This window comes from Photorhabdus antumapuensis (assembly GCF_020387775.1).
Taxonomy (GTDB): Bacteria; Pseudomonadota; Gammaproteobacteria; order Enterobacterales; family Enterobacteriaceae; genus Photorhabdus; species Photorhabdus antumapuensis.
In genome coordinates, this window is sequence record NZ_JAHZMK010000015.1 from 117,585 (window position 1) to 219,732 (window position 102,148).

General features: G+C 42.7%; 86 protein-coding genes, 1 tRNA gene and 4 pseudogenes (1 of these 91 running past the window's edge). 52 read left to right on the top strand and 39 right to left on the bottom strand.

The annotated features are described in order from the left end of the window. On the top strand, positions 1–816 hold the 3' portion of the coding sequence (locus KZ793_RS06535) for a hypothetical protein (RefSeq protein ID WP_225814555.1). Its footprint begins 6 nt before the window's first position; the window shows 816 of its 822 coding nt (coding positions 7–822); the start codon falls outside the window, past its left edge; it ends in the stop codon at positions 814–816. A 77-nt stretch (positions 817–893) separates the two neighbouring features. Here KZ793_RS06535 and KZ793_RS06540 read toward each other — a convergent pair whose 3' ends face one another. The 3 genes from KZ793_RS06540 to KZ793_RS06550 form a co-directional block, all read right to left on the bottom strand. Next, a complete protein-coding gene (locus tag KZ793_RS06540; RefSeq protein ID WP_225814557.1) occupies positions 894–2,192 on the bottom strand; it encodes an HAAAP family serine/threonine permease in 1,299 nt (432 codons plus the stop codon). Between the two features lie 1,019 nt (positions 2,193–3,211). Next, on the bottom strand, positions 3,212–3,820 hold the full coding sequence (gene ybjG / locus KZ793_RS06545; protein ID WP_225814559.1) for an undecaprenyl-diphosphate phosphatase: 609 nt from the start codon (positions 3,818–3,820) through the stop codon (positions 3,212–3,214). 552 nt (positions 3,821–4,372) lie between these two features. Further along, positions 4,373–4,633: a GrxA family glutaredoxin gene (locus KZ793_RS06550; RefSeq protein ID WP_011145878.1), complete on the bottom strand. Its 261-nt coding sequence runs from the start codon at positions 4,631–4,633 to the stop codon at positions 4,373–4,375. Positions 4,634–4,823: 190 nt separating this feature from the next. Here KZ793_RS06550 and KZ793_RS06555 point away from each other — a divergent pair, with 190 nt between their 5' ends. From KZ793_RS06555 to rlmC, 3 genes are all read left to right on the top strand, one after another. Continuing rightward, the gene (locus KZ793_RS06555; protein WP_225814561.1) at positions 4,824–5,126 is read left to right on the top strand and encodes a YbjC family protein; all 303 of its coding nucleotides are present in this window, start codon (positions 4,824–4,826) and stop codon (positions 5,124–5,126) included. Positions 5,127–5,217: 91 nt separating this feature from the next. Then, positions 5,218–5,730 (top strand): type III secretion system chaperone family protein, encoded by a 513-nt coding sequence (locus KZ793_RS06560; RefSeq protein ID WP_225814562.1) that lies wholly within the window; start codon positions 5,218–5,220, stop codon positions 5,728–5,730. Between the two features lie 24 nt (positions 5,731–5,754). Beyond that, positions 5,755–6,888 carry a 23S rRNA (uracil(747)-C(5))-methyltransferase RlmC gene (rlmC, locus tag KZ793_RS06565; protein WP_225814564.1) on the top strand — a complete coding sequence of 378 codons (1,134 nt, stop codon included), beginning with the start codon at positions 5,755–5,757 and terminating at the stop codon, positions 6,886–6,888. A gap of 52 nt (positions 6,889–6,940) precedes the next feature. On the opposite strand, the gene artM is transcribed toward rlmC, so the two are convergent. From artM to KZ793_RS06590, 5 genes are all read right to left on the bottom strand, one after another. After that, the gene (artM, locus tag KZ793_RS06570; protein WP_225814566.1) at positions 6,941–7,609 is read right to left on the bottom strand and encodes an arginine ABC transporter permease ArtM; all 669 of its coding nucleotides are present in this window, start codon (positions 7,607–7,609) and stop codon (positions 6,941–6,943) included. Further along, entirely contained in the window at positions 7,609–8,325 is a 717-nt protein-coding gene (artQ, locus tag KZ793_RS06575) for an arginine ABC transporter permease ArtQ (RefSeq protein WP_225814568.1), read from the bottom strand. The genes artM and artQ overlap by 1 nt, the downstream gene beginning before the upstream one ends. Positions 8,326–8,339: 14 nt before the next feature. Then, entirely contained in the window at positions 8,340–9,074 is a 735-nt protein-coding gene (gene artJ, locus KZ793_RS06580) for an arginine ABC transporter substrate-binding protein (RefSeq protein WP_225814570.1), read from the bottom strand. A 19-nt stretch (positions 9,075–9,093) separates the two neighbouring features. Next, entirely contained in the window at positions 9,094–9,822 is a 729-nt protein-coding gene (gene artP / locus KZ793_RS06585) for an arginine ABC transporter ATP-binding protein ArtP (protein WP_225814572.1), read from the bottom strand. A gap of 305 nt (positions 9,823–10,127) precedes the next feature. After that, complete coding sequence (locus tag KZ793_RS06590) at positions 10,128–11,027, bottom strand: lysine exporter LysO family protein (protein ID WP_225814576.1); 900 nt, start codon at positions 11,025–11,027, stop codon at positions 10,128–10,130. A gap of 312 nt (positions 11,028–11,339) precedes the next feature. Here KZ793_RS06590 and macA point away from each other — a divergent pair, with 312 nt between their 5' ends. Together macA and macB are read left to right on the top strand one after the other, a co-directional pair. Beyond that, positions 11,340–12,455, top strand: a complete 1,116-nt coding sequence (gene macA, locus KZ793_RS06595; protein ID WP_225814577.1) for a macrolide transporter subunit MacA — start codon at positions 11,340–11,342, stop codon at positions 12,453–12,455. Further along, a complete protein-coding gene (macB, locus tag KZ793_RS06600) occupies positions 12,455–14,398 on the top strand; it encodes a macrolide ABC transporter ATP-binding protein/permease MacB (RefSeq protein WP_225814587.1) in 1,944 nt (647 codons plus the stop codon). Before macA ends, macB begins: the two co-directional genes overlap by 1 nt. A gap of 80 nt (positions 14,399–14,478) precedes the next feature. On the opposite strand, the gene cspD is transcribed toward macB, so the two are convergent. Then, positions 14,479–14,700, bottom strand: coding sequence for a cold shock-like protein CspD (cspD, locus tag KZ793_RS06605; protein ID WP_118986315.1), 222 nt, complete (start codon positions 14,698–14,700; stop codon positions 14,479–14,481). A 343-nt stretch (positions 14,701–15,043) separates the two neighbouring features. On the opposite strand from cspD, the gene clpS reads away from it, so the two are divergent. Further along, on the top strand, positions 15,044–15,364 hold the full coding sequence (gene clpS, locus KZ793_RS06610; protein WP_225814589.1) for an ATP-dependent Clp protease adapter ClpS: 321 nt from the start codon (positions 15,044–15,046) through the stop codon (positions 15,362–15,364). Between the two features lie 32 nt (positions 15,365–15,396). Then, positions 15,397–17,673 (top strand): ATP-dependent Clp protease ATP-binding subunit ClpA, encoded by a 2,277-nt coding sequence (gene clpA, locus KZ793_RS06615; protein WP_225814592.1) that lies wholly within the window; start codon positions 15,397–15,399, stop codon positions 17,671–17,673. 86 nt (positions 17,674–17,759) lie between these two features. Here clpA and infA read toward each other — a convergent pair whose 3' ends face one another. The 5 genes from infA to trxB all read right to left on the bottom strand — a co-directional run bounded on the left by infA (position 17,760) and on the right by trxB (position 23,447). Further along, positions 17,760–17,978, bottom strand: coding sequence for a translation initiation factor IF-1 (gene infA / locus KZ793_RS06620; protein ID WP_002211347.1), 219 nt, complete (start codon positions 17,976–17,978; stop codon positions 17,760–17,762). Between the two features lie 156 nt (positions 17,979–18,134). Further along, positions 18,135–18,827, bottom strand: a complete 693-nt coding sequence (aat, locus tag KZ793_RS06625; protein WP_225814594.1) for a leucyl/phenylalanyl-tRNA--protein transferase — start codon at positions 18,825–18,827, stop codon at positions 18,135–18,137. Between the two features lie 6 nt (positions 18,828–18,833). After that, positions 18,834–20,582, bottom strand: a complete 1,749-nt coding sequence (gene cydC, locus KZ793_RS06630; RefSeq protein WP_225814596.1) for a heme ABC transporter ATP-binding protein/permease CydC — start codon at positions 20,580–20,582, stop codon at positions 18,834–18,836. Between the two features lie 2 nt (positions 20,583–20,584). Further along, positions 20,585–22,354 carry a heme ABC transporter permease/ATP-binding protein CydD gene (gene cydD / locus KZ793_RS06635; protein ID WP_225814598.1) on the bottom strand — a complete coding sequence of 590 codons (1,770 nt, stop codon included), beginning with the start codon at positions 22,352–22,354 and terminating at the stop codon, positions 20,585–20,587. A 133-nt stretch (positions 22,355–22,487) separates the two neighbouring features. Then, complete coding sequence (gene trxB / locus KZ793_RS06640) at positions 22,488–23,447, bottom strand: thioredoxin-disulfide reductase (RefSeq protein WP_225814600.1); 960 nt, start codon at positions 23,445–23,447, stop codon at positions 22,488–22,490. A 498-nt stretch (positions 23,448–23,945) separates the two neighbouring features. On the opposite strand from trxB, the gene lrp reads away from it, so the two are divergent. The 5 genes from lrp (at position 23,946) to serS (ending at position 31,415) form a co-directional block, all read left to right on the top strand. Continuing rightward, positions 23,946–24,440, top strand: coding sequence for a leucine-responsive transcriptional regulator Lrp (gene lrp, locus KZ793_RS06645; protein ID WP_011145896.1), 495 nt, complete (start codon positions 23,946–23,948; stop codon positions 24,438–24,440). Positions 24,441–24,570: 130 nt separating this feature from the next. Next, a complete protein-coding gene (locus tag KZ793_RS06650) occupies positions 24,571–27,966 on the top strand; it encodes a DNA translocase FtsK 4TM domain-containing protein (RefSeq protein ID WP_225814602.1) in 3,396 nt (1,131 codons plus the stop codon). 90 nt (positions 27,967–28,056) lie between these two features. After that, positions 28,057–28,668, top strand: a complete 612-nt coding sequence (gene lolA / locus KZ793_RS06655; RefSeq protein ID WP_225814604.1) for an outer membrane lipoprotein chaperone LolA — start codon at positions 28,057–28,059, stop codon at positions 28,666–28,668. Positions 28,669–28,675: 7 nt separating this feature from the next. Then, entirely contained in the window at positions 28,676–30,019 is a 1,344-nt protein-coding gene (locus KZ793_RS06660) for a replication-associated recombination protein A (protein ID WP_225814606.1), read from the top strand. 106 nt (positions 30,020–30,125) lie between these two features. Beyond that, entirely contained in the window at positions 30,126–31,415 is a 1,290-nt protein-coding gene (gene serS, locus KZ793_RS06665) for a serine--tRNA ligase (RefSeq protein WP_225814608.1), read from the top strand. Between the two features lie 600 nt (positions 31,416–32,015). Here the strand turns inward: serS and KZ793_RS06670 are convergent. Next, a pseudogene (locus KZ793_RS06670) lies at positions 32,016–32,836 on the bottom strand (IS630 family transposase); the annotation flags it as partial. A 154-nt stretch (positions 32,837–32,990) separates the two neighbouring features. Continuing rightward, a tRNA-Arg gene (locus tag KZ793_RS06675) sits at positions 32,991–33,065 on the bottom strand. Between the two features lie 189 nt (positions 33,066–33,254). Between KZ793_RS06675 and mlaA the strand changes: the two genes are divergently transcribed. Next, positions 33,255–34,007 (top strand): phospholipid-binding lipoprotein MlaA, encoded by a 753-nt coding sequence (mlaA, locus tag KZ793_RS06680; protein WP_225814610.1) that lies wholly within the window; start codon positions 33,255–33,257, stop codon positions 34,005–34,007. A 75-nt stretch (positions 34,008–34,082) separates the two neighbouring features. Here the strand turns inward: mlaA and fadL are convergent, their stop codons facing one another. Continuing rightward, positions 34,083–35,399 carry a long-chain fatty acid transporter FadL gene (gene fadL, locus KZ793_RS06685; RefSeq protein ID WP_225814612.1) on the bottom strand — a complete coding sequence of 439 codons (1,317 nt, stop codon included), beginning with the start codon at positions 35,397–35,399 and terminating at the stop codon, positions 34,083–34,085. A gap of 582 nt (positions 35,400–35,981) precedes the next feature. Here fadL and fadI point away from each other — a divergent pair. The 3 genes from fadI to sixA all read left to right on the top strand — a co-directional run bounded on the left by fadI (position 35,982) and on the right by sixA (position 40,272). Then, positions 35,982–37,292 (top strand): acetyl-CoA C-acyltransferase FadI, encoded by a 1,311-nt coding sequence (fadI, locus tag KZ793_RS06690; protein WP_225814613.1) that lies wholly within the window; start codon positions 35,982–35,984, stop codon positions 37,290–37,292. Further along, positions 37,292–39,475 (top strand): fatty acid oxidation complex subunit alpha FadJ, encoded by a 2,184-nt coding sequence (fadJ, locus tag KZ793_RS06695; RefSeq protein WP_225814614.1) that lies wholly within the window; start codon positions 37,292–37,294, stop codon positions 39,473–39,475. The genes fadI and fadJ overlap by 1 nt, the downstream gene beginning before the upstream one ends. 314 nt (positions 39,476–39,789) lie before the next feature. After that, positions 39,790–40,272, top strand: a complete 483-nt coding sequence (sixA, locus tag KZ793_RS06700; RefSeq protein ID WP_225814615.1) for a phosphohistidine phosphatase SixA — start codon at positions 39,790–39,792, stop codon at positions 40,270–40,272. Positions 40,273–40,292: 20 nt separating this feature from the next. On the opposite strand, the gene smrB is transcribed toward sixA, so the two are convergent. Further along, positions 40,293–40,826 carry an endonuclease SmrB gene (gene smrB / locus KZ793_RS06705; protein WP_225814616.1) on the bottom strand — a complete coding sequence of 178 codons (534 nt, stop codon included), beginning with the start codon at positions 40,824–40,826 and terminating at the stop codon, positions 40,293–40,295. A 359-nt stretch (positions 40,827–41,185) separates the two neighbouring features. Between smrB and hutI the strand changes: the two genes are divergently transcribed. From hutI to hutC, 3 genes are all read left to right on the top strand, one after another. Continuing rightward, positions 41,186–42,424 (top strand): imidazolonepropionase, encoded by a 1,239-nt coding sequence (gene hutI / locus KZ793_RS06710; RefSeq protein WP_225814617.1) that lies wholly within the window; start codon positions 41,186–41,188, stop codon positions 42,422–42,424. A gap of 17 nt (positions 42,425–42,441) precedes the next feature. Then, positions 42,442–43,398, top strand: coding sequence for a formimidoylglutamase (gene hutG / locus KZ793_RS06715; RefSeq protein WP_225814618.1), 957 nt, complete (start codon positions 42,442–42,444; stop codon positions 43,396–43,398). A gap of 105 nt (positions 43,399–43,503) precedes the next feature. Next, positions 43,504–44,235 (top strand): histidine utilization repressor, encoded by a 732-nt coding sequence (hutC, locus tag KZ793_RS06720; protein ID WP_198672792.1) that lies wholly within the window; start codon positions 43,504–43,506, stop codon positions 44,233–44,235. A gap of 8 nt (positions 44,236–44,243) precedes the next feature. On the opposite strand, the gene KZ793_RS06725 is transcribed toward hutC, so the two are convergent. Further along, positions 44,244–44,888 carry an HAD family hydrolase gene (locus KZ793_RS06725; RefSeq protein WP_225814619.1) on the bottom strand — a complete coding sequence of 215 codons (645 nt, stop codon included), beginning with the start codon at positions 44,886–44,888 and terminating at the stop codon, positions 44,244–44,246. Positions 44,889–45,001: 113 nt separating this feature from the next. Further along, positions 45,002–46,276 carry an FAD-dependent oxidoreductase gene (locus KZ793_RS06730; protein ID WP_225814620.1) on the bottom strand — a complete coding sequence of 425 codons (1,275 nt, stop codon included), beginning with the start codon at positions 46,274–46,276 and terminating at the stop codon, positions 45,002–45,004. 542 nt (positions 46,277–46,818) lie between these two features. Between KZ793_RS06730 and hutU the strand changes: the two genes are divergently transcribed. From hutU to KZ793_RS06770, 8 genes are all read left to right on the top strand, one after another. Then, a complete protein-coding gene (gene hutU, locus KZ793_RS06735; protein WP_225814621.1) occupies positions 46,819–48,498 on the top strand; it encodes a urocanate hydratase in 1,680 nt (559 codons plus the stop codon). Positions 48,499–48,506: 8 nt separating this feature from the next. Further along, on the top strand, positions 48,507–50,051 hold the full coding sequence (gene hutH / locus KZ793_RS06740) for a histidine ammonia-lyase (RefSeq protein WP_225814622.1): 1,545 nt from the start codon (positions 48,507–48,509) through the stop codon (positions 50,049–50,051). Positions 50,052–50,136: 85 nt separating this feature from the next. Beyond that, on the top strand, positions 50,137–51,531 hold the full coding sequence (locus tag KZ793_RS06745; protein ID WP_225814624.1) for an amino acid permease: 1,395 nt from the start codon (positions 50,137–50,139) through the stop codon (positions 51,529–51,531). A 231-nt stretch (positions 51,532–51,762) separates the two neighbouring features. Next, positions 51,763–52,695 carry a 50S ribosomal protein L3 N(5)-glutamine methyltransferase gene (gene prmB / locus KZ793_RS06750; protein ID WP_225814625.1) on the top strand — a complete coding sequence of 311 codons (933 nt, stop codon included), beginning with the start codon at positions 51,763–51,765 and terminating at the stop codon, positions 52,693–52,695. An 81-nt stretch (positions 52,696–52,776) separates the two neighbouring features. Then, positions 52,777–53,862, top strand: a complete 1,086-nt coding sequence (aroC, locus tag KZ793_RS06755; RefSeq protein WP_225814627.1) for a chorismate synthase — start codon at positions 52,777–52,779, stop codon at positions 53,860–53,862. Between the two features lie 89 nt (positions 53,863–53,951). After that, complete coding sequence (locus KZ793_RS06760) at positions 53,952–54,755, top strand: sulfite exporter TauE/SafE family protein (protein WP_225814636.1); 804 nt, start codon at positions 53,952–53,954, stop codon at positions 54,753–54,755. A gap of 22 nt (positions 54,756–54,777) precedes the next feature. Continuing rightward, on the top strand, positions 54,778–55,329 hold the full coding sequence (locus KZ793_RS06765) for an elongation factor P hydroxylase (protein ID WP_225814638.1): 552 nt from the start codon (positions 54,778–54,780) through the stop codon (positions 55,327–55,329). A gap of 24 nt (positions 55,330–55,353) precedes the next feature. After that, entirely contained in the window at positions 55,354–55,632 is a 279-nt protein-coding gene (locus tag KZ793_RS06770; RefSeq protein ID WP_118986344.1) for a YfcL family protein, read from the top strand. Between the two features lie 51 nt (positions 55,633–55,683). Here the strand turns inward: KZ793_RS06770 and mnmC are convergent, their stop codons facing one another. From mnmC to KZ793_RS06785, 3 genes and pseudogenes are all read right to left on the bottom strand, one after another. Continuing rightward, positions 55,684–57,750, bottom strand: a complete 2,067-nt coding sequence (gene mnmC, locus KZ793_RS06775) for a bifunctional tRNA (5-methylaminomethyl-2-thiouridine)(34)-methyltransferase MnmD/FAD-dependent 5-carboxymethylaminomethyl-2-thiouridine(34) oxidoreductase MnmC (protein WP_225814640.1) — start codon at positions 57,748–57,750, stop codon at positions 55,684–55,686. Between the two features lie 165 nt (positions 57,751–57,915). After that, positions 57,916–58,337 (bottom strand): annotated as a pseudogene (locus tag KZ793_RS06780) (hypothetical protein); the annotation flags it as partial. 241 nt (positions 58,338–58,578) lie between these two features. Continuing rightward, a complete protein-coding gene (locus tag KZ793_RS06785; RefSeq protein WP_225814642.1) occupies positions 58,579–59,124 on the bottom strand; it encodes a hypothetical protein in 546 nt (181 codons plus the stop codon). Positions 59,125–59,799: 675 nt separating this feature from the next. On the opposite strand from KZ793_RS06785, the gene fabB reads away from it, so the two are divergent. Continuing rightward, positions 59,800–61,014 carry a beta-ketoacyl-ACP synthase I gene (fabB, locus tag KZ793_RS06790; RefSeq protein ID WP_225814643.1) on the top strand — a complete coding sequence of 405 codons (1,215 nt, stop codon included), beginning with the start codon at positions 59,800–59,802 and terminating at the stop codon, positions 61,012–61,014. Between the two features lie 450 nt (positions 61,015–61,464). Here the strand turns inward: fabB and KZ793_RS06795 are convergent, their stop codons facing one another. Genes KZ793_RS06795 through KZ793_RS06805 form a run of 3 tightly spaced genes read right to left on the bottom strand, consistent with a single transcriptional unit; the run spans position 61,465 to position 64,421 of the window. Further along, the gene (locus tag KZ793_RS06795) at positions 61,465–62,985 is read right to left on the bottom strand and encodes a tripartite tricarboxylate transporter permease (protein ID WP_225814645.1); all 1,521 of its coding nucleotides are present in this window, start codon (positions 62,983–62,985) and stop codon (positions 61,465–61,467) included. Between the two features lie 10 nt (positions 62,986–62,995). Beyond that, positions 62,996–63,427: a tripartite tricarboxylate transporter TctB family protein gene (locus KZ793_RS06800; protein ID WP_225814652.1), complete on the bottom strand. Its 432-nt coding sequence runs from the start codon at positions 63,425–63,427 to the stop codon at positions 62,996–62,998. A gap of 13 nt (positions 63,428–63,440) precedes the next feature. Beyond that, positions 63,441–64,421: a Bug family tripartite tricarboxylate transporter substrate binding protein gene (locus KZ793_RS06805; protein ID WP_225814653.1), complete on the bottom strand. Its 981-nt coding sequence runs from the start codon at positions 64,419–64,421 to the stop codon at positions 63,441–63,443. 300 nt (positions 64,422–64,721) lie between these two features. On the opposite strand from KZ793_RS06805, the gene KZ793_RS06810 reads away from it, so the two are divergent. The 3 genes from KZ793_RS06810 to KZ793_RS06820 all read left to right on the top strand — a co-directional run bounded on the left by KZ793_RS06810 (position 64,722) and on the right by KZ793_RS06820 (position 67,548). Next, positions 64,722–65,132, top strand: coding sequence for a DUF7424 family protein (locus KZ793_RS06810; RefSeq protein ID WP_225814655.1), 411 nt, complete (start codon positions 64,722–64,724; stop codon positions 65,130–65,132). Positions 65,133–65,462: 330 nt separating this feature from the next. Then, the gene (gene tctD / locus KZ793_RS06815) at positions 65,463–66,140 is read left to right on the top strand and encodes a transcriptional regulator TctD (RefSeq protein WP_225814709.1); all 678 of its coding nucleotides are present in this window, start codon (positions 65,463–65,465) and stop codon (positions 66,138–66,140) included. Beyond that, positions 66,127–67,548 (top strand): sensor histidine kinase, encoded by a 1,422-nt coding sequence (locus tag KZ793_RS06820; RefSeq protein ID WP_225814658.1) that lies wholly within the window; start codon positions 66,127–66,129, stop codon positions 67,546–67,548. Before tctD ends, KZ793_RS06820 begins: the two co-directional genes overlap by 14 nt. On the opposite strand, the gene KZ793_RS06825 is transcribed toward KZ793_RS06820, so the two are convergent. Then, positions 67,529–68,443, bottom strand: a complete 915-nt coding sequence (locus KZ793_RS06825) for a DMT family transporter (RefSeq protein ID WP_225814660.1) — start codon at positions 68,441–68,443, stop codon at positions 67,529–67,531. The two genes, KZ793_RS06820 and KZ793_RS06825, sit on opposite strands and share 20 nt — an antisense overlap. 102 nt (positions 68,444–68,545) lie before the next feature. Between KZ793_RS06825 and KZ793_RS06830 the strand changes: the two genes are divergently transcribed. The 11 genes from KZ793_RS06830 (at position 68,546) to KZ793_RS06880 (ending at position 79,052) form a co-directional block, all read left to right on the top strand. After that, positions 68,546–69,319, top strand: a complete 774-nt coding sequence (locus tag KZ793_RS06830; RefSeq protein ID WP_225814662.1) for an AraC family transcriptional regulator — start codon at positions 68,546–68,548, stop codon at positions 69,317–69,319. Between the two features lie 91 nt (positions 69,320–69,410). Continuing rightward, positions 69,411–70,538: a 4-phosphoerythronate dehydrogenase PdxB gene (pdxB, locus tag KZ793_RS06835; RefSeq protein ID WP_225814664.1), complete on the top strand. Its 1,128-nt coding sequence runs from the start codon at positions 69,411–69,413 to the stop codon at positions 70,536–70,538. 52 nt (positions 70,539–70,590) lie between these two features. Further along, on the top strand, positions 70,591–71,601 hold the full coding sequence (locus KZ793_RS06840) for an aspartate-semialdehyde dehydrogenase (protein ID WP_225814666.1): 1,011 nt from the start codon (positions 70,591–70,593) through the stop codon (positions 71,599–71,601). Between the two features lie 41 nt (positions 71,602–71,642). Continuing rightward, a complete protein-coding gene (gene truA / locus KZ793_RS06845) occupies positions 71,643–72,437 on the top strand; it encodes a tRNA pseudouridine(38-40) synthase TruA (RefSeq protein WP_225814712.1) in 795 nt (264 codons plus the stop codon). Between the two features lie 46 nt (positions 72,438–72,483). Further along, positions 72,484–73,173 carry a DedA family protein gene (locus tag KZ793_RS06850; protein ID WP_225814668.1) on the top strand — a complete coding sequence of 230 codons (690 nt, stop codon included), beginning with the start codon at positions 72,484–72,486 and terminating at the stop codon, positions 73,171–73,173. 101 nt (positions 73,174–73,274) lie between these two features. After that, complete coding sequence (gene accD / locus KZ793_RS06855; RefSeq protein ID WP_225814670.1) at positions 73,275–74,219, top strand: acetyl-CoA carboxylase, carboxyltransferase subunit beta; 945 nt, start codon at positions 73,275–73,277, stop codon at positions 74,217–74,219. Further along, a complete protein-coding gene (folC, locus tag KZ793_RS06860; RefSeq protein ID WP_225814672.1) occupies positions 74,212–75,510 on the top strand; it encodes a bifunctional tetrahydrofolate synthase/dihydrofolate synthase in 1,299 nt (432 codons plus the stop codon). Before accD ends, folC begins: the two co-directional genes overlap by 8 nt. Continuing rightward, the gene (gene dedD, locus KZ793_RS06865; protein ID WP_225814674.1) at positions 75,500–76,180 is read left to right on the top strand and encodes a cell division protein DedD; all 681 of its coding nucleotides are present in this window, start codon (positions 75,500–75,502) and stop codon (positions 76,178–76,180) included. Before folC ends, dedD begins: the two co-directional genes overlap by 11 nt. Before the next feature lie 201 nt (positions 76,181–76,381). Further along, on the top strand, positions 76,382–76,888 hold the full coding sequence (gene cvpA, locus KZ793_RS06870) for a colicin V production protein (RefSeq protein ID WP_118986360.1): 507 nt from the start codon (positions 76,382–76,384) through the stop codon (positions 76,886–76,888). A 14-nt stretch (positions 76,889–76,902) separates the two neighbouring features. Next, the gene (gene purF, locus KZ793_RS06875) at positions 76,903–78,420 is read left to right on the top strand and encodes an amidophosphoribosyltransferase (RefSeq protein ID WP_225814676.1); all 1,518 of its coding nucleotides are present in this window, start codon (positions 76,903–76,905) and stop codon (positions 78,418–78,420) included. A gap of 47 nt (positions 78,421–78,467) precedes the next feature. Continuing rightward, positions 78,468–79,052, top strand: a complete 585-nt coding sequence (locus KZ793_RS06880; RefSeq protein ID WP_225814677.1) for a UbiX family flavin prenyltransferase — start codon at positions 78,468–78,470, stop codon at positions 79,050–79,052. On the opposite strand, the gene KZ793_RS06885 is transcribed toward KZ793_RS06880, so the two are convergent. The 4 genes from KZ793_RS06885 to KZ793_RS06900 all read right to left on the bottom strand — a co-directional run bounded on the left by KZ793_RS06885 (position 79,033) and on the right by KZ793_RS06900 (position 82,895). Next, a complete protein-coding gene (locus KZ793_RS06885; RefSeq protein WP_225814679.1) occupies positions 79,033–79,947 on the bottom strand; it encodes a TIGR01777 family oxidoreductase in 915 nt (304 codons plus the stop codon). The two genes, KZ793_RS06880 and KZ793_RS06885, sit on opposite strands and share 20 nt — an antisense overlap. A gap of 126 nt (positions 79,948–80,073) precedes the next feature. Continuing rightward, positions 80,074–80,694, bottom strand: coding sequence for a GSH-dependent disulfide bond oxidoreductase (gene yfcG, locus KZ793_RS06890; RefSeq protein WP_225814680.1), 621 nt, complete (start codon positions 80,692–80,694; stop codon positions 80,074–80,076). Positions 80,695–80,885: 191 nt separating this feature from the next. Then, positions 80,886–82,415, bottom strand: a complete 1,530-nt coding sequence (locus tag KZ793_RS06895) for a hypothetical protein (protein ID WP_225814682.1) — start codon at positions 82,413–82,415, stop codon at positions 80,886–80,888. Between the two features lie 69 nt (positions 82,416–82,484). After that, positions 82,485–82,895: a type III secretion system chaperone gene (locus KZ793_RS06900; protein ID WP_225814683.1), complete on the bottom strand. Its 411-nt coding sequence runs from the start codon at positions 82,893–82,895 to the stop codon at positions 82,485–82,487. A 904-nt stretch (positions 82,896–83,799) separates the two neighbouring features. On the opposite strand from KZ793_RS06900, the gene KZ793_RS06905 reads away from it, so the two are divergent. Together KZ793_RS06905 and yfcD are read left to right on the top strand one after the other, a co-directional pair. Further along, positions 83,800–85,677: a lipase family protein gene (locus KZ793_RS06905; protein ID WP_225814684.1), complete on the top strand. Its 1,878-nt coding sequence runs from the start codon at positions 83,800–83,802 to the stop codon at positions 85,675–85,677. A gap of 356 nt (positions 85,678–86,033) precedes the next feature. Next, the gene (yfcD, locus tag KZ793_RS06910) at positions 86,034–86,576 is read left to right on the top strand and encodes an NUDIX hydrolase YfcD (RefSeq protein ID WP_225814685.1); all 543 of its coding nucleotides are present in this window, start codon (positions 86,034–86,036) and stop codon (positions 86,574–86,576) included. Between the two features lie 146 nt (positions 86,577–86,722). Here yfcD and KZ793_RS06915 read toward each other — a convergent pair. Next, a pseudogene (locus KZ793_RS06915) lies at positions 86,723–87,118 on the bottom strand (AraC family transcriptional regulator); the annotation flags it as partial. Positions 87,119–87,914: 796 nt separating this feature from the next. Between KZ793_RS06915 and KZ793_RS22520 the strand changes: the two are divergent. Both KZ793_RS22520 and KZ793_RS06925 read left to right on the top strand, forming a co-directional pair. Further along, a pseudogene (locus tag KZ793_RS22520) lies at positions 87,915–88,546 on the top strand (DUF4225 domain-containing protein); the annotation flags it as partial. 139 nt (positions 88,547–88,685) lie between these two features. Then, on the top strand, positions 88,686–89,039 hold the full coding sequence (locus KZ793_RS06925) for a hypothetical protein (RefSeq protein WP_225814686.1): 354 nt from the start codon (positions 88,686–88,688) through the stop codon (positions 89,037–89,039). A gap of 337 nt (positions 89,040–89,376) precedes the next feature. Here the strand turns inward: KZ793_RS06925 and KZ793_RS06930 are convergent, their stop codons facing one another. After that, on the bottom strand, positions 89,377–89,856 hold the full coding sequence (locus tag KZ793_RS06930) for an Hcp family type VI secretion system effector (protein WP_225814687.1): 480 nt from the start codon (positions 89,854–89,856) through the stop codon (positions 89,377–89,379). Between the two features lie 644 nt (positions 89,857–90,500). Here KZ793_RS06930 and KZ793_RS06935 point away from each other — a divergent pair. Together KZ793_RS06935 and KZ793_RS06940 are read left to right on the top strand one after the other, a co-directional pair. Continuing rightward, positions 90,501–90,815, top strand: coding sequence for an antitoxin of toxin-antitoxin stability system (locus KZ793_RS06935; RefSeq protein ID WP_225814688.1), 315 nt, complete (start codon positions 90,501–90,503; stop codon positions 90,813–90,815). Between the two features lie 205 nt (positions 90,816–91,020). Continuing rightward, positions 91,021–91,476 carry an MbcA/ParS/Xre antitoxin family protein gene (locus KZ793_RS06940; RefSeq protein WP_225814689.1) on the top strand — a complete coding sequence of 152 codons (456 nt, stop codon included), beginning with the start codon at positions 91,021–91,023 and terminating at the stop codon, positions 91,474–91,476. Positions 91,477–91,587: 111 nt separating this feature from the next. On the opposite strand, the gene lsrG is transcribed toward KZ793_RS06940, so the two are convergent. The 6 genes from lsrG to lsrA form a co-directional block, all read right to left on the bottom strand. Continuing rightward, positions 91,588–91,887, bottom strand: a complete 300-nt coding sequence (gene lsrG, locus KZ793_RS06945) for a (4S)-4-hydroxy-5-phosphonooxypentane-2,3-dione isomerase (protein ID WP_225814690.1) — start codon at positions 91,885–91,887, stop codon at positions 91,588–91,590. A gap of 11 nt (positions 91,888–91,898) precedes the next feature. Beyond that, a complete protein-coding gene (gene lsrF, locus KZ793_RS06950) occupies positions 91,899–92,774 on the bottom strand; it encodes a 3-hydroxy-5-phosphonooxypentane-2,4-dione thiolase (RefSeq protein ID WP_118986376.1) in 876 nt (291 codons plus the stop codon). Between the two features lie 68 nt (positions 92,775–92,842). Continuing rightward, complete coding sequence (gene lsrB, locus KZ793_RS06955; RefSeq protein WP_225814691.1) at positions 92,843–93,862, bottom strand: autoinducer 2 ABC transporter substrate-binding protein LsrB; 1,020 nt, start codon at positions 93,860–93,862, stop codon at positions 92,843–92,845. Positions 93,863–93,923: 61 nt separating this feature from the next. Beyond that, positions 93,924–94,928: an autoinducer 2 ABC transporter permease LsrD gene (gene lsrD, locus KZ793_RS06960; protein ID WP_317987447.1), complete on the bottom strand. Its 1,005-nt coding sequence runs from the start codon at positions 94,926–94,928 to the stop codon at positions 93,924–93,926. Then, positions 94,925–95,926: an autoinducer 2 ABC transporter permease LsrC gene (gene lsrC / locus KZ793_RS06965; protein ID WP_225814695.1), complete on the bottom strand. Its 1,002-nt coding sequence runs from the start codon at positions 95,924–95,926 to the stop codon at positions 94,925–94,927. Before lsrC ends, lsrD begins: the two co-directional genes overlap by 4 nt. After that, on the bottom strand, positions 95,920–97,455 hold the full coding sequence (gene lsrA / locus KZ793_RS06970; protein WP_225814697.1) for an autoinducer 2 ABC transporter ATP-binding protein LsrA: 1,536 nt from the start codon (positions 97,453–97,455) through the stop codon (positions 95,920–95,922). The genes lsrC and lsrA overlap by 7 nt, the downstream gene beginning before the upstream one ends. A gap of 231 nt (positions 97,456–97,686) precedes the next feature. On the opposite strand from lsrA, the gene lsrR reads away from it, so the two are divergent. The 3 genes from lsrR to KZ793_RS06985 all read left to right on the top strand — a co-directional run bounded on the left by lsrR (position 97,687) and on the right by KZ793_RS06985 (position 101,802). Next, positions 97,687–98,688, top strand: a complete 1,002-nt coding sequence (gene lsrR / locus KZ793_RS06975) for a transcriptional regulator LsrR (RefSeq protein WP_198672793.1) — start codon at positions 97,687–97,689, stop codon at positions 98,686–98,688. An 89-nt stretch (positions 98,689–98,777) separates the two neighbouring features. After that, a complete protein-coding gene (gene lsrK / locus KZ793_RS06980; protein ID WP_225814698.1) occupies positions 98,778–100,370 on the top strand; it encodes an autoinducer-2 kinase in 1,593 nt (530 codons plus the stop codon). 667 nt (positions 100,371–101,037) lie between these two features. Next, positions 101,038–101,802 (top strand): nucleotidyltransferase domain-containing protein, encoded by a 765-nt coding sequence (locus tag KZ793_RS06985; protein WP_225814713.1) that lies wholly within the window; start codon positions 101,038–101,040, stop codon positions 101,800–101,802. Positions 101,803–102,148: the final 346 nt, after the last annotated feature.

Here is a 102,148-nt window from a genome sequence, read left to right on the forward strand (position 1 = left end):
TATCTTGATCCGTTAGCGCTTTCTATCCGTTTTGGAAATCGCAATAATTTAGGTGCTGACAAGCGGTGGACGGATAAACCTAATCCTCTCCATAAGCTTAATCAGGAGCAATTTACTTACATTTATGAGGATAGTCTGCACTTTCTTTATGGTCGATATAGATTCAATCCAAGTAATGGACGAGATAATATTTTGACAGATATGCAGGTGTCGAAAATCAAGACGGGGAAATATATTGATCAATATGGTCATGATGAACAGTATGAGGTTCTTGGTCTCCTTGGTGGTATGGGAACATTTCCTTTACATTCAATATTCGGTACGTTCAGAACAGAAGAAGTCGATCTGATTAGTTACTATTTTTATATTGCATATGTATTGACGGGTAATTATTCAATTCATAATCGTTATTTTTACCAAGGTTATCCAATGGGGCCTAATAACGATGAAGGGTTAGATTATCTTCTTATGTGGAACGCTGTTGATATCATTCCACTACCGTATAAGCCGGGTTTGCCACCATATTTCCCGCTGATTAACGGTTATATTCTCTTTCCTTCAGCAACTGAGGCTGTAGTTATCTCTAATATTTCTACTGATGCCAGGTTTATCCGTCTTGAGGAGACTGGCAATAGGTTTCCTTTTACTGGAGCGATTGCGACCAAGACGCCTTATATCGTGACAGATAAGTTGCGGCAACAATGGGACGAAGAACAGCAGCAGGGGGTACCAATAGACGAACGTGGATATTTTAACGAAGACGATTTGTGGCAATATGATGAACAGCAGGGGGATTGGGTGAAGTGGGTGGTGTAGCTTAAATTTTTCCGCTAGCTAGCTCATGTCATTATTCGGTTGCTGCTCGCTTGAAGAGAACAGCAACCAAATGTTTATTATGCAAACAGTGAGTAGAGGACAGCAGAGATAGCAACTAACCCCATAAAGACGACAAACACATTACTCAGCTTGCCGCTATATTTGCGCATTGCAGGAACTTTGCTGATTGCATACATTGGCATAATGAACAGCAACATTGCGATAATAGGACCACCTAATCTTTCGATCATTTCCAAAATACTTGGGTTCAGAGTAGCGACAATCCAAGTCGTTACTAACATGAAAATGGACGTGATACGATTCAGCTTTTTAGGCTCAATAGTTTTACCTTGGTCACGCAATGTCTTAACCACGATACCATTAAAACCTTCACGCGCACCCAGATAATGGCCAAGGAAAGATTTGGTAATCGCTATGAATGCAATAAACGGAGCAATGTAGGCAATTACTGGTGTATTAAAGTGGTTAGCCAGATAAGACAGAATAGAAATATTTTGTGCTTTGGCTTCTGCCAAATTTTCTGGAGATAGGCTCAATACGCAGCTAAATACGAAGAACATCACGGTTACAACCATCATGATATGGGCGTAAGCTAGAATGCGGGAGCATTTTTTCTCAGCATTTTCACCATATTCTTCACGTTTTGCCACAGCAAACGCCGAGATAATTGGCGAGTGGTTGAAGGAGAACACCATTACCGGGATCGCTAGCCATAGAGTAATGAGCAGCCCATGACTTGCACTTGATGCAGAGATGCTGATGTTTTCGAAGATTGCGGTGTTCCAGTGAGGGATCAGATAAAACGCCAGCAGCATCAAAACGGCAACAAATGGGAATACCAGTACGCTCATTGCTTTAACAATAGCCTGTTCACCGAAACGGATGATGGTCATTACACCAATAATTAGGATCAGAGCCAGCAGGGCACGGGGGGGGGATGGCAGATGTAATTGGTGAATAATAAAGCTGTCTACGGTGTTGGTAATAGCAACGCTGTAAACTAAGAGAATTGGGTAGATAGCGAAGAAGTAGAGCAGGGTGATAAGTTTACCTGCCAGGCTGCCAAAGTGCTCTTCTACGACTTCGGTAATATTTTCGCCAGGGTTTTTACCGGATAGAACGAAACGACACATCCCACGGTGGGCGAAGAAAGTCATTGGGAAAGCCAGTAGCGCCATCACCAAAAGAGGTAGTAGGCCACCAATACCGGCGTTGATGGGTAAGAATAATACACCGGCACCAATTGCAGTACCATATAAGCCAAGCATCCATACTGTATCTGATTTACGCCAGGTTTTATAATCGCTTGGGCGGGTTGCCTGCGATGCGATCGTACCTGTTTGAGTCATATCCATAGTTATCTCCGAGAATAACGCGGTAAATTAAAAAATGAAATCACAATGCCGCAAGTATGCAATAAATGCAAATACATGTGGCTTAACTCTTTCTTTATAAAAAATAAATTTTTTAAATATCGCTGGTGTTTATTTAAACGTTCTTATTACCATATTAACATTTTGGTCGAAAATTGGACTTTAAATTAACAATCCAAAATTTTCACTTTACTTTCTTTTTTGAAAGAAAGTCTGGAAATTTTAAGACCAGACTTTTGATAGCGGCAAGATAGCGATTTTTAGTGAATAGTACCGTGATCATAGTCTCAAATGCATAATATATCTCGAAATGTCATCATATTACGAGATTTAGTGTAATTGTTGCTTAAATATTGCGAATTTTAATGAGGTCAAATTATAACCTCAATTTGACCATTATTCAACTCTCATTATTCTCTTATGTTTTTGTTATTTCCTGTCTATTTGTTTACATATTAATGAATAAAAATGGTAAATAGCGTAAATGGTTAATAAATTGATAAATATCAATTTTTTACCCGATTTAAAAATAGTAATGCTTGTATCTTTGTGAAAGATATAGATAAAACCAGAATAATAGATTAATAGCATCAATAATATGAATGAAAGATGTGCTAGCCATTCTTTGATCAAGTTTTAATAATCTCTTTCGTTATATATCTATTTACATAGTGATTTATACAAATTTATTGATTTATATGAAAATCGTTGAGTTGAATTTAAGCGCAAATAAATGCTAAATAGGGTACAGGATATTAGCCTGCTGGTTAACTCATGTTCATTTTGGCAGGCAAAATTAGCCAATAATTTCTAATAAAGAGACCTTGGTTGAAATAGAGTTCGTTTATCTCAAGTCACTATACCCAATGGATTTCAAGATGCATCGCGACGGCAAGGGAGCGAATCCCTGGGAGCATAGATAACTATGTGACCGGGGTGAGTGAGTGCAGCCAACAAAGAAGCAACTTGAAAGATAACGGGTATAAGTTGCATTGATGTTACTAGCTCTTTATCCAGCCTTTACGGATAGGAAAAGCGCAGCAACGTTGGTACAGACTGTTCAATCTTTTTTGTAAACTTTCACCAGACAGGCTCCATATTATTTGTGCAAAAGTGCATCCCATTAGGCTGACGATAAATGCCCCGACCATATCCATCGGCCAGTGAACGCCTAAATAGATTCTGGCCCATGCAATAGCCAGTGCAATTGCCATCATGCATAAGCCCGGCGAAATCCTATACCAGAATAAAAAGGATAAAGCGAAAGTGAAGACGGTTGTTCCATGATGACTTGGGAATGAGGTTGTTGGTGCGTGAGGAAGAAAGTTATAACCAAAACCTTCTGCAAAAGGGCGGTCGTGAGGGCAGAGTAAACCGATACAGAATGAGGTTAGCATAGCAAAACAGAAGGCTATGGTGGTTTTACTGACGATAACCCGATGATAAGGGCGAGTACGCTCTGAACCCCAGAACCAGAAACTAGCCAATGTTAGCGGGAAAATAAGAACCAGGTATTTTGCAATGAACGTCGCCATTGCAATCATGGCTGGTGATGATTCGGGCGTAGCATTGAAAAAAGTAAACAGATCATGATTTATTTGTTCTAACAAATCGGGCCTCACATACAGTCATTTATGTACATTACGCACTTATGTACATCACGATAGCCGGACGCAAGAGAGTAAAGTTGGCTGACTTATGAGTAAAGCGTAATTGTCTTAATTGTTGGTGTTATTTATTTTTGGTTTATATTTCCGTCAAGGAAATATCTGGCAGTCATCCTGACAAAAATCATCAAGCTATTGATATATATGGTAATAATATCTAGGTCAGCGCGTTGATAATACCGGTAGTTGACAGTTTGATCATCTGTAGAATCGGTTATGTGTTTATGAACGGTATATTCTTCAGACAATAAAAAAACCCGATAGTCTTGAACCAAAATGGATTAACTATCGGGTTCCTCAATATGGGGATATCAAAGAAAAGCAGTGGCATTAATTCAGACTACGATTTGGTAAGAAAGTTCTTCGTGATAAGAAAAAAAAACAGATTTTTTTCAATTTGATGAAAATAACATTTTTTGCACAAATCAACCGAGTCCCTGTGATTAATAATCAATAGCGGTTTTTACCGCGATGAAAGTAAAACGGGAAGTTCGATTATTGTAGCAATTGGTGTTCTTTTACGTACGCTTCGAAGTCAGTGCAGCCACCGATATGTTTCTCATCAACAAAAATTTGCGGGACAGTTTCTACGGGTTTACCCACTGTTTTTTCCAGATCAGCTTTAGTGATACCTTCTGCGTGAATATCAACATAACGGAAGTCAAAGTCATCACGCTGCTCTTTTAGTCGTTCCGCCAGCTCTTTCGCGCGGACACAGTACGGGCAGCCAGGACGACCGAAAATCACAGTAAACATATAAGCTCCTCTTGGTTATATTAAAATAATGCGGTTTGATGCGTTACTCATGCTTATTTGCTCGCTACTATGCCTGTATCGATCGGTAAAAAAAAGCAGAAATTGCCTTTTGCTTTAATTCATCATACCAATTTTGGTAACCGTGTTTCCGGTAGTATAATGTCGCGTCAGGTTGTTAAGAGAGGATGCGATGAAAAGTCATCAAGGCAGTATGAGTTCATTGGCAGATATGCCAAAACAGGTTATCCTGCTAGAAATTTTCGGCATTGTATGCTTGATCCTGGCATATTTGACTATTAATGATATTGTCATCTTAACAGATTTACTAATGACGCCAGAAGCACATGTTGTTATGATTTTCATTGGCGTGGGTTGTTTGGTTCCTGCTGCGGTTAATATCATTTGGCGTGCAGTGTGCGGCCTCTCTTTTTTGGGCGTTGATCATAAAAAAGAGAGCAAAAATAAGGTAGAAGGTAGTGATAACGGTAAGTAAAAATAATTTATCAGTTATTGGTGATAGCGCGATAAAGAATTATTTCGTAAGCTATAGCGCTTTTTCATTTTCCGTTGTATGGGGTTGTTAGATGAGTTCACTTGTCATTCCTGACTTATCAGTATTGCGTGAGTGGTTGGATCAGCTCAAAATTTCCTACTTTGAGTGCGATTCATGCCAGGCGCTGCATCTACCTCATATGCAGAATATTGATGGTTTATTTGATGCTAAAATTGATCTGTTGGACAATGTAATCTTGTTTTCTGCGTTGGCTGAAGTTAAACCAACCGCCATTATTCCTTTGATGGCTAATCTAAGTCAGATTAATGCCAGTTCGCTGACAATCAAGGCTTTTCTTGATATTCAGGATGAAAATTTACCGAAATTGGTGGTGTGTCAATCTTTCCTTATTTCAGCCGGGCTGACTTTTTCTCAGTTTTCTCATTTCTTGCAACAAAGCGAAGAGCAGATTGCGGGTGTGATTTTTGAAATTCACAGTAATAACTTGTTGTATATTAATCGTGATATTGAAATCGAGAGTGACATTGAAGAGGAAGAGGAATCACAAGCTTCTGCTAAGGCGCCGACTTTTACTTTGCACTAATATTTCCAACACGGTCATCCAACAATGCAATGTTCGCATTATTCTGCGGGGCACTGTCACTCTTGTCAGTGGCTCGAAAAACCCTATTCTCAGCAGTTAGAAGATAAACAGCAGGATTTAAAGCAGTTATTACCTCAAGCTATTGTGAGGCAATGGTTACCTCCAATCGCCAGCCAACAAGATGCCTTTCGTAATAAAGCTAAAATGGTCGTCAGTGGCAGTGTGGAACGCCCATTGCTAGGCATGTTGCATCGTGATGGCTCGGCGGTTGATCTATGTCATTGTCCTCTCTATCCAGCGCATTTTCAGCCTGTATTCGATGTTGTTAAATCGTTCATTGCTTGTGCCGGGCTGACGCCGTATAACGTTGCTCGTAAGCGGGGTGAACTGAAATATTTGCTGCTGACAGAAAGCCGTCATAGCGGTGAAATGATGTTGCGTTTTGTACTGCGTTCTGAAACGAAAATCGCTCAATTGGAGCGTGCTTTACCCCGGTTGCGTGAGCAATTGCCACAGCTTACGGTGATCTCTGCCAATATTCAGCCAATCCATATGGCGATCCTGGAGGGAGAAAAAGAGATTCTGTTTACTGAGCAAAAAGCGCTCAGAGAACAGTTTAATGGCATTCCTCTTTATATCCGTCCACATAGCTTTTTCCAGACTAACCCGAAAATGGCTTCCGAATTGTATGCAACAGCGGGGCGTTGGGTTCGTGAACTGGAAATCAGTAGCATGTGGGATCTATTCTGTGGTGTTGGGGGCTTTGGCCTGCATTGCGCAGATAAAAATACCTGTTTAACCGGAATCGAAATCATCCCTGAAGCTATTGATTGTGCCCGTGATTCGGCAAAAATACTGGGTTTGGAAAATATCGAGTTTCAAGCTTTGGACTCAACCCACTTTGCCATAGCGAAAGATCAAATTCCGCAATTGGTTTTGGTCAATCCACCTCGTCGGGGAATTGGTAAGGCGCTGTGCGATTATCTCAGTAAAATGGCACCGGATTATATTCTTTATTCAAGCTGTAATGCTCAGACAATGGCGAAAGACATTGCTGTACTAGCTAACTATCGTGTAGAAAAGACACAGTTGTTTGATATGTTTCCCCATACCGAGCATTACGAAGTTTTAACGTTACTAAAATTAAATCATAACTGAATAACGAAAGAATATGTGGGGATGGGTTCCAAAAGAGAACGCCCAACCCCGCTTAGTTATGGCGCTCAAACGCGAGCGCACGGCGTTCAATTATTCGCATCAGCAAAGTCAGAATGCCATTAACACATAGATAAATCACCCCTGCGGCCATAAAAGCCATCACATCATAATTACGGCCAAATAGAAGCTGACTGTATCCCATTACTTCCAGCAAAGTAATAGTACTTGCGAGAGAAGTACTCTTGAAAATCAATACAACTTCGTTGGAATAGGAAGATAACGCCCGTTTAAAGGCATAAGGCAGCAGGATCTGCATAGATTGTGCTTTAGACATGCCCAACGCGTGGCAGGATTGCCATTGACCAGCAGGAATTGCCTTTACTGCGCCATAGAATAGCAGAGTAGAGTATGCCGCACTGTTAAGCGCTAGCGTTACCATTGCGCACAGCCAAGGCTCAGACAGTAATTGCCAAAGCCACGGGTACGCTTTTATGGATGGAAACTGCCCAGGCCCGTAATAAATCAGAAAGAACTGTACCAACAAGGGCGTACCGGTAAACAGAGTAATGTAGATTTTTACCAGTTGTGTCAGTACTGGTAGTTTCATGGTCAGAACCATAGTGAACAGGACGGACATCATGAAAGCAACAAAAAGCGCTGTGACGGTCAAGCTTAGACTGGTTTGCAGACCCGGTAAAATTTGTTGAATATACTCAAGCATCAGGGAGCACTCCGATCAAAGCGAGTGGTATGCATCTCAATTTTCTTTAAAATAAACTGACTGATCAGAGTGATAGCCAGATAGATAAGCGCCACAATCATATACCAGGTAAAGGGTTCCTGAGTGCGTGTGGCAATACTTTTGGTTTGCTGCATCAGATCATTCACACTGATAAGCGATACCAGTGCGGTATCTTTCAGTAAAACTAACCATTGGTTACCGAGCCCTGGTAGAGCATGTCGCCACATTTGAGGCATGATCAGGCGGAAAAATATTTCAGCGCGGCCAAGACCTAATGCCTGACCGGCTTCCCATTGGCCGGCAGGAATGGCTTTTATTGCACCACGGAGTGTCTGAGATGCATAGGCAGAGTAGAGTAGGGAAAGTGCAATGACACCACAAAGGAATGGGCTGACATAAAAGTCTTGAATATCTATCTGAATTCTGGGGTGCCAGAAGATAAGATCAATGTCAAAGCCATCAGCCAGTGTCAAGAGAAGTTGTGACGCGCCGAAGTAGACGAACAGCACGACCAAAATTTCCGGCAATCCTCTGAACAGAGTGACCCAGCAGGTGCCAAGTATGGCGAAGGGTTTCCAACGGGCTGATTCCCAGGCAGCAAATAGCATAGCTAAAATCATGCCAAGTATTAATGCAGACACGGCAAGGCCGACGGTGATGCCGGCGGCGCTGGTTAGAGATTGGAATTCATTCATGGAGATTCAGCTATTTATTTAAACCATTTTTCATAGATGATGTCATAAGTGCCATCTCGTTTGATATCAGCGAGTGCTTTATTCAGCTTATCTTGTAGATCTTTGTTACCCTTACGAACGGCAATACCTAAGCCGATACCAAAGTAATTTTTGTCAGTGACTTTGTTACCTACGGTACTTAAGTTTTCATTCTTTTTCAGCCACTCGTTAACAACGGCAGTGTCACCGAAAACGGCGTCCAGACGGCCATTTTTCAGATCCAGAATCGCATTTTGATAGCTGTCATAAGGGACGGTTTTAATCTCTTTTCGTTGTTCCATCAGATATTTCTGGTGAGTTGTACCATTCTGGATACCCACAAGTTTGCCTTTCAGATCTGCGGTGCTGGAGACTTTGCCTTTAACGGAGATAAAAACCGCGGAGTTATCGTAATAAGTGTTAGTAAAATCAACCTGCTTTTGGCGCTCTGGGGTGATATCAATACCTGCGGCTAAAGCGTCGAAGCGACGGAATTTCAGACTTGGGATCAGGCTGTCAAAGGATTGGTTAGTGAAGGTACATGTGGCATTAATTTTCTCACAGATGGCATTGGCCAAATCGACATCAAAACCCTGAATTTTATTATTTGCATCGACGAACTCAAACGGAGGATAAGTGGCTTCTGTGGCAAAACGAATGGTCTCTTTTTCCGTGGCGGTTGCAGATAAAGTTACTGTGCCTAAGAGGGCTGCAAAAAGTAGTTTTTTCATCGCTATATCCTATTAATAGTTAGTGTGATAGATAATTAGCAAAGGCTTTGGTTTGTGGTTGCGTAAAATGGCTGATATCACCTTGTTCTATGATGCGGCCGTTTTCCATATATACGACCCGGCTTGCGGCCTTACGGGCGATTTCCACTTCATGGGTAACGATAATCTGCGTAATACCCGTAGCGGATAATTCATGGATGATATTGACAACCTGTGCTGTAATTTCTGGGTCCAGCGCTGCCGTGGGTTCATCAAATAATAAAACCTGTGGTTCCATCATTAATGCTCGTGCGATAGCAACCCGTTGCTGTTGCCCTCCAGATAAATGTTGTGGGAAGCGGCCAGCAAAATCCTCTAAGCGTAACCGGGAAAGGAGCTTATCCGCTTTTTCCCGCGCTTGTTGCTTGGATAAACCCAGTACGTGACAAGGTGCTTCGATCAGGTTATCCATAACAGTAAGGTGTGGCCACAAGTGATATTGCTGAAAAACCATACCTACATTCTGGCGTAGAGAACGAATCTCCTTGGTTCCTGGCGTTTGTTCGAAATCGAATTGATGATTAGCAATATGCAACTGGCCGGATCGTGGTATTTCCAGCAGGTTTAGTACTCGCAACAACGTACTTTTACCAGCACCACTTGGACCTAGCAAAACCATCGTTTCCCCTGAAGAACACTCAAGATTAATATCAAACAGTGCTTGATGAGCACCGTAATAGCAATCAATGCTTTTTAATTGAATACTCATGCTTTAATTCTGAATAGTCAGTGATTTAGTCCGATGCTAAACCCGTTAGCATAATTATGCAATATCTTATGCACAGAATATTATTAATTGATATTTCAATTACATGTATGATTAACGTGTTCTATTTTCTCCTTGTGCGATTTGTCAATAAAAGCTTATTTATTCTATTTGCATACTGCGAAAAGATAAATAGGTCACCAATGGGCCAGCATTAGGATAAGTAACTGCTGTTGACGATTTATGACAAATGAAGTGTCTGAACCGTTATTTATGACATCAAGTATTAATTGTGGCTCAAATTCTGGTTAAGTAAAGAATGCCATCAGTAAGGGTGCTAACAAACTCAGCACAAAACCGTGAACTATTGCTGCTGGAACAATACTGACTCCACCGCACCGTTGTAATATTGGCAAGGTAAAATCCATCGATGTCGCACCGCTTAACCCTAGAGCGCTTGAGCGATATTGATTGATTAGAACTGGAATTAGCATAATTGCCACCAGTTCGCGCACCAGATCATTAAAGAATGCGGCACTGCCGATTACCGGCCCGTAAGCGTCGGAAAGTAAGATGCCAGAAAGGGAATACCAGCCGTAACCAGAAGCTAATGCTAAACCTGTTCTCACTGGAAGTCCGAGAATAAGTGCTGCAATTGCACCGCCGATAAGCGCACTGACAGCAATGACAATCGCAATAATGGCACCACGGCGGTTTAGCAATATCTGTTTCAGGCTCATACCGCTGTTACGTAATTGAATACCGACGAGTAACAGTAAAACGATTAAGGCGATTTCACTGGCATGATTGGAAAAGTGCAGCCATGACCAGCCAGTGAGCCCAAACAGGAAACCTAAAATCAGCACACCACATAATTTCAGTGATTCAAAGATTATATGTAAACGGGAAGGGGGTTTTTCTTGTTTATGTGGACTAATAACCCAAGGATCACGCTTTTCAAGCAGGAATAACGCTAGCACATTAGCGGTAAAAATACATAAAAAAAATGTGATTGCATATTGAAAGATAGAGAAGAGGTTACGGCCTAAATCGTCCAACAAAGCCAGGCTGATTCCCATTAAAAACAGGATGATATAGACCATTGCGTTAAGAAGGTGATGAACAGCATTTAATAGTGTCTTATTATTCAAATGGGTAAGATAGCCTAGCGTTAACGGCAAAAGAATGATCAGCAGCCCAGAGTACATAATTAACGTCCTTTAAAACGATTAATGTCTTTTTATCTAAATTCAGTATAAAAATTGATTGTAAAGACGATAAAAATAAAAGATAACAATTTTTTTACATTAAGAGAATAGTCAGGATAGAGAGAATATGTTGTTGCTCAAAGAATTTTTTATTCTTAAGGTGGGTGTGTTATTAATAACTTTCAGTAGATATAAAACGTAAAGGGAACGGTATCTATCTGGAATGAGTGAAAATCCCCGGTTTTCGTGGTATTGAAAGAAATAAGTTTTTACCATTTCTCTGAATGCAATGCTTAATATGGTGATATTTAAATGAATTTTATTCGTTCGAAACGTCGATGGGTTGTGTTGTTAGCTATTGTGGCAGTTATCGCATTGGTTCTGGGGTATTTTCTGAATAGACCGGAAACGATTAAATATCAGACGATCCCTGTCATTAAAGGCGATTTGGAAAAAAATGTACTGGCAACGGGGAAATTGGATGCGGTCAGAAAGGTGGATGTTGGGGCGCAGGTGAGTGGTCAGTTACAGAATTTGTATGTTGAAGTGGGCGATAAGGTGGCAAAAGGCCAGTTATTGGCATTGATTGATCCTAAACCGGCGCAAAACCAGGTCAAAGAAGTTGAAGCCACGATCAAAGAATTGAATGCTGATCTGATAGAAGCTAGAGCACAATTGAAATTGGCACGGCTTACATTACAGCGTCAGAACAATCTGGCAAAAGTGCAGGCGGTCTCGCTCCAGGAATTGGATCAGGCTAAAACAGACGTTGAAGTAAAAAGAGCGAATGTAGAAACTTTATTGGCGCAAATCAGTAAAAATCAGGCCAGCCTTGATACTGCTCAGACTAATTTGCAATACACCCGGATTACCGCACCAATGGATGGTATTGTTGTCAATATTAAAACCCTTCAGGGGCAAACAGTCATTGCGGCACAGGAAGCTCCCACCATTCTGACACTGGCTGATCTCGGCACGATGCTGGTAAAAGCGGAAGTCTCAGAGGCGGATGTTATTCACCTGAAACCGGGTCAGAAAGCCTCTTTTACCGTATTAGGCGCACCGGATAAAAATTTTCCAGGTGTGTTGAAAGATATTTTGCCGACGCCAGAAAAGATTAATGATGCCATTTTCTTTTATGCCCGCTTTGAGGTGGCTAATCCTCAGCAACTTTTGCGTTTGCAAATGACTGCTCAGGTGAAAATTCAACTCGATTCCTATCGTGATGTGTTAATGATCCCGCTCTCTGATCTGGGTAAACAGATTACGCCAACCCGTTATGAAGTGGATGTTCTAAATGAGGGTAAAGAAGAGAAACGAGAAGTGACCATTGGTGTGCGCAATGATGTAAATATACAGATTCTATCTGGCCTGAAAGAACATGAGCAGGTGATTACTGGTCGTAGTGACGAAGTCGAGGATGAGTAATGGATGCGTTACTTGAGCTGAAAGGTATCGAGCGCAGCTATCCCGCTGGCGAGCAACAGGTAAAAGTTCTGGATGATGTCACCTTGTCTATTCATGCCGGTGAGATGATTGCCATTATCGGCGCATCAGGTTCGGGTAAATCGACACTGATGAATATTCTTGGTTGTCTTGATAAACCCAGTCAAGGTGAATACCGGGTTGCAGGGCAGAATATCGCCGAACTGAGTGATGATGAACTGGCCGCACTGAGGCGGGAACATTTTGGCTTTATTTTTCAGCGTTATCATTTGCTGACTCATTTGACTGCTGAACAGAATGTGGAAATTCCTGCTATTTACTCTGGAGTCTCTAAAGCGGCACGTCGCCAGAGAGCCATAGAGTTACTTGGTCGTTTGGGGCTTGAAGAGAGAACCTACTATCGTCCGGGGCAGCTCTCTGGTGGACAGCAGCAGAGGGTTAGTATCGCCAGGGCGTTGATGAACGGTGGTCAGGTCATTTTGGCTGATGAACCAACAGGAGCGTTGGATAGCCATTCCGGCGAAGAGGTAATGGCTATCCTCAAACAACTGTGTGAACAGGGGCATACCGTCATTATTGTCACTCATGATCCGACAATCGCGGCGCAGGCGCAGCGCATTATCGAGATTAAGGATGGCCATATTATGAGTGATTCTGGTACGCAAATAAGCAAAAAAGTGGCTAAAGCGCCGTCGTTAACATCAAAAATATCTTCGATACGCCAGGCCATTGGGCGGTTTAATGAAGCTCTATTTATGGCATGGCGAGCAATGGTTGCCAACAAAATGCGAACTTTACTGACCATGTTGGGGATTATCATTGGTATTGCCTCTGTCGTGACTATTTTGGTTATCGGAGATGCGGCTAGGGCATCAGTGTTATCTGGTATTAAAGAGATTGCGACGAACACCATTGATATTTATCCGGGAGAAGATTTTGGCACTGTTGATCCGGTTAGTGAGCAGGCGCTGAAAATAGCGGATGCAGATGCGATTAAAGCGCAGCCCTATATTCTGGCGGTTTCACCAGAAGTTGAGGGGCAAATGCGCCTTCGTAAAGGGAACATTGATGTCTCTTCTAGAGTGATTGGCGTTGGTGATGAATATTTTCAGGTTTATGCCTTGCGTTTTGCTCAGGGAATGGGGTTCTCATTAGATATGATACGTCGTCAGGGGCAAGTTGTGGTTATTGATAAAAATACCCAGCGTAAGCTGTTTCCTCACCAGAAAAATGTGATTGGGGAGGTGATCCTGGTGGGTAATATGCCGGCCACGATTGTAGGAGTGATAGCTGATAGGAAATCTGTATTTGGCAGTAGCAAATTATTATATGTTTGGGTGCCTTATAGCACGATGGCCAGCCGTCTGATGAACCGGAATTATCTGGATTCAATTACTATCAGAATAAAGGATGGTTATGACTCTAAGGATATAGAAAAGAAGATTGTTCAGTTGCTCACTTTACGCCACGGGAAAAAGGATATTTTCACCAATAATGTGGACATGCTGGTAAAAACGGCGGAAAAAACAGCCCATACTTTACAGCTATTTTTGACGATGGTGGCGGTAATTTCACTGATCGTTGGCGGTATTGGTGTCATGAATATTATGTTAGTTTCGGTGACAGAACGAACAAGAGAGATTGGTATCCGTATGGCAGTCGGGGCCAGAACCAGCGATGTGATGCAGCAATTTCTGATAGAAGCTATTTTGGTTTGTTTGGTCGGTGGTGTTTTGGGCATTGCTCTCTCTTATATGATTGCATTTATTGCTCAATTAGCGCTCCCCGGCTGGAGTTTTGTTTTCCAACCTATTGCTTTACTCAGTGCTTTCGCCTGTTCTACCGCGATTGGCGTGATATTTGGGTTTTTGCCGGCCCGTAATGCTGCTCGGCTTGATCCAATTGAAGCTTTGGCAAGAGAATAAGCGGAAATAATATGACGCCGCAGGTAATTGCCTGCGGCGTATGAAAAGAATACCTGGTTATGACCCACAGGCCAGGCTATTTAGCCTTTGGGTTGGTTTTCAAGAGGAACAATAATACTGGCATGATTTCCCTTTGGTCCTTGGTGAACGCTGAAATTCACCTTTTGGCCCGCTTTCAGCGTCCGGTAACCGTCCATCTGAATGGTTGAGTAATGAGCGAATATATCTTCTCCGCCGCTTGCCGGGCAAATAAACCCAAACCCCTTAGCATTATTGAACCACTTAACAGTACCTGTCTCCATACTTCTACATCCCTCGTTTAATGATTTCGGTTGAGATGAGCCATTTAATATAACAGTCGTAAACAATCACATGTAAACAGTGACATTATCTATGTTTGTTTACAAAACATACTGTAGTAAAAATCAAATTCTCGTCAAGTACAGAACAAATGTCTGGTTGTTTTGAATGACTAAAGTTTGATATAGATAACGATATGAGTTTCGTTCATGCACTTTTATACCGAGTTTTCATAGGGGAATAGTCTGTGGTAAAAGGAGTTGCCCAGATAATGATAAGATAAATGGCAACATAATTTATTTGCTGGCAGTGGCTGGTATTAGAGATTAATCCGTTGGGAAAATAATGAACGAGTATCATAACAGTTTGAAAACTAAGGAATCTGTTAAGAGTGAGCGACAGCAAAAATTGCAGCCGCCGTCAATGTATCAGGTCATTCTTAACAATGATGATTACACTCCGATGGAGTTTGTAGTTGACGTATTACGAAAGTTCTTTTCTTATGATATTGAACGGGCAACACAATTAATGTTGGATGTCCATTATCAAGGGAAGGCTGTTTGTGGGGTTTATACTGCTGAGGTGGCAGAAACTAAAACAGCCCAGGTAAATATGTATGCCAGGGAGCACGGTCATCCATTACTTTGTACGCTGGAAAAAGTCTGACCAGGTATACTGATTTTTAGGGGGAGGTGCTTATGCTCAACCAAGAGCTTGAACTTAGTCTTAATATTGCCTTTGCTAAAGCACGGGATAACAGACACGAGTTTATGACCGTGGAGCACCTATTGCTGGCGTTGTTAAGCAATTCATCAGCGCGTGAAGCATTGGAAGCCTGCAAGGTCAATCTGGCTCAATTGCGTAAGGAGCTGGAGAATTTTATTTCACAAACGACACCGTTGTTACCTGAAAATGATGAGCGGGAGACTCAGCCGACGTTGAGCTTCCAACGTGTTCTTCAGCGCGCGGTATTTCATGTTCAATCCTCTGGGCGTTCAGAAGTTTCTGGTGCTAATGTGCTGGTGGCTATCTTTAGCGAACAGGAGTCTCAAGCGGCTTATTTGCTGCGTAAACATGATGTGAGTCGTCTGGACGTGGTTAATTTTATTTCGCACGGAACTCCAAAAGAGGATTCTGAATCGGATCATCAGGAGACAGGCCCGCAATCAGCAGAAGAGCAGCTTACAGGTGATGATCGGTTGGAAAATTTTACAACTAATCTTAATCAACTCGCTCAAAGAGGACAGATTGATCCATTGATTGGCCGCGAGGATGAGCTGGAAAGAACAATTCAGGTATTGTGTCGCCGCCGAAAAAACAACCCATTGTTGGTCGGAGAGTCGGGGGTTGGTAAGACAGCCATTGCAGAAGGGCTGGCGTGGCGGATTGTGCAAAAAGATGTACCGGAAGTGATGGCTGATTGTACGATTTATTCGCTGGATATTGGTTCATTGCTAGCGGGAACTAAATATCGTGGTGATTTTGAGAAGCGCTTCAAAGCATTGTTAAAAACCCTTGAGCAGGATAGAAAAAGTATTCTATTTATAGATGAAATCCATACCATTATCGGTGCGGGGGCTGCGTCAGGGGGGCAGGTCGATGCCGCTAATCTGATTAAGCCATTGTTGTCCAGTGGACGTATCAGAGTGATTGGTTCTACGACCTATCATGAATTCAGTAATATTTTTGAAAAAGATCGGGCGTTAGCGCGTCGTTTTCAGAAGATTGATATTGTTGAGCCTTCACCCGAAGAGACGGTACAGATTATTAGAGGGTTGCGGCCAAAATATGAGGCGCACCATGATGTACGTTATACCACGAAAGCTATCCGTGCCGCGGTTGATTTATCAGTGAAATACATTACTGATCGTCACTTACCGGATAAGGCGATCGATGTGATCGATGAAGCTGGGGCGCGTACCCGTCTGGTGCCGATTAGTCGTCGTAAAAAAACGATTAATGTGTCGGATATTGAATTCGTCGTTGCCCGGATTGCCAGGATTCCTGAAAAAACCGTTTCTGCCAGTGATAAAGATGTCCTAAGAACACTGGATGAGCGGCTGAAAATGTTGGTATTCGGTCAGGATACCGCGATTGCGGCATTGACCGAAGCCATTAAGATGAGTCGTGCAGGGTTGGGGCAGGATAATAAACCGGTGGGTTCTTTCCTGCTTGCAGGTCCGACAGGCGTAGGGAAAACGGAAGTTACCGTACAGCTTGCTAAAGTGCTGAATATCAAATTATTGCGTTTTGATATGTCAGAATATATGGAGCGCCATACAGTAAGCCGTTTAATTGGTGCGCCACCGGGATATGTTGGTTTTGATCAAGGAGGATTGCTTACGGATGCTGTGATTAAACATCCTCATTCAGTATTGCTGCTTGATGAGATTGAAAAAGCACATCCAGATGTATTTAACCTGTTATTGCAAGTTATGGATAACGGTACTCTGACTGATAACAATGGGCGCAAAGCGGATTTTCGTAACGTTATTTTAGTCATGACAACGAATGCGGGTGTACGTGAAACACAGCGCAAATCCATTGGATTTAAGCAGCAGGATAACAACTCTGATGCAATGGAAGAAATTAAGAAAGTGTTTACACCGGAATTCCGTAACCGTCTTGATGGCATCATCTGGTTTAATACGCTTTCTATTGAAGTCATTCAACAGGTAGTTGATAAGTTCATTGTCGCCTTGCAAGCACAATTGGATGAAAAAGGCGTTTCGTTGGAGGTCAGTGCGGATGCTCGTCAATGGTTATGTGATAAAGGCTATGATAAAGCAATGGGTGCTCGTCCAATGGAACGGGTTATTCAGGATAGCTTGAAAAAACCGTTGGCAAATGAACTCCTGTTCGGCTCATTAGTTCACGGTGGCTCAGTGAGTATTGGCTTGGATAAGGCAAAACGCATACTGACCTACGATTTCAGCAGTGCTTATAAGCAGAAGCCGGAAGATGTAGTGCACTAATAGAAGAACGACACCACAGGTGGATACAACGTTGTTAAATACAAAGTTGCTACCTGTGGTGTAATACTCTTGAAAACGGTAATGAATCAGCGGCTACGGAAGACGATACGGCCTTTGCTCAGGTCATATGGGGTCAGCTCAACTGTAACCTTGTCGCCTGTCAGGATGCGAATATAGTTTTTACGCATTTTACCTGAAATGTGAGCAGTGACTACGTGCCCGTTTTCTAATTCAACGCGGAACATAGTGTTTGGTAGTGTGTCTAGCACAGTACCTTGCATTTCAATATTGTCTTCTTTGGCCATCTAATCCTCTAAGTTTAATAACCATCGTTTTTAACGGGCAAGATAATGCCGAAAAACCCTCATTATGTAAAGGAATGTTGTATTTTAACCCGCTATTTTGCAAATAGTGCATAGTGATATTTATGTTATCAGCAACATGAATCGGTCAAATGTTGATTATAATTCCAGTACTTGTTGTAACCAGCAACCAGGTTTTAATGACCGATTTCTGAATTGATAAAGATACTGAATAAATTCTTCCCTGGGAATCTCTTTTGCTCCCAGTGAAGCTGTGTGATGGTTAAGCACTTGGCAGTCCAGTAGTTCACCACCGTGTCGCAGAAAATGGTGATAGAAGGCAATGAGCGCACATTTGGATGCGTTCTCCATTCTGCTGAACATAGACTCACCGCAGAAGAGTGTGCCAACGCTGACACCGTACAAACCACCAACAATCCGCTCATTGTGCCAGACTTCTACTGAATGTGCTTGTCCTGTCTGATGTAATTTTTTATAACCTTGTTGGATATCCTTGCCTATCCATGTTCCTTCCTGCCGTTGAGCGCAGAAATGAACCACCTGTTCAAAAGCATGATTTACCGTAATATGGTATGGGGGATTACGCAGAAACCGGCGTAGCGTTCGGCCAATATGCAATTCACTCGGAATGATTACCGCACGCGGATCGGGGGACCACCAAAGTGGCATTTCACTGGGTAAAAACCAGGGAAAAATACCTTGATGATAGGCTGCATTTAATCGCTTAGCAGATAAATCCCCCCCTACGGCCAGTAGGCCATTAGGCTCCGTTAATGCCTCTTTCGGGTGAGGGAAATCATATGAATCAGCATCCAGTTGAATTATTGGCATCGTGTGTTATTGCCCCGGTTCAAGACGAATCTGATGTTGCCGCTGATAAAACTGATAATAGCGACCTTGCTGAGCCAGTAATTCATCATGCTGCCCTTGTTCAATAATGGTGCCGCCATCCATGACGTAAATACGGTCCATATGGTCAAGTCCGTACAGGCGGTGGGTGACAATAATTAATGACTTATGCTGACAATGTTGACGCAGTAGAGATAGAATTTGCTGTTCAGTATCCGCATCAAGCCCTTCAGTAGGTTCATCCAGTAACATCAGTGGCGCCGAGTGCAGTAACGCTCTGGCAATTCCTAAGCGGCGCTGTTCACCGCCAGACAATTGACGACCGCCTTCGCCCATCCAGCAGTTTAGTCCCTCATTGGTTTCCAGTAGATTGCTTAAACCTACCTGTTTCAGCACAGTTTCTAGTTCATTATCGGTTGCATTTGGTTTTGCCAGTAATAAATTCTGTCGTAAAGTATGACTGAACACATGCACACGTTGTGAAACAACCGATATCATACTGCGCAGAGTTGATTCGTCATAAGCAGTAATAGGATACTGATTCAGACAGATTGAGCCTGAATCAGTATCCCAGGCCCGGGTCAGTAATTGTAGCAAGGTAGATTTACCACAACCGGTTTTGCCTAACAGCGCGATATGTTCCCCAGCTTTCAAGCAGAGAGAAATATTTTTCAGGACGGCCATTGACTGATCAGGATAAGTGAAACTGATATTTTTGATATCAATACTGGCTTGCGCTGAACTTTCCGGCCCTGATGTAGGAAACATTATTTCCGGTTCTTGTTGCATCAATTGAGCAACACGGGTTGCAGAGGTAATGACTTGTCCTAGATGTTGGAATGCAACAGTGACAGGGCCCAGAGTCTCAAACGCGGCAAGAGAACAGAAGACAAACAGTGCAATTAATGCCCCCGGCTGACTGTTTCCCCCCACGCTGTTAGCTGCCAGCCATAAGATCAATGTGACAGTCATACCGGTGGCAAAAATCATGATTGCCTGTGACAAGCCGGTTAGGTTCGCTTGCTGTTGCTGGCGTCTTAACCAACGTGACTCGATATCAGCCATTGACTTGCGGAAACGGCCAGCAGCACCGAATACCATCAATTCGGCTTGCCCTTGCAATGCCGCTGTGAGTTGGGTGCGGTATTGACCACGCAGAATAGTCAGATCGCGGCCAACGGATTTACCTGCGTTATAAAATACCAATGGCAGCAGGATCAACAGAGCCAGCATAATACCGCCAAGGGTATAGGCTAATGTGAGATCCAGAAATCCAAGACCGAAAGTGAGGACCATGATAACGATAAGAGCTGATAATATCGGCGAAATCACCCGTAAATAGAGATGATCCAATGTTTCAACATCAGCAACTAGCCGGTTTAATAATTCACCGTGGCGAAAACGAGCTATTCCTCCCGGTGAAAGTGGCAAAATTTTCTGAAAGGCAAAAACCCGTAAATGTGCCAATACCCGGAAAGTGGCATCATGGCTAACCAACCGTTCAGCATAGCGCCCGGTAGTTCGAAGAATGGCAGCGCCACGGACACCGGCAGCCGGTAGCATATAGTTGAATGTATAACCAGAAAAACCGGCTAGTGCTGCGCCTGCAAGGAACCAGCCAGAGAGGGTCAGTAAACTTATGCTGGCGAGTAGCGTAACAATGGTTAGAACCATGCCTAAACTGATAAGAAACCAATGACGGCGATAGAGCGCCAGAAAAGGAAGCAATACCTGCATAATTACAGCTCCTCACTTCGATGGGATAACAGACGGGTGAATACCCCTTGAGATTGGCTTAGCGTCTGGTAATCTCCCTGTTCAATAATTAATCCCTTTTCCATGACCCAAATCTGATCATATTTCAGTGTTTCTTCCAATTGATGAGTAACTAACAGGGTTGCCTGATGATGAGATACCTGATTGAGTGTTTCCATCACCTGTTGTTCGCTATGCGCATCCAGGCTGGCGGCAGGCTCATCCAGTAATAATAACCGGCAAGGTTTCAATAGGGCACGGGCAACAGCGATACGTTGGGCCTGACCAACGGATAATCGTGCTGCATTATCACCGATGATCGTATTCAGCCCATCGGGTAAATCGTGAATAAATTCGGTGACGTATGCTTGTTCCATAACCTGATGGATTTGTTGTTGATTGGCATTAGGTTGGTTCAGACGAATATTATCAAGCAAAGTCTGCTCAGGCAGATGTGGATTTTGTCCAACCCAACTCAGTTGATTACGCCATTTTTGTTGATCCAACTCACGCAGTTCGGTGCCATTAATTTGTATTGAACCACGATAGGGCAGGAACCCTAACAGTAAATTCAAGAGGGAACTTTTACCTGCTCCGCTTTGACCAACTAATGCCACCCGTTGATTTTTCTCTATAGTAAAATTCAACGGGCCAGCAAGCTGGTTGCCATCGTGGGCCAAAATTTCCAGATTATTAGCAATGATGGTTAACGGATCTTGGGGGTTTAGTGTTTTATCACCACCGGCAGGTGCATGTTCGCCATCACTGCTCAATAACGTCACTAATGCTTCGGCGGCGCCAACTGCCTGTGCTTTGGCGTGATAATAAGCACCCAGATCGCGCAATGGCTGGAAAAATTCTGGGGCGAGGGTTAACACCAGAAAACCGGCAAACAGGGTAACGCCCATCCCGTAACTGCCAAAATTAAGCTCACCCAGATAGGAAAAACCGAAATAGACAGCGACAACAGCAATAGAAATGGCGGCAAAGAATTCCAGCACCGCGGAAGAGAGGAATGCTAATCTTAGCACTTCCATCGTCCTGCAACGGAAGTTTTCGGTGGATTCGCTGATTTGTTGTGCTTCTGCTTTGCCGCGATAAAACAAGCGCAGCGTTTCCAGCCCACGTAGCCTGTCAAGAAAATTACCGCTTAACCGCCCTAGTGCGACAAAATTACGCCGATTAGCATCTGCGGCGCCTAAACCAACCAGCGCCATAAACAGGGGGATAAGGGGAGCAGTAGCGAATAAAATGAGTCCGGCAGCCCAGTTAATAGGGAATAGGGTGATCAGGATAAGAACAGGGATTATGACGGCAAGAGACATCTGTGGCAGATAGCGGGAGTAATAATCCTGCATATCTTCTATCTGCTCAAGAATAATGGTTGCCCAGCTACCGGCTGGTTTGCCTTTAACCCACATTGGGCCAAGTTGTTCCAGCTTATCCAATACCATAGCGCGGATTTTCTGACGTACGACTTTGCCACAGATAAAACCGATCCGTTCCCGAATAGCACTGATGATAGCTCGTAACGCAAAGGTAGCTGCTAGCAGCCAGAATTCATTCGTGATGTGCTCGCGTGGAAGATTATCCATGATTAAAGCTTGCAGAATTGAGGCCAGTAGCCAGGCTTGAGTGATAATCAACAATCCACTGATTAAGCCAAATAACATGGACAGGCGGAGCCAGCGTTGGGCCGGGGCACTTTGCTGTTTCAGCCAGCGAACCAATTCATACTGTCTTGTTTTGTCCATAAGGAAAAATTCTAATTTAACAGGTCAGGGTAATGGTGTACCAAAAGGCTGGCATATCCTATGTGTCAGCATCCTGCTGATATGTTACATGTTAAAAGGCGCTACCGAAATAGCGCCTTGAAAGAAAAAGAATTTATTTAGCGGCTAGCCCATCCAGGAAACGTTCTGCGTCAAGGGCTGCCATACAACCTGTACCGGCGGACGTAATTGCTTGGCGATAGGTATGGTCCATGACGTCACCGGCGGCGAATACACCGGGAATGGATGTCTGAGTGGCGTTACCCTGTAGACCGGATTGAACTTTAATGTAACCATTATCCAGTTCTAATTGACCTGCAAAAATAGCGGTATTGGGAGTATGGCCGATGGCAATAAAGGTGCCGGTAACAGCTAATTCTTCTGTAGTGCCACTTTTGGTATCGCGTAGGCGAACACCGGTAACGCCCATATCATCACCGAGTACTTCATCCAGAATACGATCGGTGTGCAGGATGATATTGCCATTTTTGACTTTATCCATCAGGCGACCGATCAAGATCTTCTCTGAACGGAAAGTATCACGGCGATGAATTAGGTGAACTTCCGCTGCAATATTTGCCAGATATAAGGCTTCTTCTACGGCGGTATTACCGCCGCCGACAACGGCGACTTTCTGGTTACGATAAAAGAAACCATCACAGGTTGCACAGGCTGAAATACCACGACCTTTGAATGCCTCTTCAGAAGGTAAACCTAAATAACGAGCAGAAGCACCTGTTGCGATAATCAGTGCGTCACAGGTATATTCTTGTTCATCACCATAAAGGCGTAAAGGCCGGTTTTGCAGATCGACTTTTTGAATATGGTCAGAAATGATTTCGGTTTGGAATTTTTCAGCATGTTGGTGCATGCGTTCCATTAACCCAGGGCCGGTCAGACCTTCCGGATCGCCAGGCCAGTTTTCGACCTCGGTGGTTGTAGTCAACTGACCGCCTCTTTCAACCCCGGTAATAAGAACCGGATTTAAATTTGCTCGGGCAGCGTAAACCGCGGCAGTATAGCCTGCTGGACCGGAGCCAAGAATAATGAGTTTGTGGTGTTTGGCGGTGCTCATAAATACCTCATTCCATTTATCACCTAATCGAATATCGAGCGATTGTAGGAGAAATAGGAGGGTAAAAAAAGCTAAAAGACTCATGTTACTAACGATTTTACCGATAGATATTAACTAATAATGACTTTAACCTGAGAAAAGTGTTCTTTTAGTGCTGTTTGGATTTCATTTGCTCGTTTTCAACTAATGGTAGACTATCGAAACGATTAACTGAAAATTTGTTCCACAGGTTGTTCTGATTTTTGCTCATTTACTTTGACAATCGGCTGTGCATTTGCGAAAACATCACTGTAAGAGATAATTATCCACCTCGCTAAATTCGTTTCTATAAAAATCGACATGCGGATAATTCCCTCTAGTGTAGCATTAGAAAATGGCCTGTGAGTTGCTTTACGCTGATAGAGCGAGGCTTTAACTTTAAGACATCTTTTCCAACTCAAACTCAGAGAGATAGGGGAAAATGTTATGGGTGTAGGAAAATAAAGAGAGATCAACAAGATGATAGATAATAAAAAACGTCCGGGAAAAGATCTTGATCGCATAGATCGTAATATCCTAAATGAGCTACAGAAAGATGGGCGAATTTCTAACGTAGAACTGTCTAAACGGGTAGGTTTGTCTCCAACCCCGTGCTTGGAGCGTGTTCGTCGTCTGGAACGCCAAGGATTTATTACTGGGTACACAGCATTGCTGAATCCTCACTATTTGGATGCATCTTTGCTGGTATTTGTTGAAATTACCTTAAACCGTGGCGCCCCAGATGTTTTTGAACAATTCAACGCTGCTGTACAAAAGTTGGAAGAGATTCAGGAGTGCCACTTAGTTTCCGGTGATTTCGACTATCTATTGAAAACCCGCGTACCAGACATGTCAGCTTATCGTAAGTTGCTAGGCGAAACTTTGTTGCGTTTGCCAGGTGTTAATGACACCCGCACATATGTTGTGATGGAAGAAGTTAAGCAAAGCAATCGTCTGGTCATTAAGACTCGCTAAAATCTTACCAAAAATGTACAGGTGCAAAACTGGAAAAACTTAGGTACACTCCTGTTTATGCATACAGTTTCAACGCTGAGCTATCTCGGCGTTGTTCCGTTAAATCAACAGGAAACCTGGAGAGCCTTTCTTGAGCCAGGAATATACAGAAGATAAAAATATTAAGTTAAAGAGACTGAATAGTGGGCGCAGGCTGTTAGAAGCTGTGTTGCTTGTCATTGTCATCCTAGCGGCTTATTTAATGGTCGCACTTGTCAGTTTTAACCCTTCTGATCCCAGTTGGTCTCAGACTGCATGGCATGAGCCAGTGCATAATTTGGGTGGTGGTGTTGGCGCATGGCTGGCCGATACGCTGTTTTCTGCATTCGGTATTCTAGCTTATGCCATCCCTCCGGTGATGATATTGGGTTGTTGGACTGCTTTTAAGCAACATGATGACAGAGAATATGTCGATTTCTTTGCGCTGGCTTTGCGCGTTATTGGTGCATTAGCAATCGTTCTGACCTCATGTGGATTAGCGGCACTGAATGTTGACGATCTCCATTACTTTGCTTCCGGCGGTATTATTGGCAGTCTGTTTAGTAATGCGATGTTGCCTTGGTTTAATGAATTAGGCGCAACTTTGGTCTTGCTGTGTATTTGGGCAATTGGGTTGACGCTATTTACTGGCTGGTCATGGTTAACCATTGCTGAAAAAACGGGAGCAGTAATTCTGGGAGCAATAGGATTTATTACCAACCGTAGTCGTAATGAACAGGAATATACGCCATACGGTGAAACGACTGTTGAGCGGGAAGATCCCGCCGATGATAAAACAGAACCTGAATTCACAGCGGCCGATATCGATCATGATGATGTACTCTTTACAGCACCTTCTGCCGCAGAGTTAGCAAAAGCTGAACTGGATGAACCAGAATCAGTGAAAACAGAAATCGAACAAGCACAGCCAACGGATAATCCTACCATTAATATGGCTGATATTGATGCTGAACCTGAAATTCTGGTCAATACATCTGATGATATTGCACGGTCTCAATCATTAATGGAAGAGAGTGAAAAGAATAATAACGACGAACCTGTTCGTTATACGTTTGAAATTCCTGCTGAGTACCATTTTGAACCTATATCTGAATTTAATCGTCAAGCGACGCCAACATTTGAACCCGTCGAAAATAGCCAGAACAGTAGTGAAACTTTCACTTTTATGTCTGAAACAGAGCCAAAAAATACAGAGCAAAAAAATGTTATAGCAGCAACCGCTGCAACGGTTATAACGGGTAATTCTCAGGTTAAACAAGGAATCGGGCCAGAACTGCCTCGTCCTAATCCTGTCCGTATTCCAACCCGTCGTGAATTGTATGGCATCAAAGTTCCCTCACAACGTCTTGCAGAACAACAGCGTGAAGAGGAGGTCAAACAGCAAGTAGATGGATCGGATGGTGATATTGAGTCTGATAAACAGCAAGAAGCTTTGCTGAGTCAGCAGTTTCTTGAACAACAGCGCGAGCGTTATCGTATTACCACGGATACAGAAGAACAGGCCCCAATCCAGCCTCAGATAAGACAGAATCCATTTGAGCCGGAAAATCGGCCTTCGGTGGAAGAACGGGCTCAAACAGCGACAGAGACTGTTAAACAGACAGTTGAGCAGCCGCAACATAAGCGTTATCAGGAGCAAGGTCACCAGGAGAAAAAAGAGTTCTCTGCTCTGGAAGGCTTATCGATTTTAAATAACTTCTCACCGGTTGAAGATTTAGTTGAAAAAGAGCCGGCAGAGCCGCTGTTTATGCCTTCTGTTCAATCAGCGCCGGAAAATCAATCAGAACGGCCCATAGAAATTGCTTTTGCGCCAGCCCCTGTACACAATGTTGTGCAGCAACCGCAGCAACCGCAGCAACCGCAGCAACCGCAGCAACCGCAGCAACCGCAGCAACCGCAGCAACCGCAGCAACCGCAGCAACCGCAGCAACCGCAGCAACCGCAGCAAGATAGCTTATTCCATCCGTTTTTGATTCGTAATGATCAACCGTTGCCAAAACCAACGACACCAATGCCTTCGCTTGATCTGCTAACCAGTCCTTTAGCAGAAGAGGAACCCGTTGATATGTTTGCCCTTGAGCAAACGTCTCGTTTGATTGAAGCGCGTCTGAGTGATTATCGAGTTAAAGCTGATGTGGTTGGTTTTTCGCCAGGCCCGGTGATTACCCGGTTTGAACTGGATTTGGCTCCGGGTGTTAAAGCATCACGTATTTCCAACTTATCAAGAGATTTAGCACGTTCTCTATCAGCGGTCGCTGTGCGTATTGTTGAAGTGATTCCGGGTAAACCTTATGTTGGTTTGGAATTGCCGAATAAAAAACGTCAAACGGTCTATTTGCGTGAAGTATTGGATTGTGAAAAATTCCGCGATAATCCATCGCCACTGACAATTGTGTTGGGTAAAGATATTGGTGGCCAGCCGGTGGTCGCTGATTTAGGTAAAATGCCGCACTTGCTGGTGGCGGGTACAACCGGTTCGGGTAAATCGGTTGGTGTCAACGCCATGATCCTCAGTATCCTCTATAAAGCAAAACCGGAAGATGTCCGCTTTATCATGATTGACCCGAAAATGCTGGAATTGTCGGTTTATGAAGGCATTCCGCATCTGTTGACTGAAGTTGTTACTGATATGAAAGACGCAGCGAATGCACTGCGCTGGTGTGTTAATGAAATGGAACGTCGCTATAAACTGATGTCCGCGTTGGGTGTACGTAATCTGGCGGGTTATAACGAAAAGGTTAAACAGGCGGAAGAGATGGGACGCCCAATTCCTCATCCATTCTGGAAACCTGGCGACAGCATGGATATCACTCATCCGGTGCTGAAAAAAGAGCCTTATGTCGTTGTCATGGTAGATGAATTTGCTGATCTGATAATGACTGTTGGCAAAAAAGTAGAAGAATTGATTGCCCGCTTGGCACAGAAAGCGCGTGCTGCTGGTATCCATCTGGTTCTGGCGACTCAACGTCCATCGGTCGATATTATTACCGGTCTGATTAAAGCGAATATTCCGACTCGTATTGCCTTTACGGTTTCCAGCAAAATTGATTCCCGTACTATCCTTGATCAAGGCGGTGCTGAATCCCTGTTGGGTATGGGGGATATGCTTTATCTGGCGCCAAACTCCTCGATTCCAGTGCGTGTTCACGGTGCATTTGTTCGGGATCAGGAAGTTCATGAAGTGGTTAATGATTGGAAAGCCCGTGGTCGTCCAGAGTATGTTGACAGCATTCTCAGTGGTGGTGATGCGGAAGGTGGTTTAGGTCTTGACAGCGATGAAGAGCTAGATGCCCTGTTTGATCAGGCAGTGGAATTCGTGACGGAAAAACGACGGGTTTCGATTTCTGGTGTCCAGCGTCAATTCCGTATTGGTTATAACCGAGCGGCGCGTATTGTGGAACAAATGGAGGTACAGCAGATTGTCAGTGCTCCAGGTCATAATGGTAATCGTGAAGTATTAGCCCCACCGCCACATGAGCGCTCATAGTGAATAGTGAACGTTGAAAACTCTGATAATAAATCACTCAGGTAATAACGTTGAGAAAGAAGTAATAATGCTGAGAAAGGTATCTCTTACATGAAAAAGCTGATATTGATTGGTTGTTTAATGGCTGGTATGAATATCAATGTGGCATGGGCAAATGCCAGCCAGAATTTGCAGGAACGTTTGGGTAAAGTAAATAGTTTTCATGCCAGCTTTACTCAAACCGTCACTAGTGATGATGGGGCAACAATTCAGGAAGGTGAAGGGCAATTGTGGGTTAAACGTCCAAACCTATTTAACTGGCATATGACATCACCTGATGAAAGCGTTTTGGTATCGGATGGTAAAACGTTGTGGTTCTATAATCCGTTTGTTGAGCAGGTAACGGCTAATTGGCTGAAAGATGCCACAGGTAACACACCATTTATGCTAATTACTCGTAACGATGCTAAAGATTGGTCTCAATATAAAATTAGCCAGCAAGGGAATGATTTTGAACTGACACCGAATAATGTCACTGGTAATCTGAAACGTTTCTCGATTACCGTCATGACAGATGGCACTATCCAAAAATTTTCTGCTATTGAGCAGGATGGACAAAAAAGTGCTTATCAATTAAAGGGGCAGCAAAATACCTATGTGGATGCGGCAAAGTTCAGTTTTACGTTACCGAAAGGCGTTACGCTGGATGATCAGCGCCAGTGAGGTTTAAGTGAACAACCTGCCACTCGATTTTTCACAAAATGAATTCCAGCCATTGGCCGCGCGTATGCGGCCAATGACATTAGAGCAATATATCGGCCAGCGGCATTTACTCGCTGAGGGAAAACCATTTCCAAGGGCTATCCGGGCTGGACAACTGCACTCCATGATTTTATGGGGGCCACCGGGAACTGGCAAAACAACATTAGCTGAAATTATTGGGCATTATGCCCAGGCTGATGTTGAACGGATATCTGCGGTTACTTCCGGTATCAAAGAGATACGTGAATCGATTGAAAAAGCGCGTCAGAACCGGAATGCAGGGCGGAGAACGATTCTGTTTGTTGATGAAGTACATCGTTTTAACAAAAGCCAACAGGATGCTTTTCTGCCACACATTGAAGATGGCACGATCACCTTTATCGGCGCGACAACAGAAAACCCCTCTTTTGAACTGAATTCTGCATTACTTTCACGGGCACGCGTCTATCTGCTTAAATCATTGACAATAGAAGAGATTGAGCAGGTGCTTGAGCAGGCCATGAATGATAAAGAGCGTGGTTATCATGGTCAGAATATCGTTTTGCCCGAAAATACCTGTCATATGATTGCGGAACTGGTTGCTGGTGATGCTCGTCGTTCACTGAATCTGCTGGAAATGATGGCGGATATGGCAGAAACCAATGCTCAGGGACAGCGGGTTTTGACTCCGGCGCTATTGAAAGAGGTCAGTGGAGAGCGGAGTGCCCGTTTTGATAATCAAGGCGATCGTTATTACGATTTGATTTCAGCACTGCATAAATCCGTTCGTGGTTCTGCCCCTGACGCTGCGCTTTACTGGTATGCCCGGATCATTACCGCCGGAGGTGATCCGTTATATGTTGCACGCCGTTTATTGGCAATTGCTTCCGAAGATGTTGGTAATGCCGATCCCAGGGGAATGCAGGTAGCTATTGCTGCATGGGATTGTTTTATTCGTGTTGGGCCAGCAGAAGGTGAAAGGGCGATTGCTCAGGCTATTGTTTATCTTGCTTGTGCACCGAAAAGTAACGCTGTTTATACCGCTTTTAAAGCAGCAATGGCTGATGCGAAGGAAAAACCTGATTATGATGTTCCCGCACATTTGCGCAATGCGCCGACAAAATTGATGCAAAAGATGGGGCTTGGCGAGGAATATCGTTATGCTCATGATGAACCTAATGCCTACGCTGCGGGTGAAGTTTATTTTCCCTCTGAAATGCGGGAAACCCGTTATTATCATCCGGCTAACCGAGGGTTAGAAGGTAAAATAGGCGATAAACTCGCCTGGCTTGCTGAACAGGATCAAAATAGCCCGATAAAACGCTATCGCTAACGTTGTTGTTGCGGTAAGGTTGGCGGGTAAAAATACCTTATGGCCCATCAACTTGAGTGGGCCTATTCACATTATCTAACTTAATAACGACAAGCACAGGACTAGCATGCTCGATCCAAACATACTGCGTAATGAGCTAGACGCAGTCGCCGAAAAACTGGCTCGCAGGGGTTATACCCTTGACGTGGATACGCTGCGCAAACAAGAAGAGCGCCGTAAAGTTTTACAAGTTGAAACTGAAACCCTGCAAGCAGAACGTAATTCCCGATCGAAAGCTATTGGTGCAGCAAAAGCCCGTGGTGAAGATATTGATCCGCTACGTCAGGAAGTGAACCAGTTAGGTGAAAAGTTGGATACAGCGAAAGCTGAACTGGAAAAACTTCAGGCAGAAATCCGTGATTTGGCTTTAAGTATCCCTAACATTCCAGATGATTCTGTACCGGTAGGTAAAGATGAGAACGATAATTTGGAAGTGAGCCGTTGGGGTGAGCCACGTAAATATGATTTTGCAATTCAAGATCATGTTTCATTAGGTGAACTGACCAATGGTCTGGATTTTGCCGCCGCGGTTAAACTAACCGGTTCACGCTTTGTAGTGATGAAAGGGCAAATTGCTCGTCTGCATCGGGCCTTGGCACAATTTATGCTAAACCTTCACACAGAGCAGCATGGTTATTTGGAAACTTATGTTCCCTATCTGGTTAACCACGAAACCTTATATGGTACGGGTCAATTGCCGAAATTTGGTGAAGATCTTTTCCATACTAAGCCGCTGGAAGAAGAGGCGGAAAGCCATTACGCGCTGATCCCAACTGCTGAAGTTCCGATAACCAATTTGGTTCGTGGTGACATTCTGGATGAAAATGAACTGCCATTGAAAATGACTGCTCATACCCCTTGCTTCCGTTCAGAAGCGGGTTCTTATGGTCGTGATACTCGTGGCCTGATCCGTATGCACCAATTTGATAAGGTTGAATTGGTTCAGATTGTTCATCCTGATGAATCAATGGATGCACTTGAAGAATTGACAGGTCATGCAGAGAAAGTATTGCAATTACTGAATCTGCCATATCGTAAAGTCTTATTGTGTTCCGGGGATATGGGTTTCAGCGCGTGTAAAACTTATGATCTGGAAGTGTGGTTACCGGCTCAGAACACATATCGTGAAATCTCTTCCTGTTCTAATATGTGGGATTTCCAAGCGCGCCGTATGCAAGCGCGTTTCCGTGGTAAAGAAGATAAGAAAACTCAATTGCTTCATACCCTGAATGGTTCTGGTCTGGCTGTTGGCCGTACCTTGGTTGCAATTATGGAAAACTATCAGCAAGCTGATGGTCGTATTGAAATACCCGAAGTATTGCGTCCATATATGTGTGGATTAGAATATATCGGTTAATTATTGTATTAATGAAAAGCGCCGAATTTGGCGCTTTTTACTTGTCATCCTTAAACCACCTCCAGGGAGGTGGTGATTGTTTTTTTATTGATTCCTTTGTTATTGACTTATTATGTGAACCTACCTAAGAAATAATGACGACAGACTATTTTGGAGCATGTCGGCTGAGATTTCACCATGTTGAGCTGTTAATAGGATATGAATTATGGCACTACCACCGATAATAAACATTGCGATAGCACCGAGGAGTATCATACCAAATGCTAAAGCCCCAACGTCGAATAGTGACGCAAAGTTTTTTTGAAATCAGCTGAATAACAGCCTTGGTTCGAATTTTCCACTAACTCTTTGTGTTTCACACACGGCAATAACATCACCGATAAATACTGGACCTAAGATTCCCCAAAATAGCCCAAGAAAATGAATAAATTGGAGAGAAATTATAATAATAAAGTAGATAATGGTGAGTAATATCCACATACTCCATTGGCATTGATGATGATATTGTTCAGTTACTATTGGCCCAAATATTGCTGGAAAAAGGCTAAAAGAAAGTCCGAATCTCCTGATTGATAATGGGCAAATACACTAAATGACTTTTCATAATAATGCTCCACTCATTTTTTGTATTCCTGGTTTTTGGTACGATGAAAACAATCGCAAAAAGGTATCGACATGATTGAGTAACTGCCACATAAATTGACAACAGTGATCCTGAGTCACGGTCTCATGAAGCGATTGCCATAGCCGTTCTATTTTATTCAGCCAGGGAGAATAAACAGGTAAAAATAAAAGGGTGAACCTGGGATATTGCACCAGCCAATGCTTGACCTTGTTACTTTTATGAATGCAGTAATTATCTAAGATTAAAGTGACAGTTTCTGCATGGGGATAGTGGGCATTAATTTCATCTAACATTTTGATAAGCAGATCAGAATTCTTTTTTTCTCCTTTAACATAAGTGACCTCTTTTGTTTGCGCATTGAGGCAACCTGCAAGGTCATGTTTTTCATTTTTTCCCGGTGTGACTACCCGTTTTTGCTGGCCTTTGAAACACCAATCTGCGCCGATTTTCTGGTTTAAATCAATGTCGGCCTCATCTTCATAAAAAACGGGATGTTTTTCTGAAATATTCGCTTTGGCTTCCGTGATTTTTGCTATTTTCTCGCTATATTCAGGATCAGGTTGTTTCACCGTGGGTGCCGCGACAATACCCGCCTGAACGATATAACGTACTTTGTGTCAGTGAGAGGTTGAGTAATTCATTGAGTGTATTGCTCATGAGTTCAAGGCTTCAACGAGAGCGAAGGTAACCTAGCTCTTGAGGGGATTGCTGCAATAAGAAAAATAAGATGTTATAGCGAGGTGTTAGATCCCAGACTGCCCGCCGGTAAGCTTTTGAGCCCTTCCAATCGATATATCTGCATTATCGAACTTACCATATCAACAGTTGTACCAACAAAGCAATGTGGATGTAGGTGTAATTCGGTAGCCTGCAATAGACCATTAAGTGCGTTAACTTCTTTGAAATTAAAGGAAAAAGTAGATTTTGGTGTACATTCGTAGACAGGATTCTGGCGTCCCCTGCTGGAATCGAACCAGCAATTAGCCCTTAGGAGGGGCTTGTTATATCCATTTAACTAAGGGGACATAGCTTCATTATAACGGTTTTTCCTTCCTAAGATAAGGTGTTATAAACTGTTCGCCTATTTAATGATCACTTAAATTGAGTACCATTCAAGTTGGATTGTCAGTAATATTTACATTATTGATGATCATCGGCGAGTCGTGCAACGAACTAATTTGCCGGATCTAGAAGGTTATTACTTGGAGAGATGTATGAAGTATCGTTTGGGCGGAATCGCTCTTACAACCGCATTGCTAGTGGGGTGTGCTAATTCATCTGATACTGTTGAACAGGGGCGCTCAGACCCATTGGAAGGTTTTAACCGTACAATGTTCAACTTTAATTATGATGTTCTTGACCCTTATGTTTTACGTCCGGTCGCGGTAGCGTGGCACGATTATGTGCCGATGCCTGCTCGAAATGGTTTGGGTAATTTTCTAAGTAATCTCGAAGAGCCGGCTAGTATGGTAAACAGTTTCTTACGTGGTAACACATATCAGGGAATGAAACATTTTAACCGTTTTTTCCTGAATACCATTTTTGGGATGGCGGGGTTGATTGATGTTGCAACGATGGCAAACCCTAAGCTGGCTAAAGAAGAGTCAAAACGCTTTGGTAGTACTCTGGGCTATTATGATGTGGGATATGGTCCTTATGCCGTATTGCCGGGCTATGGCAGTTTCACCTTACGTGATGAAGGGGGAAACTGGGCGGATATGACTTACCCAATGCTAAGTTATCTGAATATCTGGATGTCAGCGGGTAAGTGGGTATTTGAAGGTATTGAAACCCGTGCTCGTTTACTGGATTCTGATGGTTTGTTGAAGAATTCATCAGATCCATATCTGATGATGCGCGAGGCTTACTTCCAGAGCCATGATTTTATGGCGAGTGACGGTAAATTGGAAGCCACGAAAAATCCAAATGCTGAAGCATTACAGGATGAGTTGGACAGTATTGATTGATAGTTACTTCTGGTTTAACTCTATGAATGAAAAAGGATAGCAGCGAGGCTATCCTTTTTTAGGCGCTACATATTATCAGAATGCGTAGTTGAAGTTCACACCATATAACCAAGCAGAACCTTTCGCATCAAATTCATATGTGTAAGGTAGACTTTCGACCAATTTCTCTTTGACCGTGACTTTCTGGCCATGCATATAAGAAACGCCTACGTCAACAGACATATCTTTGTTAAACGCGTAAGTTGCACCTGCACTCAACCAGAAACGGTCTTGGTCGGGAATAGAGATAGAACGGTTTTCAGCAGGAATCGGGCTATCATCAAAGGCGATACCTGTACGGAATGTCCAATTGTCATCGTGATAATAAGTTGTACCTAAAGCGATACGGTAAGCATCTTTGAAACCTTCATGTTTAGTAAACAGGACTGAACCGTCTTTATTTTTGGTGCCTTTCAGTTCATTAAACTCACTCCAGCCTGTATACGCCAAGCTATAGTGGATAGCCCATTTAGGGGCTACACGGTTGTAACCGGAAATTTCCCAGATATCTGGCAAATTGAGATCCAATCTACCACCAATAGTTTGGCCTCCGGTAGCAGGTAGGTTTATTCCTTTCTTTTGCAGCATTTGACCTAGCTGTACAGGTACGTCATTTTTATAGTCACCGTCTTTAAATTTGACTTTAATTTTAGAACGGTAAGTCAGACTGTAGCGGTTATTTTCATCTACTTCATACATGATGCCCGCGTTCCAACCATAGCCCCAATCTTTGCCTGACAGATTAGCAACTTCATCAGTTGGTTTTAGTACACCTCCGGTTTGACTCGCCAGAATACCCGCATGACGGACGATTTCCGCATCAGCATAAACAGCGTTCAGTCCTAAACCAAAGCTAAAGTTATCGTTTAGACGATAAGCGCCACTCAGGTTGAAGTTCAACGTTGTCAGGTCAGTTTTACCGCCGATAGGGCCGGCTTCGTAGTTGTTGCTAAAATTGGTAGCCAGACCAAAGTTGGTGGTAACAGAAGTACCAACAAACCATTGATCATCAATTGGCATAATAAAATGTATGTTAGGTATCCACGCGGTAGGCGCAATATTTTTAGCGTTGGTGCTTTTACCCGTCGCTTTGGATTTGCCTGTGATATCAACATCTGGATTGATATAGACGGCACCAATAGAAAATGATGGGCGATCAAACAGCGTCATTGCTGCTGGGTTACGACTTCCTACCGTTGCGTTATCAGCAACAACGCCTTCCCCGGAAAAAGCGCGGCCCAAAGCCGAAGTAGAAAATTCATTTAACTGGAAACCAGCAGCGCCAGCATTCGATGAAATTATTGCCACTGCAACCGCTAATGCTGAACGGGTGAACAGGTTTTTCTGGTTCATAACCAAAACCCTCTTGTTTATTATTTAACTATGCCACTTATCTTAGCAAGGAGCGCAGGATTGTAGGGTCGGTTTGCCTTGATGACAAATCAGACCAGTTGTGAAGTATAGGTCTGATAGCAGCTGATGTTGCAAGGATGTTTTTAAAATATTACCAAGTTGATATCAAAAACGCGACTCAGTTAACAAAAAAATGATTTTTGATATTAATAAAAACGTTTAAAAATGATTTTTTAAGATCAAATTTCGGCAGATAAATATACTTTAAGGGTAGAACGAGTTTTCCAGTAGTTAATGAGGGATAAGATATTAAAATTATTTATGAATATTTGAGTAATGAAATTGTGACTGATGTAATAAGCCAGTGTCGCACAAAAGCTTGCGAACATGTTCGAATAAGCCTTGAAACCATTTAGCTGTTAAATAAATTAAAGTTGCGCTTCCTCTCATTTTTGGTTTATTCAGGTTTGCTATTTATAAACATTACGCTAACAATGATCTATCAGGTCAGACCTGTCCAGATTGGTTGAAGAGTTTTTTCAGTAATTTGATTCAGTTAACGATAATCTTTCAGGAGCCGTTATGAGTCGTCCTTTAACAAAAGTGACACAGCAAGGTGATCGTATCGCCATTGTCAGTGGGCTACGTATTCCATTTGCTAAACAGGCAACATCGTATCACGACATACCGGCTGTGGATTTGGGTAAATCAGTCGTCAGTGAACTTGTGACAAGGAGTGGTTTACTCCCTGAAAAGATTGACCAACTGGTGTTTGGGCAAGTAGTGCAAATGCCTGAAGCGCCAAATATTGCCCGTGAAATCGTTCTCGGTACTGGGTTAAGTGTGAGTACTGATGCTTACAGTGTATCCCGTGCATGTGCCACTAGTTTTCAGGCGATTGCTAATGTGGCTGAAAGTATTATGGCTGGTATGGTGAATATTGGGATTGCTGGTGGAGCAGATTCCTCGTCTGTATTGCCGATTGGTGTGACTAAATCCTTAGCTCGTACTCTGGTGGATATGAATAAGGCTAAAACGCTATCGCAACGCCTTAAATTACTTAGCCGCCTTAAATTTCGTGATTTATTGCCTGTATCTCCGGCGGTAGCGGAATATTCGACAGGTCTGCGTATGGGAGATACTGCGGAACAGATGGCGAAGACTTACCGTATCAGTCGAGAAGATCAGGATGCATTAGCACATCGCTCCCATATTCTGGCAGCAAAAGCTTGGGAACAGGGATTGTTGGTTGATGAAGTCATGACAGCCCACTTCCCTCCATACCGTGAAGCATTGCTTGAAGATAATAATATTCGTAAAAATTCTGTACTGACCTCTTATGCGAAGCTGCGTCCGGCATTTGACCGTAAGTACGGCACGGTCACTGCGGCAAACAGTACACCGCTGACGGATGGTGCAGCTGCGGTCATATTGATGCGTGAATCAGTGGCTAAGGCGTTGGGAACAAAACCGCTTGGTTATCTGCGTAGCTATGCATTCTCGGCCATTGATGTCTGGCAGGATATGTTATTAGGGCCGTCATACGCCACGCCAATAGCGCTTGATCGTGCAGGTATTACACTGAAAGATCTGACTTTAATCGATATGCATGAAGCTTTTGCGGCTCAGACACTGGCAAACCTGAAAATGTTTGCCAGTGATGAATTTGCTCGTAATAAATTAGGGCGTGCTCAGGCAATTGGTGAAGTCGATATGGACAAATTTAATGTCTTAGGGGGTTCAATCGCTTATGGGCACCCATTTGCAGCAACAGGAGCTCGTATGGTGACGCAGGTATTGAATGAGTTGCGTCGTCGTGGCGGTGGCCTTGGGCTGACAACCGCTTGTGCTGCTGGCGGGTTGGGTACAGCTATGGTATTGGAGGTGGAATAATGACTCAGGCTCAGCATAATGCTGCACCCATCACTACGGGTACAAACCAAACTGCTTCTGTTTTCAGTTTTGATGTCAGGCCAGATAAGATCGGCATTATCACCATTAATGTACCGGGAGAGAAGGTAAATACGCTGAAAGCAGAATTTGTTGATCAATTTCTGAATGTTTTCAAGCAAGCTCAGCAATCTTCTGGTCTTAAAGGATTAATATTGATTTCCGGTAAGCTGGATACGTTTATTGCCGGTGCTGATATTTCTATGATTGCCGGATGTAAGACCAAAGAAGATGCGCGAGATTTGGCTGAAAAGGGCCAGAAACTATTTTCTCAGATAGCCAATTATCCCTTGCCTGTCGTAGCAGCAATTCATGGCGCTTGTTTGGGGGGCGGTTTGGAATTGGCGCTTGCATGTCATTGGCGTGTATGTTCACTGGACGATAAAACTCGTCTTGGATTACCTGAAGTTCAGCTTGGATTATTACCCGGTTCTGGTGGTACTCAGCGGTTACCAAGACTTATTGGTGTTAGTTCAGCGTTGGATATCATTCTGACAGGTAAACAGCTACGGGCGAAACAGGCATTACGGCTCGGATTAGTAGATGATGCTGTGCCGTTGGATATTCTGCTGGACATTGCTATCGAAAAAGTCAAAAAGGGTATTCCTGTACGTAAACCTTTGCCGTGGCAACAGCGGCTATTAGTTGGCCCTATGGGAAGATACTTTTTATTTAATATCGTTCGTAAAAAGACACTGGCGAAAACTCGCGGGCATTATCCTGCACCTGAACGAATTATTGATGTTGTCAAAGAAGGTCTTGAGAAAGGCATGAGCCAAGGTTTACGGGCTGAGGCGGTGGCATTTGGTGAGCTAGCGATGACACGGGAATCTGTTGCTTTACGTAATCTGTTTTTTGCTGCAACTTCGTTGAAGAATGAAACGGGTTCATCAGAGAAGCCGGCAGAAATCAAGCGCGTTGGCATATTAGGTGGTGGTTTGATGGGTGGGGGAATTGCGAATGTAACAGCCACCCGTGGCAAACTACCGGTGCGGATTAAAGATATTAATGAGAAGGGTATTAGCCAGGTACTGAAATATACTTGGGATTTGTTGTCCAAACGGGTAAAGCAAAAACGGCTACGTCCGGCAGAGCGTGCTCAGCAAATGATGCTGATTTCAGGAACGACGGATTATCGTGGTTTCGGACAAACCGATATTGTTGTTGAAGCCGTTTTTGAGGATTTGTCACTGAAACAGCAAATGGTGGCAGAAATTGAAACGAATGCTAAATCAGAAACCATATTTGCATCTAATACATCTTCGCTACCTATCCATCAGATTGCTGAAAAAGCCCAACGACCAGAGCAGGTTATTGGTCTGCATTATTTTAGTCCAGTGGATAAGATGCCGCTGGTGGAAGTTATTCCACATCAAGGGACTAGTGATAAAACGATTGCTACAGTTGTTGCTTTGGCGAAGAAACAGGGTAAAACCGCTATCGTGGTAGGTGATAAAGCCGGATTTTATGTAAACCGGATTCTTGTCCCTTATATTAGTGAGGCCGCGCATTGCCTGGTAGTAGGAGAATCCATTGATCATATCGATGGGGCACTGGTTAATTTTGGTTTTCCGGTAGGGCCGATTAATTTATTAGATGAGGTAGGCATTGATGTTGGCACCAAAATCATGCCGATTCTGGTAGAACAACTGGGTCCGCGTTTTGCTGCACCTGAATCTCTCGATGTGATACTGAAAGATGGTCGTAAGGGTAGGAAAAATGGCCGTGGTTTCTATTTATATGCCTCAGGGTCCAGAAAATTCTGGCAATTTGGTAAGAAAGGCAAAAAAGTTGATAGCTCAATTTATACCTTGCTGAATATAACACCTGAGTCGCATATGCTCTCGTCAGAAATTGCTCAGCGTTGTGTGATGCTAATGCTTAATGAAGCTGTTCGTTGTCTGGATGAAGGCATTATCAGAAGTCCACGTGATGGTGATATTGGGGCGGTATTTGGCATTGGTTTTCCGCCATTCTTTGGTGGCCCATTCCGTTATATTGATAGTCTTGGTTGTGCCAGAGTAGTGGAGATTCTGCGTAGGCTGGAAAGCCAGTATGGAGACAGATTCGTACCTTGTGAGTGTTTAGTAAGAATGGCTGAACAGAATAAAAGTTTTTATTCATAGTGGCCTGTATTGATGAAAAAATGAATTCCGGTGTCATTGAGGTGCCGGAATCGTTGTATTTTTATAAAAAAGATCTCTTTTAGTAAAAACCGTCGTAAACTTTCGTCCAATGCCCGATAGGGTGGGGAGTAGTCATGTTCAAGCAACATCCATTGGGTTGTCGTATTTGTTTTTGTTTTGAGTAGAATGCTTGCTCACCATGTCATGTCTGAAATGGTTTTTGTAGTAACAATTTTTATTGTATAACTCAGGTTGAGATTACTGATATTTATTAGCAGTAGGATAACTGCACTTACTCATTCATACGGTGGACTATGCAAATTTTTATTATGCGTCATGGTGACGCGGCTTTAGATGCAATGAGCGATGCTGCCCGGCAACTGACTCCTCGCGGTTATGATGAATCGCAAAAAATGGCTTGTTGGTTAGCACAGCAAAAGCATCAGATTGATCTCGTATTGGTGAGTCCTTATATTCGCGCTGAACAGACGTTACAGATTGTTCGTAAATCCCTATCTTTACCGGATGGTGAAGAAGTGCTGTTGGGGTTAACGCCGTCAGGTGATGCTGTTACGGTGAGCAGTTATCTTCAGTTTCTTGCTGAACAAGGTCATAACGCTGTTTTGGTTGTCTCTCACTTACCATTAGTCAGCTATTTAGTTGCTGAGCTATGTCCAGCAGAAACACCACCGATGTTTGCAACTTCTGCAATGATATGCGTGGATTTAAACAGCCAGACTGGCAAAGGTACTCTTGTCTGGCAGGTCAGCCCGTCTCAATTGGCAGCAAAAGCCTAATAATTCAGCGGCATATTGGCTCAGGGCTCATCAAGTTCGATAAGCATCAGTAGTGCGGCGTTACCTCCCCATTCCTTTGGCGCTTGATGGAAGGCTATGATATCTGGGTGTTGGGCTAGCCACAGAGGTGTTTGTTGCTTGAGAATACGTTTTCCGTGTCCGTGCATGATGCAGGCACAATAGACATGTTCACGACGGCAAGCAGCGATCAATGCTCCAATTTCCTGTTTGGCCTGCATTTGAGTTAATCCGTGTAAATCAAGAAACAGTTCTGGCGAATAGTCACCTCGACGTAATTTCTTCAATTCATAATGATTTGTATCTCCCCTTACATAACGGGTAGGGCCCTCGGTATCAAGGTTGGGCTGAAATTCATCAGAAAAATAGTAGCTGGCATCAATTTGTTCTTGCTGAACTCGTTCAGGGGCAATATAGCTGATTTTTTTTCTTCTGGGAGAATGTAAGACGGTATCCTGGTTGATGCGTTTGGTGCCTGCTACCGATTGTTGAAATAAGTGAATCTCTTCCTCATTCAGGGGGTATTTATTTTTCATCATTGCTCAGTTAATTAAACCATTTTGTGACAAGTGTACTGCATCTTTTTAACTATTAAACCTGATTATGTTTAATAAAACCTGATTTTACCGAGTTTGTGGTTTAAAAATGCTGATAAGAAGGTATATCCAGGTAGTTAATAAAATAATTTGACAATGACAGTTGGTTGGAAAATAAATGTATATACAACTAAACCTGATTTATACCCTATGGATTTCAAGGTGTATCGCGACGGCAAAGGAGCGAATCCCCGGGAGCATAGCTAACTATGTGACCGGGGTGAGCGAGTGCAGCCAACAAAGAGGCAATTTGAAAGATAACGGGTATATCAGATACAGACCAATACAGGATGCTGATCATGGCAATAGAACTGCGTGATACTGATATCATCTGGCGTAATGCAAGACTGGCAACAATGGATCCTGCTGTCAATGCAGCTTACGGATTATTAAAAGAATATGATCTTGTGGTACGTGATGACAAAATTTTAGCCATTTTGCCTACGGCAACATTACAGACTAGTTGCTGTCAGGTAATTGATGTCCAACAACGCCTGATTACCCCTGGTTTAATCGATTGTCACACCCATTTAGTGTTTGGTGGTAACCGGGCTTATGAGTGGGAGCAGCGTTTAAATGGTATGTCTTATGCTGAGCTCAGCGCTCAGGGAGGGGGGATTAATGCGACAGTTTCTGCAACTCGAGCTAGTTCTCTTGAACAACTTGAACACTCTGCTCAGCAGCGTCTTGCTGCATTTATGGCCGAAGGTGTAACCACTATTGAGATTAAATCGGGTTATGGATTAAATCTGGAAAATGAAGAAAAGTTGCTACAGGTTGCGCAGTACTTGGCGCGACATAATCCGATCGAGATCAGCCCCACATTGCTTGCTGCTCATACTTGTCCACCTGAATATAAGCATAATCCCGATGCTTATATGGATCTGATTTGCGAAGATATCCTTCCACAACTTTGGCAAAAAGGGCTGTTCGAGGCAGTAGATGTTTTTTGTGAAAGCGTGGGATTTAATCTGACACAAACTGAGCGGCTCTTTCAGGAAGCACAGCGTTGGAACATTCCAGTGAAAGGTCATGTGGAGCAGTTATCTCATTTAGGCGGGAGCGAATTAGTCGCTCGCTATCATGGTCTTTCTGTGGATCATATTGAATATTTAGATCAGGCGGGAGCTGAGTCGCTCAGTCACAGTGGTACGGTTGCCGTTTTGCTTCCTGGTGCGTTCTACTTTTTGCAAGAAACACAGCGCCCACCTATTGATTTATTGCGGCAATTTAATGTGCCGATAGCTGTATCTACCGATTTTAATCCTGGAACCAGCCCATTTGCTTCTTTGCGAATGGCCATGAATATGGCATGTGTCCAATTTGGATTGACTCCTGAAGAGGTATGGTTAGGTGTAACCCGACATGCGGCTCGTGCATTGGGCAGAGAACAGCGTCATGGACAGTTGCGTGCAGGAGCTTACGCCGATTTTGTTGTCTGGGATGCAGAAAATCCCGTTGATATTTTTTATGAGTTGGGTCATAACCCTTTGAATACCAGAGTGTTTCGTGGCGTTATGACTCATTCCAGCATATAACAGATAAGGAGCGGTAAATGAATTTATGGCATGCTACTTCGCCGACTATTTGGCAAGGACGAAATGATTTGGCGGAAGCGGATAATGCACTACGGCTTTTTCAAACAGTTAAACTATCTCCGTATTTTACGCCGGAAGAATTTTCTCACTATATTGCTCTATTAGGGTTTGAATGTGATGAAGGTGTAAAGCGCAATCAGGGAAGGCCAGGGGCCAATCAAGGCCCCGATTATTTGCGGCGGTCATTGGCAAATATGGCTAGTCATAAAGGGCATGATAGATTGGTGGATTTGGGAAGCATTCGTGCTAATCCCAATCAATTGAGTGAGGCACAACAAGCCTTGTCTGATGCCGTTACCCAATGTCAACGTCAGAATGTACGTACCTTGGTATTGGGTGGTGGACATGAAACGGCTTTTGCTCATGGTGTTGGAGTTTATGATGCTTTTCCCCGTCAACGTGTTGGTATTATTAACTTTGATGCTCATCTCGATTTACGGCGGTCGCCGCAGCCCACGTCTGGTACACCATTTCGTCAACTTGCTGAATATTGTCAGCAACATCAACGTCTATTTCACTATACTTGCATTGGTGCAAGTTTGGCGTCTAACACGCAGGCATTGGTGGATGAAGCAAATCGCTTGAACGCTACGATTATCTGGGATAATCAATGTCGTGAAACTATGCTGGACAAGGTGCAACAGCAGATACAAGATATACTCCAGCAAGTTGATTTGATTTACATGACGATTGATTTGGATGTATTACCTGCTGATCAGATGCCCGCAGTCTCTGCGCCAGCCGCATTGGGGCTGCCATTGGAGCGCCTTCTGCAATTAATTCAGCCAATTTGTCAGAGCGGTAAACTACAGGCGGCTGATTTGGTTGAGCTTAATCCAATATTTGATATACAAGGTATAGGTGGAAGAGCAGCAGCACGTCTTGCCTGGCAATTAGCACATTGGTGGTATTGATTATCTAAAATAACAGTACTATTGTGTTTTCTATTTTGGCAAAGATAGCTTGATAAAGTGAGTGTAATTAATCACTTAACATTTTTACAGCATAAGGAATTAATTGTGACGACGCACTTATCAGGATCATTTGCCAAACCTGCGCCTCTGTATGCCAAAGTGAAACAATCCATCATTGAAAAAATCTACACTGGTGAATGGAAATCAAATGATCGTGTCCCCTCTGAAGCTGAATTAGTTAAACAATTTAACTGTAGCCGTATGACTGCTAACCGTGCGCTGCGTGAGTTGACTGCTGAAGGGCTATTAGTACGGTTGCAAGGTGTAGGATCATTTGTCGCTGAACCGAAGGGGCAATCCGCGTTGTTCGAAATTCACAGCATTGCTGATGAGATTTCAGCTCGTTCTCATCAGCATCGCTGTAAAATATTAAAATTATCTGAACTGGATGCGGATGTGAAACAGGCCGCTGAATTGGACATTATTGTTGGTACGCCGATTTATCATTCGGTTATTGCCCATTATGAAAACGATGTGCCTGTTCAGATAGAAGATCGTTATGTCAATGCTCAAGCGGTGCCTGATTATTTGCAACAGGATTTTACGAAACTTACGCCACACGATTATTTGTCAATGATTGCACCTCTAACGGAAGGTGAACACATTGTGGAAGCTATTGCTGGCGATCCTCGATCTTGCAAGTTGTTGCAAATTGAGTCAGGGGCTCCCTGTTTATTAATTAGTCGCCGAACTTGGTCGACGCATTACACTGTTTCCAGTGCCAGACTATTATTTCCCGGTAATCGGTATAAATTGAAAGGACGTTTCAGCTCATAGCTATATCTTTATGACTCACAACTGATTTTTTTCCGTATGAGCTGATAGGGTTGCCATAGATCATTACCTTCATAATGGATTAATGCGATTTCACGTATTTTATCCGTCCCATTTATGGCAACCGTATTGTTAAGAGCATTAAATAAGGGGATGTCAGAGCCAGAATCACCATAGGCAACACATTTTTCCAAATTTAGCCCATGTTCCTGTATATATTTTTTCACTATCTGTAATTTACTTTCGGGCGTTAATATCTGTTCTGGATCAACTTTTTCACGAAAAGGTAAAGCAGGAAAATTTGATGCAACAACAATATCAACCCCAAATTTTTCTAAATGTCGGGCGAAAAAATCTGGTGACAGGGTAATGACCATAGATATTTCACCTTTGGTTCTGATATCGTCAAAAACCTCTTTTATTCCTCCAATCCACGGTGAGGCATGAAAAACTTTAGCAACGTCAGCGTACTGCAAGTTTGACCATAGAAGTTGTAATTCAGCGGCAAATTTTTTGGTATCTATATCTCCTTGAGAAAATTGTTTTTCCAGCAGATGAAGTTCTGTCAGGCAATTCATTGTACGGGCAATTTCCAGACTTGCTGTGGTTCCTCTGAGAAGAGTGCCATCCATATCAAAAACATGTAATACTTTCATAATAAACCTAAGTAATTTTTTCGTTATAAGGATAGGTTAAATTTGTTCGTGGTGGTAAACATATAGGGATTACCTATCTTAGTAATCCCCCGCTTATTTAGTTAGCTCACGAATTAGGCGGCTTCTACTGCCAAGGTCTTAAGAACCGCTGAGGCGGCATAGTGGCCACTAATCATTGCAGCAACAATACCTCTGAAAATTCCACAAGCGTCGCCTGCAACCCATACAGGATAATGGGAGGTTTCCAGGCTTAAATCGCCATCAAGACTGGGATACCAACCGACACCTTCCAATGTAGGACCGACGATATGCGTATTTTCGTGATCGATTTCGGGAAATTTTTTAATGATATTACGCAATCCTTGCAACATCTTATCGAATAGCTCTTCGCCATAAATAGAGACAAGCTGTGTAATTATGTGAACATTTCCTGCTAATATATCTTGTACTTTGATTCTAAAATAAGAATCCTTTTGCTTCATGGCGGAAACAACATTGTTGAGTGTTCGGTCCGCGATATCTTCATTAAGAATACGTGTATTAAACCCAACATTAGATCGTCCTGTAGAAGGGCCGTCAGAATGACCGGAAACGGTCCATAAATCTTGGGTTTTTGTTAATACTGTTTCGCCATCCCGGCAAACACAGAAAGTACGCCATTCAATAATGCCATCATCGGACCGAAACTTTAACTTCGGGTCGAGTTGCTTCATATTTTTAAAGAATGCTAAATCTTCTTGCTGTTCAATGCGGAACCCAACTTCTAGCCGATTGAAAGATTGTTTTTCAACCAGATTAGCAATCTCTAATGGACCAAATCTTCCACTAGCCAAAATGATTCGTCGGCATTCAATTTGATAAGTATTGGCATGTTTGTCTCTTAAATTCATAATCAGAGCATCTTTTTTTCTGACGTATTTATAAGACAGGAATTTAGTTTGTGTGATGATATCTGCATCTGCCGTTTGCACCATATCTTCAACAAGATTAATTCTATCTTCAAGAGACATATAATTAGAGGGATAATCTTTTAATACCCATTCCCCGGAACCCACTGTAAAGTCTTTGGGATTTGTTGGGAATGGTGGTGTGTCCAGGCCATATGTATTTAGTGTGGTGCATGTCCATTCATAAGCTTGCCGTAATTCCAGTTCATTTGGTAACTCCCAAAGTGCACTGGCAGAAGGAAAAAATGAGAATTTTCCATCAGAAAACAGCCCTGCGCCACCGTGTCCTTCAGTTATCTCAACGAGATTATCTTTATCGCGTTCATGAATAGCTTTGCCATTATCGATTAGTACGACTCGTAAACCTTTTCCTTTCAATTTCTGTACCGCAGCTAAACCTGCTGGGCCAGCGCCAATAACAGCGACATCATATACAGACATTTCTCTCCTCCATTCTTTAGTCAGAATCAATGTTCTTGGGAACATTTTCTTTCTATGAGTTGAGCATTGAATTATTTGTTCGGTTTTACGGAGTACATCCCGTTTTTTGCTAGAAATAGCATTCTATTCCGATGACCTTTATCAAATACGAAACTCTTGGTATCGAAAATAGAGCGTCTAAACTTGCTTTTCTTGTTTTATTTGTCAAGGATTAAATATTCATTTCGACAAAAAAGATCTGCTAGTAGTGACAGATGTTCCATCCAAAGAGTGATTTTTGCTAAGTCAAAATAACCTTTTCTTAGTTAAATTATATTTTTGTAAAATTAATGTAAATAATTTGTGACTATAAACACAAAAATAAGAAAAACATTATTCCTTGATAATTAGAAAGAAATAATATTAACAAATTGATTTATAAGAAAATAAGAATAATAACCCTATAAATATGTTATTTCAGTTAACGGTTTGGCCTATTGAATATACATGTATATACAACTATACATTTAACAAATATCCAAAGACCAAAAAGGAGCCAGATCGTGACCGCCCAGAACAGTAAATTTCGTAATGTCAGTATCCGGGCACCGAGAGGAGCAGAATTAACAGCTAAAAGCTGGTTAACCGAAGCTCCTCTGCGCATGTTAATGAATAACCTTGATCCGGAAGTTGCTGAAAATCCTCATGAACTGGTGGTATATGGCGGTATTGGTCGGGCTGCCAGAGACTGGGAATGTTATGACAAGATTGTTGAAACACTGAAAAAGTTGGAAGACGACGAAACGTTGTTAATCCAATCGGGTAAGCCAGTTGGGGTATTTAAAACTCATAGCAATGCTCCACGGGTACTTATTGCAAATTCAAATCTGGTACCACACTGGGCTACCTGGGAACATTTCAACGAGCTGGATGCTAAAGGGCTAGCTATGTATGGACAAATGACGGCGGGTAGCTGGATCTACATTGGCAGCCAGGGGATTGTTCAAGGTACTTATGAAACGTTTGTGGAAGCTGGCCGCCAGCATTACAACGGCAATTTACAGGGCCGTTGGGTGTTAACTGCTGGTTTAGGTGGTATGGGGGGCGCACAACCGCTGGCTGCAACATTGGCTGGAGCATGTTCGCTGAATATTGAATGTCAGCAAAGTAGGATTGATTTCCGTCTGCGTACTGGTTATGTCGATGAACAAGCTAAAGATCTGGATGACGCCCTGGCCCGGATCGAAAAATACACTCAGGAAGGTAAAGCCATCTCTATTGCACTGTGCGGTAATGCGGCTGAAATCTTGCCGGAATTAGTTCGTCGTGGTGTACGCCCGGATTTGGTCACTGACCAGACAAGTTCACACGATCCTCTCAATGGCTATCTGCCAAAAAACTGGGGTTGGGAAGAATATCGCCAACGTGCTATTTCAGCGCCGGCAGAGGTCATCAAAGCAGCAAAAGCTTCAATGGTAGAACATGTTAAAGCAATGTTGATTTTCCATAAGCAGGGCATTCCTGTTTTTGATTATGGTAACAATATTCGCCAAATGGCATACGAAGTTGGTGTAGAAAATGCTTTCGATTTTCCTGGTTTTGTTCCTGCCTATATCCGCCCGTTATTTTGCCGTGGTATCGGGCCCTTCCGCTGGGTAGCACTTTCTGGCGATCCACAGGATATCTATAAAACTGACGCCAAAGTTAAAGAATTGCTCTCCGATGATAAACACTTACATCATTGGCTAGATATGGCGAAGGAACGTATCAGCTTTCAGGGGTTACCTGCTCGTATCTGTTGGGTTGGTTTAGGGCAACGAGCCAAGCTGGGGTTAGCTTTTAACGAAATGGTACGCAGTGGCGAACTCTCTGCACCAATTGTTATTGGGCGTGACCATCTGGATTCCGGTTCTGTTGCCAGCCCGAATCGCGAGACTGAATCCATGAGTGATGGCTCTGATGCCGTTTCGGACTGGCCGTTACTAAATGCCTTACTGAATACGGCCAGCGGTGCTACCTGGGTTTCTCTGCATCATGGCGGTGGTGTCGGCATGGGTTTCTCACAACATGCCGGTATGGTGATTGTTTGTGATGGAACCGATGAAGCCGCAGAACGTATAGCACGGGTGCTGCATAACGATCCGGCCACTGGGGTTATGCGTCATGCTGATGCAGGTTATGAAATCGCCATTCATTGTGCCAAAGAGCAAGGATTAGACTTGCCGATGCTTAATACAAAATAAGGAACATTATGAAGCAGCTAACTATTTATCCAGGTAAATTGACTCTTGAGGAACTACGTCAGGTTTATCTACAACCGGTAAAAATCACTCTGGATGGCCAAATTTTTCCTGCTATTGAACACAGCGTGGAATGTGTTAATGCGATTCTTGCTGAAAATCGCACTGCCTATGGGATTAATACCGGGTTCGGGCTATTAGCCAGTACACGGATTGAAGAAGATAATTTAGAAAAACTACAGCGCTCGCTTGTCGTCTCTCATGCTGCCGGGGTCGGTGAAGCGTTGGACGATAATATGACCCGGTTGATCATGGTATTGAAAATTAACAGCCTCTCCCGTGGTTACTCAGGTATTCGTCTTGCAGTTATTCAGGCATTAATCGCTTTAGTCAATGCGGAAATTTATCCTCATATTCCCTGTAAAGGATCGGTGGGTGCTTCTGGTGATTTAGCACCGTTGGCACATATGAGCCTGTTATTACTTGGGGAAGGGCAAGCGCGTTATCAGGGCGAATGGCTGCCAGCCAAAGAAGCGCTGGCAAGGGCCAATTTACAACCCATTACATTAGCGGCTAAAGAAGGCTTGGCGTTACTCAATGGAACTCAAGTATCTACGGCTTTTGCGTTACGTGGGTTATTTGAGGCAGAAGATTTGCTGGCGACAGCGATAGTTTGTGGTTCTTTATCCGTAGAGGCGGCATTGGGTTCCCGCAAACCATTTGATGCTCGTGTACATGCGGTACGGGGGCAACAGGGGCAGATCGATGTTGCCGCATTGTATCGTTATGTATTAGAAGAGAGCAGCGAACTATCAGATTCTCATATAAATTGTTCCAAGGTACAGGACCCTTATTCATTACGTTGTCAGCCACAAGTCATGGGCGCTTGCCTGACTCAGTTGCGCCATGCTGCTGATGTTATTCTGACTGAAGCTAATGCCGTATCGGATAACCCGTTGGTGTTTGCTGAGCAGGGAGAGGTGATTTCTGGTGGTAACTTCCATGCTGAACCTGTTGCAATGGCGTCTGATAATTTGGCTTTGGTATTAGCAGAAATAGGTGCATTGTCAGAGCGACGTATTGCATTGTTGATGGATTCACATATGTCACAGCTTCCGCCTTTTCTGGTTGAGAATGGTGGTGTGAATTCAGGTTTTATGATTGCACAAGTGACGGCAGCGGCGCTTGCCAGTGAAAATAAAGCGTTGGCGCATCCGGCGAGTGTTGACAGTTTACCAACTTCGGCCAATCAGGAAGATCATGTATCAATGGCTCCGGCTGCGGGGCGTCGCTTATGGGCGATGGCAGAAAATACCCGAGGTATTCTGGCAATTGAATGGTTATCTGCCTGCCAGGGAATCGATTTCCGCAATGGCCTGAACAGCAGCCCGATTCTGGAAAAAGCGCGTGGTATTCTGCGAGCGAAAGTAGATTATTACGATCAAGATCGTTTTTTTGCGCCTGATATTGCTGCTGCTATACAGCTATTAGCCGAGCAACATCTCTCCTCGTTACTTCCTTCTGGACAGATATTACTGAGTAAAAATAACCGTTAAATAAACCGATGGCCGGCGCCTGTCCGGCCTGATTGTCACATTTATCTTTCATAAAACCCAATAATAAAAGATAAGAGGGTAAATCATGCAAGCCTCATTACAACTAGAGCGAGGACTCAACGCACGCCATATCCGGTTTATGGCGTTGGGTTCTGCGATTGGTACAGGTCTTTTTTATGGTTCTGCCGAAGCAATAAACATGGCCGGTCCGGCGGTATTGTTAGCTTATTTAGTGGGTGGTGCCGCTGTTTTTATGGTCATGCGTGCTTTGGGAGAAATGGCGGTCCACAGACCGGATGCCGGCTCTTTTGCCAGTTACGCTCATCAATATTTAGGCCCGTTACCTGGGTTTATTACCGGTTGGACTTATACTTTCGAAATGATCATCGTTTGTCTGGCCGATGTGACTGCTTTTGGTATTTATATGGGACTATGGTACCCGGAAGTGCCGCGTTGGATATGGGTACTTAGCATTATTTTCATTATTGGCGCGCTCAATCTTTGTAAAGTCAAAGTATTTGGCGAAATGGAATTCTGGTTATCGATTCTGAAAGTTGCCGCGATCAGCGCCATGATTATTGCCGGAACCGGTATTATTTTGTTTGGTTTTAGCGGTCATTTTCAGGCAACGGGAGTTCAGAATCTGTGGCAACACGGTGGGTTTATGCCGAATGGGTTGGGGGGCATTATTGAGTCTCTGGCCGTTGTGATGTTTGCTTTTGGTGGTATTGAAATCATTGGTATTACATCTAGTGAAGCTAAAAATCCAGCGAAAGTGATCCCGCAAGCAATTAACTCTATCCCGTTTCGCATTCTTCTGTTTTATGTACTCACTATTTTTGTATTAATGGCAATTTACCCTTGGAACAGCATCGGCCAAGAAGGTAGTCCATTTGTCGCAATATTTCAGGGATTAGGCATTAGTTCGGCGGCGAATATTCTGAATATTATCGTCATTACGGCGGCAATTTCGGCTATTAACAGCGATATTTTTGGTGCCGGTCGTATGATGTATGGTATGGCTGAGAAAGGATTAGCCCATAAAAAATTTATGCATTTAAGCCGTAACGGCGTGCCTTGGGTGACGATCATGGTTATGACACTAGCGTTATTGTGTGCGGTGGTCCTCAATTACTTTCTCCCTAAACAGGTATTCGTGATTATTGCTTCAATTGCGACTTTTGCCACCGTGTGGGTCTGGTTAATGATTTTGCTATCTCAATTTGCTATGCGCAGAAAAATGTCACCGGGAGAAGCCCAAAAATTACAATTCCCAGTACCGATGTGGCCTGTTGCGCCGATTCTGACCATCGTTTTTATGATATTTATTATTGCCGTTCTCAGTTACTTCCCGGCGACACGCATTGCGTTCTATGTGGGAGGCGTCTGGATCGCGTTGTTAACATCCGCTTATTATTTATGGATACGAAAAAATGCCATTATTGTGAGCGCTCAATTAGCCAAAGAAACCCGGTGTTAAATATGTAGAAACTAAACCGTCTTGTTGTTGAATAAGACGGTTTGCGCCGAAAATGAATTAAAAATTTGCAATAAAACACCTGTACTGCCTTTTTAATTGTTATTCCTTAATTCATTGCTTGCTGAACATTAGCACTTAAAATTCTATATCATTAACCTGATATAAAGCTGATTTGTCTCAATGATCGTGGCAAACTAGCAGGCTAATGAATTTGCAGGGTTGGAGGGGTTTTTGGACAAGATTTTTATCGATGAGGCAGTAGCTGAGTTATATACCATTCAGGATATGTTGCGCTGGTCCGTTAGCCGGTTTAATGCGGCGAATATTTATTACGGGCACGGTACAGACAATCCTTGGGATGAGGCACTGCAACTGGTTCTTCCATCACTGTTTTTGCCGCTGGATATCCCACAAGAGATGCTGACTGCGCGACTGATATCAACTGAACGTCATCGTATTGTCGAACGGGTATTGCGCCGTATTAATGAGCGTATTCCAGTTGCTTATTTGACTAACAGAGCTTGGTTTTGTGGTCATGAATTTTATGTTGATGAACGGGTTTTGGTTCCGCGTTCACCGATCGGTGAATTAATTAATAATGAATTTGCAGGATTGATCCCTGACCAACCCGCCAATATCCTCGACCTCTGCACGGGTAGTGGTTGTATTGCCATTGCTTGTGCATATGCTTTCCCGGAAGCGGAAATAGATGCAGTGGATATTTCCGCAGATGTGCTGGCCGTGACTGAACAGAATATTCAGAATCACAGTCTTGACCACCGGGTCATTCCAATTCGTTCTGATCTGTTCCGCGATATGCCACCGGTTAAATACGATCTTATTGTCACGAACCCGCCTTATGTCGATGCCGAGGACATGAGTGACTTGCCGGAAGAGTTTCGCCGTGAGCCTGAATTGGGTTTGGCAGCGGGTTCGGATGGTTTGAAACTGGCACGTCGTATTCTGGCAACTGCTCCAAATTTTCTCACCGAACAAGGTGTGTTGATTTGTGAGGTTGGTAACAGTATGGTGCATTTGATTGAACAATATCCTGATGTGCCTTTTACCTGGTTGGAATTTGAATATGGTGGTGATGGCGTATTTATGTTGACACGTCAACAGCTGGTTGAACATCACGAACATTTTCGTTTATTCAAAGATTGAATAATTGAATAGGCTGTAGCTGCGTAATAATGCAAAACCGGCAGAGTCAAATAAAAGAACGATTAACAGGAAGGAACTGGGATGGCGGGAAATAGTATCGGGCAATTTTTCCGGGTCACCACTTTTGGCGAATCTCACGGTTTGGCGTTGGGATGTATTGTCGATGGTGTGCCACCGGGCATTGCAATCACAGAAGCCGATTTGCAAGTTGATTTAGATAGGCGTCGTCCGGGAACTTCCCGTTATACAACGCAGCGCCGTGAGCCGGATCAGGTTCGCATTCTTTCGGGTGTATTTGAAGGGGTAACCACTGGCACCAGTATCGGTTTGCTCATTGAAAATACTGACCAGCGTTCTCAGGATTACAGCGCTATTAAAGATGTTTTTCGTCCAGGCCATGCTGATTACACTTATGAACAGAAATACGGTATCCGCGACTATCGTGGTGGTGGCCGTTCTTCTGCTCGCGAAACGGCAATGCGTGTTGCGGCAGGTGCAATAGCGAAAAAATATTTGCTGGATAAATATGATATTCGTGTCCGTGCCTGCTTGACCCAGATGGGAAATATCCATTGCCAGTTGAAAGATTGGGAACAGGTGGAACAAAACCCATTTTTCAGTCCTGATGAGACCAAACTTGAACAACTTGATGCTCTGATGCGTGAACTGAAAAAAGCGGGGGATTCTATTGGTGCGAAAGTAACGGTTGTCGCGGAAAATGTTCCGGCTGGATTAGGAGAACCGGTTTTCGACCGCCTTGATGCTGATATTGCTCATGCGCTGATGAGTATTAACGCAGTAAAAGGTGTCGAAATTGGTGATGGTTTTGGTGTTATCAATTTACGTGGTAGCGAAAACAGAGATGAAATGACGTCTCGGGGATTCACCAGTAATCATGCAGGAGGAATTCTGGGTGGCATTAGCAGCAGCCAGCCAATTGTTGCTCATATTGCGTTGAAGCCAACTTCTAGCATCATGGTGCCAGGCAAAACGATTAATCGTCAGGGTGAAGAGGTGGAAATGGTCACTCGTGGCCGCCATGATCCTTGTGTTGGTATCCGCGCCGTACCGATTGCAGAGGCTATGGTGGCTATTGTGCTGATGGATCACCTATTACGCCAGAGGGCACAGTGTGTTGATATCGAATCTAGTCTTCCTCGCTGGTGAACTTGAGAATGAAGCTAGCCTTTAAAAATCCCGGATATTGCAATGGGTAGCTTAATGTTGGCAAGCGGTTTCTGTTGATGGGATAAAATATGGACTGGTTATTGTCATCAGGGGCAGAAATTTATGGTCTGCTCTTTCTGGTTGCAATGGTGGCTGGATTTATTGACTCGATTTCTGGCGGTGGTGGTCTATTGACCATCCCGGCATTGTTATCCGTTGGTGTTTCGCCGGTGCAGGCGTTGGCGACAAATAAGTTGCAGGCAGTGGGAGGCTCTTTCTCTGCCAGCTTCTATTTTGTCCGTTATGGTGCGGTTGATCTCAAATCTCAACGCTTTGCCATATTGATGACATTACTTGGTTCAATGGTTGGTGCGATTATTGTCCAGTTTATAAAGCCAGATTTTCTCTGCCAGCTATTACCGATTCTGGTCATTATCATTGGTCTTTATTTCCTTTTGACACCAGCCATTGGCATGGAAGATCGCCATCGTCGCTTGACACCTGTGGTATTTGCCTTGTTTGTCGGGAGTGGGCTTGGTTTATATGATGGCATATTTGGCCCCGGTGTTGGCTCATTTTATGCGTTAGCTTATGTCATGTTGTGCGGTTATAACCTGGCGAAATCTACCGCGCATGCTAAGGTACTGAACTTTGCTTCTAATATAGGTTCACTAGCGCTTTTTATCCTTGGTGGTCAAGTTTTGTGGGTATTGGGCCTTGTGATGTTGGCAGGGCAGGTGATTGGTGCGCGGTTAGGCGCAAGTTTAGTTTTGACTCATGGGCAAAAATTGATCCGCCCTATGATTGTTATTATCTCTTTTTTGATGAGCATTAAGTTACTGAATGATAATCATGGTGATACGATCCGTAGTTGGCTGGCATTTTATTTCTGATTCAAGGTTTTGTTTTTAATTAATGATAACGCATAACTATCAACAACTTATTGATATTTTTAATCGCTGTTTTGGTGATGAATACAATACACGTTTAGTCAAAGGTGATAATGAACCTATTTACCTACCGGCAGATGAAGAGGTCCCTTATAACCGGATTGTATTTGCTCATGGTTTTTATGCCAGTGCATTACATGAAATTGCGCATTGGTGTATTGCGGGTAAAGAGCGCCGTCAACTAGTGGATTTTGGTTACTGGTATTGCCCGGATGGTCGTGATGCACTGACGCAAAGTGAATTTGAAAAAGTAGAAATTAAACCTCAGGCGCTTGATTGGTTGTTTTGTACTGCGGCAGGTTTTCCGTTTAATGTCAGTTGTGACAACCTTGAAGGGGATTTTGAGCCTGATAGATTAGCTTTTCAGCGTAAAGTTCATGCTCAGATCATGGACTATTTGGCGCAGGGGATCCCTGTAAGAGCGGAGTGCTTTATTCAGGAGTTGAACTCGTTCTACAATACGCCCCCATTGAAAGCGGAATATTTTCCCTATCCGGAAGATATATTCGCAGATTGAGAATACTGAATTTGAGGAAAAATAATGCTCGCTGAGTTTGAAACGCGTATTTTGGCGCAAATTGATGACATGGTAGATCATGCCAGTGATGATGAATTGTTTGCTGGTGGTTATCTCCGCGGGCATCTCACTCTAGCGGTGGCAGAATTGGAGCAGGAAGGTGCGCATACGGCTGAACAGTTACATAGTCGTGTTGAAGAAAGTATCCAAAATGCGATTAAAGCGGGAGAATTGGCGCCACCGGATCAGGTTCTTGTTCTTAATACTTGGCAGCGCCTGCTGGATAATGCTAAAGCTCAATAATTTTATTAAGGGACAGAAAACGAACTGTGCTACCAAAATTGATATGAATATCTAACGTTTGGCGGTGCAGTTCCTTAATGGCTTTTCTATTTTCACTTTACGGCCTCTCAGTAGTTTTCTGATCCAAAAACGATTTGGATGAAGCGCTGCCAGTGCTTCATTATCCAGTGGTAATGGTTCATTAAAAATCTGCCCTGCAAGGATTTCTGCACTGAGTGGTGCAGAGCATAATCCACGGGAACCTAATGCCCCGATAACAAACAGATTGGAGTAACAGGGTGCATCTGCGATGGGGTTCCCTGTATGGATTTGTTCTGGTAGATCTTGATAATCTGCCATTATTTCATTGAGATCCGGCACATTTCCCACCATTGGCATATGATCACGAATAACGCAGCGAATACCTTGACGAGATTGTTTAGCAGAAACATCAACCTGATTTACCCATTCGGCATCAGGTAAACATTTCAGCAATCGATCACGGTTCTCCTGTTGTTCTGTTTCAGAATATTCACTATCAAGCCGATGACGCTGATAACTAGCGCCGATGCAGTGATGCTGATTGGCTGGATTAGCTGGTGTCATATAACCATCGTAGCAAAGTACATTTTGCAATTGGCTCAGATCGGTTGTCGTTGGGATGTGGCTGACTTGACCACGCACGGCAGTAACTGGCAGTTTCCCGGTTTGTTCAAACTGGGGTAGATGATGACCGTTGGCAATCACCACCGTTTTATGATGTGTGTTTAATGGTTGTCCTTGATACATCAGATGCAGTTGCCAGCCATGCTGGTTGTGATTAAGCGCGGTAACTTGATGATTGAAGCGACAGAGCATGCCTTGCTGTTGTGCCAATTCAGTTGCTGCTTTAGTGAGTTCAGCCGGGCATAGCCATCCGCCCTGTGGATAGTGAATGCCGTGGTGATGAATATCCAGCCCACATTTTTCACTCAACTGGTGATAATTCATGCTGATGGCGAGTTCATTCGGCCATTCTGTTGCCAGTATTTTCTCAATTTTCTTGCTACTTTTTTCATCATAAGCAAGCTGGCTGACACCACACCATTGATGGTCGAAATCAATCCCTTGCGTTGATAACTGTTCATACTGGTGGCGGGCAAAGGTAAATGCAGAGATAAAGAATTTTTCGAGTTCATTGTTATTACCGTTAAGTAATGGATAGAGTGCTCCTTGGCGATTACCGGATGCACCTTGTGCCGGGGCTGCATCTTGACAATAAAGAGTCACCTGTGCTCCACGACGCAGTAGCGCAAGTGCGGTAAGAATACCGGCAATCCCTCCGCCGATAATGGCGATATCATCGGTGTGACTTGCTGACGGTCGGGCAAACCAAGGTGCAGGTAATGGCTGATGTTTCTGAGTTGCCAGAACCCCAGTCAGCATTTCTCTTTTGCGGCCAAATCCTTTGACTTTACTGACATTAAAACCGGCTTGTTGTAAACCACGACGGACGATACCCGCAGAAGTAAAGGTTGCAAAAGTGCCTTCTGGATGGGCAAATTGTGCCATTGCAGCAAACAACTGTTCACTCCACATTTGCGGATTTTTGGCAGGCGCAAAGCCATCTAAAAACCAGGCATCTATTTTGCCGTGAAGACTGGAATCCATTGTTGGCAACAGATCATTGACGTCACCGAACCATAAATCCAGTGTGACAGCGCCATTTGTCATAATCAATCGATGGCAGCCTGCCAGTGGTTGTGGCCATTGCTGGCAAAGTTGCTGTGAAAAAGTTTCAAACTCAGGCCAGCGTTGATGAGCGGTTTTTAAGTCATTGGTTTTCAGTGGATACTTCTCAAAACTGATGAAATGTAGACGTTTCAATGGCGCGTCAGGGTTTTTTTGTCGAAATGCATCAAATGATTGCCAGAGAGTCAGAAAATTTAATCCCGTTCCGAAGCCGGTTTCTGCGATTACACAGTTAGAACGGGAATGAGTGCTGAATCGTTGGGGGAAGTGGTTACCGTTGAGAAATACATAACGGGTTTCTTCCAGCCCATCCTGATTTGAGAAGTAAACGTCATCAAACTGTGTTGAAACCGGAGTACCTTGATCATTCCAACTTAGGGTTGCGGTACAGATAGCAGAATTTTTCACGGTAATGCCTGTAATATTACTGATAATAATGCGATTTTAGCGAGGTTGGGGTTGATGTACCACCTGACAGAAGAAAAGAGTGGAAAAGTGTTGAGCCTTGCTTGCAGCGTATACAGTTATTGGAAGAAGCAGGGGGGGCGGTTTCGCATAGTAAGTGCAATATAATTACGCTGTGAGTAAACAAGTTCGTATTCCTTTAAATAATTTATTGGGTGCTTTGCCATCCCGAATTTTTCAGGGACGATTATTTGGTCGGTTTATGAAAAAATTTATCTCTCGGTTAGAGACTTTATTAAAGCCTATTCCTTTTGGAAAGTATTGACTAATTTAGTCCATTAATATTCTCATTTATTTCTCCTTTCTTTGGGGCATAAAGATTAGAAAAAAGTAGATGTTTGTTGCTAATTTTTTGCTGTTAATGCTCACTTTTTTTAGTTTTTCCTCTTCTATTCATAACAGCCATAGCGTTTATGATACGGTTTACTGGCAATTCTGAAATGCTGCCATAAATCACCTCCATCTATTTTACCTTTATAAATCAATATATAAATGGTCTCATGATGCAAGGATATTCTTTTATACTCTTCATCTTTCAAGCTGCTACTTTGTTGGCTGCTTTCACTCACCCCAGTCACATCATTATCTATGCTCCTGGGGATTCGTTCACTTGCCGCCGCGCTGCAACTCGAAATCTATTAGGTATATACTGTTTTAGATAATCAACCATTTTTCTGGCCTTTATTATGAATAAGCTTTCTTCATAAAATTGCACCTTAATCAGTTGGTGTCCAACTTTTGGGGTGCAGTTCAGCGAAGCGGGGTTTGCATTTATAAATGAATGTGAAATTCACATAATTTTTTAAATTCTTTTGATTGCCTATTTTTTAAATGCGAGGAAATCGTATCAATCATTGATACCACTGTTCGTTTAGCTTCTTCTTTATCACCGCCATTATGATTTACTTCTTCAATATAGGATGAGCATAACTTACAAAATTCAACTACTCTCTTTTCAAGGGTATTTGAATATTTGTCGATAAAATCATAATGGCGGTAATTATTAGCTCGTTTTAAGTAATCTGAATTTTGCATAGGTGTAGGTATGAATACCTCCTCTGAATTGAACCCGGCAATCTCCTTAGTATAGCTTCTGTATATAGACTCTAATAACCGCTGATTTTTACTGGATATAATCATAATTAGTCCATAAAGCGTGATGAATGCGCCAATTAGGATATGATTTTGTTGTGAGACAATTGGTTCAATATTGTTAAATTTGTTGCTGTATTGTGATAAAATATTTGTGTCCATATTAAAAGCCACTAAGATCCATATGATACCAATGCTCAGTAGAAGATAACCAAGTCCTCTCATTATTAACCCCCATTAGGATTATTGGGTAAAGTTATTTAGGTCTTACAATGGACCGACCATTTGCATATGACATAGCATAATTACCATCATTTTTTGTGTGAATAATGGCTTTATCGGTTGATAAAGTCATAAACTTTTCTGTCCTAAAACATTTGTTGCTGTAAGTTTGTGTATTTTACGTAATTCAGTCAATAATATAACATAGGGATTGATTCATTTCATGAAAATTTTATTCATCCTTATTATTCTCAGTGATTAAATTGGTTTCTAATTAGCAAGAAATTTAATAAAAATAGCAAGTATAGCAACTTCTATATAAATATAAGCCTACTAATCATTATTCGGATGCTTGATAAGTTTATGTATATTGCATTGATATTATTATCCTTGGCATAAATTTTTGATGGAAATTACGAGAGTTTTTTGATCTTATTGTTTACCAAAATAATTCCTATCTGAAATTTATTTTTATCTATTAAAATCTAAATATTTTTTACTGTATTCTATGAAAGTTAACAGTTGTTTTGACGTGACAACATATTGGGATTTTTAGAGAGATGAATTTTTCTTCGTAATTTTATCCTGATCGGACTTGTTCAGCGTACAAGTGTACGCTAAAGTGCTACGTGGCATAGATAGAAATCCCGCAGATAAACATATTTAATGAGGTATTTAATGAAGCGTGTAGTGATCACTGGCTTAGGTATTGTTTCCAGCATTGGTAATAATCAGAAAGAAGTACTGGCATCTCTGAAAGAAGGCTGCTCCGGGATAACTTTTTCTGATAAATTCAAAGAGATAGGAATGAGAAGCCATGTCTGGGGTAATGTAAAACTGGATACCTCCGGGTTAATAGACCGAAAAATTCAGCGTTTCATGAGCGATGCCTCTGTTTATGCTTATCTGGCGATGGAAGAGGCAATTAAAGATTCTGGCTTGGCTGATGATCAGGTTTCCAATATTCGTAGCGGACTGGTAGTGGGTTCTGGTGGTGGTTCCCCGCATAACCAGGTTGCGGGTGCTGATGGGATGCGTACTCGTGGTTTACGTGGTGTGGGACCTTATATGGTAACCCGTGCAATGGCTTCCGGTGTATCGGCTTGCCTTGCGACTCCTTTTAAAATCAAAGGGGTAAACTACTCTATCAGTTCTGCATGTTCTACTTCTGCCCATTGCATTGGTCATGCGGCTGAACTTATTCAGTTAGGAAAACAGGATATTGTTTTTGCCGGTGGTGGTGAAGAACTTTGCTGGGAAATGAGTTGTGAATTTGATGCAATGGGTGCACTTTCAACGAAATACAACGAAACGCCAGAAAAAGCGTCTCGTACTTACGATAAGAGCCGTGATGGTTTTGTTATTGCTGGCGGCGGCGGTATTGTTGTTGTGGAGGAATTAGAGCATGCATTGGCACGCGGCGCACACATATACGCTGAAATTGTTGGTTATGGAGCAACATCTGATGGTGCAGATATGGTTGTTCCATCTGGCGAAGGTGCGGTTCGTTGTATGAATATGGCACTACAAGGTGTGAAAGGTTCCATTGATTATGTGAACACGCATGGTACATCTACTCCTGCGGGTGATGTGAAAGAGTTGGAGGCGATCAGGGAAGTCTTTGGTGATACAACACCGGCAATTTCTGCAACAAAAGCGATGACCGGCCATTCACTGGGTGCTGCTGGTGTACACGAAGCGATTTATAGCCTACTGATGTTAGAGCATGGTTTTATTGCACCAAGTATCAACATTGAAGATCTTGATGATAAAGCAGCGGGCATGAATATCATCACTAAACCTACTGAGCAAAAGTTAAATACGGTGATGTCCAATAGTTTTGGTTTCGGTGGTACTAATGCTTCTTTGGTGATGAGCAAGTATTCGGCTTAATTTCCCTCATCACAGACTATTTCGATCGTGTCCAAACAACAATGGTCGTTATTTGATGCATCTTAGGTGACAGCATACAGCGAGTCACCTTTGTATGTATATTCCCATTTTTGCGTGCTGTTTGTATCTTGTCTGTTTCAACAGAAAAGGCCATTGTTAATAATGTTGAATACTCAATACTATTTAATAACTATTTAACAGTTGTTGGGAGTTTTGAATTACCGATTTGGTAAAGATAGTATTTTACCAAAGTGATTTTTGCTATGAATGTTGCAACAAACTTGGCGTGTTGTGTTATCTGTTTATAAGCGTGAATTCAAACCTATTTTGCTGAGTTTTGATTTTGTGTGAAATATAATGTAAATATGAAAGTATATTCCTGTTGCGGTAGAAAAGCCCATAATATTTTTATGGTAATTATGATTTTGTAATATTATAGGCTTTTGCTTATTACGCTTTGTTTTCATTGGCCATTTGCTGAATACGGCGCTTACGGATAATTCGTAATATTGGTGGAATAATCAAAACCAGAGCTGCTAGTATCAATAAACTCTGAGTAATTGTGCTGCTCCACAGAATGCCAAATTCTCCATTACTAATAGAAAGTGCGCGACGTAAATTTTGTTCCAGCATTTCTCCTAATACGAAACCGAGGATTAATGGCGACATCGGGAAATTCATCTTCCTCAGAATGTAGCCAAAAACGCCTAACCCTACCATCAACAGAAGATCAAATGTCGTACTGTGTATGGCATATACACCAACCGCTGAAACAGTAGCAATAGCTGGCACAAGGAACCAGAGTGGGATAGTGAGCATCCGTGTAAATAGACCTATCATTGGGATATTCATAATCAGCAGGATAATATTGGCAATCAATAAAGCCGCAATTAACCCCCAGACGATATCCGGCTGTTCAGTAAACATTCCCGGCCCAGGCGTAATATTATAGAGCGTTAATGCTCCCATCATAACGGCAGTGGTACCTGAACCTGGCACTCCTAATGTAAGCATTGGAATAAAGGAGCCACAGGCCGAAGCATTATTAGCCGCTTCTGGTGCTGCTACGCCGCGAATATCACCTTTACCAAATGAATCGCTATTCCCACTGAGCTTCTTCTCAGTCATGTAGGTAATTGCGCTGGCAATAGTCGCTCCTGCACCAGGCAAAATACCGACAAAGAAACCGATAAAGGAAGATCTAAGCGTTGGTATGGCGCATTCAGCCGCTTCCTTGCGATTGAACAGCAGACGGCCTGTTTTGCGGATAATGGTTTTGCCGGCGGAGGTACTCTCTAACATCAGCAAAATTTCGCTGACAGAAAACAGACCTATCACCACAACAATAAATTGAATACCATCTGACAGATGAACATTGTCGAAAGTAAAACGATAAACCCCGGTGTTGGCGTCTACTCCGACAGTTGCCAGACCCAATCCTATTAATGCTGCTAATAGTGATTTCAGCGGATTCTGGCTCATCATGCTACCCAGACAAGCAATAGCAAAAACCATAAGTGCAAAATATTCAGCAGGGCCGAAAGCCAGTGACCACTGCGCCAGTAATGGTGCAAACAAAATAATGCCGAAAATTGCCAGCAAAGAACCACAGAAAGAACTCACCGCAGAAATAGACAGCGCCACACCTGCACGGCCCTGTTTGGCCATCGGATAACCGTCTAATGCGGTCATAATGGCAGCGGCATCACCGGGAACATTCAGCAGAATCGATGATATACGTCCACCATACTCACAACCGATATAAACGGTTGCCAATAAGATCAAGGCAGATTCAGCAGGCAGTTTTAAAGCGAAAGCCAGTGGTAGCAGAATCGCGACACCATTAATCGGCCCAAGCCCCGGTAGCAGCCCAACAATCGTACCGACAAAACAGCCAATTAAAGCAATAATCAGGTTTTGCGGTACCATTGCAACTTCAAAACCTTGACTGAGATACATCCAGGTTTCCATAAATTCTCCGTCAGTTGAGCCAACTACCGAGAGGCAGGGTTACGTCAAGTAAGCGGTCAAAGGCGAAATATAACGCGACGCCAAGGAACACCCCGGAAATGATTGCGGCAGGCAGTGTTGCGTTAAACAACAGCGCGACACTGAATGTCAGCAACGCTGTAGCCAGAGGAAAACCAAGCCACTCGAATGACCAACCATAAATAACCAAAGAGAGAATCAGCAGCATTAGGCGACGGATAACGGGGGCACTAGGCCAATTGCTCTGTTCTGGTTTTTTGAAAAGTAGTAGTAAAGCACAGAGTGCCATTAGAGACAGAATGATCATTGGGAAAGGTCTGGGCCCCAGAGGTTCATAAGTGTATTCGCTCTGAATTCCCCAACCAATAACCATCCCAATGGTACAGAGTACTAACCAGATAGTAGCAAAAATACGATCGCTCATGATGATGACTCTGTTATTTGGCTAAGCCAAAAGCTCTGGCTTGTTCACGATATTGTTCAACCTGTTTTTTCACATAGCTGTCCAATTCTTTGCCGGTCATATTGAATTCGAACAACCCACGGATATTGCGTTGTTTTTTAAACGCATCTGTTTGTTGTAGTTTATTAAAAGTATCAACCCACCATTGATACTCTTCGTCAGAAACTTTTGGTCCCATGTAAAATCCGCGGATAATCGGCCATACCAGATCATAACCTTGCTCTTTGGCAGTAGGAATATTGGCTAAATCACCATCCAGTCGTTTATCTGCATAAACAGCCAGAACCCGGATTTTGTCTCCGTTCAGGTAAGGTACCATCTCGCTCAGATCACCGGAAACCGCCTGAATATGATTACCCAGCAGGGCAGTGACAGGTTCACCCCCTCCTTCAAAAGCGACATAACGCATCTTGTGAGGATCAATTCCAACTTCTTTTGCCAGCAGTGCTGTTTTCATCCAGTCCTGGCTACCGATAGAAGCGCCGGCACCAAATACAATCCTGTTGGGATTATCCTTAAAAGCATTCATCAAATCGTTCAGGCTGCGGTAAGGTGAATCGGCACGGACAGCAATCATTCCATAATCAGTACCAACACTTGCCAGCCAGCGAACATCGTTAACGTTATAGCGACCAAATTTTCCCTGAGACAAATTGAGTAGAGAGCCGCCAGAAAAGGCGACAATGGTTCCCGCTTCAGCAGGTCGTTGTGCGACGATAGCATTGTAAGCGACAGCACCAACACCACCGGGCATGAAGGTGACACGCATAGGCTTGCTGATCTCTTTCGTATCCAGTAGTGAAACTTGGACCAGTTTGCAGGTCAGGTCAAACCCGCCACCCGGTTTTGCGGGGGCAATACATTCGGTCCGGCTAGGTGCACTGGCAGCAAAAACACTGCTTGTGCCAAATAGTAGAGCGGTTGCCACTAACATCTTGATCGTTATAATTTTCATTTGTTTGCTCTCATCAATACCCGAGTAAGATATAATCACTACAAACGGATCTGGTTGACTCAATTAGTAATAACAAAACCTTTCATTTACCTTTCATTAACAAGAAAAGTTGTTGATATGTGATTTCAATCTCTTAAATTTGCGTAGCGTTTCGCATTAATGAGTTAACAACTGGCTACAGGCTTTCTTTTTTGTTTTGATTTGTTGTAAGTTTCTCGTAGTTTTGATGTTGCTCTGTTTTACTCGCGGTAACTTTACATTCGACTAAGGAGGTATCATGCAAATGGTAATTATTTATTTATGCAATGTGTTAAATTAAAAAGTATGGATTCGTTTGCTCACTTTAAAGTGCCTGTGAATGTAGGGAATTCAAGTATAACTGGTTCTACTAAGGGCATTCATCTTTACGGTAATGGCGCAGATATCTTGGTGATAAGCGTACCAAAAGAGATGAAGAAGAAAATTAACCAGATAGATAGTTCAATGGCATCAAAGACCAAAATCTCAATTAATATTAAGAATGACACCGATAAAGTTTTAAAAATGACGGGTTTATCCGCATTTCTTAATGATAAAGAGCCGATGGTGATATCGAATTTTAGTTTAAAAGTAGGCAATGAAATAAAACTCACTTTGTCTAATGTCTCTGTGGCATTTGTATTGGATGAACGTTTTGATTTTACTCCTGCGCTCATGGCAAAATCTGAGTAAATGGAAGCGGTAATAGAGATATTATTTCATTCGGTATGACAGAATACCCTATTATTCATAGCGAGGTATTTTGGCATGAAAATGGAATTGAGTCGAATTGATTTAGGGTCTGACTATTTTTCAGAAAAATAGGTGTGGCGATATAAACTGAAAATATAGTTATGTTTGTAATTATATACCTTATGGATTTCAAGATGCATCGCGACGGCAAGGGAGCGAATCCCCGGGAGCATAGATAACTATGTGACCGGGGTGAGCGAATGCAGCCAACAAAGAGGTAACTTGAAAGATAACGGGTATATTTATATTAATCGATTAGATATTGAAGATATGCGCTTACTTTTAGTGGAAGACCACCCTGAATTATTGCATTGGCTGCAAAAAGCACTGAGTAGTTCAGGATTTGCTGTAGATGTTGCTAGTGATGGCATAGTCGCTGATCAATTATTACAGACAGAAAACTATGCATTATTGATTCTGGATGTTTCTTTGCCTAGGTTGGATGGGCTTTCTCTGTTAGTTCGTTTGCGTAAGCGTGGGCAAAATTTACCGGTATTATTATTAACGGCGAAAGCCGATGTTTCTGACCGAGTGAAAGGGCTTAATTCTGGTGCCGATGATTATCTGACGAAACCTTTTGATTTACAGGAATTGGAAGCACGTATCCGGGCATTACTTCGTCGTAGTGCAAGTGTTCTACAGGGGACACTGACATTCGGCTCCCTTGTTTATCAGGATGATGGTTACTTTGTTCTGAACGATGAGCCATTGGCTTTGACACCACGGGAACTTTCGGTTTTGACAACATTGTTCCATCGTCGGGGGAGGCCTGTTTCTAAACAACAGCTCTTTGAACAAGTATTTGCACTGTCAGATGAAGCAAATCCACAAAGTATTGAACTTTATGTACACCGGATTCGGAAAAAATTGTCAGGCAGTAATGTGGGGATTAGTACATTACGGGGATTAGGTTATCGTCTGGAGTGCCAAAAAGATGACATGGTTTAAAGTACCGAACTCATTGTTTCATCAGTTACTTTTGTTTTTTGGTGTTCCACTGTTTGTGTTGGGTTGTTTATCGGTTTGCACCCATTATTTTAGTGCAGAGAATGCGGCGACATTGGCTTATGACCGTACTTTATTGGCATCTGCTCGAACTGTGGCAGAACGGCTGACTGTTAAGGATAACCAATTAATTGTCGATGTACCTTATGTGGTTCTGGATAGTTTTGAGCGAAATATGAATGATAGGCTGTTTTATCAGGTGTTATCTCCTGAAGGGGAGATAATTTCCGGTTATGATGATTTGCCTTTGATCCCTAAAGATGCGCTTCGCTCCAATTTATACACAGCTTTGGTTTATTTCTATGATGCTGAGTATCACGGCCGGCCCATTCGGGTTGCTGCCCTTTATCAACCGATCAATGAAGGGGGAATGATGGGAATGGCGTTGATACTAGTTGCTGAAACAGTGGCTTCCCGTCATTATCTTGCGCAACAATTATTAATATCTTCTTTGATGAGTCAAGGGACAGTGGTTGGGTTGACTCTGATTCTGGCTTATTTCCTGTTGAAACAGTTACTTAAACCACTACATAAACTTTCTGGTGTCATGGTCCGTCGTCCCGCTAATGATCTCACTCCGTTACCTGATATGTTGCCTTGGTCAGAACTTTCACCATTATTATATGCATTTAATCGTTATATAGAGCGACTGAAATTGATGGTGAGTCGGCAGGAGAGATTCAGTGCGGATGCTTCTCATCAACTCAGAACACCATTAGCAGTATTAAAAACTCAAGTAGCGGTAGCATTTGCTAGCAAAGATCCCGCTCAATGGAAAGAAAGTTTGCAGGCCATTGATAATACATTGGATAACACTATCTCTCTGACAGATCGTTTATTACAACTATCTCGTTTGAAAGCACATGAAAAGGAGGCCGTTCGGGATTATAGGCCGGTCAATTTAGTTGAATTGTTGCAACAGGCCTGTTTTTCTCGTTTGCAGCAGGCTGACAGTAAGAATATTGATTTGGGCTATGAAGGCGAAGATGCTCAATGGCTCAAGGGGGAACCTGTATTACTGACAGAAATGTGCGCTAACTTATTGGACAATGCAATTAAATATACGCCGGAAGGTGGCATTGTCACGGCTAGAGTGATTCTCAACTCTTGTAAGACATACTGTTATTTGGAAGTGGATGACAGTGGGCCGGGGATTGCTCAAGAAGAGGTTAATTTGTCACTGATGGCTTTTAATCGTCTTGATAATTCCGCAGGGCATGAAGGGGCGGGATTAGGATTAGCTCTGGTAAAAGACATTAGTTTTTATCATGGTACTCATCCCCAATTACTGCCCAGTGAAACACTGGGCGGTTTATTAGTAAGAATTCCTTTCAGGCTTTCTGATGATTAATTTTCTGCGGTTCTTCTGTTTTACGGCTAAAAAGAGGAGCACGTAATTGTTGTGCCAGTATGACACCTAATAGTGTTATGCCGCCACCGATCAGATGGTAACTGTGAATTTTTTCGTGCAGAACCAGAATAGCGATAATCGTTGTAAATATTGGCGTCAAATTCATAAATATGGCAGTAGTATTAGCACCAAGTTTTATGACACCTTGTATCCATAAATAGGGAGCAATGATCGAGGCTGGAATACCGGCGAATAGGACTAACGAGATATTGTTAGCATTCAATTGAACATCTTTGGTCAACAGGAAATTTGGCAGTAATAGCAGGACGCCAAAAGCAATCTGCACATACAGGGATTGCCAGTTGGGTAATGGAATAGACCAGTGTTTGGTTAACACGCCATAGAGTGCGTAGGAGATGGAGGCAATCAACATCATCAATTCACCGCGGCCTAAACCGTGTTGCAATAATGATATGGGAGCACCGGCGCTGATCAACCAGACTAAACCAGATAGAGATAAAACGGTACCAAGAGCAATACCGACGGTGGGAACAACACGTAAAATAAATATGCTGATGACAACCGTTAAAAGAGGAATCAATGAGCTAAAAATTCCCATAAATGTTGCACTGATACTGTGTGCAGCGTAATAGGCCAAGCTTTGATAAAGTACCATGCCAAGTGCGCCAAGAATTAATAATTTCCACCAATATTGACAGATTGTTTTCCATTGGCGAATGGCAGATAGTACAACAAAGGGTGTTAATGTGAGAAAGGCCAGGAACCAGCGATAAAAAGAGATTGCAGCCGGATCAATAGCCGTAGCGGAGGCTTTACTCACCACGGCATTAATTGACCAAATCAAGACGGCCAGAAGTGGAAAAATCATATTCATATAGATAAGTCGCATTGAGATAAAAATGAGTGTTTAGTCTAATGGTGTCTGATTTATTATATATAACGATAATCAGCCAATGGATAAGGCAATTGAGACAATATGACAGAAAAACTTCATATTCCTGTAGAAATCATGGGTATTCCGGCCAGTATCTCTTTCCGTAGCGAGTTATTCAGTGCGAATACTGAGTGTTTACGTCATACCCATCCATTTGGGCAACTTATTTATGTCGTTTGTGGCGTAATGGCAATGAATGCTGGAGGACAGCATTTTTTAGCTCCACCGCAATTCTGTGTCTGGATACCGGAAGGGATAGAGCATTCGGGATATAGTAGAAAAGCAATGAGATTCAGGGCAATAGATATTTCTCATGAATGGGGGAAATTATTGCCGAATACTCCTTGTATTATCCGGCTTAACTCTATATTCAATGCGATTATGACTGACTGTTTTGAACGTAAATTGAAAATACCAGAAACAGAACAGGATTTACGGTTAGCTCAAGTGCTGATTGATCAGTTAATTCAATCCCCTGTTCAGCATACCTATCTGCCTTCATCTAAAGATAAACTTTTGGCGCCGATATTACAGGAACTTGAGAGTAATCCCGCTGATAATACGCCATTAGCGCAATGGGCAAAACAGCGTTATACCTCGGAACGTACTTTGTCACGGCGTTGCCAGCAAGAATTGGGAATGTCATTTAGTGAGTGGCGGCAGCGGTTACGGTTTTTACATGCTATCTCTTTGCTGGAGCAGGGAAAAACCGTTAATGAAGTTGCTTTTGATGTGGGTTATAGCTCATCTTCTGCTTTTATTGCTATGTTTCAGCAATTGGCAGGTACGACACCGGAACGTTTCAGGAAAAGTTAACAACAAAAGAAACCGTTATTATGGGTTTTGTTATAATTAAATGGCAGAATAAGTTCGCTACGTCCGTTTTAATGCCACAGGATGGAATTAAGTGAAGATTCTGGTTGATGAAAATATGCCTTATGCTGAACAACTGTTTCAGCAATTAGGGGATGTACAAGCTATTTCGGGGCGTCCGGTGTCGGAAGGTGCACTGGATAACGCGGATGCGTTTATGGTTCGTTCGGTGACTAAAGTTAATGAAGAATTGCTGAAAGGCAGCTCGGTAAAATTTATCGGTACGGCAACGGCGGGGACAGACCATGTAGATCAGTCGTGGCTATCTCAGGCGGGAATCGGGTTTTCTGCTGCGCCGGGATGCAATGCCATTGCTGTAGTTGAATATGTTTTCTCCGCATTAATGTTACTGGCTGAACGTGACAATTTTGAACTCAAAGATAAGGTTGTCGGGATCATTGGTGTCGGTAATGTCGGAAGTAGACTGGCAGAACGGTTAGCTGTCCTTGGTATCCGGACACTCTTATGTGATCCTCCAAGAGCTGACAGAGGTGATGCCGGCGAATTTTGGCCATTGGAGAAACTGGTCAAAGAGGCGGATATTCTGACATTCCATACGCCACTGAATAAATCAGGTCCATATAAAACACTTCATCTGGCGGGTGCTGAATTATTGTCGGCTTTGCCGAATAACCGCATATTGATTAACGCCAGCCGGGGTGAAGTTGTTGATAATCAGGCACTGCTTGCCGAGTTGAAGTGTGGTAAAAAACTCAGTGTTGTGCTGGATGTTTGGGAGCCGGAACCTGATTTATCCCTGCCATTGCTGGAATTAGTCGATATAGGTACTCCGCATATCGCGGGTTATACCCTCGAAGGTAAGGCACGTGGCACCACACAGGTATTTGAGGCTTATTGTGGATTCCTTGATCAACCCCGTAAAGTTGCCTTATCTGAGCTGTTGCCTGAGCCTGATTTCAGCCGGGTCACTCTGCATGGAAATGTGACTCAAAGCACACTAAAGCGATTGATACATTTAGTGTATGATGTGCGCCGCGATGATACCCCGTTACGGCAGGTTGCCGGTCAGAAAGGGCAATTCGATCTTCTGCGTAAAAACTATCTGGAACGTCGGGAATGGTCATCTCTAACTGTGTGTTGTGATAACAGAGAGAGTGCTGAGTTGTTAGCCGCTCTTGGTTTCAGTACAGAACTGATTTAATTCGTGCAGAAATATGCCTGCATATCAGAAAGATAAGGTGGAGAAAACCAACATGTCGGAAGGATGGAATATTGCCCTGTTGGGTGCGACAGGTGCGGTAGGTGAAGCGATACTGGCGTTATTACAGGAGCGTCAGTTTCCCGTTGGTGAACTGTATCCTCTTGCCAGTGAACATAGTGCCGGTGAAAACCTGCGTTTTAATGGTAAAAGTTTAATTGTCCGTGATGTTGCTGATTTTGACTGGTCACAGGTACAACTCGCTTTTTTTGTGGCCGGAACAGAAGCCACGGCACAGTATGCTGAACAAGCAGCAGAAGCAGGTTGTCTGGTGCTCGATAGCAGCGGATTGTTTGCTATGGAGCTGGATGTTCCCTTGGTTGTCCCGGGTGTGAATCCTCATGCGTTGGCGGATTATCGTAACCGAAATATTGTCGCTTTGGCAGATTGCATGACCAGTCAGGTGTTGACAGCAATTAAACCGTTGGTTGACGCCGCAGGAATTGCACGCTTACATTTGACTAATTTGCTCTCTGTCTCGGTTCACGGCAAAGCGGCAGTTGATGAATTAGCCGGGCAGAGCGCCCGTTTACTTAACGGTATCCCACCAGAGCCAGGTCGTTTTAGCAAGCAATTGGCATTTAATCTTTTACCGTTGCTGGCAGATGCTGAAGGCTCGGTGCGTGAAGAGCGCTGTCTTGTGGATCAGATACGCAAAATTTTACAGGATGAGGGGCTGCCGATTTCAGTTAGTTGCGTTCAGTCTTCGGTTTTTTATGGTAATGCTCAGGTAGTCCATTTGGAAACATTGCGTCCGGTTGGTGTGGAAGAAGCCCGCGAAGAATTAGAGCGGATGGTTGATATTAACGTTTCAGCGGAAGGCGATTATCCGACTCCGGTGACAGACGCATCTGGTAATGATTTGTTGAGTATTGGCTGTCTGCGTAATGATTATGGTATGCCGGAAGTATTACAATTCTGGTCTGTAGCCGACAATATTCGGTTTGGTGGTGCGCTGATGGCGGTTGAGACTGCGGAAAAACTGATTCAGGAGCAATTTTACTGATGTTGGGTACAGAACAAACAGAATTTGTGCCAGGTTCAAAGATGAAAATTGCATTGGGAATTGAGTACGATGGCAGCCGATATTATGGCTGGCAGCGTCAGCAGGAAGTAAAAAGTGTTCAGGGATGCCTTGAGGCAGCATTATCAAAAGTCGCCGATGAACCCATATCGGTATTTTGTGCTGGTCGGACCGATGCTGGAGTACATGCAACAGGGCAAGTCGTTCATTTTGAAACGTCTGTGCAGCGCAAGGATGCGGCGTGGACAATGGGCGTGAACGCACATTTACCACCGGATATTGCTGTTCGTTGGGTAAAAACCGTGGATGAGGATTTCCATGCCCGTTTCAGCGCGGCTGCCCGGCGGTATCGTTATATTATTTTTAATCATCGTTATCGTCCGGCAGTACTGGCCTGTGGTGTGACACATTTTCACTATCCACTGGATGAAAAGCGGATGCATCAGGCTGCGCAGTGTTTGTTGGGGGAAAATGATTTTACCTCTTTCCGTGCGGTTCAATGCCAATCCAAAACACCTTGGCGTAATGTGATGCATATTAATGTCAACCGTTACGGACATTACGTTGTCATAGATATTAAAGCCAATGCTTTTGTTCATCATATGGTGCGTAATATTGCCGGTAGTCTGATGGAAATTGGCTGTGGGAATCAGGATATTAACTGGATGGTCCAGTTGCTTGCTTTAAAAGATCGGACGAAAGCCGCTGCGACGGCAAAAGCAGCAGGATTGTATCTGGTTGCTGTTGATTATCCGGTGCAATTTGATTTGCCTGGCGCTGTTATGGGGCCTCTGTTTTTGGCAGATGATCTGATTTAACAATTCTAGTTGCCGACACGGATGTTTTGGCATAGCGGGGAATATTATGGAATTTCTGACTCATTTTGTTGATTTCGCTAAATTTATTATTGATTTCATTCTCCATGTTGACATTCATTTAGCCGAACTGGTCGCACAATATGGCGATTGGGTATATGGCATTCTGTTTCTGATTTTATTTTGTGAAACAGGGTTAGTGATTACTCCGTTTCTGCCGGGAGATTCGCTGTTATTTGTTGCCGGCGCTTTAGCGGCTCTGGGCTCAAATGATCTGAATGTACATATCATGGTGGCATTGATGATTATTGCGGCTATTATTGGTGATGCGGTGAACTATGCTATTGGTCGCATCTTTGGCGAAAGGTTATTTACTAATCCAAATTCAAAAATTTTCCGCCGCAGTTATTTAGATAAAACACATGATTTTTATGAAAAACATGGTGGGAAGGCAATTATTCTGGCGCGATTTGTACCCATTATCAGAACATTTGCACCATTCGTTGCAGGTATGGGGAAAATGTCTTATCGTCATTTTGCTGCTTATAACGTGATTGGCGCACTGGTTTGGGTACTGTTATTCACCTATGCTGGTTATATATTCGGTGATATGCCAATGGTACAACAGAATTTGAAACTGTTGATTGTCGCTATCATCTTTATCTCAATCCTGCCCGGAGTGATTGAAATCTGGCGTCATCGTCGTACGGTGATGAAGCAGAAGACTGATAACCGGTAACAGGTTTGAGCAGTTTTTTATCCACACTGTAATAGCATTGTGGTTTAATGGCACACATAACAAAACTGGCATAAGCCAGATTCAGACGGAAAGATCATGCAATGAGCTGGATTGAAAAAATTCTTAATAAAAGCAACATTACCCAAACTCGTAAAGCGAATATCCCAGAAGGAGTTTGGACTAAATGTGATAGTTGCAGTCAGGTGCTCTACCGTGCTGAGTTAGAGCGTAATCTTGAGGTTTGCCCTAAATGTGATCATCACATGCGTATTTCGGCGCGTACTCGATTGGCAACGTTCCTTGATGAAGGAGCAATGACGGAATTAGGGGGAGAATTAGAGCCAAAAGATATTCTTAAATTCCGCGATTCCAAAAAGTATAAAGATCGTATATCAGCAGCGCAGAAGCAAACCCAAGAAAAAGATGCACTGATCGTGATGAAAGGTACCCTGAGTGGTATGCCAGTTGTCGCTGCCGCTTTTGAATTTGCATTTATGGGCGGTTCCATGGCTTCGGTTGTTGGTGCCCGTTTTGTCCGTGCCGTAGAACAAGCGTTGGCAGATAATTGTCCTCTGGTTTGTTTTTCTTCCAGTGGTGGCGCACGTATGCAAGAGGCATTGATGTCACTGATGCAGATGGCGAAAACCAGTGCTGCTTTAGCAAAAATGCAGGAACGTGGTTTGCCTTATATCTCTGTCATGACTGATCCGACAATGGGTGGTGTTTCAGCAAGTTTGGCGATGTTAGGTGATATTAATATTGCTGAACCAAAGGCATTGATTGGTTTTGCCGGGCCACGGGTTATTGAGCAGACCGTTCGTGAAAAATTACCGTCCGGTTTCCAGCGTAGTGAATTTTTGCTGGGAAAGGGGGCAATTGACATGATAGTTCGTCGCCCTGAAATGCGTGACACACTTGCCAGTTTACTTTCTAAACTAACTCATCAGTCGCAGCCAGGTACTAAGCCAATTGTTGCTGAATTTGTGGCAGAACCCGCTGATGTTGAGGCGGATATTCAAATAAGTACCAATAAAGAAGATGTCTGATACTTTACAAATTCCTCAAGCCACGTCGCCATTGATGACGTGGCTTTCCTACCTTGGGAACCTGCATACTAAGGCCATTGATATGGGGCTTGAGCGTGTGGGGAAACTTGCCCGAACTTTGGCGTTAGTTAATCCTGCACCTAAGGTGATAACTGTATCCGGTACTAATGGTAAAGGTACTACCTGTTGCACGATAGAATCTATTCTGTTAGCGGCTGGGCTGAGAGTGGGTGTTTACAGCTCTCCGCATCTTGTACGTTATACCGAAAGAGTTCGTATTCAGGGTAAAGAGTTACCTGAACAGGAATTCTGTCGTGTATTTGCGGATATTGAATCTCGTCGCGGTGATATTTCTCTGACTTATTTTGAATATGGCACATTAGCGGCTTTGCAACTGTTTAAACAAGCTTGTCTGGATGTAGTCATTTTAGAAGTAGGCTTAGGTGGGCGACTGGATGCGACAAATATTGTGGACGCCGATATTGCCGCTATTACCAGTATTGCAATTGATCATGTTGATTGGTTGGGTGCCGATCGCGAACATATTGGTCGTGAGAAAGCAGGGATTTTCCGTAAAGATCGCTTTGCCGTGGTTGGCGAGCCGGATATGCCATCTTCTATTGCGGAAGTTGCGGGTGAATTAGGAGCCAAGTTGTTCCGTTGTGGCATTGACTGGCGTTTCTCTCGACAGGATAAAAACTGGCACTGGCAATCTGATGATAGGCTATTTAGCAATCTACCTTTACCAAATGTTCCTTTGATGAATGCCGCAACGGCGATGGGTGTTATTTGTTGCCTGTTACAACAAGATGATAAAGTCAGTCGAGCTATTAATGAGAGTGCAATCCATCAAGGGCTACAGAATGCACAGTTGCCTGGGCGTTTCCAGATAGTTCGTGAAAATCCATTGTTGATCTTGGATGTGGCGCATAATCCCCATGCGGCGGCTTATCTGGTACAGAAATTGGCCCAGTTACCCCGTCAGCCGGGCAGTAGAATCCTTGGTGTAGTGGGTATGTTAGGTGATAAGGATATTGCCGGTACACTGACTTGCCTGTCACAGCAAATAAATGAGTGGTATTGCGCTCCGTTGACTGAACTGCGTGGTGCAGATGCACAGACACTGGCTCAGCATCTTGAACAGCCACGGGTATTTACTGATGTGGAAAGTGCCTGGTATCAGGCGATGGCTGATGCTGATGAGCAAGATATTGTTGTTGTTTGTGGTTCATTCCACACAGTAGCGTATGTCATGGAGGCTCTGGACAGGGAGAAGGGAAGTGGCAAGTAAATTTCAGAATCGTTTGGTTGGTACAATTGTATTGGTAGCATTGGGTGTCATTGTGCTGCCTGCGTTGTTAGACGGCAACAAGAAATATAATGAAGATAAGTTTGCATCAATTCCTCTGGTGCCAAAGCCTGGGGATGAGCAAGAAATCGAATCTATACCTCCTCTTAATCCACCAATATTATCAGTGCCTCTGGAAGATGAGACAGAGGCATTGCTGCCAGAAACACTGGAGCAGCCGGAAATACCATTGGTTACTGCTCCTCAGCCCGCGCTGATAGTACCTCCTGCTGTTCAGCCAGAATTGAAACTTCAACCACAGATCAAGCTTGAACCAAAACCAGATGCCAAGCCGCCAGCGCCGGCGAAATCTAAACCAGACGTTAAGCCAGAACCGAAACCTGAAGTTAAACCGGTTGAGACAACCCCTCAAGGGCAGGCTTACATTGTACAACTGGGTGCTTTGAAAAATGCCGGAAAGGTAGATGAAATCGTTGCCAGACTGCGTTTGTCTGGTTATCAGGTTTATACAGTTCCTTCATCTCCGGTTCAGGGGCAATTAACGAGAATATATGTTGGTCCGAATGCTTCTAAGCAACAACTTGACTCGGCATTATCAGAATTGAAAAGTTTGACTGGGTTACAAGGGCAGGTAAGGAGTTACAGGCCGTAATAAAAGTGGGTGATGCCTATGTGACAAATAGGACAACTATCATGAAGAAATAAATATTAAGTGACTGCGGCGATGATGATTATTCAAATTCGTCGCCTTAATTATTTTCCGTGGGATAGGAAATCTGCTGCGCAAACGTTTTCGTTTTCTGTTAGAATGCACCTGAAACGGATGCCGAGGTGTCTATTTTGGAATTAAAACATGGTTTGGATTGATTACGTTATTATCGCGATTATTGGCTTCTCGGCATTAGTTAGCCTGATTCGTGGGTTTATTCGTGAGGCATTATCACTGGTCACCTGGGGATGTGCTTTCTTTGTGGCAAGCCATTTCTATACTTACTTAGCGGTCTATTTTACTCGTTTTGAAGATGAATTGGTGCGTAACGGGATTGCTATTGCGTTGCTGTTTATTGCTACTTTGATTGTCGGTTCTGTAGTGAACTATGTGATAGGTTCTCTTGTGCAACGGACTGGATTGTCAGGTACTGATCGAGTATTGGGGATCTGCTTTGGGGCATTGCGTGGTGTGTTGATTGTTGCTGCTATTCTGTTTTTTCTGGATACATTTACACCATTGGCTCGAAGTGAGGATTGGAAACAGTCACAATTGATCCCGCAGTTCAGTCATATCATAAGGTGGTTCTTTGACTACCTGCAAAATGCGTCAAGTTTCTTGCCGGAGAAATATACCTCTCCGTTTGGCTGATGAGGAAAAACTACATGTGCGGTATTGTTGGTATCGTCGGTTTTACACCGGTTAACCAGTCGATTTATGATGCGTTGACGGTGCTTCAGCACCGTGGGCAAGATGCTGCGGGCATTGCCACTATTGATGGTAACAATGGGTTTCGTTTACGCAAAGCCAATGGCTTAGTGAGAGATGTGTTTGAAGCTCGGCATATGCTGCGTTTACAGGGAACGATTGGGATTGGTCATGTTCGCTACCCGACAGCAGGCAGTTCCAGTGCATCGGAAGCTCAGCCGTTTTATGTGAACTCTCCATTTGGTATTACACTGATACACAATGGTAATTTGACGAACGCTCATGTGTTGAAGAAAAAGCTGTTTGAGAATGCTCGTCGCCATGTGAATACCACGTCAGATTCTGAGATTTTGCTCAATGTTTTTGCTAATGAACTGGATTATTTCCAGCGCTATCCACTAGAACCTGACAATATTTTTGCGGCGGTAGCGGCAATGCATAAACAGGTGAGTGGTGCTTATGCCTGCATTGCGATGATTATCGGTCATGGACTAGTCGCTTTCCGTGATCCGCATGGTATTCGTCCGTTGGTTTTAGGTAAGCGTACTTTGGATGATGGCCGTAGTGAGTATATGGTCGCTTCTGAAAGCGTTGCATTGGATACCCTTGGCTTTGAATTCTTGCGGGATGTGGCATCAGGTGAAGCGGTTTATATTACTGAACAAGGTCAGTTATTTACTCGTCAATGTGCTGAAAATCCTTCTCTGACTCCCTGTTTATTTGAATTTGTCTATTTGGCTCGCCCAGACTCTTTTATTGATAAAATTTCGGTTTATAACGCCCGCATACGGATGGGGCATAAATTAGGGGCGAAAATTGCCCGCGAATGGGAAGACTTGCATATTGATGTGGTTATTCCAATCCCCGAAACATCTTGCGATGTCGCGTTAGAAATTGCCCGCATACTCGATAAACCCTATCGTCAGGGATTTGTGAAAAACCGTTATGTTGGCCGGACATTTATCATGCCTGGGCAACAGGAACGCCGGAAATCAGTCCGTCGTAAACTGAATGCTAATCGCGCAGAATTCCGTGATAAAAATGTGCTATTGGTGGATGATTCTATTGTACGTGGTACAACGTCAGAACAGATTGTTGATATGGCTCGTGAAGCCGGCGCGAAGAGAGTTTATCTTGCTTCGGCAGCACCGGAAGTGCGTTTTCCGAATGTTTATGGCATTGATATGCCCAATGCAAATGAACTGATTGCTCATGGGCGTGAAGTTGATGAAATTCGCCAACTCATCGGTGCAGATGCATTGATATTTCAGGATCTAACGGATCTGATCGACGCTGTTCGTGAAGAAAACCCGGATGTTGATGGGTTTGAGAGTTCAGTATTCAATGGTGTTTATGTTACCAAAGACGTTGACCAGACTTATCTCTATTATCTGGAGAATCTGCGTAAAGACGATGAAGCAAAACTGAATAATCAGAATGAAATCGAAAATCTGGATATTTATAATGAAGGTTGATTACCTTTAGAATCTAGGTAGCTGCTCGGTGTTTGCATGAGGGAAAAATGAAAAGATTGATAGTAGGACTTACAGGAGCAAGCGGGGCTATTTATGGCGTAAGGCTACTGCAAGTTTTACAACCAGTTGAAGAGGTAGAAACACATCTGGTCATCAGTCATTCCGCTCGGCAGACACTGGCACTTGAAACAGATTATAGTTTACGGGATGTGCAGGCGCTGGCTGATGTTGTGTATGACAACAGAGATATCGCTGCTGCCATCTCTTCGGGTTCATTCAAAACTTCGGGCATGGTAATTCTGCCATGCTCAATGAAAACCCTTTCAGGTATTGTCCACAGTTATACTGATGGATTAGTGACCAGAGCAGCAGATGTCGTATTGAAAGAAAGTCGTAAACTGGTGCTTGGAGTGAGAGAAACGCCGTTGCATTTGGGGCATCTCAGGTTGATGACTCAGGCGGCAGAAATTGGCGCGGTGATTATGCCGCCTGTGCCTGCATTTTATCATCAGCCTCAACAGATTCTGGATATTATTGACCAGACGGTTAACCGAGTGCTCGATCAGTTTGATATCGAGCTACCTCATGATCTATTTACCCGCTGGCAAGGGGCTAAAAGCGTTGAGATTTAGTGTCTAATAGATCTTCAATCGCTTCTTTTAGTTGAAAATGGCGGAAGCCAAAACCTGCTTGTTCCAAGTTATGCGGTATTGCCTGTTGTCCGCCTAGTACCAGTGCCGCCGCTTCTCCCATGAGTAATTTCAGCACAAAAGCAGGTGTTCGAATAATGGTAGGGCGGTGCAATACTTCTCCCAATGTTGCGGCAAACTGATCATTATGTACTGGATAAGGGGCGGTCATATTAAAAGGACCACTCAAGTCAGGCGTCATTAATAGGTAATAGATGCCATTCACCATATCATCAATATGAATCCAGGGCAGATACTGTTTTCCGCTCCCCATAGGGCCACCAAGCCCAAGACGGAACAGGGGGAGCATTTTTTTCAGTGCTCCGCCGTTTTTTGCCAGTACAACACCAGTACGCAAAAGACAAACACGGGTTTTATCACTGGCTGCTTGTAATGCAAGTTGTTCCCATTGCTTACAGAGCTGATGAGTAAATTCATCATGGGGTGGCTCATGCTCTGTAACGACTGTCTGATCCTGATCCCCGTAATAGCCTACCGCAGAGCCGGAAATAAAGACTTCTGGTGGTGTCTGACTGGCATTAATGAGCTTGCTGAGTTGCTCTGTTAATGTCCAGCGACTTTGGCACAACTTCTCTTTTTGCGTTGAAGTCCACAGTTTGTTTGCTATGGGTTCGCCCGCAAGATTGATTACGGCATCAAAATCGTTGAGATCGGTTTTATCTTTCAGAGTGGTCCAGCATTCAGCCTGTTTACTGAACAGAGAGTACACTTTTTGTGGTGAGCGGCTCAGAATGGTAATGGAATGGGATAGGGAAAGAAGCTGGAAAACCAGACGGCTACCAATCAAGCCTGTTCCTCCGGTGATTAAAATATGCATAGCCACTCCTATAACCTAAGTTGATATAGAAACTATAGCAGGGATATCAAGGCTGATGATTTAAAATACAGCTATCTGTTAGCCGGATCAAGTTTTGCGGGGAAATAGTTACCCCGCAGACAGATATTAGGCTTTGCTATAGGCAATTTGAGTGGCGGGGCGCTGACTGATAGTATCAAACCATTTTTTCACTGCCGGATAATCGCTCAGATCAATATTCTGACGTTCATAGGCACGAACCCACGGGTAAGTTGAGATATCAGCAATACTGTATTCCTGACCGCCCAGATAGGGGATTTTTTCCAATTGGGTATTCAGGACTTGGTACAAGCGCTTTGTCTCTTCCTGATAACGATTAATTGCGTAAGGGACTTTTTCTGGCGCGAAATGATTAAAATGGTGATTTTGCCCTAGCATTGGGCCAAAGCCACCAACCTGCCAAAACAGCCATTGCAGGCTTTGAACACGCTCACGCATATCTTTGCTGAGTAACTTGCCCGTTTTTTCTGCCAGATAAGTAAGAATGGCACCAGATTCGAAAATAGCGATAGGTTTGCCACCATCGATTGGTTGCTGATCAACAATGGCGGGAATCTTATTATTGGGCGAAATGGCAAGAAATTCAGGTTTGAATTGATCCCCTGCGCTAATATCAATTCGGTGAATATTATAGGGAAGGCCAGCTTCTTCCAGAAAGAGTGTGATTTTATGGCCGTTTGGCGTTGGAGCATAATACAGATCGATCATGGAACCTCCAGTGGAACATGTAATTGCATCACACATTATCATTAATTTTTGCAGCGTGTAAGGTATGTTGATACCCTCAGCTATATTAACCGCCCTGCATTATTGTGGCGGTGCTGGTTTGTTAACGCAACAGAGCCTGAGTAAGGATCTTCCTGAACAGTACGACAGGAAGATCTATTGATAAAGAGTACTTATTTGGAGCTTGTTTTTATGCTGCCATCGGCGTTAACTGTTGCCCGACTTCCGCCGTACAGATCTTTCCTGAAAGTAGAGTAATCTGTGTGGACATCATCACGGTCTTCTAATTGTGCCAATATTTCCTGGCTGGATACGCTAAATCCTTTGGCATGTATAGGAGAAGAGAAAGGTTCGGTATAGAGATTCAATCCCCACTGAGGTGCTAAACCGTGGTTAGCTGCACCTAAATTAACTTCAATCATAGAATGATGATTATCATCAACCAGATAACCTGTTGCCAGCCATCGGGTGAGCTCTTTCATTTCCCGCTCCCCACGTTGAATTGACTGATTTGGCGATTCGCCGTGAGTAGGCGTACCTAAAGCAAGATCATTTTTCAGGCCCGCCCCCAACAATCTGGCCGCAGTAATAAAACGATCTGTAGTGCCGGAAGGTGCAGCGACAGTTGGCAAATTGTGTAAAGCTGCATCCTTGGAAAATCCTGTATTTTCTTTCACATTCCAAACAGCAAAACCGTTGCCACGTTGTACGATAATGTTTTCCTTAGCTAATTCTTGATGTGCTTTAATAGGTTCTGACCGACCAAATTGATAGTCTGTTCTGTCTAGCCGATTGCGGGGGTCTAAACTGGCAAACGCCAACTCCCGGCTGGTCAGACGATCATTGGCCTCAAGTGAAGCAGCAGATGACCAGACGCTATCCTTATTAGGAGCTGATGTTCTGAAATCACGCTGAACTTCTGTCAGGCTATTGCCAGCCAGAGCAGGATTACTGATAATTTCTTGCCCTTTTACCTGTTTAGTTACCTGATATAATTCGGGATTTTCAGAGGCATTAAATTTATTTTCATTTTTAAACGTGTAGAGTTTCAACTGATCAGGTAAGGGTTTTTCCTCAGTGGAACCGCGGGCAGGTGCAAAGTTTTTACTTTCCAGGTAACTAATATCAATTATGTTCTTGAATTCTGATTTTAATTCAGGTGATGAATAGATCTTCTCCAGAGTATCTCGGAAATAGGCTGAGTTGGTGAGATCATAATAAGCAGTGGCCTTCTCCCTCAATGTTAGCGGTTCTGTATCTGCCCTATTAGATTTGACACCATTCTGCCGTGCTTCGCTAATGATTCGAGTAAATCCACCTGCGCCAAGCTGACCGACAATACTAAAACCGGGTTTATCACCGGTATAGGCATTAAGCATTTTAGTGATTGCGGTTAATTCACTACCCTCCGCCCGAACGAAAAGTTTTACCAAGTTAGATAAGAGAGAGTCAACCGTTTTATGGGCAGCGGTGCTTTCGCTGGCTAAACGAGAGATATTAACTTCAATTTGTTTATTGGTCACGATGGATTTTTCATTCCATCGTGTGGTAATAGAGGTCGGTGCTGTCAGTGGATTATCAATGGTATTATTTAATAATGGCTCGCAGCAATGGCAAGTTTTATCTGTAGCAGTTGGTTGATGTAATTCAGTTTGATGAATATCAATTCTGGTATTAGCTCTCTGTATTGAAAAATCCGGCATACTTTTTCTCCATTATTTTATTGTGTTTTTTGCTGTGAGCCCTTTGAATTTACGGCCTAAGAAAACAGGTCAAACCAAAATATCATGGGTTGAAGCTGAAGTGGTGGGCTTAGTTTCTGGAAAAGGAAGTTCAGCTCTTATTTTTTGCAGGTTCCCCAGAATATTAGCCAAGTCAGTAGCATCGATTCGCTCTATATCTTGTAATAAACAGAGACGAATAGTTTGCGTTGGTTGATGTAATGCAAGCCATGCTCCTCCCAGTATATTTATATTACTGTTTAATGAGAGCCAAAATTCCGCATCACTATTAACAAACGAAGCTACTGTATGATGAAAAGTCAGCATTGATCCTGTTGAATCTACTTCTAACCACCAGGGGCCATAATCACCAATGTTCAATTGCACTGCGCCGGTGGAAAGATTCAACATAATGTTGGTTTGAGCGGCAAAATCTGCGCATAATTTTTCTAATCTGGACATAAATAAATCTCATCAAAAAAATTAACAGTAAAATATTGTCCAAATTATGTGGTCGGAGCGCAGGATCGTCTATCAAAAACAGACAAGGATATTGTAAGAATTAATCAGATAAATGGGTTCTTTGTGGTAACGAAGTAATATCGTTAACATATGGTGACGGTGGGTTTTTTATGAAGAATCTGGCGATCAACCTAGCGGGATAAGGTGACATAGCCAATCTCAATACTGAGTTCGGCGAGGATTTCCGAGTATTTTGTAGACTGAGGAGATAGGCCGAACATATTGCGTGATAACTATATTGTGAGATGACTATGGCAAGAAAATGGAAGCGTTTAAGGCATCACTATTACTTTGATACACCTAGATTTTATCTGGATTATTTAAAGTCACGATACCTAATATGACCGGGACAATAGTTTGCATATTTTTTATTCTTTAAATAATATTTATATCAATAATAAGGTGTCGGTATATTATCACTTGATCTTTTGTTGTTATTTTGGTTGGGCATAGATGGGATGTTTTTATTATTTGATTCATTAAAAATAAAATTTAATGATTAATCATGACAGTTAGTAAGGATAATGCTTTTATCATGTAAATCAAGCTATTGTTTTTTTAATTTTTTGGTAATGGTAATTCTTTATCAGGGGAATAGATTTGGATTTTTATTTTTTATGGATTTAGTGTTTGTGAAATTAAATAAATCAATGATCTATATTGTTATTTTGTTGCGGTTTTTTACCTTGGTATTTCTCATAATTATATTCGTTTTGCATTTATTGAATTTTATTGTAATTACAGACTTGAGTGAATGAATTTTCTCTCCCACTATTATTAGTGTATCGACCTGATAATAAGCGTCGAATTAATATTCCAGAATAAAAAAAGGAAAATAACAATTATGAGCGAATTATGCCCAGGCGGAACTATTGATAGCCAAAAAATTATAGAAAATTGGGTGGAGTTTCAATTAGTTGATGAACAAAGTAATCCATTAATTAATATGCCTTATCGCCTGATAAGTAGCGGGAGGTTGCGAGATGAGCGTAAAGGTGTGACTAATAACCAAGGATTGCTTAGGGAAGAAAACTTGTCACCTGATGCGGTAACGTTATATATCAGTGCACAACCATTAGCTGATGAAATGGAACAGCGCCCATTACGGGAAAAACGCAGTATTAGGGCATCAGTTGTCAAACCAAAAGCAGAAACGGAAGGTCATCAACACCGTTATGTGACGATTGGACAGATAAGTGATGGCTTGCCTGTAATTGATAAATGGATAGAAGAGAAACCACCACGTTATCATTTCCCGGACCCGATACCGAAAGGTTTTCGTGTTCTTTCAACAAATTGCCGATATATTTTGGAAGTGTGTCCGTTTCGTGCGTGGGTACTGTTGTTACATCATCAGAAAGATTATTCCTTGGTGAATGCTTATAATTTGGCATTAATGGGATTACTGTCATATTTTGATGATAATGTCGATATAGCAGGTTCTATTACTCATTTTTTTAACCGACAGATGTTAGATATATCTCAATTGCCCGGTAAGGTGGAAAAAATAGCGCGTACTCCCATTGTTTATGATGTGCCATTTCGTGAACGTTACACTGATGTTGTATTTATTGATTCAAAAGCGGGTGAAAGTGGGATAGGAGATACGGAGTTATTTTATGTCGCTAATCAACAGGAAATTATTGTTAGCTGGCGGGGAACGGCGAGTGTCAATGACGCCCTCACTGACATTATGTATCAACCATTGAAATTGGGTTGTGAGCCAGACGGTGTATGCAGTGGTTTTATTAATAATGGTAAGGTTCATCGGGGTTTTTGGGAGGCATTTAATCTTATTGGTCAGTTAAAAGCTCCCGGTTCTGATGAAAATGTGTTTGATAACGTTATTGATTTAGCTAGAAGCCGAAACTTATTTATTTGTGGACACAGTTTGGGGGGCGCTTTAGGGTTATTACATAGTGCCCAACTGAAAAAATATCATCCTTGTTTATATAGTTATGGAATGCCGCGGACATTAACCCGTAGTGCGGTACAGGAATTAGAAGAGATTACGCATTATCGTCATGTGAATGAAAATGATCTGGTTCCTTCCATGCCCCCGGAAAAAGATTTGGATAACTGGCTTTATAATTATTGGGGGCCTTTGGGTTATCTATTTAGTACCATTGAATTGTTAGGTTTAACGAACGGTCAGGAAGTTTTCTTACATCATGGGGAAATCGTTCACTTTTATAAAGCTGATCTCATTATTGAAACTTTAAAAAAGAGTGATTCAAACGATTTTATATGGCTCACGGAAATATTACCTGTCATGGCGAAATTGTATTTGATTCCGTCATTGAATTATGAAACGAAAGATAATATGAAGGTGGCATTGGAGATTCAGAAAGAATTTTTTAAACAGATAAGCGACGCTGATAAGAATAAGTGGTTTCCACGTAATGCAAATCCGACTTTGAAATATGCCTTAGGGGTACCTGATCATCGTATGCTTAAATATATTCATTACATTGGCGATCGAATTGCAGAGTTGTTTGCGCCAGACAAATATTATTTTTATCAAGATCAGAAGAAATTATTTGAAAATACAATGAATGAAAGGAGTGATATTGTTCCTGATATTCGGCAACGTAATACACTATTTTTGAATATGGATAACCAGTTAGAGCAGGCACTTATTGATACTCTGCAAGATAAACAGGGTATTTTAGCCTTAACACGTTATACCAATATTGCTACACGGATTGAGAAAGAATTATGATGAAATAAAGGTGAGTAAATTAAATGTTAAGATGAGTGAATGGGTATTTATAACCAAAAAATAGATCGCTAGAAAATAATGCCGCCATAATGAGGCATATGGGCGGACGATGATTGAGATTCTCTTTTTTAATTTGCAGGGTTGATAAGATGAAGCCATCAACCCTGTTATCATTACCAGTAAAAATCTTATTGGACTACAGTTTTGTTGCAGTTCTATTTTAAGTTTAGCGAAAAGGTTGCATGAGCCGTCCGAAACGAATAACTTCGTAGAGTCCCTATCGATTTGGTTGTTTTGAGTAGAATAAACATTTTGTAGATTTGCAAATTTTTGCTAATAAAAAAGGTTTTTTGAAGATGGAACAAGAAAATATAGTGAGTGTTGAGTGGATCGATATCGTTAATGAAAATAATGAAGTCATTGCTCAGGCTACACGTCGGCAAATGCGTGCTCAACGTTTACGACACCGTGCGACTTATATCGTCGTTCACAACGGCATGGGAAAGATTTTGGTTCAACATCGTACAGCAACTAAAGATTTTTATCCGGGAAAACTGGACGCCACCGCAGGTGGTGTTGTGCTGACGGGTGAAAATATGCTGGATTCTGCCCGGCGCGAAGCAGAAGAAGAGTTAGGTATTGCCGGTGTGCCTTTTGCAGAACATGGTAGTTTTTATTATGAGGCAGAGAATTGCCGTATTTGTGGCGCATTATTCAGTTGTATCAGTCACGGTCCGTTTGCTTTACAGGAAGCGGAAATTGATGATGTATGCTGGTTGACGCCGGGGGAGATAACCGCTCGCTGTGATGAATTCACCCCTGATTCGCTGAAAGCACTTTCTCTGTGGCTGACACGTAATAACGATTTTGATGAAATTATTGTCAATAGAAAAAAATGAGAATAATCCAATAAAGAATTATCTAATTCATCAGAGTAAAAATTAATGAGGTTATACGTTCTGATTGATTAAGTGCTGGAGGATGGCTGGCGCCATCCTCCAATTAAAGTGTCGTAAAATATGCGTATAGTGGTACAAGTACTATTCTATTTAAGCGGTAAATAAATATCTGTCAGTAATTCGTGTGTCGCGACTTCATGTGCGAAGTTAAAGTAATGAAAGTACAGTGGGAAATCGCGCAGTTCTTCCCCGCTGGCAGGTAGCCAGTCGCGATACAAATATCGCGCACTCTCCGATAAAGAATCATGTGAACCATAATGGCGAGCTACGGCACAACGCCCACTAGGTATGATGCCGTTAGTCACTTCAAATAGATTATCCTCTTGGATTGGCGTCTCTACTGAGCCGCAAATATCAAAACGGAAATCTTCTCCTGTTATCGTTGCTGGATCGTGTGGAGAAATACCGTAGGTTTGACTGCTGGTAACCGGTGACAGTCCTGTGGTTTTGCGCCATTCGATAAAGCGTGCGGCTGTTGCATTGCATCCTCCAATTAGAGAGTACTATGCCTGAACATAAGAGACATTGCCTGACTGATATTGCTGACTTTTGCGTTAAGCCGATGTAGGAAATGTTATTTAAAATGAAATTCTAATCGTGTGAGGAAGAAAATAATAGCACATAGCAGGTCAATGGATTCAAATTACATTAGATAGTAAAAGGGTATGAAGATTTTAAACTTCTTGATCTTATTAATAAAAATAACCGGATTCTTTAGGGATAAAAAACTCTACGGGGATATGATTATTAGGTTTGAATAACAGATAGCGTTATAAAGAGTCTAAAGAATAAAATTGGGTTTTAATAATGGCTAGTGTTTAAGAAATTAAGTATTTGGGGAAGAAAAGGCTATTTGTTGTTCTATTATTGTGATTTAATGGGCTTGGTTTGATAGAAGTAATGAAAGATATTGTATGGCCCAGATAATCTGGATATCCGCTATGATAAAAGCATTTCTCGATATTGGAGTGCCTTAATAGCTGTTGTTATTTGGTTATGAGGGAGCCAATCAATGGGGCTATTTCGTCTTAAATCAATGATAAATTGGGTTTGAGTTAAGCTGAGTGTTGTTAGGAATTAGGATTATGTGGGACTAAGTCATAGCTATCTGATTCAGCAATGGATGGCAGCCTTTTTATATAGCGGCCATCTATTGGAATTTATAATCAGCATTCTAAGGTTCAGGGCTTACAGCGTTCTTTTGGACAGGATCATGGAATGATTATCGCATTGTTTGAGGATCGAATGAGTCAAAATTAACGAGTTTAGAGGTTTAACATGGTGTGTTCATCAAGACAAAGTTGGCATGATTTAGAGCTCAAAATTAAAGAACTACATGAGATATCATCCAGGCTTAATTTTAGATATCTTTATGATGTTAGAAGCAGCTGTCGTTTTATTTTCGAAATAAATGAACTAATCAGAACGGTTAATTATGAGATAGGTACAAATTGCTTATCTGTTGATGGTGGTATTGCAATCTTGCAAGATGAAATAGATAATCTGAGGAGACAGGAGCTTGACTTGTTAATAAATGATAGCAAGCTATATATGATTGTTCAAAAAGAAAAAAAAGAAAAAGAGGATGAAACAACCAATTTAATTTTGAAACAAGTTGGTTTTGTGAGTGGTGGCTCTCAAATCTTTGCAGGTATTGGCATATGTGTAGCTTCTCTTGGTGCAGCGTGTGCGGGTTTTGGTGTTCCATTGTTGGTGCAAGGAGGAAATAATGTTTATAGAATGGGTATTACCTGTTATTAAGAAAAGAGGCTTCTGGTCCGGTAAGAGATGTTTATCGTGATGCAGCTAAAACACTGGGTTATAGTGAGGCTGATGGTGATAAAATTTACGGCTACGTAGATCTGGGGTTGTCTGGATACGGAATGGCAAGATCTGTTGTGAGGCCCGGAACTTTTCGTTTATTTAGGTATATAAAAACTGATTACATCAGAGGGTGGCAGGAGATGGGGAAAATACCTTTGCTTGCTGAACTTTTCGGTGATGGTGTGACTGGATTCAGTATTTATTCGATTTCTAAAGGTGAGAAAAATGAACGATGATGTGACGTTATCCTATTACAACGTCTTTTTTGTAATTATTTATTACGCAATATCTATTTTCGTGTTTATTGTACTGTTTAAGCTGAGGGGATATGTAAGGGGCTATATTCGAGAAGTGTTTTTTACTGTTATTATTGTGGTTGTTAGTATTGCTCAATATAGTATTTGTGTAAATGGTGGTGTGCTGGTATATATATTACCACATTATTTTAGTATTTACGATTATGATTCAATTAAGTATGGTGCTTGGGTTTTTGTATTTGTATATTTTTGTCTTATTATTATGGATAAACCCTATAGTAAAGAAAAGGAAAGCAGAGATAATGGTGAAAAAGATGAGTGATGGTATAACGTTATCCAATTATAATATCTTTTTTGTAATTATTTATTACGCAATATCTATTTTCGTGCTTATTGTACTGTTTAAGCTGAGGGGATATGTAAGGGGTTATATTCGAGCGGTGCTTTTTACTGTTATTTTTGTAGTTGTTAATACTGTACAGCATAATATTGCTGTAAATGGTGGTGTACTGGTATATATATTTCCACATTATTTTAGTATTTATGATTATAGCTCAATCCGGTTTGGTGCTTTGTTTTTTGCAATTGCATATTCTTGTCTTCTTACTATGGGTAAACCTTAAATACCTCCCATTTGGGAGGTGATATTTTATTGGGTGTTAATATACCGTATCTTCCCATATACTATAACCACCAGTCCCTGCTATAATATGATTCCATGTTATACTCTTATATATTAACGATAAGGTTTCTTGCGGTTGTTGGTCATTATGTTCTAAAGAATTTGGATGGAGTACACTGTACTCCAATATTTGAGCTCCGATTAGCTTTAAATTAAAGTATAATTCTAATCCTCCATTTAAACTTGTCCGATAATGGTTAATGAAACAATCCATTACTTCATTATTGGAAATAGCAACACCTAACAGAGGCGTTGATTTATCAACGGGTTTTGTAATTATCACCGGTTGATGTTTAATGTTTTTCTTACGTAACATTGAGTGGCTTAAACTGTAAACTAGAATTTCATCTTGATGATTAGTTTGGTATTTATTGCCAATCGAGTCAATTGATGAACAGCCCGCAGAGATTAGTCCCTGATTTTTCCCTTTTATTGTCAGATAGATTAAGTCAGCCAAAATATATTTACTCCTATGTCATTAGTATGAATGATGTAGATAAGAAAGTAGTTTGGTTGTCAGACTCATCTCTTTTGCTTCTAACTTTCTCCGTGCTACCAAGAAGATAAAACATAAGTATGTTTGCCCGTTTGGAGAGTATATTTGAAATATTCCAAGTTAGTATCAAAGAGGAGAATGCTAATCAAAGCTCTTTCTATCCCTCAAAATAGCGAAATTTGATCAAAATTCAACCTTTTTGGTTGGTTTTAAAGCAATTGTTTGTTGGTGATATCGGTATTATTAACACGACATTCAGCAATGCAGATTTTGACTTTGAGAGATTCTGTTGGGAATTATTGTTTGTTGATTTTATTAATAGACAGGAAGAACACAGCGTTATTCTTGGAGGATAAAGTTTGTTGTAATCGTTTTGTAGGTCAATACATTCATTTTGCAAATGGCAATATATGTCTGCCTTATGGTAATTCATCTGGGCCAATAATCGCACTATAGGCGAGTGTTTAATCAATACGTGCGCATATTCAGAGTAGACGATAACTTGTTGTCTACAGCCAACAAAATGTTGGTAGTCTCCAATATAGAGCTATAATTGGACCTGAATTTAGATCTATATATGACTATGTTAACTTGGGGGTATTTATATGTTACAGAAGGTTATGTGTGGTTACACCATACCTATAAGCAAGTTCAAATCCAATCCTAGCGCGGCTTTGGCGGAAGCCCAAGGAGATGCTGTTGCTGTCTCATCAAACAATCAGATCCAATTCTATGCTGTGCCTGCACATATGTATGAAGAGATTATTAATTTTGTTGAGTTTGCTCAACGTGGGACAACCGAGTTAAAAAACATGCCAGTTAATTTTACTGGTGAAGATTTGGATATGGATCATATTGCTACTAAGATGGCAACGAAATTTAAACATGGCTCCACTGGAGACTACGAAGAATGGCCGTAATTTTCTGAAAGTACTTTCTTTGTGGCTGACACGCAATAATGATTTTGATAAAGTGATTTTTGATAGAAAAATTGATTAATTTCGTTCTCTGTTTTAGTTGAATAGCTAAATTCCCAAATATTGAATATATTCATATGCGGTTATGAGAAGGTATATCAATATTATGATAACCAGAATGCATTTGTTCGCTAAGGTGAAGAGATAAATGGAAATCGGAACAGATAATTCTAGGAAACTATCATCTGAATATAAGCAAAATCGTGATGCTCGCTTGTTAGTGCGCCGAAAGGCTTTAAAGGAGTCAATCCTATCAGATTCAATCTGGTTAACTTCAGTGGCTGTTTCAGATGGATATGGGTTTAAATCCAGCAATAAGAGCGCAGGACCAAACAGATGGAAAAATAGTAGTAAGATTTTTGCAATTACAATTGATGGTAAAGACTATTTTCCTCAATATGCTTTAAATGAAGATTTTAAACCTCTTGATATTGTTAAGAAAATAATCACGTTATTTGGTGATAAAAAAACCTCTTGGGGATTGGCTATTTGGTTTGGTTCGAATAATAGTTGGTTAGGTAATAAAAAACCCAAAGACGTCTTGGCAACAATGCCAGAGCAAGTACTTATTGCCGCTAGGGGAGAATTGGAAGGGCATGGTTAAGAGAAAAGATCAAGAATTACAAGAATAAAACCCCCGGGCAGGATATTCTGTCCCGGGTAATTTAGTTATTTAAACGATGTTGTATTTTATCGTTACATTGAAGCATCTTATTTATTTTATTTCTGGCATCACACCGATAAAAGAGGTTTTTTTCCTTGGTCCAGATATCAGGAATTCAAGCTGTTCAACACATTTTAGATAATGAGGGGTTTGCTTGTGTGCGGCAGCGGCTTTTTCATCAACATATGCCTCATAAATATAAAAACGGGTAGGAATATTTTCGTCCCGTAATACATCAAAACGTAAATTGCCTTCTTCTTTAATTGATCCCAGATGATTAAGGCGAAAAACTTCAATAAACTCGTCTAATTTGTCCTGCTTCACATTAATTTCAACCAAAGTTACGTTCATCTCGGTTCTCCTTATTGTTTTTCACTTAAAAATAACTCGTAAGCTTTGCTGGCACTCTCATTCTGGTGTACGACGGCTTGAACGGCTTTTAACATGGCAACCGGTGCTTCGGATTGGAAAATATTACGTCCCATATCAACACCGGCAGCCCCTTGATCAATTGCCTGATAACACATCTCCAGAGCCTCTTTTTCTGGTAACTTTTTACCACCAGCAATCACAATAGGCACTGGACATCCACTGGCAATACGTTCAAAGCCTGTATCGACATAGTAAGTTTTAATGATTTGTGCGCCCATTTCGGCTGCAATGCGCGTCGCCAGAGAAAAATAACGTTGATCCCGAACCATATCTTTACCAACACCGGTGACGGCCATCGTTGGCATACCGTAACGCATTCCCTGATCGACTAATTTGATAATATTTTTAATTGACTGATGTTCATATTCAGAGCCGATATAGACTTGAGCGGCTACTGCACAGACATTTAGGCGTAAAGCATCTTCCATAGCAACTGCAACCGCTTCGTTGGACAATTCCGTCAGAATAGAGTTGGCGCCGGAAGCACGTAAGACCACGGGTTTGTTGGTTGCAGGCGGGACCTGACTACGCAGAATACCTCGGGTACACATTAAGACATCGGTATGGGGAAATAGCGGAGCAATATTGATATCGATGCGCTCAAGCCCGGTTGTTGGCCCCTGAAAATAACCGTGGTCGAAAGCCAACATAACCGTTCGATTGGTTTTGGGATTAAAAATGCGCGAAAGTCGTGATTGCATTCCCCAATCCAGTGCGCCGCAGCCTTTCAGTTCAAACAGACTATTCTGCTGCGGGATATCAATACCAAAATCTTTACCATCTTTAATATCATCTAAATCTGCCATTTTTCTTCTCCTAACTCACTTACATTGGGTCAGCAACCCTGCATGGCAGAGATTGCTGAACCGTAGTATTAGAAATCGTATTGATTGATATTGTCTTTGGTGAAAATGACCCGTTCAGGCAAAACAACAATGCCGTTTCCTTTGGCTTCATAGCGGTAACCCTGAACGCGGTTTGGTGCAACTTCAACAATGCCAATATCGGGAATATCCAGCTTATCGCCGACATTTAAATCACCTTTCTTGAGTAATTCATTGGCGATATGAATTGATATTTTGCCTTGGTTGACCACATCCCAGAGCCCGAATTGTTTGACGGTTCCGCGTTCAACATAAGGGCGCATGACATTGGGGGTACTGAAACCTACAATCGCAACATCTTGTCGTTTCAAATTTTCTGCTGCTTGTGCTGCGGCTGGCAGGGCGTTAGCATCCGGGGCAATAATGGCATCCAAATCACTCCAGGCTTTTAAAATCCCTTCTGCGGTTTGTAAGGATTTGGTTGCATCGTTATAACCAAACTGGGTGGTAACAATTTCCCAACCTGGATGTTCTGCGGCAATTTTATCTTTAGCTTCTTTTACCCATTGGTTTTGGTCAGTTACCGTTGGGCTGGAGTAGAAAAACGCGACCTTGGCTTGCTCTTTTTGCACCTGATTAGCGGCCATATCCACCAGCATTCCGCCCAGTTGGTTTGGCGTTCCTTGGTTAATATAAATTGAACGGCATTCCGGCGAAGTGTCTGAATCCCAAGTCAGGATTTTCACTCCCCGTTGCATGGCCCGTTTCAACGCCGGGCACAGACCATCCGGTGAAACCGCAGAGACCACAATAGCGTTATAGCCTTGGTTCACGAAGCTGTTGATAAGCTGAACTTGCCCGGCAACACTGGGTTCTGTTGGTCCATCATAGGTCACATTGACACCCAAGGCTTTCCCGGCGGCTACCGCACCTTGGCCGCCACTGGTAAAAAAGCCGACACCGACCAGTTTAGGGATGAAAGCGATTCTTTCGGCGGCGTGTACCCAAGAGGCGCAAGCCAGACTTAATAGGCTGATTAGAGCCAGTTTTTTCAGGATTAATGTTTTCATTACTCTCTCCATTTGTTGGGTTTCAGAGGGACTGTAATGTCATAAAATTCATTCTGTAGGTTTATGAAGACAATCTCTGATTTCGCCATCGCTGTATCCAGTCACGGATTTGGTGGTGGTGCAGGCTGATGGAACGTCCTACCACGGCAATAATTAACAGGGCACCGGCAAGGGCACTGGATACCTGATTGGGGACGCCAGCCATCTGTAATCCCTGTTGTAAATAACCAATTAATAATATAGCCAGCGCTGTGCCGATAATTGAACCTGAACCACCGTAAATATTGGCTCCCCCTAAGACTACCGCAGTGATTGCTGGCATCAGAAATGACGTGCCGAGGTCAGAGCGCGCTGATCCAAAATAGGAAACTAATACAATGGCCGCGATAGCAGAAGCTATGCCGGTCAGGGTATAGAGAAGATACAGGGTTCGGGCAACGGGAATTGCCGCGTAACGGGCAACTTTACTGCTTTGCCCAATCAGAAAAATATTGCGTCCACTGTGTGTACGATGCATGAACAGCCAGCAAATAAGGACACAGAGTAGAAATAGCATCAATGGCATAGGTAGGCCAAACAAAGTCAAATTAGCAAAATCAGTCAATGTTTGTGGAAAGCCCCCAATACCTTCGTAACCGGTTGCACCGGAGATGCCGGAAAGCAGCAGGGCACTGCCACCGAACAGATATAGGGTACCGAGTGTGATAACCAATGGATTAATGCCGGTATATAAAATGAGTGCTGCATTGATTATTCCACATATTGCACCGACCAATAGCGTCAAAGGAATAGCGGCGGCCATTGGCATACCGGCTTGATTCATCACTCCGAGCGATATCGCGCACAGACCAATGGTTGAGCCGAATGAAATATCAATACCACCACTCACAATAACCATAGTCAGTGGCAAGGCCACAATCCCGATACAGATAAAATCACTGGTACTGAGCAACAATATATTGATATCCAGCATGCGCGAGTTTGCTATGCCAAACAGTAGAATTTCAATAATCAGTAATGCGGCTAAGGCGAATTCCCAGCCATAACGTTGACCGATATTCATTATGTCACCTGATTACTTTTGTCATTTTTGAGGAACCGGGCATATTTTTGTTGGCGGATATTTTTTTCGATGGCCCAACGAAGGCGCCCATCAAAAATCAATACCGCCAGCAGAACAAATCCGGCAATAAAATCGTTCCACCAGGCAGGGAGTTTTAGCAGTACTAATCCGCTGTTTATCTGCGTCAGGAAAAATGCGCCTAAAATAGCACCGATCACTGTACCGGTGCCGCCAAGCAGACTGATACCGCCTAGCACGCAAGCTGCGATAGCTCTCATTTCCAGCCCACTGCCGGTCTGATTTGGGATAAAACCAATTTGGGAAGCAAAAACAATTCCGGCCAGCGCTGCCATGACCCCATTCACGGAGAAGGCGATAATTTGAATGCTATCTGTACGAACGCCCAGTTGCCGAGCGCCTTGCAGGTTGTCTCCCGTGGCGTAAAAGCTCCGGCCAAAAGTGGTTTTTGCTAGTATCCACGCCATTGCTAATATCAGGATCATTAACAGCCAGCCGATAGGTGAGATATTGAACCATAAAGGTGTGGAAAGGCGCTTTAATTCGTCCGGTAAGCCTTCAATCCATTTACCGTCAGTAAGCAATAACATCAGTCCACGGTAAAGCCCCAACGTGCCGAGGGTGGTAACAATCGCGGGAATTTTCAACCAGGTGACCAGTGCACCATTGAAGAATCCGGCACACATGCCGAGCAGAAGAGTCAACAGGCAGGAAACGGGCAGGCTCAAGCCGGCATTCAGTGACATTCCCATAATGACTGCGCATAAGCCGGCAATGGAGCCGACAGAAACATCAATATTGCGAGTCAGCATGACCAGTGCCGCCCCCATTGCAAGCAAGATAAGGATCTGCGCACTGCCGAAAACTAGGGTGACAGTTTGTAAGCTAAAGTACTGGTGGTCGATAACACTGAGTAAGCCAAACAGGCAGAGAATAGCAATCAATGCGGTAATTTCGCGGTTATTCTGGATAAGTTTCAACATGATGCCGCCTGTTGTGGTTTATGTTCGCCGAAGGCGATATGCATAATGGTGTCAACATCCATCTGTTGCTTAGTTAACTCGCCATTGATTTCTCCCTGATGCATGACTAATACCCGATCAGCTATTTGAACCACTTCATCCAGATCGGATGAAATAAAAATAATGGCCACTTGCTGCTGGGCGATATGACGAATCAGTTGGTAAATATCATTGCGTGCCGCGACATCCACACCACGTGTAGGTTCATCAATAATAAGGACGGCGGGGTGAGCTTCCAGGCATTTAGCAATCAGAATTTTTTGTTGATTACCGCCGGACAGTGTTTTAATCGGTTGGTTGATATGGCTGAATTTGATATTCAGTATTTGGCAATAGCGCTCAAGTACCGCTGTGTCATAGGCAGGGCGTATCCAGAATGTATTGCGGTTGTGGGTTAGTGAGCAGATATTCCAGCCGAGTGATGAATCCAGAAATAACCCTGATGACTGTCGATCTTCCGGCAAATAAACCAAACCCTGAGCCAGACGTTGAGCAGTTTTTAGCCCATTAACAGTATGTTGTTTTAACTTGATTTCGCCGGATATCGCAGGGCGCAGGCCATAAAGTGTTTCAGCCAGTTCTGTGCGACCTGCACCAACAACCCCGGCCAAGCCAAGAATCTCACCCGGTTTCACTGAGAATGTGATATTGCTGAAACCCTCGCCACTCAGTTTGGTGACTGTCAATATTGGTCGATCTGATGCTGTCTGATGCGGGTTATTGCTGAGATCCAGTCCCAATTTTGGGGTGCCATTTAATGGCTGATTTTTCGCAGCCGGTGTAATGGCCTGAATAATGTCATCCGTTGTGTAATCGCGGATTTTACCGCTTAAAGCAATACTGCCGTCACGCATGACACTGACCTGATCCGCTAGTTGGTAAATTTCAGGGATTTTGTGAGAAATAAAAATGAGGCCGACACCTTGCTGTTGTAACTCACGGAGCTGGGCAAATAAGCGTTCGGTTTCTACGGGTGTTAGGGAGGCGGTAGGTTCATCAAGGATTAATATTTTCGAATTACGCATCAGGCCACGCATAATTTCTACCAGTTGCTGATCGGCAACATTAAGGCTGCTAGCACTGACATATAGATCCAATTGACAGCCAAGTAATGCTAGTAGCTGTTTCATTCTTGACCTATCTACCTGATGCTTTGGCAAACGAAACAGGATGTTTTCCTGTACAGATAAATTCGGGAATAGTAATGGTTCTTGTGGTATCAGATAAATACCGAGTTGATGGGCTTTAGTGGGATTAAGATGGCTAACATGATTATCGCTAATCTTGAGCGTACCTTTATCCGGTTGTTCTATACCGGCAATAATCTTCATAAGTGTTGATTTGCCTGCGCCATTACCCCCTAACAGAGCATGTATCTGTCCTGGAAACAGAGTAAAATCAATATGTTTCAGTACCATTACGCCGGAAAATTGCTTACTGATGCCACTGACTTCTAATAGTGGTGGTACTGCGGTGTTGTTATGTAACATCGCGGCATCCTCTTACATGCAGGTGCGGAGGCAGACAAAATGAACATTTATATATTTAAAAAATAATTGTTCAACATAGTAGCTGTTAAATTGTGACCTTGGCAATATTTAGATCACGTTTTGTGAAAAATTTGTATATTCATTGAATTGTGTTCAAATTTTTGCGGTAAGACTCTGGTGTGTTATACGTTTTAATGGTTATCTGTTGAGTGCGGATAAAAGAAAGTGGTTATGTCGATAAAATCAGTGAAAGAAAAATCAACTAAAGAGAAAAATGTATCGTCCGAGGACGCTTATCCGGGTAATAGCATGAGTGAAGAAGAGCTGCTTGCGCGTATTGCATGGTTTTATTATCACGATGGCCTGACACAAGGTGACATCGGAGATTTGCTTGGTTTGAGCCGGTTAAAAGTCTCCAGATTACTGGAGAAAGGGCGGCAATCAGGTGTCATTCGGGTACAAATTAACTCTCGTTATGAGGGGTGTTTAGCGCTGGAAGATACCTTGCAAAAACATTTCTCTTTGAAACAGGTGCGCGTTTTGCCTGCACTGGCGAATATGAATCTTAATGCCAGATTGGGGGTTGGTGCGGCACATTTGCTGATGGCGTTGATTGAACCGCAGCAATTATTGGCTGTGGGATTTGGTGAAACCACCATGTGCACATTGCAACATTTAAGTGGTTTCATCTCATCACAGCAAATTAGGTTAGTCACATTATCTGGTGGTGTCGGTCCTTATATGACTGGTATTGGTCAACTGGATGCGGCCTGTTCAATCAGTATTATTCCCGCCCCATTACGTGCTTCGACGGCTCAAGTTGCTGAAACATTCCGTCAGGAGAGCAGTGTCCGTGATGTTTTGCTAGCGGCTTGTGCGGCTGATATTGCTATCGTTGGTATTGGTGCAGTTAATCAGAAACAGCAGGCGACAATCATGCGTTCTGGTTATATCAGTGGTGGCGAACAGCTCATGTTTGGTCGGAAAGGCGCTGTGGGCGATATCCTTGGCTATTTTATGTGCGCTGATGGTGAGCTGGTGGAAGATATACAGATTCATCAGGAGCTGATTGGTATCTCCATGCCAGAACTGAAAACCATCCCAACAGTGATTGGCGTTGCGGGCGGGGAAGAGAAAGCGGAAGCCATTATTGCTGCGCTGAATGGTCAATATATCAATGGACTGGTGACGGAAGAACAGACTGCCAAAGCAATGCTGAATTTGCTGCGCTGAACCCTATATTTACTCTATCCGTGGAATAAGCAGAAACAATTTGAGGTAAGGCTATAAGTTCAAAAAGTGATTAAACTGAGGATAGCATCATGAATCAACGCCGTAGTGCTAATCCATCGGGAAAATATCTGATGGCGCTTGATGCAGGAACAGGGAGTGTTCGTGCAGTGATATTTGATCTTGAAGGAAATCAGATCGCCGCAGGGCAGGCTGAATGGATACATCAGCCTGTACCTGATGTACCGGGTTCAATGGAGTTTGATTTAGCGACGAATTGGCAACTTGCTTGCCAATGTATTCGCCAGGCGCTGAAAACCGCGCAATTGCCCGCCAGTGCTATTCAGGGGGTGGCGTCTTGTTCCATGCGGGAAGGCATTGTGCTTTATAACCGAAATGGTGAGCCGATTTGGGCTTGTGCTAATGTGGATGCGCGTTCCAGCCATGAAGTCAGTGAATTGAAGGCGCTGTATGACAACACTTTTGAATATGATGTGTATCAGTGTTCAGGGCAAACATTAGCGTTAGGTGCAATGCCTCGTCTGTTATGGTTGGCTCACCATCGCCCGGATATTTATCGTCAGGCAGCCGCTTTGACCATGATCAGCGACTGGCTGGCAAATATGCTCAGTGGTGAATTGGCTGTTGATCCCTCTAATGCCGGTACGACAGGTATGCTGGATCTGGTGAGCCGTGATTGGCGTCCCGATTTGCTTGAAATGGCAGGATTGCGTTCTGATATTCTCTCGCCGGTAAAAGAGACTGGCATTTTGTTAGGCTACGTCACGGAGAAAGCGGCTGCTCAATGTGGGCTGAATGTTGGCACACCGGTCATTATGGGCGGTGGTGATGTACAACTTGGTTGTCTTGGTTTAGGTGTTGTCAAGCCAGCTCAGACCGCCATTATCGGTGGTACTTTCTGGCAGCAGGTTGTCAATTTGCCGGCGCCGGTCACTGACCCAAATATGAATACACGGATAAATCCTCATGTTATTCCCGGCATGGTTCAGGCGGAGTCCATTAGTTTCTTTACTGGCTTAACTATGCGTTGGTTTAGGGATGCATTTTGCGCGGAAGAAAAGCTGCTGGCGGAGCGTCTTGGCGTTGATACTTATAGCTTACTGGAAGATATGGCGGCCAGAGTTCCGGCAGGCGCTTACGGTATCATGCCAATTTTCTCTGATGTGATGCGGTTTAAAGCTTGGTATCACGCCGCACCTTCCTTTATTAACCTTTCCATTGATCCTGAGAAATGCAATAAAGCGACGCTCTTCCGCGCGTTGGAAGAGAACGCAGCGATTGTCTCGGCCTGCAATCTGGATCTAATTGCTGCCTTTTCAGCGGTGAAGCCAGATTCACTGGTATTCGCTGGTGGGGGTTCAAAAGGAAAATTGTGGAGCCAGATTCTATCTGATGTGACAGGGTTGCCGGTTAGGGTGCCGATGGTGAAAGAATCAACCGCTTTGGGGTGTGCAATTGCTGCTGGAGTGGGGGTTGGGCTTTATGATGCAATGGTGGTTACAGGGGAAAAACTGGTGCGTTGGCAACATGAATATCAGCCAAATCCTGAACATTATGACGTGTATCAAAAGGCTAAACAGAACTGGCAGGCGATATATGCCGATCAGTTAACGCTGGTTGATAATGGTTTAACAACGTCATTGTGGAAGGCGCCGGGATTATAACTTACAACCATTTGGTTTGCTGATGATTTGTTGGGTGTGCTTGCGCTGATATACGGCTTGTGCACCAAATATTCTTATGTCTGAATCACAATCTTTAAAGATAATTGTCATTATTAATTGATTTTTTTATTCAATTTATTCGTAGATTGACGGTAATGATTTCTTATTGTGACAGTAATCAAATTAGCTTTCTTGACTGCCATAATTAATTAAACTACTTTTTAATAGCTACCCTGCATAAGCTAATTCAAAAAATCTATTTAGCAATTATCACAATTATTATGTGGTGCGCTGTAAAACCCCGGCCTTTTGCGACACCCTTTTTAGGGCGGGAAGGATGTCAAAGAGTAAATTTATATGGACGCAAGAACTGACTATTTTATTCAGTCCGCATTAGAAGTTTTTGGAGAGAATCTCCTTGGTATTGTGGAAACTGATTCATATCTCCGCCAACTCGATTATTCTTCTCGGTGTGTGAGGCATTTCTACGTGATTGTACCTGATAATTTCGTCACAGGTTGTATTACATCACTAAGATACCCTCAGGCGGAGTTTTTTGAGTTTACCTTAAATTACCTTACTATTAGCGAGTTATCATGTTATCCGCCTCATTGTATGTGGCAATTTACTAAGAATCCTTGGCTCTTACGGTCGGAAAAAATCGGTGATGTGGTACTCTCTGATATCAAAGGGAATCTTGATATATACAGACAAGCAGTCTTTAGCGTTGCCCATATTGCGAGTCTTTATTACCTTAGAAACTGATAGATTATTAGCCTTTTATCTTCATGGTAGTGCTGCCAGAGGTGATATGCGAAGTGGTTCAGATATAGACTCTATCGCTATCGTGGATGAAGTCGATACCGTTATTCTTGAAGCCATCCGCTCAACACAATCCAGGTTCAAGGATTTATCCATCTCCGTATATAGTGCATCGAATGTTCATCAATATCCTAGTTTCAGAACATATGCGCTCATCAATGGAACTAAGCGTGTCTATGGTAATCTTGCTTTAGAAATGAAACCGTCATTGAAAGATGATGTGTATGGCATTATTAACAATCTATTTGCTATAAGGCAGATAGCTCGTTCTTATCTGATTTCTGGTACATATGGACATCGGTCACATTATATGCTTGGACTGATGATGAAACTCACTGATCATGGTTGTTTATGCCCTTTGCAAATCCTAAAAAGTGGTTTCTATCCAACTAAGAAAACGCAGGTTTTGGAATACTACAAAGACAATGAAATTCTCACTGACATTATTAAATATACGCAAAACCTAAAAGAATGTGAGAACACGTTAAGGCAAAAATTGCTTATTGGGAATCGAACTGAATTAGAAAACTTATTCTATTTATTACTTGACGCATGTGTAATAGTGGCAGGGAGATTAAATATGGTACAAGCCGAGAAGTCAATTTCATAGATGGAATGATTCTAGTTATTTTAGCTAAGAATATTACGATGGATAAAGTATTAATTCGGATCTAAACATAGTCATTAGCTAGTGCAATAATTTAATTATTGGGTAGCTTATTAGTCGAATCCGCCGATCATATTTGTACGGTAATAGCACGGTATAAGCGTCCTAAGGGATATACTTTTTTAACCTTACCTAGAAATGCAAGTGGAAAAATCATAAAAGAGCAATTGAGACAATTGATTAGTAATTCCTGAGATCCCGATGTTGGGATCTCGTATTATGATTATATAGCCAACGCCCTTAATGGGATTCTTACTGGTGCCAGAATTAGTGGCGAATTTGCGCCAGT

Excerpts from the sequence above, each read along its gene's own strand:
- hutH (WP_225814622.1), top strand. The coding sequence starts at position 48,507 with ATGAAGCAGCTAACTATTTATCCAGGTAAATTGACTCTTGAGGAACTA.
- tctD (WP_225814709.1), top strand. The coding sequence starts at position 65,463 with ATGCGCTTACTTTTAGTGGAAGACCACCCTGAATTATTGCATTGGCTG.
- rlmC (WP_225814564.1), top strand. The coding sequence starts at position 5,755 with ATGCAATGTTCGCATTATTCTGCGGGGCACTGTCACTCTTGTCAGTGG.
- macB (WP_225814587.1), top strand. The coding sequence starts at position 12,455 with ATGGATGCGTTACTTGAGCTGAAAGGTATCGAGCGCAGCTATCCCGCT.
- truA (WP_225814712.1), top strand. The coding sequence starts at position 71,643 with ATGAAAATTGCATTGGGAATTGAGTACGATGGCAGCCGATATTATGGC.
- KZ793_RS06905 (WP_225814684.1), top strand. The coding sequence starts at position 83,800 with ATGAGCGAATTATGCCCAGGCGGAACTATTGATAGCCAAAAAATTATA.
- lsrK (WP_225814698.1), top strand. The coding sequence starts at position 98,778 with ATGAATCAACGCCGTAGTGCTAATCCATCGGGAAAATATCTGATGGCG.
- cvpA (WP_118986360.1), top strand. The coding sequence starts at position 76,382 with ATGGTTTGGATTGATTACGTTATTATCGCGATTATTGGCTTCTCGGCA.
- lsrF (WP_118986376.1), bottom strand. The coding sequence starts at position 92,774 with ATGGCAGATTTAGATGATATTAAAGATGGTAAAGATTTTGGTATTGAT.
- hutI (WP_225814617.1), top strand. The coding sequence starts at position 41,186 with ATGGCAATAGAACTGCGTGATACTGATATCATCTGGCGTAATGCAAGA.
- KZ793_RS06555 (WP_225814561.1), top strand. The coding sequence starts at position 4,824 with ATGAAAAGTCATCAAGGCAGTATGAGTTCATTGGCAGATATGCCAAAA.
- fadL (WP_225814612.1), bottom strand. The coding sequence starts at position 35,399 with ATGAACCAGAAAAACCTGTTCACCCGTTCAGCATTAGCGGTTGCAGTG.
- KZ793_RS06805 (WP_225814653.1), bottom strand. The coding sequence starts at position 64,421 with ATGAAAATTATAACGATCAAGATGTTAGTGGCAACCGCTCTACTATTT.
- KZ793_RS06770 (WP_118986344.1), top strand. The coding sequence starts at position 55,354 with ATGCTCGCTGAGTTTGAAACGCGTATTTTGGCGCAAATTGATGACATG.
- KZ793_RS06830 (WP_225814662.1), top strand. The coding sequence starts at position 68,546 with ATGACAGAAAAACTTCATATTCCTGTAGAAATCATGGGTATTCCGGCC.
- KZ793_RS06590 (WP_225814576.1), bottom strand. The coding sequence starts at position 11,027 with ATGTACTCTGGGCTGCTGATCATTCTTTTGCCGTTAACGCTAGGCTAT.
- KZ793_RS06820 (WP_225814658.1), top strand. The coding sequence starts at position 66,127 with ATGACATGGTTTAAAGTACCGAACTCATTGTTTCATCAGTTACTTTTG.
- smrB (WP_225814616.1), bottom strand. The coding sequence starts at position 40,826 with ATGAAAAATAAATACCCCCTGAATGAGGAAGAGATTCACTTATTTCAA.
- mlaA (WP_225814610.1), top strand. The coding sequence starts at position 33,255 with ATGAAGTATCGTTTGGGCGGAATCGCTCTTACAACCGCATTGCTAGTG.
- clpS (WP_225814589.1), top strand. The coding sequence starts at position 15,044 with ATGAACGAGTATCATAACAGTTTGAAAACTAAGGAATCTGTTAAGAGT.
- fadI (WP_225814613.1), top strand. The coding sequence starts at position 35,982 with ATGAGTCGTCCTTTAACAAAAGTGACACAGCAAGGTGATCGTATCGCC.
- KZ793_RS06825 (WP_225814660.1), bottom strand. The coding sequence starts at position 68,443 with ATGAATATGATTTTTCCACTTCTGGCCGTCTTGATTTGGTCAATTAAT.
- KZ793_RS06850 (WP_225814668.1), top strand. The coding sequence starts at position 72,484 with ATGGAATTTCTGACTCATTTTGTTGATTTCGCTAAATTTATTATTGAT.
- lsrR (WP_198672793.1), top strand. The coding sequence starts at position 97,687 with ATGTCGATAAAATCAGTGAAAGAAAAATCAACTAAAGAGAAAAATGTA.
- artQ (WP_225814568.1), bottom strand. The coding sequence starts at position 8,325 with ATGAATGAATTCCAATCTCTAACCAGCGCCGCCGGCATCACCGTCGGC.
- purF (WP_225814676.1), top strand. The coding sequence starts at position 76,903 with ATGTGCGGTATTGTTGGTATCGTCGGTTTTACACCGGTTAACCAGTCG.
- yfcD (WP_225814685.1), top strand. The coding sequence starts at position 86,034 with ATGGAACAAGAAAATATAGTGAGTGTTGAGTGGATCGATATCGTTAAT.
- artP (WP_225814572.1), bottom strand. The coding sequence starts at position 9,822 with ATGAGTATTCAATTAAAAAGCATTGATTGCTATTACGGTGCTCATCAA.
- yfcG (WP_225814680.1), bottom strand. The coding sequence starts at position 80,694 with ATGATCGATCTGTATTATGCTCCAACGCCAAACGGCCATAAAATCACA.
- serS (WP_225814608.1), top strand. The coding sequence starts at position 30,126 with ATGCTCGATCCAAACATACTGCGTAATGAGCTAGACGCAGTCGCCGAA.
- fadJ (WP_225814614.1), top strand. The coding sequence starts at position 37,292 with ATGACTCAGGCTCAGCATAATGCTGCACCCATCACTACGGGTACAAAC.
- KZ793_RS06900 (WP_225814683.1), bottom strand. The coding sequence starts at position 82,895 with ATGTCCAGATTAGAAAAATTATGCGCAGATTTTGCCGCTCAAACCAAC.
- KZ793_RS06745 (WP_225814624.1), top strand. The coding sequence starts at position 50,137 with ATGCAAGCCTCATTACAACTAGAGCGAGGACTCAACGCACGCCATATC.
- artM (WP_225814566.1), bottom strand. The coding sequence starts at position 7,609 with ATGCTTGAGTATATTCAACAAATTTTACCGGGTCTGCAAACCAGTCTA.
- KZ793_RS06925 (WP_225814686.1), top strand. The coding sequence starts at position 88,686 with ATGAACGATGATGTGACGTTATCCTATTACAACGTCTTTTTTGTAATT.
- cspD (WP_118986315.1), bottom strand. The coding sequence starts at position 14,700 with ATGGAGACAGGTACTGTTAAGTGGTTCAATAATGCTAAGGGGTTTGGG.
- KZ793_RS06765 (WP_225814638.1), top strand. The coding sequence starts at position 54,778 with ATGATAACGCATAACTATCAACAACTTATTGATATTTTTAATCGCTGT.
- lsrC (WP_225814695.1), bottom strand. The coding sequence starts at position 95,926 with ATGTTGAAACTTATCCAGAATAACCGCGAAATTACCGCATTGATTGCT.
- KZ793_RS06795 (WP_225814645.1), bottom strand. The coding sequence starts at position 62,985 with ATGGAAACCTGGATGTATCTCAGTCAAGGTTTTGAAGTTGCAATGGTA.
- lsrG (WP_225814690.1), bottom strand. The coding sequence starts at position 91,887 with ATGAACGTAACTTTGGTTGAAATTAATGTGAAGCAGGACAAATTAGAC.
- aroC (WP_225814627.1), top strand. The coding sequence starts at position 52,777 with ATGGCGGGAAATAGTATCGGGCAATTTTTCCGGGTCACCACTTTTGGC.
- folC (WP_225814672.1), top strand. The coding sequence starts at position 74,212 with ATGTCTGATACTTTACAAATTCCTCAAGCCACGTCGCCATTGATGACG.
- aat (WP_225814594.1), bottom strand. The coding sequence starts at position 18,827 with ATGCCAATAATTCAACTGGATGCTGATTCATATGATTTCCCTCACCCG.
- hutG (WP_225814618.1), top strand. The coding sequence starts at position 42,442 with ATGAATTTATGGCATGCTACTTCGCCGACTATTTGGCAAGGACGAAAT.
- KZ793_RS06840 (WP_225814666.1), top strand. The coding sequence starts at position 70,591 with ATGTCGGAAGGATGGAATATTGCCCTGTTGGGTGCGACAGGTGCGGTA.
- infA (WP_002211347.1), bottom strand. The coding sequence starts at position 17,978 with ATGGCCAAAGAAGACAATATTGAAATGCAAGGTACTGTGCTAGACACA.
- KZ793_RS06810 (WP_225814655.1), top strand. The coding sequence starts at position 64,722 with ATGCAATGTGTTAAATTAAAAAGTATGGATTCGTTTGCTCACTTTAAA.
- lsrB (WP_225814691.1), bottom strand. The coding sequence starts at position 93,862 with ATGAAAACATTAATCCTGAAAAAACTGGCTCTAATCAGCCTATTAAGT.
- KZ793_RS06885 (WP_225814679.1), bottom strand. The coding sequence starts at position 79,947 with ATGCATATTTTAATCACCGGAGGAACAGGCTTGATTGGTAGCCGTCTG.
- trxB (WP_225814600.1), bottom strand. The coding sequence starts at position 23,447 with ATGAGCACCGCCAAACACCACAAACTCATTATTCTTGGCTCCGGTCCA.
- KZ793_RS06730 (WP_225814620.1), bottom strand. The coding sequence starts at position 46,276 with ATGTCTGTATATGATGTCGCTGTTATTGGCGCTGGCCCAGCAGGTTTA.
- clpA (WP_225814592.1), top strand. The coding sequence starts at position 15,397 with ATGCTCAACCAAGAGCTTGAACTTAGTCTTAATATTGCCTTTGCTAAA.
- KZ793_RS06940 (WP_225814689.1), top strand. The coding sequence starts at position 91,021 with ATGGAAATCGGAACAGATAATTCTAGGAAACTATCATCTGAATATAAG.
- KZ793_RS06895 (WP_225814682.1), bottom strand. The coding sequence starts at position 82,415 with ATGCCGGATTTTTCAATACAGAGAGCTAATACCAGAATTGATATTCAT.
- KZ793_RS06880 (WP_225814677.1), top strand. The coding sequence starts at position 78,468 with ATGAAAAGATTGATAGTAGGACTTACAGGAGCAAGCGGGGCTATTTAT.
- KZ793_RS06550 (WP_011145878.1), bottom strand. The coding sequence starts at position 4,633 with ATGTTTACTGTGATTTTCGGTCGTCCTGGCTGCCCGTACTGTGTCCGC.
- KZ793_RS06540 (WP_225814557.1), bottom strand. The coding sequence starts at position 2,192 with ATGGATATGACTCAAACAGGTACGATCGCATCGCAGGCAACCCGCCCA.
- sixA (WP_225814615.1), top strand. The coding sequence starts at position 39,790 with ATGCAAATTTTTATTATGCGTCATGGTGACGCGGCTTTAGATGCAATG.
- accD (WP_225814670.1), top strand. The coding sequence starts at position 73,275 with ATGAGCTGGATTGAAAAAATTCTTAATAAAAGCAACATTACCCAAACT.
- KZ793_RS06760 (WP_225814636.1), top strand. The coding sequence starts at position 53,952 with ATGGACTGGTTATTGTCATCAGGGGCAGAAATTTATGGTCTGCTCTTT.
- lrp (WP_011145896.1), top strand. The coding sequence starts at position 23,946 with ATGATAGATAATAAAAAACGTCCGGGAAAAGATCTTGATCGCATAGAT.
- KZ793_RS06935 (WP_225814688.1), top strand. The coding sequence starts at position 90,501 with ATGTTACAGAAGGTTATGTGTGGTTACACCATACCTATAAGCAAGTTC.
- KZ793_RS06800 (WP_225814652.1), bottom strand. The coding sequence starts at position 63,427 with ATGAGCGATCGTATTTTTGCTACTATCTGGTTAGTACTCTGTACCATT.
- artJ (WP_225814570.1), bottom strand. The coding sequence starts at position 9,074 with ATGAAAAAACTACTTTTTGCAGCCCTCTTAGGCACAGTAACTTTATCT.
- KZ793_RS06560 (WP_225814562.1), top strand. The coding sequence starts at position 5,218 with ATGAGTTCACTTGTCATTCCTGACTTATCAGTATTGCGTGAGTGGTTG.
- macA (WP_225814577.1), top strand. The coding sequence starts at position 11,340 with ATGAATTTTATTCGTTCGAAACGTCGATGGGTTGTGTTGTTAGCTATT.
- fabB (WP_225814643.1), top strand. The coding sequence starts at position 59,800 with ATGAAGCGTGTAGTGATCACTGGCTTAGGTATTGTTTCCAGCATTGGT.
- cydD (WP_225814598.1), bottom strand. The coding sequence starts at position 22,354 with ATGGACAAAACAAGACAGTATGAATTGGTTCGCTGGCTGAAACAGCAA.
- lolA (WP_225814604.1), top strand. The coding sequence starts at position 28,057 with ATGAAAAAGCTGATATTGATTGGTTGTTTAATGGCTGGTATGAATATC.
- KZ793_RS06985 (WP_225814713.1), top strand. The coding sequence starts at position 101,038 with ATGTGGTACTCTCTGATATCAAAGGGAATCTTGATATATACAGACAAG.
- KZ793_RS06785 (WP_225814642.1), bottom strand. The coding sequence starts at position 59,124 with ATGAGAGGACTTGGTTATCTTCTACTGAGCATTGGTATCATATGGATC.
- cydC (WP_225814596.1), bottom strand. The coding sequence starts at position 20,582 with ATGCAGGTATTGCTTCCTTTTCTGGCGCTCTATCGCCGTCATTGGTTT.
- KZ793_RS06725 (WP_225814619.1), bottom strand. The coding sequence starts at position 44,888 with ATGAAAGTATTACATGTTTTTGATATGGATGGCACTCTTCTCAGAGGA.
- lsrA (WP_225814697.1), bottom strand. The coding sequence starts at position 97,455 with ATGTTACATAACAACACCGCAGTACCACCACTATTAGAAGTCAGTGGC.